The organism is Demequina mangrovi (assembly GCF_000759715.1).
In the GTDB taxonomy this organism is placed as follows: Bacteria; Actinomycetota; Actinomycetes; order Actinomycetales; family Demequinaceae; genus Demequina; species Demequina mangrovi.
In genome coordinates, this window is record NZ_BBLU01000002.1 from 1 (window position 1) to 113,495 (window position 113,495).

General features: G+C 71.9%; 102 protein-coding genes and 1 other RNA gene (1 of these 103 running past the window's edge). 46 read left to right on the forward strand and 57 right to left on the reverse strand.

The genetic code is table 11. The features are described 5' to 3' along the window. Both TR42_RS01855 and TR42_RS01860 read right to left on the reverse strand, forming a co-directional pair. A partial coding sequence (locus tag TR42_RS01855) for a protein kinase domain-containing protein (RefSeq protein WP_042212544.1) occupies positions 1–685 on the reverse strand: 685 nt, incomplete at its 3' end. Between the two features lie 50 nt (positions 686–735). After that, positions 736–2,925: an MMPL family transporter gene (locus TR42_RS01860; protein WP_236623296.1), complete on the reverse strand. Its 2,190-nt coding sequence runs from the start codon at positions 2,923–2,925 to the stop codon at positions 736–738. Positions 2,926–2,990: 65 nt separating this feature from the next. Between TR42_RS01860 and lipB the strand changes: the two genes are divergently transcribed. From lipB to TR42_RS01875, 3 genes are all read left to right on the forward strand, one after another. After that, complete coding sequence (gene lipB, locus TR42_RS01865; RefSeq protein WP_042212927.1) at positions 2,991–3,683, forward strand: lipoyl(octanoyl) transferase LipB; 693 nt, start codon at positions 2,991–2,993, stop codon at positions 3,681–3,683. Continuing rightward, positions 3,680–4,696 carry a lipoyl synthase gene (gene lipA / locus TR42_RS01870; RefSeq protein ID WP_042212545.1) on the forward strand — a complete coding sequence of 339 codons (1,017 nt, stop codon included), beginning with the start codon at positions 3,680–3,682 and terminating at the stop codon, positions 4,694–4,696. The genes lipB and lipA overlap by 4 nt, the downstream gene beginning before the upstream one ends. A 61-nt stretch (positions 4,697–4,757) precedes the next feature. Continuing rightward, the gene (locus tag TR42_RS01875; RefSeq protein ID WP_042212547.1) at positions 4,758–5,462 is read left to right on the forward strand and encodes a DUF4191 domain-containing protein; all 705 of its coding nucleotides are present in this window, start codon (positions 4,758–4,760) and stop codon (positions 5,460–5,462) included. A 77-nt stretch (positions 5,463–5,539) separates the two neighbouring features. Here TR42_RS01875 and TR42_RS01880 read toward each other — a convergent pair whose 3' ends face one another. The 3 genes from TR42_RS01880 to TR42_RS01890 form a co-directional block, all read right to left on the reverse strand. Continuing rightward, positions 5,540–6,919, reverse strand: a complete 1,380-nt coding sequence (locus TR42_RS01880; RefSeq protein WP_074789085.1) for a hypothetical protein — start codon at positions 6,917–6,919, stop codon at positions 5,540–5,542. Between the two features lie 168 nt (positions 6,920–7,087). After that, positions 7,088–7,732 (reverse strand): HAD-IA family hydrolase, encoded by a 645-nt coding sequence (locus TR42_RS01885; protein ID WP_042212549.1) that lies wholly within the window; start codon positions 7,730–7,732, stop codon positions 7,088–7,090. Further along, positions 7,729–8,172 carry an RDD family protein gene (locus TR42_RS01890; protein ID WP_052405502.1) on the reverse strand — a complete coding sequence of 148 codons (444 nt, stop codon included), beginning with the start codon at positions 8,170–8,172 and terminating at the stop codon, positions 7,729–7,731. Before TR42_RS01890 ends, TR42_RS01885 begins: the two co-directional genes overlap by 4 nt. A 188-nt stretch (positions 8,173–8,360) precedes the next feature. Here TR42_RS01890 and glnA (TR42_RS01895) point away from each other — a divergent pair, with 188 nt between their 5' ends. The 3 genes from glnA (TR42_RS01895) (at position 8,361) to TR42_RS01905 (ending at position 13,370) form a co-directional block, all read left to right on the forward strand. Beyond that, positions 8,361–9,794, forward strand: a complete 1,434-nt coding sequence (gene glnA, locus TR42_RS01895) for a type I glutamate--ammonia ligase (RefSeq protein ID WP_042212552.1) — start codon at positions 8,361–8,363, stop codon at positions 9,792–9,794. Positions 9,795–9,923: 129 nt separating this feature from the next. Continuing rightward, positions 9,924–12,581, forward strand: coding sequence for a UvrD-helicase domain-containing protein (locus tag TR42_RS01900; protein ID WP_042212553.1), 2,658 nt, complete (start codon positions 9,924–9,926; stop codon positions 12,579–12,581). A 90-nt stretch (positions 12,582–12,671) separates the two neighbouring features. After that, positions 12,672–13,370 carry a GntR family transcriptional regulator gene (locus tag TR42_RS01905; protein ID WP_042212555.1) on the forward strand — a complete coding sequence of 233 codons (699 nt, stop codon included), beginning with the start codon at positions 12,672–12,674 and terminating at the stop codon, positions 13,368–13,370. 85 nt (positions 13,371–13,455) lie between these two features. Here the strand turns inward: TR42_RS01905 and TR42_RS01910 are convergent, their stop codons facing one another. Further along, positions 13,456–14,934: an MFS transporter gene (locus tag TR42_RS01910; RefSeq protein WP_042212557.1), complete on the reverse strand. Its 1,479-nt coding sequence runs from the start codon at positions 14,932–14,934 to the stop codon at positions 13,456–13,458. Positions 14,935–15,180: 246 nt separating this feature from the next. On the opposite strand from TR42_RS01910, the gene TR42_RS01915 reads away from it, so the two are divergent. Further along, positions 15,181–15,744 carry a TetR/AcrR family transcriptional regulator gene (locus tag TR42_RS01915; protein WP_042212559.1) on the forward strand — a complete coding sequence of 188 codons (564 nt, stop codon included), beginning with the start codon at positions 15,181–15,183 and terminating at the stop codon, positions 15,742–15,744. On the opposite strand, the gene TR42_RS01920 is transcribed toward TR42_RS01915, so the two are convergent. Both TR42_RS01920 and TR42_RS01925 read right to left on the reverse strand, forming a co-directional pair. Further along, complete coding sequence (locus TR42_RS01920; RefSeq protein WP_042212560.1) at positions 15,741–16,163, reverse strand: hypothetical protein; 423 nt, start codon at positions 16,161–16,163, stop codon at positions 15,741–15,743. The two genes, TR42_RS01915 and TR42_RS01920, sit on opposite strands and share 4 nt — an antisense overlap. Before the next feature lie 152 nt (positions 16,164–16,315). Further along, on the reverse strand, positions 16,316–17,839 hold the full coding sequence (locus TR42_RS01925; protein WP_074789088.1) for a M28 family metallopeptidase: 1,524 nt from the start codon (positions 17,837–17,839) through the stop codon (positions 16,316–16,318). Positions 17,840–18,051: 212 nt separating this feature from the next. On the opposite strand from TR42_RS01925, the gene TR42_RS01930 reads away from it, so the two are divergent. Continuing rightward, on the forward strand, positions 18,052–19,479 hold the full coding sequence (locus TR42_RS01930) for a basic amino acid/polyamine antiporter (RefSeq protein ID WP_042212562.1): 1,428 nt from the start codon (positions 18,052–18,054) through the stop codon (positions 19,477–19,479). A 74-nt stretch (positions 19,480–19,553) separates the two neighbouring features. Next, the gene (locus TR42_RS13995; protein ID WP_052405504.1) at positions 19,554–20,111 is read left to right on the forward strand and encodes a pentapeptide repeat-containing protein; all 558 of its coding nucleotides are present in this window, start codon (positions 19,554–19,556) and stop codon (positions 20,109–20,111) included. Between the two features lie 9 nt (positions 20,112–20,120). Here the strand turns inward: TR42_RS13995 and TR42_RS01940 are convergent, their stop codons facing one another. Next, positions 20,121–21,167, reverse strand: a complete 1,047-nt coding sequence (locus tag TR42_RS01940; protein WP_042212563.1) for a T6SS phospholipase effector Tle1-like catalytic domain-containing protein — start codon at positions 21,165–21,167, stop codon at positions 20,121–20,123. A gap of 128 nt (positions 21,168–21,295) precedes the next feature. Next, positions 21,296–21,997 (reverse strand): GTP cyclohydrolase II, encoded by a 702-nt coding sequence (locus TR42_RS01945; protein ID WP_081953115.1) that lies wholly within the window; start codon positions 21,995–21,997, stop codon positions 21,296–21,298. 312 nt (positions 21,998–22,309) lie between these two features. Between TR42_RS01945 and TR42_RS01950 the strand changes: the two genes are divergently transcribed. From TR42_RS01950 to TR42_RS01960, 3 genes are all read left to right on the forward strand, one after another. Further along, on the forward strand, positions 22,310–23,992 hold the full coding sequence (locus tag TR42_RS01950) for a glycoside hydrolase family 13 protein (RefSeq protein WP_042212565.1): 1,683 nt from the start codon (positions 22,310–22,312) through the stop codon (positions 23,990–23,992). A 71-nt stretch (positions 23,993–24,063) separates the two neighbouring features. Continuing rightward, positions 24,064–25,098 carry a LacI family DNA-binding transcriptional regulator gene (locus TR42_RS01955; protein WP_042212567.1) on the forward strand — a complete coding sequence of 345 codons (1,035 nt, stop codon included), beginning with the start codon at positions 24,064–24,066 and terminating at the stop codon, positions 25,096–25,098. Further along, positions 25,091–25,996 (forward strand): carbohydrate kinase family protein, encoded by a 906-nt coding sequence (locus tag TR42_RS01960; protein ID WP_042212569.1) that lies wholly within the window; start codon positions 25,091–25,093, stop codon positions 25,994–25,996. The genes TR42_RS01955 and TR42_RS01960 overlap by 8 nt, the downstream gene beginning before the upstream one ends. Here the strand turns inward: TR42_RS01960 and TR42_RS01965 are convergent. Genes TR42_RS01965 through glnA (TR42_RS01975) form a run of 3 tightly spaced genes read right to left on the reverse strand, consistent with a single transcriptional unit; the run spans position 25,993 to position 31,233 of the window. Further along, entirely contained in the window at positions 25,993–26,886 is an 894-nt protein-coding gene (locus tag TR42_RS01965) for a hypothetical protein (RefSeq protein WP_161786607.1), read from the reverse strand. The genes TR42_RS01960 and TR42_RS01965 overlap by 4 nt on opposite strands. Further along, positions 26,883–29,888, reverse strand: coding sequence for a bifunctional [glutamine synthetase] adenylyltransferase/[glutamine synthetase]-adenylyl-L-tyrosine phosphorylase (locus TR42_RS01970; protein ID WP_042212572.1), 3,006 nt, complete (start codon positions 29,886–29,888; stop codon positions 26,883–26,885). Before TR42_RS01970 ends, TR42_RS01965 begins: the two co-directional genes overlap by 4 nt. 10 nt (positions 29,889–29,898) lie before the next feature. After that, complete coding sequence (gene glnA, locus TR42_RS01975; protein WP_042212574.1) at positions 29,899–31,233, reverse strand: type I glutamate--ammonia ligase; 1,335 nt, start codon at positions 31,231–31,233, stop codon at positions 29,899–29,901. A gap of 74 nt (positions 31,234–31,307) precedes the next feature. Between glnA (TR42_RS01975) and TR42_RS01980 the strand changes: the two genes are divergently transcribed. The 3 genes from TR42_RS01980 to TR42_RS01990 all read left to right on the forward strand — a co-directional run bounded on the left by TR42_RS01980 (position 31,308) and on the right by TR42_RS01990 (position 34,786). After that, entirely contained in the window at positions 31,308–32,954 is a 1,647-nt protein-coding gene (locus TR42_RS01980) for an NAD+ synthase (protein ID WP_042212575.1), read from the forward strand. A gap of 169 nt (positions 32,955–33,123) precedes the next feature. Further along, on the forward strand, positions 33,124–33,930 hold the full coding sequence (panB, locus tag TR42_RS01985; RefSeq protein ID WP_042212577.1) for a 3-methyl-2-oxobutanoate hydroxymethyltransferase: 807 nt from the start codon (positions 33,124–33,126) through the stop codon (positions 33,928–33,930). Between the two features lie 4 nt (positions 33,931–33,934). Then, entirely contained in the window at positions 33,935–34,786 is an 852-nt protein-coding gene (locus TR42_RS01990) for an NAD-dependent epimerase/dehydratase family protein (protein WP_236623297.1), read from the forward strand. A gap of 15 nt (positions 34,787–34,801) precedes the next feature. Here the strand turns inward: TR42_RS01990 and TR42_RS01995 are convergent, their stop codons facing one another. Both TR42_RS01995 and TR42_RS02000 read right to left on the reverse strand, forming a co-directional pair. Beyond that, positions 34,802–35,749 carry a DUF1254 domain-containing protein gene (locus TR42_RS01995; RefSeq protein ID WP_042212579.1) on the reverse strand — a complete coding sequence of 316 codons (948 nt, stop codon included), beginning with the start codon at positions 35,747–35,749 and terminating at the stop codon, positions 34,802–34,804. 41 nt (positions 35,750–35,790) lie between these two features. After that, on the reverse strand, positions 35,791–35,991 hold the full coding sequence (locus tag TR42_RS02000) for a hypothetical protein (protein WP_042212581.1): 201 nt from the start codon (positions 35,989–35,991) through the stop codon (positions 35,791–35,793). Between the two features lie 31 nt (positions 35,992–36,022). Between TR42_RS02000 and map the strand changes: the two genes are divergently transcribed. The 3 genes from map to TR42_RS02015 are packed head-to-tail and all read left to right on the forward strand — an operon-like array spanning position 36,023 to position 38,346. Continuing rightward, positions 36,023–36,904 carry a type I methionyl aminopeptidase gene (gene map / locus TR42_RS02005; RefSeq protein ID WP_042212583.1) on the forward strand — a complete coding sequence of 294 codons (882 nt, stop codon included), beginning with the start codon at positions 36,023–36,025 and terminating at the stop codon, positions 36,902–36,904. Beyond that, the gene (ppgK, locus tag TR42_RS02010) at positions 36,901–37,728 is read left to right on the forward strand and encodes a polyphosphate--glucose phosphotransferase (protein ID WP_042212584.1); all 828 of its coding nucleotides are present in this window, start codon (positions 36,901–36,903) and stop codon (positions 37,726–37,728) included. Before map ends, ppgK begins: the two co-directional genes overlap by 4 nt. Before the next feature lie 30 nt (positions 37,729–37,758). Further along, positions 37,759–38,346 (forward strand): GNAT family N-acetyltransferase, encoded by a 588-nt coding sequence (locus tag TR42_RS02015; protein ID WP_042212586.1) that lies wholly within the window; start codon positions 37,759–37,761, stop codon positions 38,344–38,346. A gap of 14 nt (positions 38,347–38,360) precedes the next feature. On the opposite strand, the gene TR42_RS02020 is transcribed toward TR42_RS02015, so the two are convergent. Beyond that, positions 38,361–39,011, reverse strand: a complete 651-nt coding sequence (locus TR42_RS02020) for a PadR family transcriptional regulator (RefSeq protein ID WP_042212587.1) — start codon at positions 39,009–39,011, stop codon at positions 38,361–38,363. 159 nt (positions 39,012–39,170) lie between these two features. On the opposite strand from TR42_RS02020, the gene TR42_RS02025 reads away from it, so the two are divergent. Continuing rightward, positions 39,171–40,985, forward strand: coding sequence for an AMP-dependent synthetase/ligase (locus TR42_RS02025; RefSeq protein WP_081953119.1), 1,815 nt, complete (start codon positions 39,171–39,173; stop codon positions 40,983–40,985). Between the two features lie 24 nt (positions 40,986–41,009). Here TR42_RS02025 and TR42_RS02030 read toward each other — a convergent pair whose 3' ends face one another. The 3 genes from TR42_RS02030 to TR42_RS02040 form a co-directional block, all read right to left on the reverse strand. Beyond that, a complete protein-coding gene (locus TR42_RS02030) occupies positions 41,010–42,023 on the reverse strand; it encodes a GmrSD restriction endonuclease domain-containing protein (RefSeq protein ID WP_042212589.1) in 1,014 nt (337 codons plus the stop codon). Positions 42,024–42,114: 91 nt separating this feature from the next. Beyond that, a complete protein-coding gene (locus TR42_RS02035; RefSeq protein WP_042212591.1) occupies positions 42,115–43,170 on the reverse strand; it encodes a zinc-dependent alcohol dehydrogenase family protein in 1,056 nt (351 codons plus the stop codon). A gap of 68 nt (positions 43,171–43,238) precedes the next feature. Continuing rightward, positions 43,239–44,639 carry an O-antigen ligase family protein gene (locus TR42_RS02040; RefSeq protein ID WP_042212594.1) on the reverse strand — a complete coding sequence of 467 codons (1,401 nt, stop codon included), beginning with the start codon at positions 44,637–44,639 and terminating at the stop codon, positions 43,239–43,241. Positions 44,640–44,755: 116 nt separating this feature from the next. Here TR42_RS02040 and TR42_RS02045 point away from each other — a divergent pair, with 116 nt between their 5' ends. Then, positions 44,756–45,631: an oxygenase MpaB family protein gene (locus TR42_RS02045; protein ID WP_042212595.1), complete on the forward strand. Its 876-nt coding sequence runs from the start codon at positions 44,756–44,758 to the stop codon at positions 45,629–45,631. Between the two features lie 20 nt (positions 45,632–45,651). Here TR42_RS02045 and TR42_RS02050 read toward each other — a convergent pair whose 3' ends face one another. Together TR42_RS02050 and TR42_RS14935 are read right to left on the reverse strand one after the other, a co-directional pair. Then, a complete protein-coding gene (locus tag TR42_RS02050) occupies positions 45,652–46,911 on the reverse strand; it encodes an LCP family protein (protein WP_042212597.1) in 1,260 nt (419 codons plus the stop codon). Between the two features lie 72 nt (positions 46,912–46,983). Continuing rightward, positions 46,984–47,157, reverse strand: a complete 174-nt coding sequence (locus TR42_RS14935) for a hypothetical protein (RefSeq protein ID WP_161786608.1) — start codon at positions 47,155–47,157, stop codon at positions 46,984–46,986. 227 nt (positions 47,158–47,384) lie between these two features. Here TR42_RS14935 and TR42_RS02055 point away from each other — a divergent pair, with 227 nt between their 5' ends. Beyond that, a complete protein-coding gene (locus TR42_RS02055) occupies positions 47,385–48,047 on the forward strand; it encodes a GTP pyrophosphokinase (RefSeq protein ID WP_042212942.1) in 663 nt (220 codons plus the stop codon). A gap of 48 nt (positions 48,048–48,095) precedes the next feature. On the opposite strand, the gene TR42_RS02060 is transcribed toward TR42_RS02055, so the two are convergent. From TR42_RS02060 to TR42_RS02075, 4 genes are all read right to left on the reverse strand, one after another. After that, positions 48,096–48,902 (reverse strand): energy-coupling factor transporter transmembrane component T family protein, encoded by an 807-nt coding sequence (locus TR42_RS02060; protein WP_042212944.1) that lies wholly within the window; start codon positions 48,900–48,902, stop codon positions 48,096–48,098. After that, the gene (locus TR42_RS02065) at positions 48,899–50,614 is read right to left on the reverse strand and encodes an ABC transporter ATP-binding protein (RefSeq protein ID WP_042212599.1); all 1,716 of its coding nucleotides are present in this window, start codon (positions 50,612–50,614) and stop codon (positions 48,899–48,901) included. The genes TR42_RS02060 and TR42_RS02065 overlap by 4 nt, the downstream gene beginning before the upstream one ends. 66 nt (positions 50,615–50,680) lie before the next feature. Then, positions 50,681–51,589: a DUF8171 family membrane protein gene (locus tag TR42_RS02070; protein WP_042212601.1), complete on the reverse strand. Its 909-nt coding sequence runs from the start codon at positions 51,587–51,589 to the stop codon at positions 50,681–50,683. Positions 51,590–51,620: 31 nt separating this feature from the next. Further along, positions 51,621–53,252, reverse strand: a complete 1,632-nt coding sequence (locus TR42_RS02075) for an HAD family hydrolase (protein ID WP_042212603.1) — start codon at positions 53,250–53,252, stop codon at positions 51,621–51,623. Between the two features lie 92 nt (positions 53,253–53,344). Between TR42_RS02075 and TR42_RS02080 the strand changes: the two genes are divergently transcribed. Then, positions 53,345–54,343 carry a LacI family DNA-binding transcriptional regulator gene (locus TR42_RS02080; RefSeq protein WP_042212604.1) on the forward strand — a complete coding sequence of 333 codons (999 nt, stop codon included), beginning with the start codon at positions 53,345–53,347 and terminating at the stop codon, positions 54,341–54,343. 9 nt (positions 54,344–54,352) lie between these two features. Here the strand turns inward: TR42_RS02080 and TR42_RS02085 are convergent, their stop codons facing one another. Beyond that, positions 54,353–55,147, reverse strand: a complete 795-nt coding sequence (locus TR42_RS02085; RefSeq protein ID WP_042212607.1) for an LLM class F420-dependent oxidoreductase — start codon at positions 55,145–55,147, stop codon at positions 54,353–54,355. A 281-nt stretch (positions 55,148–55,428) separates the two neighbouring features. Continuing rightward, on the reverse strand, positions 55,429–55,884 hold the full coding sequence (locus TR42_RS02090) for a hypothetical protein (RefSeq protein WP_042212608.1): 456 nt from the start codon (positions 55,882–55,884) through the stop codon (positions 55,429–55,431). A 144-nt stretch (positions 55,885–56,028) separates the two neighbouring features. Here TR42_RS02090 and TR42_RS02095 point away from each other — a divergent pair, with 144 nt between their 5' ends. Further along, entirely contained in the window at positions 56,029–56,760 is a 732-nt protein-coding gene (locus tag TR42_RS02095; protein ID WP_052405505.1) for a patatin-like phospholipase family protein, read from the forward strand. A gap of 12 nt (positions 56,761–56,772) precedes the next feature. Here the strand turns inward: TR42_RS02095 and TR42_RS02100 are convergent, their stop codons facing one another. From TR42_RS02100 to TR42_RS02160, 13 genes are all read right to left on the reverse strand, one after another. Beyond that, entirely contained in the window at positions 56,773–57,222 is a 450-nt protein-coding gene (locus TR42_RS02100; protein WP_042212610.1) for a hypothetical protein, read from the reverse strand. 137 nt (positions 57,223–57,359) lie between these two features. After that, the gene (locus TR42_RS02105) at positions 57,360–58,730 is read right to left on the reverse strand and encodes a S1C family serine protease (protein WP_052405506.1); all 1,371 of its coding nucleotides are present in this window, start codon (positions 58,728–58,730) and stop codon (positions 57,360–57,362) included. Between the two features lie 93 nt (positions 58,731–58,823). After that, the gene (locus TR42_RS02110) at positions 58,824–59,594 is read right to left on the reverse strand and encodes a CPBP family intramembrane glutamic endopeptidase (RefSeq protein ID WP_042212611.1); all 771 of its coding nucleotides are present in this window, start codon (positions 59,592–59,594) and stop codon (positions 58,824–58,826) included. Positions 59,595–59,705: 111 nt separating this feature from the next. Beyond that, the gene (locus TR42_RS02115; protein ID WP_042212613.1) at positions 59,706–60,365 is read right to left on the reverse strand and encodes a response regulator transcription factor; all 660 of its coding nucleotides are present in this window, start codon (positions 60,363–60,365) and stop codon (positions 59,706–59,708) included. Next, positions 60,362–61,522 carry a sensor histidine kinase gene (locus tag TR42_RS02120; RefSeq protein WP_042212615.1) on the reverse strand — a complete coding sequence of 387 codons (1,161 nt, stop codon included), beginning with the start codon at positions 61,520–61,522 and terminating at the stop codon, positions 60,362–60,364. The genes TR42_RS02115 and TR42_RS02120 overlap by 4 nt, the downstream gene beginning before the upstream one ends. Before the next feature lie 72 nt (positions 61,523–61,594). Further along, entirely contained in the window at positions 61,595–62,125 is a 531-nt protein-coding gene (locus TR42_RS15230) for a helix-turn-helix transcriptional regulator (protein ID WP_074789094.1), read from the reverse strand. A 264-nt stretch (positions 62,126–62,389) separates the two neighbouring features. Next, positions 62,390–63,607, reverse strand: coding sequence for a hypothetical protein (locus tag TR42_RS02130; RefSeq protein ID WP_074789097.1), 1,218 nt, complete (start codon positions 63,605–63,607; stop codon positions 62,390–62,392). 6 nt (positions 63,608–63,613) lie between these two features. Next, positions 63,614–65,734, reverse strand: coding sequence for a hypothetical protein (locus tag TR42_RS14005; protein WP_052405507.1), 2,121 nt, complete (start codon positions 65,732–65,734; stop codon positions 63,614–63,616). Further along, positions 65,731–66,279, reverse strand: a complete 549-nt coding sequence (locus tag TR42_RS02140; protein WP_042212617.1) for a hypothetical protein — start codon at positions 66,277–66,279, stop codon at positions 65,731–65,733. The genes TR42_RS14005 and TR42_RS02140 overlap by 4 nt, the downstream gene beginning before the upstream one ends. A gap of 3 nt (positions 66,280–66,282) precedes the next feature. Continuing rightward, positions 66,283–67,557 carry a hypothetical protein gene (locus tag TR42_RS02145; RefSeq protein ID WP_201770763.1) on the reverse strand — a complete coding sequence of 425 codons (1,275 nt, stop codon included), beginning with the start codon at positions 67,555–67,557 and terminating at the stop codon, positions 66,283–66,285. Positions 67,558–67,600: 43 nt separating this feature from the next. Continuing rightward, a complete protein-coding gene (locus tag TR42_RS14010) occupies positions 67,601–68,386 on the reverse strand; it encodes a hypothetical protein (RefSeq protein ID WP_052405509.1) in 786 nt (261 codons plus the stop codon). A gap of 82 nt (positions 68,387–68,468) precedes the next feature. Further along, positions 68,469–69,629 (reverse strand): hypothetical protein, encoded by a 1,161-nt coding sequence (locus TR42_RS14940; protein ID WP_052405510.1) that lies wholly within the window; start codon positions 69,627–69,629, stop codon positions 68,469–68,471. 331 nt (positions 69,630–69,960) lie between these two features. Continuing rightward, on the reverse strand, positions 69,961–72,126 hold the full coding sequence (locus tag TR42_RS02160; protein WP_042212621.1) for a DEAD/DEAH box helicase: 2,166 nt from the start codon (positions 72,124–72,126) through the stop codon (positions 69,961–69,963). Positions 72,127–72,309: 183 nt separating this feature from the next. Between TR42_RS02160 and TR42_RS14945 the strand changes: the two genes are divergently transcribed. Then, a complete protein-coding gene (locus tag TR42_RS14945; RefSeq protein WP_161786609.1) occupies positions 72,310–72,471 on the forward strand; it encodes a hypothetical protein in 162 nt (53 codons plus the stop codon). Positions 72,472–72,477: 6 nt separating this feature from the next. On the opposite strand, the gene TR42_RS15390 is transcribed toward TR42_RS14945, so the two are convergent. After that, positions 72,478–72,933, reverse strand: coding sequence for a MarR family winged helix-turn-helix transcriptional regulator (locus TR42_RS15390; protein ID WP_042212623.1), 456 nt, complete (start codon positions 72,931–72,933; stop codon positions 72,478–72,480). Positions 72,934–73,024: 91 nt separating this feature from the next. Here TR42_RS15390 and TR42_RS02170 point away from each other — a divergent pair, with 91 nt between their 5' ends. The 5 genes from TR42_RS02170 to TR42_RS02190 all read left to right on the forward strand — a co-directional run bounded on the left by TR42_RS02170 (position 73,025) and on the right by TR42_RS02190 (position 78,685). Then, complete coding sequence (locus TR42_RS02170) at positions 73,025–73,972, forward strand: SDR family oxidoreductase (protein ID WP_042212625.1); 948 nt, start codon at positions 73,025–73,027, stop codon at positions 73,970–73,972. An 8-nt stretch (positions 73,973–73,980) separates the two neighbouring features. Continuing rightward, a complete protein-coding gene (locus tag TR42_RS02175; protein WP_143058868.1) occupies positions 73,981–74,862 on the forward strand; it encodes an amidohydrolase family protein in 882 nt (293 codons plus the stop codon). A gap of 59 nt (positions 74,863–74,921) precedes the next feature. Further along, complete coding sequence (locus TR42_RS02180; protein WP_042212627.1) at positions 74,922–75,377, forward strand: MaoC family dehydratase; 456 nt, start codon at positions 74,922–74,924, stop codon at positions 75,375–75,377. A gap of 43 nt (positions 75,378–75,420) precedes the next feature. Then, positions 75,421–76,995, forward strand: a complete 1,575-nt coding sequence (locus TR42_RS02185; RefSeq protein WP_042212629.1) for an acyl-CoA synthetase — start codon at positions 75,421–75,423, stop codon at positions 76,993–76,995. A 64-nt stretch (positions 76,996–77,059) separates the two neighbouring features. Continuing rightward, complete coding sequence (locus TR42_RS02190) at positions 77,060–78,685, forward strand: MDR family MFS transporter (protein WP_074789100.1); 1,626 nt, start codon at positions 77,060–77,062, stop codon at positions 78,683–78,685. A 25-nt stretch (positions 78,686–78,710) separates the two neighbouring features. Here the strand turns inward: TR42_RS02190 and TR42_RS02195 are convergent, their stop codons facing one another. Further along, entirely contained in the window at positions 78,711–79,727 is a 1,017-nt protein-coding gene (locus tag TR42_RS02195; protein WP_042212631.1) for a LacI family DNA-binding transcriptional regulator, read from the reverse strand. Between the two features lie 231 nt (positions 79,728–79,958). On the opposite strand from TR42_RS02195, the gene TR42_RS02200 reads away from it, so the two are divergent. The 10 genes from TR42_RS02200 to TR42_RS02245 all read left to right on the forward strand — a co-directional run bounded on the left by TR42_RS02200 (position 79,959) and on the right by TR42_RS02245 (position 92,166). Further along, the gene (locus TR42_RS02200) at positions 79,959–81,485 is read left to right on the forward strand and encodes a sugar ABC transporter ATP-binding protein (RefSeq protein ID WP_042212633.1); all 1,527 of its coding nucleotides are present in this window, start codon (positions 79,959–79,961) and stop codon (positions 81,483–81,485) included. Beyond that, positions 81,482–82,522: an ABC transporter permease gene (locus TR42_RS02205; protein WP_042212635.1), complete on the forward strand. Its 1,041-nt coding sequence runs from the start codon at positions 81,482–81,484 to the stop codon at positions 82,520–82,522. Before TR42_RS02200 ends, TR42_RS02205 begins: the two co-directional genes overlap by 4 nt. Beyond that, entirely contained in the window at positions 82,515–83,639 is a 1,125-nt protein-coding gene (locus TR42_RS02210; RefSeq protein WP_042212638.1) for an ABC transporter permease, read from the forward strand. Before TR42_RS02205 ends, TR42_RS02210 begins: the two co-directional genes overlap by 8 nt. Next, the gene (rhaS, locus tag TR42_RS02215) at positions 83,636–84,700 is read left to right on the forward strand and encodes a rhamnose ABC transporter substrate-binding protein (protein WP_042212640.1); all 1,065 of its coding nucleotides are present in this window, start codon (positions 83,636–83,638) and stop codon (positions 84,698–84,700) included. The genes TR42_RS02210 and rhaS overlap by 4 nt, the downstream gene beginning before the upstream one ends. A gap of 182 nt (positions 84,701–84,882) precedes the next feature. After that, complete coding sequence (gene rhaI, locus TR42_RS02220; protein ID WP_042212642.1) at positions 84,883–86,049, forward strand: L-rhamnose isomerase; 1,167 nt, start codon at positions 84,883–84,885, stop codon at positions 86,047–86,049. Between the two features lie 3 nt (positions 86,050–86,052). Beyond that, positions 86,053–86,403, forward strand: a complete 351-nt coding sequence (locus TR42_RS02225) for an L-rhamnose mutarotase (RefSeq protein WP_042212643.1) — start codon at positions 86,053–86,055, stop codon at positions 86,401–86,403. 64 nt (positions 86,404–86,467) lie between these two features. Then, on the forward strand, positions 86,468–88,504 hold the full coding sequence (locus TR42_RS02230; RefSeq protein ID WP_042212645.1) for a bifunctional rhamnulose-1-phosphate aldolase/short-chain dehydrogenase: 2,037 nt from the start codon (positions 86,468–86,470) through the stop codon (positions 88,502–88,504). Next, positions 88,501–89,928: a rhamnulokinase gene (locus TR42_RS02235; protein ID WP_042212647.1), complete on the forward strand. Its 1,428-nt coding sequence runs from the start codon at positions 88,501–88,503 to the stop codon at positions 89,926–89,928. The genes TR42_RS02230 and TR42_RS02235 overlap by 4 nt, the downstream gene beginning before the upstream one ends. Positions 89,929–89,930: 2 nt before the next feature. After that, positions 89,931–91,202, forward strand: coding sequence for an alpha-hydroxy acid oxidase (locus TR42_RS02240; protein WP_042212650.1), 1,272 nt, complete (start codon positions 89,931–89,933; stop codon positions 91,200–91,202). Positions 91,203–91,335: 133 nt separating this feature from the next. Beyond that, entirely contained in the window at positions 91,336–92,166 is an 831-nt protein-coding gene (locus tag TR42_RS02245; protein ID WP_042212651.1) for a class II aldolase/adducin family protein, read from the forward strand. A 191-nt stretch (positions 92,167–92,357) separates the two neighbouring features. On the opposite strand, the gene fucO is transcribed toward TR42_RS02245, so the two are convergent. From fucO to TR42_RS02280, 7 genes are all read right to left on the reverse strand, one after another. Continuing rightward, positions 92,358–93,521, reverse strand: a complete 1,164-nt coding sequence (gene fucO, locus TR42_RS02250; protein WP_042212654.1) for a lactaldehyde reductase — start codon at positions 93,519–93,521, stop codon at positions 92,358–92,360. 164 nt (positions 93,522–93,685) lie between these two features. Further along, positions 93,686–94,138: a DUF3237 domain-containing protein gene (locus TR42_RS02255; protein ID WP_236623298.1), complete on the reverse strand. Its 453-nt coding sequence runs from the start codon at positions 94,136–94,138 to the stop codon at positions 93,686–93,688. Between the two features lie 8 nt (positions 94,139–94,146). Continuing rightward, positions 94,147–95,577, reverse strand: coding sequence for an amidase (locus TR42_RS02260; RefSeq protein ID WP_042212659.1), 1,431 nt, complete (start codon positions 95,575–95,577; stop codon positions 94,147–94,149). Then, the gene (gene nikE, locus TR42_RS02265) at positions 95,574–97,223 is read right to left on the reverse strand and encodes a nickel ABC transporter ATP-binding protein NikE (RefSeq protein ID WP_042212661.1); all 1,650 of its coding nucleotides are present in this window, start codon (positions 97,221–97,223) and stop codon (positions 95,574–95,576) included. Before nikE ends, TR42_RS02260 begins: the two co-directional genes overlap by 4 nt. Further along, positions 97,220–98,083: an ABC transporter permease gene (locus tag TR42_RS02270; protein WP_042212665.1), complete on the reverse strand. Its 864-nt coding sequence runs from the start codon at positions 98,081–98,083 to the stop codon at positions 97,220–97,222. Before TR42_RS02270 ends, nikE begins: the two co-directional genes overlap by 4 nt. Further along, positions 98,080–99,039, reverse strand: a complete 960-nt coding sequence (locus TR42_RS02275; RefSeq protein WP_042212667.1) for an ABC transporter permease — start codon at positions 99,037–99,039, stop codon at positions 98,080–98,082. Before TR42_RS02275 ends, TR42_RS02270 begins: the two co-directional genes overlap by 4 nt. A 31-nt stretch (positions 99,040–99,070) precedes the next feature. Beyond that, positions 99,071–100,741, reverse strand: a complete 1,671-nt coding sequence (locus TR42_RS02280; RefSeq protein ID WP_042212669.1) for an ABC transporter substrate-binding protein — start codon at positions 100,739–100,741, stop codon at positions 99,071–99,073. A 132-nt stretch (positions 100,742–100,873) separates the two neighbouring features. Between TR42_RS02280 and TR42_RS02285 the strand changes: the two genes are divergently transcribed. Continuing rightward, positions 100,874–101,446 (forward strand): TetR/AcrR family transcriptional regulator, encoded by a 573-nt coding sequence (locus TR42_RS02285; protein WP_042212671.1) that lies wholly within the window; start codon positions 100,874–100,876, stop codon positions 101,444–101,446. A gap of 17 nt (positions 101,447–101,463) precedes the next feature. Here the strand turns inward: TR42_RS02285 and TR42_RS02290 are convergent, their stop codons facing one another. Both TR42_RS02290 and TR42_RS02295 read right to left on the reverse strand, forming a co-directional pair. Continuing rightward, complete coding sequence (locus TR42_RS02290; RefSeq protein WP_042212673.1) at positions 101,464–101,919, reverse strand: DUF3237 domain-containing protein; 456 nt, start codon at positions 101,917–101,919, stop codon at positions 101,464–101,466. Then, positions 101,916–103,592, reverse strand: a complete 1,677-nt coding sequence (locus tag TR42_RS02295; RefSeq protein ID WP_042212675.1) for a CocE/NonD family hydrolase — start codon at positions 103,590–103,592, stop codon at positions 101,916–101,918. Before TR42_RS02295 ends, TR42_RS02290 begins: the two co-directional genes overlap by 4 nt. Positions 103,593–103,712: 120 nt before the next feature. Between TR42_RS02295 and TR42_RS02300 the strand changes: the two genes are divergently transcribed. Together TR42_RS02300 and TR42_RS02305 are read left to right on the forward strand one after the other, a co-directional pair. Then, positions 103,713–104,291, forward strand: a complete 579-nt coding sequence (locus TR42_RS02300) for a TetR family transcriptional regulator (RefSeq protein ID WP_042212677.1) — start codon at positions 103,713–103,715, stop codon at positions 104,289–104,291. 396 nt (positions 104,292–104,687) lie between these two features. Then, the gene (locus TR42_RS02305) at positions 104,688–105,044 is read left to right on the forward strand and encodes a hypothetical protein (protein ID WP_042212680.1); all 357 of its coding nucleotides are present in this window, start codon (positions 104,688–104,690) and stop codon (positions 105,042–105,044) included. Between the two features lie 324 nt (positions 105,045–105,368). Here TR42_RS02305 and rnpB read toward each other — a convergent pair. After that, positions 105,369–105,745: RNase P RNA component class A (rnpB, locus tag TR42_RS14075), an RNA gene on the reverse strand. A gap of 73 nt (positions 105,746–105,818) precedes the next feature. Here rnpB and TR42_RS02310 point away from each other — a divergent pair. Both TR42_RS02310 and TR42_RS02315 read left to right on the forward strand, forming a co-directional pair. After that, positions 105,819–106,592, forward strand: a complete 774-nt coding sequence (locus TR42_RS02310) for a YaaA family protein (RefSeq protein WP_042212681.1) — start codon at positions 105,819–105,821, stop codon at positions 106,590–106,592. A gap of 25 nt (positions 106,593–106,617) precedes the next feature. Further along, positions 106,618–107,793 carry an aminotransferase class I/II-fold pyridoxal phosphate-dependent enzyme gene (locus TR42_RS02315; protein ID WP_081953121.1) on the forward strand — a complete coding sequence of 392 codons (1,176 nt, stop codon included), beginning with the start codon at positions 106,618–106,620 and terminating at the stop codon, positions 107,791–107,793. A gap of 6 nt (positions 107,794–107,799) precedes the next feature. On the opposite strand, the gene TR42_RS02320 is transcribed toward TR42_RS02315, so the two are convergent. Then, positions 107,800–108,582, reverse strand: coding sequence for an SDR family NAD(P)-dependent oxidoreductase (locus TR42_RS02320; RefSeq protein WP_042212962.1), 783 nt, complete (start codon positions 108,580–108,582; stop codon positions 107,800–107,802). A gap of 117 nt (positions 108,583–108,699) precedes the next feature. Here TR42_RS02320 and TR42_RS02325 point away from each other — a divergent pair, with 117 nt between their 5' ends. Then, entirely contained in the window at positions 108,700–109,551 is an 852-nt protein-coding gene (locus tag TR42_RS02325) for a formate/nitrite transporter family protein (RefSeq protein ID WP_042212685.1), read from the forward strand. Positions 109,552–109,603: 52 nt separating this feature from the next. On the opposite strand, the gene TR42_RS02330 is transcribed toward TR42_RS02325, so the two are convergent. The 3 genes from TR42_RS02330 to TR42_RS02340 are packed head-to-tail and all read right to left on the reverse strand — an operon-like array spanning position 109,604 to position 111,990. Then, a complete protein-coding gene (locus TR42_RS02330; protein WP_052405512.1) occupies positions 109,604–110,428 on the reverse strand; it encodes a histidine phosphatase family protein in 825 nt (274 codons plus the stop codon). Beyond that, the gene (locus TR42_RS02335) at positions 110,425–111,162 is read right to left on the reverse strand and encodes a zinc ribbon domain-containing protein (protein WP_042212686.1); all 738 of its coding nucleotides are present in this window, start codon (positions 111,160–111,162) and stop codon (positions 110,425–110,427) included. Before TR42_RS02335 ends, TR42_RS02330 begins: the two co-directional genes overlap by 4 nt. 15 nt (positions 111,163–111,177) lie before the next feature. Beyond that, positions 111,178–111,990, reverse strand: a complete 813-nt coding sequence (locus TR42_RS02340; protein ID WP_042212688.1) for a Nif3-like dinuclear metal center hexameric protein — start codon at positions 111,988–111,990, stop codon at positions 111,178–111,180. Between the two features lie 63 nt (positions 111,991–112,053). Between TR42_RS02340 and TR42_RS02345 the strand changes: the two genes are divergently transcribed. Then, the gene (locus TR42_RS02345; RefSeq protein ID WP_042212690.1) at positions 112,054–113,076 is read left to right on the forward strand and encodes a lysylphosphatidylglycerol synthase domain-containing protein; all 1,023 of its coding nucleotides are present in this window, start codon (positions 112,054–112,056) and stop codon (positions 113,074–113,076) included. A 9-nt stretch (positions 113,077–113,085) separates the two neighbouring features. Here TR42_RS02345 and TR42_RS02350 read toward each other — a convergent pair whose 3' ends face one another. Continuing rightward, positions 113,086–113,495, reverse strand: partial view of a potassium channel family protein gene (locus TR42_RS02350; RefSeq protein ID WP_052405513.1) — the end only. The gene runs 430 nt beyond the window's last position; 410 of the gene's 840 nt are visible here — the last part of the coding sequence; its start codon lies off the right edge, out of view; it ends in the stop codon at positions 113,086–113,088.

Consider the following 113,495-nt stretch of genomic DNA (forward strand, 5'->3'; position numbering starts at 1 on the left):
GCCACGCACCGGGCGCGCGCTGGGTCCGCGCGTCGGCGACCGCGGACCCGGACTCGCGCTCCACCGCGGCGTCAGGACGCCAGGGCTGCGGCTCGGCGCAGCGGACGAGCCCACGCGCGACCGCGGCCGCCGCGGGCCGTACCGAGGGATCGCGCGCGAGCAGCGGCGCCATCCAGGCCTCGGCGTCGCTCCGGAAACCCTCCGGCGCCGCCGCCAGCGCGACCGCACCGAGCGCATGCACATCGTCGGCAGCGCTGGGCGGGCCTCCGGCCGCCCGCTCCGGGGCCGCGAAGCCGGGCGTGCCGCGCTCGTGCCCGAGCGACGGACCCACGAGGTCGACCAGCACCGGCGCTCGCGCGATCATCACGTTCGCCGGGGCGATGTCGCCGTGCGTCAGCCCTGACGCGTGCAGCGCGGCGAGCGCCTCGGCGATGCCGACGACCAGCCACACCCACTCCCCTGGGTCCGCGCACCGGCCTGCGTCCTCCAGCGTCACGCCCGGCACCCGGGGGCTGCAGACCACCACCGCATCGTCCTCGCGCACCACGTCGAGGGGGACGCACAGGCCCGGGTGCGTCAGCTCGCTCAGCGCGGCGACGCGCTCCCGGGCGAGCCGCTCGTCACGGTCGCCCGAGCCGACGGCGCGCGCGACCCGGTCGAGCCGGAGCGGGGTGACATGACGCACCCCTCCACCGTCGCATCAGCGACGAGGGAGGGGTGCGTTGTCCACAGGGGTCAGTCGGTGATCCGCTTCGACGGCCACCACGCGCGCCCGCCGATGTCCCCGATGAGCCCGGGCACCAGGAGCGACCGCACGACGAACGTGTCGATGAGCACGCCCGCGGCGACGATGAACGCGATCTGCGCGAGGAAGATCAGCGGGATCACGCCCAGCGCCGCGAAGGTCGCGGCCAGCACGATGCCCGCCGACGTGATGACGCCGCCGGTGACCGCCAGCGCGCGGCGGATGCCCTGACGCGCCCCGTGCTGCAGCGACTCCTCGCGCGCCCTCGACATGAGGAAGATCGAGTAGTCGACGCCGAGCGCCACGAGGAACACGAAGCCCAGCAGCGGCACGGACGGGTCGGTCCCGGGGAAGCCGAGCACGTGGTTGAACACGAGCGCGGACAGGCCCATGGTCGCCGCGAAGCTCAGCACGTTCGCGACGATGATGAGCACCGGCGCGAGGATCGAGCGCAGCAGCAGCATGAGCACCACGAGGATCACCGCGAGGATGGTCGGGAGGATGATCCTCAGGTCCCGCTCGGACGTGAGGCGCGTGTCGAGCGACTCCGCCGCCTGACCGCCCACGAGCGCCTCTGCGTCGACCGCGTGCACGGCCTCGCGCACGTCCGCGACGATGTCGAGCGCCTCGGCGGACGACGCCGAGACCTGGGTCACGGCGTCGATCTCGACCCGGCCGTCGACCACGATCGGCTCCTCGTTCGGCACCGCTCCGGCCGGCGCGCCCGCGGCCACCGACGGGGTGAGCACCGCGGCCTGGGTGACGCCCTCGATGCCGCTCACCGCGTCGAGCACCTCCTGCGACGAGCCCTCCGCCGTGATGACCCGGATGGGCGACGTGGCGCCCGCGTCGAAGTGCTGCTCCAGGAACTCGAAGCCGGTGACCGACTCCGTCTCGGCGGTGAAGATGTCGCGCTCGCCCAGGCCGCCCGACTTGAAGGTGGGCACGAAGGCCGCGAACAGCAGGAGGCCCAGTGCGGCCGCGACCCACACGAGACGCGGACGCGCGCTCACGGAGCGCGACACCCGTCCCCACACGCCGGCGCGACGCTCGACGGCCTCGATGGTCTCCTCGGCCTCATGCGCCTCGTCGCCGCGGTAGCGCGGCATCGCCGGCCAGAACACGCCGCGGGCGTGCTTGCCGCCGATGAGCAGCAGCGCGGGCAGCAGCGTGAGCGCCGCGAGGAACGATGCGGCGATGCCGATCGCTCCGGCCGGGCCGAGCGCGGCGTTGGACTTGAGATCGCTCAGCAGCAGCACGAGCAGGCCGAGCACCACGGTGCCCGCGGAGGCCGCGATGGGCTCGAGCGACCGCTTCCACGCGTGGGCGAGCGCCGAGTACGGCGACTGGATCCGCAGCAGCTCCTCGCGGTAGCGGGCGACGAGCAGCAGCGCGTAGTCCGTGGTCGCGCCGACCACGAGGATGAACATGATGCCCTGGCTCTGGCCGTTGAGCGTGAGGACGTCGGCGTTCGCCATGGCGTACACCGCGATGATCGCGCCGGTGAGCGCGAGCATCGACGTCGCGAGCACGAGGAACGGCAGCACGGGGCTGCGGTACACGATGAGCAGGATCACCAGGACGACGCCGAGCGCGACGAGCAGCAGGATGCCGTCGATGCCGCCGAAGGCCTCGACGAGGTCGGCGACCAGTCCGGCCGGGCCGGTGACGTAGCCGGTGAGGCCGGTCTCGGCCTCCTCCCACGCGGTGCGCAGGGTGTCGACGTACAGCTGGCCGACCGAGTCCTCCCCGGCGGACTCGTCGAAGACCTCGGCGTCGACCGCGAGCGAGACGAGGATCGCCTCGCCGTCCTCGGACGGCACCGCAGTCGGGCCCTGGCCCTGAGGGCCGGTGAGCGTGACGTCGCCCACGGTGCGACCCTCGGGGTCGCCCTCGAGCGGACGGTCGAGGGCGCCGTCGACGAAGGCCTGCACGGTGGCGAGGTCCGCGGGCGTGCCCTCGACGGCGAGGAGCGCGGGGACGGACTCGGTCGGCGCGAACTCGGCGTGCGCGTCGGCCGCCTCGGTCGACTCGGCGCTCGACGGAAGGAACGCGGCGGAGTCGTTCTCCTGGACCTCCGACAGCTTGCCGAAGGTCTGGCCGCCGGCGCCGCCGATGGAGAGCCACGCGAAGATGACAAGGACGATGAGCAGGGGACGTGCCCAGGATCTGATGTTCACGTGGGTAATGATCGCGCAAACCCGGGACCTTATTCCCGTTCCCCGCCAAGAGTTACCATCCTGGGATGCGAATCGTCCCCCTCGACCTCGGCACACGCCTCGTCCCGTATCAGGAGGCCTGGGATCTCCAGCGCGAGATCCACGCGCAGGTGGTCGCGGGTGAGGCCGAGGACACGCTGCTCCTGGTCGAGCACGAGCCCGTCTACACCGCGGGCAAGCGCACCGCCGCCTGGGACCGACCGGTGGACGGCACGCCGGTGATCGACGTCGACCGCGGCGGCCGCATCACGTGGCACGGGCCGGGCCAGCTGGTCGGCTACCCGATCGTGCGTCTCGCGGAGCCGGTCGACGTGGTGCGCTACGTGCGCCACCTCGAGCAGGCTGTCATGGACGTGTGCACCTCGTTCGGGATCGAGACCATCCGGGTCGAGGACCGCTCGGGCGTGTGGCTGCCGGCGACGGAGAAGCGCCGCGAGCGGAAAATCTGCGCGATCGGCGTGCGTGTCGCCAAGGGCGTGACGATGCACGGCTTCGCGCTCAACTGCACGCCCGACCTCGGGTGGTTCGATCGCATCGTCCCGTGCGGGATCTCGGACGCCGACGTCACGTCCCTCGCGGCCGAGCTGGGACGCGACGTCCCGCTCGCCGAGGCCGTCGAGCCCACGGTGCGATTCCTGGAAGCCGCCCTCGCCGACGTAAGGTGGGCGCAGGCGCCCACCGGCGCATCGTCGAACCTCCCCACGAAGGAGCCCGTGTGACCATCGCACCCGAGGGCCGCAAGATGCTGCGCGTCGAGGCTCGCAACGCCGCCGTCCCCATCGAGCGCAAGCCCGAGTGGATCCGCACCAAGGCGACCATGGGCCCCGAGTACCAGGACCTCAAGGGCCTGGTGAAGACCGGCGGCCTGCACACGGTGTGCGAGGAGGCGGGCTGCCCCAACATCTTCGAGTGCTGGGAGGACCGCGAGGCGACGTTCCTCATCGGCGGCGACCAGTGCACGCGCCGCTGCGACTTCTGCCAGATCGACACCGGCAAGCCGGCCGCGTTCGACGCCGACGAGCCGCGCCGCGTCGCGGAGTCGGTGCAGCAGATGGGCCTCAAGTACTCGACGGTCACCGGTGTGGCGCGCGACGACCTCGAGGACGGCGGCGCGTGGCTCTACGCGGAGACCGTGCGCCAGATCCACACGCTCAACCCCGGCGTGGGCGTCGAGCTCCTCATCCCCGACTTCAATGCGGACCCCGACCAGCTCGCCGAGGTGTTCTCCTCGCGCCCCGAGGTCCTCGCGCACAACCTTGAGACCGTGCCCAGCGTGTTCAAGCGCATCCGCCCGGGCTTCCGCTACGACCGTTCGCTGTCCGTGCTCACCGCGGCCCAGGAGGACGGCCTGGTGACCAAGTCGAACCTCATCCTCGGCATGGGCGAGACGTTCGACGAGGCCGTCGAGGCGCTGCGCGACCTGCACGCCGCGGGCTGCGACCTCATCACCATCACGCAGTACCTGCGCCCCTCCCCCCGCCACCACCCGGTGGACCGCTGGGTCAAGCCGCAGGAGTTCGTGGAGCTCTCGGACATCGCCGAGGAGATCGGGTTCCTGGGCGTCATGTCGGGCCCGCTCGTGCGCTCGTCGTACCGCGCCGGCCGTCTCTGGGGCCAGGCGATGAAGCGCAAGGGTCGCGAGATCCCCGCGTCGCTCGCCCATCTCGGCGAGGCGACCGAGTCGCGCCAGGAGGCCTCCGCGCTGCTCAAGGCGCGTCCCGAGCTCGGCTGACGCGGCCGTCGCGACGCGGGGTCCTGGCGCCCCGCCCGCCTGCCACTAGACTGTCCGCATCATGGCGAAGAACGACGCACCGAAGCCCAAGAAGCAGCGCTGGTACCACCTGATCATTCAGGCGTACAAGATGACCGCCCCGCAGGACAAGCAGCTCCTGCCCGGCATCCTCGCGATCCTCATCGGGACCATCGCGATCTTCGTGGTGGTCGGCCTGCTCATCGGCGGCGTCGCGGCCATCATCTACACGTCGATCTTCGGCGTCCTCACGGCGGCCCTGCTCGCGATGTGGTTCCTCACGCGTCGCTTCGAGCGCACGGCGTACGCCCGCATGGAGGGTCAGACCGGCGGCTCCCTCGCCGTGGCGCAGTCGATCCGCACCGGCTGGAGCTTCCAGGACAACCCCGTCAACATGGACGCGCGCGGCGCGGCCGTGGTGTTCCAGGGCGTCGGCAAGGGCGGCATCGTCCTGCTCGCCGAGGGCGGCTCGGCCGCACGCAAGCCCGCGACGCAGGCCAAGAAGCGCATCGAGAAGCTGGTGCCCGGTGTTCCGGTCTCCATCATCTACGTCGGTCGCGGCGAGGGCGAGGTCCCGCTGCCGGACCTCAACAAGGCGATCCGCAAGACCAAGAAGGCGCTCGGCCGCAACGACCGTCCCAAGGTCGAGGCGCGCCTCAAGGCGATCGGCGGCGCCAAGCCCCCGATGCCCAAGGGCATCGACCCGGTGCGCGCCCGCCCGGACCGCAAGGGCATGCGCGGGCGCTGAGCCGACTCTCGTCCGACGACCCCCCTGCCGCTTGCATCGCGGCAGGGGGGTCGTCGCGTCTCCGGGATCGCTCGGGCCTAGGGCGTATAGAGCGCGCCGTCGACGTAGAGGCTGTACCCGTCGAGGTCGATGCCGTCCAGGCTGCCGGTGAGGGCCGTGACGTAGCTGTCGCCCGTGAGGGTCCACGTGCTGCTCGCGTCGAGGTCCACGGCGAGCGCCGCAGCCGCGGTGCCGTCCGGGTTGACCGCGCCCGTGTAGTCGCTGCCGCCCGTGAGGGACAGGGTCAGCTCGGAGATCTCGTCGACCACGATGTCCCCGCTCGCACTCTGCCCCGCAAGGTCCACCGTGGCGGTGCCGCCGTTCGCGCCCTCGGTGCCCCAGCCGCGCGAGCCGTCGTTGCCCGCCACCACCAGGAGGTCGGTGCCGTCAGCGAGGGTGAGGGCGACGCCGCTGAGCGAGATGACGGCGTCCGTGTTGGTGACGTAGAACATGTCGCCGCTGAGCGAGGTGAGGCTGCCGCCGCTCATGGTGAAGCTGCTCGTGCCCTCCTCGGCATCGCCCGACATGGACTGGTAGAGCATGACGTTCTGCAGCTGCTCGTCCGCGCCGCCGTCGGCGGAGGCGCTCATCGCGCCGGTGACGTCGGAGTCGGTGATCGACACCGAGTTGAGCCCCTCGACCACCACCGCCTCGGAATCCTCGGACACCAGGGTCGCGTCGCTCACGGAGATGTCCGCGGTGCTGTAGATCGCCGGGGCCCCGGTGCTGCCGCTCGTCGTGTACGTGCCCCCCTCGACCACGAGGGTCCCGCCGCCACGGTCGCTGCGGATCGCCGCCTTGACGGTCGCGTTCACCGTGAGGTCGGTCGCGTACAGCGTCCCGCCGCCGGCGACCTCGATGCCGCCGGCGTTCCCGCCGGACACGTCGATGACCGTGTCGGAGATGGTGATGGTGCCGCCGTAGGCCAAGACCCCGTTGGCGCCCTCGGCGGTCGCGGTGACGGTGCCGCCGTCGATGGTGAGGTCGGCGCCGTCGAGCGCGAGGATGGCGGCGTTCAGCCCGTAGAAACTCGAGGCGTCGGAGCTGGAGGAGCCTCCCCCTGTCTTCTCGACCGTGACGCTCTCGAGCGCTGCGGAGATGTCCCCCTCGGCGCGGATCGCGTTCTCGTCGTCCCCCTCCGAGCTGTACGTGCCGCCGTCGAGGGTCTCGCCGTCGGCGAGGACGTAGGCGCCGGTGCCGGTGTCGACCTCCGCGCCCCCTCCGGGCGCGGCGCCGTCCCCCGGGGCCTCGCCGTCCGGCGGCGCGCCGTCGCCCGGAGGCGCCTCGTCGCCGGACGCCGCGGCGAGCGTCGCGTCAGACGCCTCGGCCGACGCCGACGCGCCGCTGGTACCGCTGCACGCGGTGAGGGCGAGCGCCATCGCCGCGAGACCGACGCCGAACCGGGTACGGGTGAGCATGAGAACCCCCTTCTCCGTGGCCCGGCGCTCGATCCCCGCATCGCACGAGGACCCGCCATCGGGCCTCCTACCTGCGACGCTAGGAGCGCAGTGTCGGAGCGGGCTCGGAGGTCGCTGAGAGTTCGCTGGCAGCCGAGACGCTGGTGCCGTCGCGCCTGAGCGGAGGCCTCAGCCGAGGGAGATGGTGACGCCCGCCGGGCTCGCGGCGAAGCTCACACCGCGCATGTCCGCGACGCGCGGGAGCCCCCGCGTCGCCGGCGTCGCGAGGTCGCCGACCACGATGACGCGCGCACCGGCCGCGAGGCCCGCGCGCACCCCCGCGTCGGAGTCCTCGAAGACCACGCAGTCCTCGGGGTCCGCGCCGAGCGCGTCGGCGCCGCGGCGGTACGGCTCGGGGTCGGGCTTGCCGTGCTCGACGTCCTCCGCCGCGATGAGCACCTCGAGCGCGGGGAAGCCCAGACGCGCCATGCGGCGCACCGCGGCGTCCCGGATCGCAGAGGTCACCACGGCCCATCGGCCGGCCGGGAGGGCATGCACCGCCGCGACCGCGCCGGGGATCTCGACGTCGGCGTCGAAGCGCTCGTTCTCCCACTCCGAGATCTGCGCGAACCACGGCTCGATGTCCGCGTCCTCGCCGAGGAAGCGACGGAGCGTCGCGCGCGCGGGGACGCCGTGGACGTGCGCGAGCACCTCGTCGACGTCGAACCCGGCCTGACGGGCGAAGTCGCCCCACACCACGTCGACGGTGGCGGTCGAGTCGATGAGCGTGCCGTCCATGTCGAGCAGCACCCCCGCGGCCTCGAGCGAGGTCATGCGTCCTCCCCCGCGCCCAGGCGCACGATGCGGGTGCCCGCAAGACGGTCGTGGAGGCCGCGCGCATCCGGCCCCCAGACGACCGCCGGGATAACGAGGGCGAGCAGCGCGGTACGGATGGCGGCCTTGGTGAGCCCCACCGCAGGGGCACCGTCCTCGCGCACCACGCGCAGCCCGACGATGCGGTGGCCGACCGTGCTCCCCAGCGTCGCGACGAGCACGAGGTGCTGGACCGCCCAGACGGCGAGCGTCGCGAACGGCACGCCCGCGAGCAGCGCGCGCTCGACGGCGGTGACCCCGCTCCCGAGGTACTCGGGATCCGGGAAGAACGCCGACGAGATCAGCAGGCACAGCGCCCAGTCGATCGCGATGCCGCCGAGGCGGCGCGGGACGTGCGCGGAAGGGGTGGTCGGAGCGGTCTGCTCGGTCTGCTCGGTCACCCCAGAAGCGTAACGGGACACGACCCCTGCTCCCCCGCGGGCGCATCGTGCGCCGGTCGTGGATTACCACGCGCCATGGGGTGCCACATGTAACACCCCGGAAACATTCCGTGTATTTGCGGGCAACGCTTCGCCCCTAGGGTGTGAGGTGCCAGTGCAGGCCTGTCCACGTATTCAAGGAGTACCGGATGTTCAAAGACGCCAACGAGGCGATCGAGTATGTGAAGAATGAGGGCGTCGAGTTCGTCGACATCCGTTTCTGCGACCTTCCCGGTCAGATGCAGCACTTCAACATCCCCGCGTCGCAGTTCACCGAGGACGTGTTCACCGAGGGAGCGATGTTCGACGGTTCGTCGATCCGCGGCTTCCAGGCGATCAACGAGTCCGACATGAAGCTGCTGCCGGACGTCGCCACCGCGTTCATCGACCCGTTCCGCAAGGCCAAGACCCTGGTCATCAACTTCTCGATCGTGGACCCGTTCACGAACGAGCCCTACTCGCGCGACCCCCGCAACATCGCGGCGAAGGCTGTCGAGTACCTGAAGTCGACCGGCATCGGCGACACCGCGTTCTTCGCGCCCGAGGCCGAGTTCTTCATCTTCGACTCGGTGCGCTTCGACACCGCGCAGAACGAGGGCTACTACCACATCGAGTCCTCCGAGGCCTGGTGGAACACCGGCAAGGAGTTCGAGGCGGACGGCACCCCCAACCGCGGCTACAAGACGCGCTACAAGGGCGGCTACTTCCCCGTCTCCCCCGGTGACCAGTTCGCCGACATCCGCGACGAGATGTGCAAGGTCCTCGGCGAGGTCGGCCTCGAGCTCGAGCGCGCGCACCACGAGGTGGGCACCGCCGGCCAGCAGGAGATCAACTACCGCTTCAACACGCTGCTGCACGCGGGCGACGACATCCAGAAGTTCAAGTACGTCGTCAAGAACGTGGCGTGGAAGCACGGCAAGACCGTCACCTTCATGCCGAAGCCGCTCTTCGGCGACAACGGCTCGGGCATGCACGTCCACCAGTCGATCTGGAAGAACGGCGAGCCGCTGTTCTACGACGAGTCCGGCTACGGCGGCCTCTCGGACATCGCCCGCTGGTACATCGGTGGAATCCTCAAGCACGCGCCGTCGCTGCTGGCCTTCACCAACCCGACCGTGAACTCGTACCACCGCCTCGTGCCGGGCTACGAGGCCCCGGTCAACCTGGTGTACTCGGCGCGTAACCGCTCCGCCGCGGTCCGCATCCCGATCACCGGTTCGAACCCGAAGGCCAAGCGCATCGAGTTCCGCGCGCCCGACCCGTCGTCGAACCCGTACCTCGCGTTCGCGGCGCTCCTGATGGCCGGCATCGACGGCATCAAGAACCGCATCGAACCGCCGGCCCCGGTCGACAAGGACCTGTACGAGCTGCCCCCGGAGGAGCACGCTCAGATCGCTCAGGTCCCGGACTCGCTCCCCAAGGTGCTCGACGCCCTCGAGTCGGACCACGGCTTCCTCACCGAGGGTGGCGTGTTCACCGAGGACCTCATCGAGATGTGGATCGACCTCAAGCGCACGCAGGAGATCGACCCGCTGCGCTTCCGTCCGCACCCGCACGAGTTCGAGCTCTACTACGACTGCTAAGTCCTAGCGCTCACCCGAAGGCCCGTCCCGCATCGCGCGGGGCGGGCCTTCGGCCTTCTCCTGCAGCCTTCGCGCCCCGGCCCGCGAGGCGCGCGCGGCGAGCCCGCCCGGCTGCGGCAGGATAGGCGGATGCCTCAGACGTGGACCGGTCGCACCGGCTGGACGCTCACGTGCGACGGCACCCGCCTGACCCTCGCGGCGGACGGCCGCACGGAGACCTTCGACGGTCTCGAGGCCGCACGTATCGGCGTCTCCCGGCTGGGCCCGCGCCGCGCTCTCACCGTCGCAGCGACGGACGACGCGCCCGCGCGCCGGCTGCCCGGCCTCACCGGCCGCGACGCCTCGGAGATCACCGAAGCCGTCGCACGCATCGTCACCCGCGGGAAGCTCCGCGGCGCGCTGCTGCTCGCCGCCGAGCGTCGGCCGTACTTCGAGCGCCTGCTCGCGACGCGCGTCCGCAAGCAGCGGTGGATCGCCCACGACGACGCCGCCGCGATCCTCGCGGGTCTCCCCCGCCACGCGGACGTGCTCGCGCTCCTCACCCCGGCCGAGCGAGGTGGCCTCGAGACGCTCCTCTCGCCCGAGGAGCGCACGGCCCTCGCCTTCCTCGCGCAGGATCACCTCGCCCAGGTGAGCCGCGCGAACGACGAGATCCTCAGGCGCGAGCTCGCCACCGGCCGGCCGTTCTTCGCCCGCGTCGAGAAGTCGCCGCTCACCGAGGAGCAGGCACGCGCCGTCATCAGCCACGACAACAGGGTCCGCGTCATCGCCGCCGCCGGTTCCGGCAAGACCTCGGTGATGGTCGCGCGCGCCGCCTACGCGATCCGCCGCGGCTTCGTGCGACCCGAGCGCGTCCTCATGCTGGCCTTCAACGCGGATGCGGCGAAGGAGCTCCAGGAGCGCGTCGACTCGCGCCTCGGGGCGCTGGGGCTGCCCCACGCGGGCCTCAAGGCGAGCACTTTCCACTCGTTCGGGCTCGCGCTCATCGGCGAGGCGACCGGCCGCAAGCCGCGCATCGCGCCGTGGGTCGAGGGAGGCCGCGACGTCGAGAAGGTCCAGGAGATCGTCGACCGGCTGCGCGACCAGGACCTCGACTTCCGCTTCAAGTGGGACCTGTTCCGCCTGCTCTACGGGAAGGTCTCCGCAGCGGCGGACGGCGGCGAGCCAGACTCGTACGATCCGACGGCCAAGCGTGCCGGCTTCGGCACGTACCGCGGCGAGACCGTCCGCAGCGAGGACGAGCGGCTCGTCGCTGACTGGCTGTTCCTCCACGGGGTCGACTACCGCTACGACGAGCCGTATCCGCGCAACGTCGCGGACCACGCGCACGGCCGCTACCGCGCCTCGTTCCACTACCCCGCCGCGGGCGTCTGGCACGAGCACTGGTCCGTCCGCGCCGACGGCTCCCCGGTCGAGGACGTGCGCGGCTACGGCGACGTCATGGCGTGGAAGCGCAAGGTGCACGCGGACCACGGGACGGCGCTCGTGGAGACCGCGTGGCACTCGATCATGGACCACAGCGGCTTCGAGGCCCTCGCGCGGGACCTCGAGCGCCACGGCGTCGCCCTCGACTGGAACCCCGATCGACCGCTGCCGGGCGCCGAGCCCCTCGAGCACGAGCGTCTCGCACGGCTCATGCGCACCTTCATGTCGCATGTGAAGTCCGGCGCCGTCACCCGCGAGAGCCTGCGCGACCGCGTCGCGGCCAACCCCGCCTTCGACACCGCGCGCACGCGGCTCTTCGTCGACCTGTACTGGCGCATCCACGACGCGTGGCAGTCCGAGCTCGAGGCGACCCGCACCGTCGACTTCGACGACATGCTCCTCCAGGCCGCCGCGCTGGTCGAGCATGATCCACGCCTCGCCCGCTGGGACCTCGTCATGGTCGACGAGTTCCAGGACACCAGCCGGGCCCGCGCCCGCCTCACCAAGGCGCTCCTGCGCGATCGCGGCACGCATCTGCTGGCGGTCGGCGACGACTGGCAGGCCATCAACCGCTTCGCCGGCGCGGACCTCTCGGTCATGACGGACTTCGCCGCCTACTTCGGACCGGCGCTCACCCGCAGGCTGCAGACCACGTTCCGCACCACGCAGACCACGGCCGATGTCGCGGGGCGGTTCGTGTCGCGCAACCCCGCGCAGATCACCAAGTCGGTGCGCTCGGCCCGGGGCGCGGGCGGTGCGCCCGTCACCGTCGTCCGGGTGGCCCGGCACGATGCGGTGCCCGCCGCGGTGGAGGCCCACCTCGCGCGGCTCTCCGCATCGTCCCGCCCGGCCGCCGCCGGGCGGACGACGGTCGACGTGCTCGGACGCTACGGCTTCGACCAGAAGCTCGTGCCCGCGCGGCGCTTCGACGGCCTGGACGTGCGCTTCCGCACCGTGCACCGGTCGAAGGGCCTCGAGGCGGACCACATCGTCCTGCCCAACGTCACCAGCGGCACGTACGGCTTCCCCAGCACCATCCCCGACGACCCGGTGCTCACGCTCGCGATGGCGGACGGCGACGCCTACCGCCACGCCGAGGAGCGCCGCCTGCTCTACGTCGCGCTCACCCGCGCGCGACAGACCGTCACCCTCGTCACCGTCACCGGACGCGAGTCGCCGTTCGTGCTCGAGCTGCTCGAGGATCCGGACGTCGAGGTCGTCGATGCCGACGGCGTCCCTGCGGGCGAGGTGCGGGTGTGCCCGGGCTGCGGCGAGGGCACCCTGGTCCGCCGTGACGGCCGCTACGGCGAGTTCTACGGCTGCAGCACGTTCCCCCGCTGCCACGAGACCGCGAGGGTCTAGGCCCGTCGCGCGGACGCACCCGATACAGTGCCGGGAGACGATGCGCGGGGCACCGCCGCATCGGACGCGAGGGGCTGAGGGGGAACGGCCATGGAGCCGGAGATCATGGTGACGAGCGTGGTCGATGCGCTCGTCGAGGACCTGCGCCACAAGGTTCTCAGCGGCGAGCTCGCGCCCGGCACGCCTCTGACCGAGCTCGAGGTCGCGACGCGCTACGACGTGGCGCGCGCGAGCGCTCGCGCCGCAATCGACCGTCTCACGGGCGAGAAGGTGCTGGTCCGCGCCAACTACAGGACCGCGCGCGTGATCGCCCTGGGCCCCGAGGACGTGCGCGACATCTATCGCACGCGCGCACGTCTCGAGTCCTCGGTGCTGCGCGAGCTGGCGCGCACGCGGCACGTCCCCGAAGAGGCCAGGGAGGCCAACGCTCAGCTCACCGCGCTCTGGGCGGAGCGCTCGCCGGGCAGGGTCGCTCCCGATATGCGTTTCCACACCAGCCTCGTGGACGCGGCCGGGAGCGAGCGCACCTCCGCGGTGTACCGCTCGCTGGCCTTCGAGACGCGGCTCTGCATGGCCCGTCTCCAGGTCAATCCGCAGCTGGACCCCGACGCCAACATCGCCGAGCACGCGCGCATCCTCGACCTCATCGCCGCGGGAGACGCCGACGGAGCCGCGGCGATGCTCGAGGAGCATCTGGCGCGTGCGCGCGAGCTGCTCGCGGCCAGCCTGGGCGGCGAGGCCGGCCCCGAGGCGAACCGGCCGTCGTCGGCGCTCCCGCCTGCCTCGTGACGAGGCGCGGCCTCCCCTGAACGCAGAGCGCCCGCTCCCCTCGCGGGAACGGGCGCTCTTGGTCGCTCCTGAGGCGTCGGGGCGCTCAGGCAGGCTCCGCCGCCGGCTCCACCGCCGAGGGCTCCTCCGCGTGAGCCCCGCCCGACATGGGCCGCGTCTGCACCAGGGTGACCGCCGCGACGGTCGCCAGCAGCACGGCGCCCACCGAGATCCACATCGCGGTCGAGAACCCCTGGACGGTGGCCTCGGCGAGCTCGGCGGGCGTGGTCGCGCCGTTGTCCGTGATCCAGCTCGTGGTGACGGTCGCTGCCACGGTGTTGAGCAGCGCGATGCCGATCGACCCGCCCACCTGCTGCGTGGTGTTGAGCGTCGCGGACACCACGCCCGCGTCGGTCCCGCGCACGCCGCCGGTGGCCGTCGCCATGGACGGCATGAAGGTCATGCCCATGCCGAGGCCCAGGAGGAGCAGGCCGGGGAACACGTGGAGCCAGTAGGTCGAGCCGACGTCGATCTGTGTGAGGAAGGCCAGCGCCGCGGCGCCGATGAGCGTGCCGGGGATCATGAGCCGACGCGGCCCGACCCGCGGCAGGAAGCGCGCCGAGATGCCGACGGCGCCCGACATCATGCCGACCACCATGGGCAGGAAGGCCACACCCGTCTTGAGGGGCGAGTACCCCTGGATGCCCTGCATGTAGTACGTGAGGAACAGGAAGACGCCGAACATCCCGATCTGGGTGAGGCCCACGGCCGCGAGGGCGCCCGCACGGTTGCGGTCGCGCAGCAGATGGAGCGGGAGCAGCGCGTGCGGGGTGCGTCGCTCGACCACGACGAAGAGCGCGAGCAGGGCCGCGCCGAGACCGAGCATCGACAGCACCAGCGTCGAGCCCCAGCCGTGCTGCTCGGCCTCGCTGAGCGCGTAGACGATGGCGAGCACGCCGCCGGTAGCGAGGAGCGCGCCGGGGACGTCGAGCCGTGTGCGGATGCCGGAGGTGCCGTGGTCGCGCAGGAACATGGTCGCGCCGATGATGGCGACCGCGGCGATGGGGACGTTCACCATGAGCGTCCAGCGCCAGTCGAGGTACTGCGTGAGCGCGCCGCCGAGGATCAGCCCGATCGCGGCGCCTCCGCCGGCGACCGCGCCGTAGACCCCGAGCGCACGCGCGCGCTCCTTGGGCTCGGTGAAGGTGACGTTGAGCATCGAGAGCGCGGCCGGTGCGAGCAGCGCCGCGAACACGCCCTGGAGCGCACGCGCGATGAGGAGCATCGCGAAGGTCTGCGCGACGCCGCCGAGGGCCGAGGCGACGGCGAAGCCGACCAGGCCGATGATGAGCGTGCGCTTGCGGCCGAAGACGTCGCCGAGACGGCCGCCGAGCAGCAGGAGCCCGCCGAAGGCGAGGGTGTACGCGGTGATGACCCACTGGCGGTCGGCATCCGAGATGCCGAGGTCCGCCTGGGCGGTGGGGAGCGCGATGTTGACGATGGTCATGTCGAGCACGACCATCAGCTGTGCCAGCGCGATCGCGCCGAGGCCCCACCAGCGGCGGGGATCGGGTGTGGTGTCCATGGGTGCCTTTCGTGCGCACGCGCCGAGGCGCGGCGGATCCGGGGTGAGGCGGCGTCGCCGAGGAGCCCGCGAGGGCGGGACCGGGGCTCGTGGACGAGCCGGGGTCGTGGGCGGCACGGCGACGGGACGATGTGCCCGCCGGAACTTCCTAGCCGCCCGGTAAGTTACGACTAGGACGCTATGCTGGAACTAGCCGGCCGTCAAGTCGAATCCCGGAAATCCCCCGGGACCGTCGGAGAGGAAGCGATGACCGAGACCCCCACCCGCCGCCGCGGCGACACCCGCGAGCGCATCCAGGAGGTCGCGCTCGAGCGCTTCACCGAGAACGGCTACGACCAGACCTCGCTGCGCGAGATCGCCGAGGACCTCGGCGTCACCAAGGCCGCGCTGTACTACCACTTCAAGACCAAGGACGAGATCCTCGAGTCGCTGCTGGGCCAGGCCTCGACGGAGCTCGACCACCTGGTCGAGTGGATGCAGGCCGAGCCCTCCACGCGCGAGCGCCGGCTCGAGATGATCCACCGCCTCGGCGACATCACCCGCGGGGTCCCCGGGGACGTCATGCGCTGCGTCCAGCAGAACGAGGCCGCGCTGCGGAACCTCGGCGCGACCACGCTGCTGGTGCACGATCTCAAGGTGCGCCTGTGGCAGGCGGCGCTGCCCGAGGACGCACCGCTCGAGGACCGGCTGCGCATCCGCATGGCGATCATGACCGTGCTCATCGCCAACAAGGCGGACAACGATCTGGGGGGCACGGCCGACGAGCGCGCGTCCGCCGCCCTCGCGATCGCCGAGGACCTGGTTCCCTAATCCGCCAGCAGGTCGACGGCGTAGTCGGCCGGCTCTCCCGCGAGCCGCGCGCGGAGCCACGCGGCATCGGCCACCGACAGCGCGATCTCGATCGCGGCGTCGCGCGTGCGCAGCGTCAGGACGCTCATGGACGGGCCGATCACCTGCTCCTCGACCGCGCTCGGCACCCGCGCGGCCTCGTCGACCGACACGACGGCGATGACCCGCTCCCGGCGGCGCAGCTCGCCCGCGTCGACCTGCCAGCGCGGCCTCGACTCCCAGAACGGCTTGAGCCCGTCGACCCTGCCCGAAGCGGAGCGCGTATGCGCCACGATGATGCCTCGCGCCCGCTGCTTCGCGATCTGCCGGGGGCTCGGCTCGAGCCCCAACAGGCCGAGCACGACCTCGCCGATCAGCGGCCCGAGCACCGCGTCCCACATCGTCCACCTCCGGTCACGGCCTCGCGTGCTCGGATGCTCCCACACCGGGGCTCGCCGGCGCCAGAGTCTCGTCTCGGTCGCCGGCGAGCGCACGCGGAAGCGGCGCGGTCCCGCAGGACCGCGCCGCTCCCCTGCTCAGCGTCCCTAGCGGATCAGGACGCGTCGACCAGCCCCTTCGGCTTGAAGTTGCCCTTGCCCTTGACGCCGTTGACGGCCTCCGTGTTCATCGCGAACTGGAGCGTCGCGTAAGCGACCGCGTCGGTGTTGACCTCCATCGCCTCGCGGCTGACGTTGTCGATGGTGTCGCACGCCGAGTGGTAGCACGGGTCGTAGGCCTCGCCCGCGACGCCGCCGTACAGCGCCGCCTCGTCGGCCGTCTTGATGCCCTCGGCACCGGTGAACAGGCCGCCCGCGGGGATGCCCACGTCGATGAAGCCCGCATAGTCCGAGCGCCCGGAGAACTCGGTGGCCTGGAACGGCATGCCGATCGACTCGTAGTACTCCTGGAAGGTCGCCTCGATGACGTCGGATCCCGGCGGGCCCTCGAGCCCGAAGTCCGAGCCGTCGCCGTCATAGATGCCGTACATGTAGTTCGGCGAGCCGACCATGTCGAAGTTGAGGTACAGCGCGATGTCCTCGATCTCCTCATCGGTGAGCGAGTAGGCGTACTCGTACGAGCCGATGAGCCCGGACTCCTCGGCGCCCCACCATGCGAAGCGCACCTTGTTCGTCGTCTTGACCTTGGCCAGGTTCTCCGCGACCTCGAGGATCGCGGCCGAGCCCGAGCCGTTGTCGTTGACGCCCGGCCCCTCGGGGACCGAGTCGAGGTGCGCTCCCGCCATCACCACGTTGCCGGGGTCGCCCCACTTCGACTCCGCGATGACGTTCGACGTCTCCCGGGTCTCGGTGAGCGCGTCGACGATGATCCGCAGCTCGGTGCCCGGGTTGTCGTACAGCTCCTCGCCGATCGAGTACGACGCGCCGACCACAGGGATCCCCACGCCGACGCCGCCGAGCGTGCCCAGGAAGTTGGACTCCCGTCCCGGCTGACCCTCGTTGAAGATGATCACGGCAGAGGCACCCGCCGCCTCGGCGTTCGCAGCCTTGAGGTAGAAGCTGCACGAGCCGCGCTGCACCACCGCGATGTTCCCCGCGGTGAAGCCCGCGAAGTCGGCGGACTCGCAGCCCGAGGTCGACGTGTTGGCGTCCGGCGCGGCGGGCACCATGACGTCGACGGTCTCCGCCGTCGCCGTGACGGTCCCCGAGCCCGAGTACTCCATCGTGGCGAAGCCGGGCTCCCCGAAGTACTCGTAGGTCGTCGGGTTCGGGCTGGTCTGCTCAAGCGTCGCCGGTGTGAGCTCCTCGAAGTAGTCGAACGTGAACGGCTCGATCGAGACGTCGTAGCCGGCGTCCTCCATGACGCCCGCCACGTACGCCACCGAGGCGTCGTAGCCCGGGGTGCTCGACGCGCGGGTGCCGCCGTTGGCATCCGCGATCGCCTGGAACGCCGCCAGGTGCGTGAAGGCTCCCTCGCCTGACACGCACTCCAGCAGCTTCTCGACGGTGTTGTTGACCCGGGTGTCGCACGACTTCGGGCCCGCAGACGCAGCAGGCGCGACCATGATGGTCGCGCCGCACGCCAGGAGCCCCAGTGTCGCCAGTCTCTTCCTGTGCATTTCCTCCCCTTTCGTCACCTCAGCCGTAAGTGCACCGTAGGCGCAACGCGGCGATCGTGCCCAGGGAACCTGACATTTCACACGAATCCTGCGTCTCTCACCGCATTCGCGACCGCTCGCTCCCCCGCAGCGCGCAGCCGTCCGCACGCGGCCCCTCACCCGGCGCATCGTCCCTGGCCTTGCTACGTTTCTTGCGGGAGGGAGGAGGGCCGATGGCGGGATCACCCGAGCGCGCGCCGGTCAAGCTGTCGCTGCTCACCATGACCACGATGGTGGTCGGCACCATGGTGGGCGCGGGCGTCTTCACCCTCCCCCAGCGCTTCGCCGCCGCGACCGGCGTGAGCGGCGCGCTCATCGCGTGGACCATCGCGGGAGCCGGCACGCTCACCCTCGCGCTGATGTTCCAGGCCCTCTCGAACCGCAAGCCGCACCTCGACGCGGGCATCTACGCGTACGCGAAGGCGGGCTTCGGCGAGTACCTCGGCTTCTTCTCCGCCTTCGGCTACTGGGCGACCACCTGCGTGGGCAACGTCGCCTTCTGGGTGCTCATCATGTCGACGCTCGGCGGGCTGTTCCCGGCGCTGGGCGAGGGCGACACCATCCTCGCGGTCGCGCTGTCGACCGCGGGGCTGTGGGGCTTCTACCTGCTGGTCCGCCAGGGCGTGAGGGAGGCGGCCGCGATCAACCGCATCGTCACCTTCGCGAAGCTGGTGCCCATCCTGGTCTTCATCGTGATCGCGCTCTTCTACGTCGATCCCCAGGTGTTCGCCGACAACATGTCCGGACAGGGCGGTGAGCCGCTGTTCGACCAGGTCAAGGCGACGATGCTCGTCATGGTCTTCGTCTTTCTCGGCGTCGAGGGCGCGAGCGTGTACTCGCGGCACGCCAAGCGGCGCGAGGACGTGGGCCGCGCGACGGTCCTCGGCTACCTGAGCGTGTTCGCGATCTTCGCCTCGGTCACGATGGTGTCCTACGGGATCATGCCGGTCGCCGAGATGGCGGAGCTGCGCCAGCCGTCGATGGCGGGCGTGCTCGAGGCTGCGGTCGGGGGCTGGGGCTCGGTCTTCGTCAGCGTGGGGCTCATCGTGTCGATCCTGGGCGCGTACCTCGCGTGGACGATGATCGCCGCGGAGCTGCTCTTCGTGGCCGCCAAGGACGGGGACATGCCGCGGTTCCTCGCCCGGCAGTCGAGCCGCGACGTGCCGGTCGCGGCCCTCCTCACCACCTCGTGGCTCACGCAGGGGGTGCTGCTGGTGGTCCTGGTCTCCGCCGACGCCGTCAACTTCATGGTCGACCTCACGAGCGCGCTGTCGCTCATCCCGTTCCTCTTCGCGGCCGGGTACCTGCTGAAGATCGCGGCCCTGCGCGACGGCTATGACGAGGCCCGGTCCCGACGGCGGGAGCTGGCGCTCGGGATCCTCACGACCGCGTACGTGGCGTTCCTGCTGTTCGCGGCCGGGCTGACGTTCGTGCTGGTGTCCGCGATCATCTACGCCCCCGCGTCGATCCTGTTCATCATGGTGAGGCGCGAGCAGGGTCGCCGATGGTTCAGCCCGCGCGAGAGCATCATCCTCGCGGTGTCGCTCGCGGCGGCCGCCGTGGGCGCGGTGGGCCTCGCCACGGGCTGGCTCAGCATCTAGCGGCGCGGCGCGTCCGGCCTGGCAGCAGCACGATGCGCGGTTAGGTTCGGGTCACCCGGATCGAAGGACGCGCCATGGAAACGACACCTCCCGGCTTCTTCAGCCGTCACCGCGACGAGCTGATCCTCCAGGCGATCGGCAGCCTGGTGCTCGGCATGATCGTGTCGCTCGCGCTCTACGTGGTCGACCAGATGCGCGAGGACGCCCGCAACGCCCGCGACGAGTCGCTCGGGAACTCGCTGTTCGTGCGGCAGGCGGTCATGGCCGACCGCGACATCCTCCCGTTCTCCGCGCTGTACCTGGCCGACGCGCAGCTGAGCGGGCTGGACCTGTCCGGCGCCGACCTCTCCGACGCCGTCCTCGCGGGCGCCGAGCTCAAGGAGACCGACCTGTCCGGCGCCGACCTGTCCGAGGCGGACCTCTCCGGCGCGGACCTCAGCGGAGCCGTGCTCACGGGCGCGGCGCTCGCGGAGGCGAACCTGTCGGACGCGGATCTCAGCGGCGCCGATCTCTCGGGCGCGGACCTCACCCAGGCGATCGCGGACGGCGCGACCTACGACGCCGGCGACCCTCCCCTGGGCGCCGACGCGCTTCTGACCTCGCTCGCGGTCGGCGACGAGGACGACGACTGACCCGCCCGGCTACACGGGCACCACGTCGATGCCGCCGTCGAGCGCCGGCTTGAGCCTCGGCGGGCGGTAGTCCGGGTTCTGGTCGAAGCGCTCCTTGGCCGTGGAGGCGACGGCCTGGTCCGGGCCGCGCGTGAGGGCGATCAGGCGATGCAGCGGCCGCCAGACCTTGAACACGCCCACCCGTCCCACGCCGAGCCCGCCGTCGACCGCCTTCCCCGGGAGCGCGCCCAGGCCTGTGTCGAGGCCCTGGCCTGCCGCCTTCGCACCGATCCATCGCAGCGCGATGTCGGAGAGGCCGCGATCCGGGTGCCCGCCGCCCACGTTGGAGTGGCCGCCGGCGAACCACACCTGCTCGGCGACCTGATCCGGCGCATCCTGCGGGATCTTCCACAGCGTGGGGGCGAAGGTCTTGCGCTGCTCGTCGATCGCGAGCGCGTGGAAGGCCGCCTTGACCGTCGAGGACAGGTCCGTGTCGTGGAAGCCCCACTTCTTGTTGAGGCGCCTGATCAACGGGTTGTCGAAGCCGGGGATGCCGAGCGATCCGACCGTGTCGAAGACGCCGATGAACCGGATCCCGAAGTCCGGGTGGGAGTGCTCCTTGCGGAACGCCACGGCCTTCTCGCCGTTGGGATGCGCCTCAGGCGCCGGGTCACGGTAGAGGGCGTACGCCTCGTCGATGAGCGCCTTCACCTGGTCCTCGTCACGACCTTCGGTCGTGATCACCCCGACGTTCCTGATGAAGCCCGCGAGGCTGCGCGCCGTGTAGGCCCCGCGGCTGTAGCCGAACAGGAACACGTCGTCGCCGTGCTCGTAGTGCTTCACCACGTGCGCGTAGCCGTCGCGCACGTTCTGGGACAGCCCCCACCCGAAGGCGCCCCCGGCCAGCCGGGTGACCATGGCGCCGACGACGCCGACCCCCTCGTCGTAGCCGACCTTCTGCTCGATCCCGTCGGCGGCGACGTCCGGGATGCTCTTCTTGAGCGTGGCGATGTTGGTCGCGTTCTTCTGGTCGGCCCTGCTCCACGTGCCGTCGCACAGCACCACGATGCGCTTCATCGCGCCCTCCCCCCTCGGAGCCCGCGGGGACGCGGCCTCACCCGACCATTCGACTCCCGCGCGCCGAGCGGTGTCAACCGCGCGGAACGGTCAACGCCCTGGTGCGGGCTGGTGCGCGGATGCGCGGCTCAGAACGGGAGCGCGAGGGTGTGCGCGGTGTGCTCGACCTTGGCCGCGAGGTAGCGGGCGTTCGCGTCGGTGAGGTGCACGTCGGTGGGGACGCGCTGCTCCACGGCGATGCCGAGCACCTCGAGCTGCGCCGCCTTGTCGGGGTTGTTGCTCAGCAGCCGGATGCGGTCGGCGCCGACGGCCGCGAGCATCTGCGCCGCCGGGGCGTAGTTACGCTCGTCCTCGCCGTGGCCGAGCGCGACGTTCGCCTCGTACGTGTCCAGCCCGGCGTCCTGGAGCGCATAGGCGTCGAGCTTCGCGTAGAGGCCGATGCCGCGGCCCTCCTGGCGCAGGTACAGCAGGAACCCGCCCGCCTCCTCGATCCGGGCCACGGCCTCCCGCAGCTGCGTCCCGCAGTCGCATCGCTCCGAGCCGAGCACGTCGCCGGTGAGGCACTCGGAGTGCGGGCGCACCAGGGGCGCCTCGCCTCCGGCCTCCGCGCGGGCGAGCGCGCCCTCCCAGTCCCCGAGCCCGAGCGCGAGGTGCTCCTTGCCGTCGACCAGGCCCTCGAAGGTCATGACGCGCGCCGTGGTCGCGTAGCCGTCGGCGAAGCGCAGCGGCACCGTCACGGCGGTGCGGACCGTCGCGACCGGCGGGTCGAGCGGCTCGGGCAGGACGGCATCGTCCGCGGCGGCACGGCGGCTGGGGCAGATCGTGGTCATGGCAGCCTCCTGAGGTCTCGCGCGCCCGGGCGCGGGCGCGTTGGGTGACGCAACAACCGCCGTGACGCGGTGATTCCCGGCGTCCGAGCGCCCCGGTGGTGCATGGGTGCACGGTTCAGCGGCAGAACGCGCACCCATGCAACACAGGGACGTGGGGACCCGATCGCGCGAGGGTCCGAACCGCGGGACCGTGCGGCCGGCTCGGGACGCACCGGCCCGGTTTGCGCGCCCGCCATGTAACCGCTTACATTGGGCGGCAATCGCCGCTTCGCCTCCCGCGCGCGGCCGCTACCGCATGACCGAGAGGACACCGTGGCCCACACCGTCGCCGCCGCCCCCGCCACCGCAGCCGCCCAGCGCACCGAGTGGTGGCGCTCCTCGGTGATCTATCAGATCTACCCGCGCTCGTTCGCCGACTCGAGCGGCTCGGGCGTGGGCGATCTGGGCGGCATCACCCAGCGCCTCGAGAGCCTTAAGGACCTCGGCGTCGACGCGATCTGGCTGTCCCCGTTCTACCGCTCCCCGCAGAAGGACGCCGGCTACGACGTCTCCGACTTCCGCGACGTGGACCCGCTGTTCGGCACGCTCGCCGACTTCGACGCGATGGTGGCGCGCGCACACGAGCTGGGCCTGCGCGTCATCGCGGACATCGTGCCCAACCACTCGAGCGACCAGCACGAGTGGTTCCAGGCCGCGCTGGCGGCGGGCCCGGGCTCGCAGGAGCGCGAGCGCTACATCTTCCGCGACGGCAAGGGCGAGCACGGCGAGCTGCCCCCGAACAACTGGGAGTCCGTCTTCGGCGGGCCGATGTGGACCCGCGTGACCGAGCCCGACGGTACGCCGGGCCAGTGGTACCTGCACATCTTCGACAGCTCGCAGCCCGACTTCAACTGGGAGCTCGAGGAGGTCCGCGCCGAGTTCGACGACATCCTGCGCTTCTGGCTCGACCGCGGCGTCGACGGCTTCCGCGTGGACGTCGCGCACGGCCTCATCAAGGCCGAGGGCCTTCCCGACTTCGTCCAGGACGACGACGAGGCGTCGATGGGCGGCGGTGCCGCGACCCAGTCGCCGTACTGGGCGCAGGACGGCGTCCACGAGGTGTGGCGCCGGTGGCGCACGGTGGTCGACGAGTACGAGGGCGAGCGCATCCTCGCGGCCGAGGCCTGGGTGTACCCGCTCGACTTCATGGCGAACTGGGTGCGTCCGGACGAGATGCACCAGACCTTCAACTTCGGCTACATGGAGGCGCACTGGGACGCCACCGAGCTGCGCGAGGTGGTCGACGACTCGATCGCGACCTTCGGCGCGGTGGGCGCGCCCAGCACCTGGGTGCTGTCCAACCACGACATGATCCGCCACGCGACCCGCCTCGCGCTGGGCAAGGACACTCCGCAGGGCCACGGAATCGGCCCGGCGAGCCCCGGCCTCCCCGACGTCGAGGAGGGCATCCGTCGCGCCCGCGCCGCCTCGCTCTTCATGCTGTCGCTGCCCGGCGGCGCGTACCTCTACCAGGGCGAGGAGCTCGGCCTGCCCGAGGCGATCGACATCCCTGACGACGCCCGTCAGGACCCGACGTGGTTCCGCACCGAGGGCGAGCGCTACGGCCGTGACGGCTGCCGCGTCCCGCTCCCCTGGGAGGCCGATGCGCCGGCCTTCGGATTCTCCCCCTCCGGCGACGCGTGGCTCCCCCAGCCCGCGGTGTACGGCACGCTCGCGCGCGACGCGCAGGCCGGCGTCGAGGGCTCGACGCTCGAGATGTACCGCGCCGCGCTGCGCCTGCGTCACGAGCACGGCCTTGGAACGGGCACCGGCACCGTCACGTGGGAGGAGGCGCCCGAGGGCGTGCTCATGCACCGCGTCGGCGACGTGCGCGTCATCGCGAACGTGAGCGGCGACCCGGTCCCCGTCGAGGACGACGTGCTCGTGTCCTCCGCGCCTCTCGTGGACGGCGCGCTCGAGGCCGATGCGACCGTGTGGGTGCGGGTGCGCGGGTAGGATTCCCGCAGGTACGGGCGACCCGGCACCGCGGCGACGCGGCCGGGAGCCGCGACGGAAGGGAGCCGAGGGTGGCGACGATCCAGGGGGTCGCCGAGCTGGCGGGCGTGTCGACCGCGACCGTCTCTCGGGCGCTCGCGGGGAAGTCGACCGTCTCGGCGGCTACCAGGCAGAAGGTCGAGGACGCCGCGCGCGAGCTCGGCTACGTCGCCTCGGCCACCGCATCGTCCCTCGCCTCCGGTCGCACCCGCAACGTCGGCTTCGTGCTGCCGGTGCTGGGCAGCTGGTACTACGGCAGCGTGCTCAAGGGCGCCAACCGCGCCCTCGCGGACGCCGGCTACGACATCACGCTCTACCACCTCGAAGACACGGACCGGCATCCCGAGCGCCGCAAGCGGCTCTTCGCGGAGTTCCTTCAGCGCAAGCGCGTCGACGCCTTCATCGCGGTCTCCGTCGAGCTCACCGACGCCGAGCTCGCGCGCATCCACGACCTGCGCAAGCCGATGGTCGGTGTCGGTGGCCCCCTCCCCGGCGTCACCACCCTCAGCCTCGACGACGTGGCGGTCGCCTCGCTCGCGACCTCCCACCTCACGTCGCTCGGCCACCGCCGCATCGGCTTCGTCGGCGGCGAGGAGGGCGACAACCTCGACTTCCAGCTCCCCCGCCACCGGCGCGAGGGCTACGAGGCGGCGCTCGCGGAGGCCGGCATCGAGCCCGACCCCCGCCTGCTCGCCGTCGCCGACTTCACCATCCAGGGCGGCTACGAGGCCACCAAGCAGCTCCTCGGCGACCCGCGCGCGCACCCCACCGCGATCTTCGCGATCTCCGACGAGACGGCGATCGGCGCGATCCTCGCGGCGCGCGACCTCGGGATCCGCGTGCCCGACGACCTCTCCGTCATCGGCATCGACGGGCACGAGCTGGGCGAGTTCTTCGAGCTCACCACGGTCGACCAGCACCCGGTCGAGCAGGGACGGCTCGCGGCGCAGGCGCTCCTCGCCGAGCTGCGTCCCGACAAGGCGGCCACCCCGATCGCCGTCGATCTCCCCTATGAGCTCAAGGTGCGACGCAGCACCGCGGTCCCGCCGGCGAGGCAGCGTGACTGACGTCGACGTGCTGGTGGTCGGGCCGACGAGCGAGAACCTCATCGTCACGCTCGACCGGCTGCCGCGACCCGAGCCGCACACCGTCTTCGCGGAGTCCTCGACCACGGTGCTCGGCGGTACCTCCGCCGGCAAGGCGCTCCACCTGGTGGACCGCGGCGTGGCCGCGCTCCTGCTCACCACGCAGGGGGACGATGCCACGGGCGAGGCGCTCCTGTCCTCGCTGCGCGCGTGCGGGGTCGACGTCCGCGCCGTCCGCACCGACGGCCCGAGCGAGCGCCATCTCAACCTCATGTCGGCCCGGGGCGAGCGGGTGTCGATCTACCTTCAGGCGGCCGGCGAGATCCCGGACGAGGAGCTCCGGCGCGCTCGGGCCACCGCGAGGGAGGCGCTCGGCCAGGCCCGCGCGGTGTTCCTCGACCTCGCCGACCTGTCGCGCTCGCTCATCCCCGAGGTCACCGCCCTCGCGCACGAGGTATGGGTCGACATCCACGACTACGACGGCGCCGAGGCCTTCCACCGGCCGTTCATCGAGGCGGCCGACGTGATCCTGATGAACGGCGACCGCATGGAGAACCCGTCGGTCTACCTCCGCGGGCTGGTCGAGGGCGGCAAGCGCCTCGGCGTGTGCACCCTGGGCGCGCGCGGCGCGATCGCGGTCGGCTCCGACGGCTCGTTCGCGCGGGTCGAGGCGCCGCGCGTCGACGTGGTGGACCCCAACGGCGCGGGCGACGCCTTCGCCGCCGGGGTCCTCTCCCACGCCCTGCGCGTCGGCGGGGCGGAGCGGCTCACGGGCGACGCCCTGTGGGAGGCGCTCGAGGCGGGCACCGCTCAGGCGACGCGCGCCATCACCAGCAGGCAGCTCTCGCCGCTGCTCGAGCACGCCCCTCCCCGGGGCTAGCGCTCCGCCGCAAGCGGGCGCGGGCGCGGGCGCGTCAGCAGCGCCACGGCGAGGAGCACGGCCGCGACCGCGAAGGCGATCAGCGCGAGCGTCCCGAGCCGGGAGGCCAGCGCATCGATCCCGTCCTCGGTGACGATCCGCAGCAACGCCTCCGCGGCATCGCCGTCGCTCCCGCCGGGCAGCAGGCGGAGGATCCCGTCGAGCCCCCACCATGTCAGCACCAGCCACAGCCCGCCGGCGATCGCGCCCACGGCGAGCCCCGCCTTCGCACCGAACCACCGCGTGCGGTGCGTGACCACGAAGCCGAGCACGATGCACGCGAGCCCCGCCCATAGCGCCCACCGCTGCGCGAGCTCGGCGTATCCGTAGCCCGTGCGGACGCGCTCGAAGGCCTCGGCGCCGAGCACCCGCACCGGGATGGGCTCGACCACCAGGTCGGGGACCTGCTCCCCCACCACGGGGATGGCGTCGATCTGTGCGTTGACGTAGCCCGAGACGTCGATCTCGAGACGCAGCGGCCCCGAGGGCCTGTCCTCCGCCGTGATCTCGTCGGACGCCTGCGCGTGGACGGCGTCGATCTGGTCGAGCACCGCCCCGCGGAACTCGTCGGCGCGCGCGGCGTCCGCGATGACGGCGCGCACCGCCGTGTCGAGCCCCCACCGCTCGGCGTCGAAGCCGGCCTCGGCCATCGCCTCGAGCGCGCTGTCGGATGCCGCGTCCGCGATGCCGTCGAGGACGGCGTCGCTCTCCAGGGCGCGCACGGCGATGCCGTGCACGGCCGTGCCGTCCTCGACCGTGGAGACGACCACGCCCGCGACCGCCCACGCCACGATGAGCATCGCGCCGAGCAGGATCAGGGCGGCCGAGGCGGCGGTCCGGAGACCGCTCACCGCGAGTCCTCGTCCCATCCGAAGAACAGGCGCTCGGTCACGGCGCGGGCCCTCCTCGAGTTGCGCGAGTACCTCTCGTCGAGCTCGGAGCCGGTGAGCGAGGTGCCCAGGATCTCCGCGAGCACGCCGAGCTCCTTGAGGTCCGGCGGCAGCACGTCGGTGTCGCGCGCGTTCCCGCGCAGGGCGAGCGCGCCGCGCAGGTCGGTCGCCAGCACCCACGCCGAGCGCAGCTGGTTGGCGTCGGGCCTGGCGATGAGGTCGAGCTCCGCGGCGGCGGCGAGCGCGTCGAGCGTGATCGTGGTGCGGATCTCGGGGTAACGATGGCCGTGGCGGAGCTGCGTGAGCTGGACCACCCACTCGACGTCGGACAGGCCACCCGGACCCAGCTTGAGGTGGCGGCGCGGGTCGATGCCCCGGGGCAGCCGCTCGGCCTCCATGCGCGCCTTGAGCAGGCGCATCTGCTTGAGGGCGTTGTCGGGCAGCCTCTCGGGGTAGCGCACCCCGTCGATCATCGCGACGAAGGCCTCCTTGAGCTCGGCGTCGCCCGCGCAGGGCCGCGCGCGCAGCAGCGCCTGCGCCTCCCACGGATCCGACCACCGCCCGTAGTAGTCGGTGCAGGAGGCGAGCGAGCGCGCCAGCGGGCCGTTGCGCCCCTCGGGCCGGAGGTCGGCATCGATCTCGAGCGGCGGCTGCGGGCCCACCTTCTGCAGCAGGGAGCGGAGCTCCTGGGCGAGCGCCACCGCGATCGCCTGGCCGTCCGGCGCGTCGCCGTCCCAGACGAACTGGACGTCGGCGTCGGAGGCGTAGCCCATCTCGAGGCCGCCGTAGCGCCCCATCGCGATGACCGCGAAGCGGATCGGGAGCCCGTCCTCGAGCCCGCGCGCCTCGGCGACCTTGTGGCGCGCGATCCGCAGCGCGCCCTCGATCAGCATGTCGGCGCTGTGCGACACGGCGAGCGCCGCCGCGGACGAGTTGATGAGCCCGAGCGTGTCCGCGGCGGCCACGCGCGACAGCTCGCGCCGTCGCAGCCCGCGCAGCGCCGTGATCGCCTGCTCCGGGTCGTTCGAGCGCCGCAGCACGGCGTCGGCCTCGCGCCACAGCCGCGCGTAGTCGCGCGGGACCAGGTCCTCGTCGCGGTCGAGCCAGGTGACGGCCTCGCCGCCCGACGCGAGCAGCGCGCGCGCCACGTAGCGCGACGTCGAGAGCAGACGGGCGAGCCTCTCCGCGGCGGTGCCGGAGTCGCGCAGCAGCTTGAGGTACCACTGCGTGCCGCGCAGCTGCTCCGAGAGCTGGCGGAAGGCCAGCAGCCCCGCGTCCGGGTCGGCGCCCTGCGCGAACCACCCGATGAGCGCCGGCATGAGCTGGCGTTGGATGGCGGTGGTGCGCGAGACGCCCTCGGTGAGCGCCTGGATGTGGCGGTACGCGCCCGCCGGATCGACGAAGCCCACGGCGGCGAGGCGGGCCTTGGCGGCCGCATCGTCCAGCCGTGCCTCGTCGGCGCTCAGCCGCGCGACCACGGGCAGGATGGGCCGGTAGAACATCTCGAGGTGCATGGCGCGCACGTCGCGGCGGATGTCCGTCCAGACCTCGTCCATGTACTCGACCGTCGCGAAGCCGCTCGCGCGGGCGAGGATCCTGCGCTCCTGGTCGTCCTCGGGCATGAGGTGGGTGCGGGTGAGCTTGCGCAGCTGGAGACGATGCTCCCAGACCCTGAGCTGACGGTACGAGCGGTCCATCGCGGCCGCCTGAGGGCGGCCGACGTAGCCGCCGGCCCGCAGGCGCGCGAGCGCGTCGAGCGTGCCTCGCACGCGCAGCGATTCGTCCGCGCGTCCGTGCACCAGCTGCAGCAGCTGGATGGTGAACTCGACGTCGCGCAGGCCGCCCGGGCCCAGCTTGATCTGCCGGTCGGCCTCCGCGGCGGGGACGTGCTGCTCGACGCGACGGCGCATCGCCTGCGCGGACTCGACGAAGCCCTCCCGCTCGACCGCCTTCCACACCATCGGCTGCAGCGTCTCGACGTAGCGTCGACCCACCTCGGGGTCGCCTGCCGCCGGCCTGGCCTTGAGCAGCGCCTGGAACTCCCACGTCTGGGCCCACCGCTCGTAGTAGGCCTGGTGGCTCGCGAGGTTGCGCACCAGGGGCCCGTCGCGGCCCTCGGGCCGCAGGTTGGGGTCGACCTCCCACAGCGCGGGCTCGACGCCCATGCCGCCGCACGCCTTCGCGGCCGCGACCGCGAGACGCGTCGCGATCTGGAGCGACCGGGCGTCCTCGACGCCCTCGGCCGGCTCGGCGACGTAGATGACGTCGACGTCCGAGACGTAGTTGAGCTCGCGCGCGCCGCACTTGCCCATCGCGATGATCGCGAGCCTCGTCGCGGCATGGTCGGGCTCGTCGTGCCGGGCGATCGCGAGGCCCGCGTCGAGCGCCGCGCCGGCCAGATCCGCGAGGGCCGCGCCCACGTCCGGCATGAGCGTGGGCGGCGAGTGCTCGAACAGGTCCGCGGCGGCGATGCGCAGGAGCGCGCGGCGGTACGCGATGCGCATCGCGGCGATCCCCTCGGCGCCGCCGAGCGTGGCGACCGGCGCCGGGTCCCGCGGGTTCGCCCCGACCGCCTCGAGCAGCGCGGCGCGGGTGTCGACGGCCGTGAAGGGCTCCCCCTCGGGCCATCGCTCGAAGTCCTCGAGGAACGCCGGATGACGGATGAGGAAGTCGCCCAGCGCGAGGGAGCCGCCCAGCAGCACGCCGAGCTGCGCGCCCGCCCGGGTGCGCGACATCCGCACCAGCGTGTCGAGGTGGCCCTGGTCCCGGGCGGCCTCGGCCAGGCGCAGGAGCTGCAGGAGCCCCGCGTCCGGATCGGCGAGATACGACACCGCGGTCGCGGGATCGTCGATCTCGATCCCCGTGATCTCGAGGATCTCGGCGACCAGCCGCTCGGCCCGGGCGGGCTCCGCCGCTCCCGCCCGCCTCAGCCTGGTGGTGAACGAGACCTCGCGTGCGCTCATGGCGCTCCTGTCACAGCACCGACAGGTACGTGTCGAGCTCGTACGGCGTGACCTGGGCGCGATACGCCTCCCACTCGGCCCGCTTGTTGCGCAGCACGAAGTCGAAGACCCGCTCCCCCAGCGTCTCGGCCACCAGCTCGGAGCGCTCCATCTCGGCGATCGCCTCCGCGAGCGACGTGGGCAGCGGCTCGTAACCGAGCGCGCGACGCTCGGCGTTGGAGAGCTCCCACACGTCGTCCTCGGCGCCCTCGGGCAGCTCGAGGCCGTCCTCGATGCCCTTGAGGCCCGCCGCGAGCAGCACCGAGAACGCGAGGTACGGGTTCGCGGCGGAGTCCATGGCCCGGTACTCGACCCGCGCGGACTGGCTCTTGCCGGGCTTGTGCACGGGTACGCGCACCAGCGCGGAACGGTTGTTCGAGCCCCAGCACACGTAGGACGGAGCCTCGGCGCCGCCCCAGAGTCGCTTGTACGAGTTGACGTACTGGTTGGTGATCGCGGTGATCTCAGGGGCGTACTTGAGCAGGCCCGCCATGAACTGGCGCGCGGTGACCGAGAGGCCCATCTCCGCGCCGGCCTCGTGGAACGCGTTGCGGTCCCCCTCGAACAGGCTCATGTGCGTGTGCATGCCGGAGCCCGGCGCCTCGAACAGCGGCTTGGGCATGAAGGAGGCGAACACGCCCTGCTCGAGCGCGACCTCCTTGATCACGGTGCGGAACGTCATGATGTTGTCGGCCGTGGTGAGCGCGTCGGCGTACCGCAGGTCGATCTCGTTCTGACCGGGCCCCGCCTCGTGGTGGCTGAACTCGACCGAGATGCCCATGTTCTCGAGCATCGTGATCGCCTCGCGGCGGAAGTTGTGCGCCGTGCCGCGCGGCACGTTGTCGAAGTAGCCTGCGCGGTCCACCGGGACCGGCTGCTGGCCGGTCTCGAACTGCTTGAACAGGTAGAACTCGATCTCGGGGTGCGTGTAGAAGCTGAAGCCCTGCTCGGACGCCTTGTCCAGCGTGCGCTTGAGCACCTGACGGGGGTCGGACAGCGCCGGCTCACCGTCGGGCGTGTAGATGTCACAGAACATGCGCGCGGCGCCCTGACGCTCGCCGCGCCACGGCAGGATCTGGTACGAGGCCGGGTCCGGCTTCGCGATCATGTCCGCCTCGTACACGCGCGTCAGGCCCTCGACGGCCGAGCCGTCGAAGCCGATCCCCTCGGCGAACGCGTTCTCGAGCTCCGCCGGCGCGATCGCGACCGACTTGAGGATGCCGAGCACGTCCGTGAACCAGAGCCTGATGAAGCGGATGTCGCGCTCCTCGACGCTGCGGAGCACATATTCCTGCTGCTTGTCCATGCCGCCTATCCTGCACCATCCATGTGACGATCGTGTGTCCCGTCGCCTCGTGCCGCGCGCCCTACGCTTGACCCATGTCCGACCTCCGCATCGCACTCGCCCAGATCAACACCTGCGTGGGCGACATCGCTGGTAACGCCGCGCTCATCCTCGACCGGTGCCGCGCCGCCCACGCTCTGGGCGCGCACGTGGTCGCGTTCCCGGAGATGACCACCACCGGGTACCCGATCGAGGACCTCGCGCTGCGCTCGAGCTTCCAGCGCGCCGCGGCGCGCGCGGTCGACGAGATCGCCGCCGCGCTCGACGCGGAGGCGCTCGGCGAGCTCACGGTGATGATCGGCACGCTGGGCGTCTCGCAGGCGGGGCGGCCCTTCAATCAGGCGGTCGTGATCCAGGGCGGCGCCGTGGTCGCGCGCTACAACAAGCACCACCTCCCCAACTACGGTGTCTTCGACGAGCGGCGCATCTTCGCCTCGGGCGAGGACCCCTGCGTGGTCTCCCCCGGCGGCTCGCCCGTGGGCATCGCGATCTGCGAGGACATCTGGCAGGACGGCGGCACCGTCGCGCAGCTGACGGGCCAGGGCCTGCGGCTGCTCGTGGTCCTCAACGGCTCCCCGTTCGAGGAGGGCAAGGGCCACACCCGCGTCGAGCTCGCGGCGCGCCGCGCCCGCGAGGTCGGGGCGCCGGTCGCCTACGTCAACCTGTGGGGCGGCCAGGACGACCTCGTCTTCGACGGCCACTCGTTCATCGTCTCCGCCTCGGGCGAGGTGGTCGCCTCCGCGCCCGGCTTCTCCGACGCGATGATCGTGTGGGACGTGCCCGCCGCGGGCACGCCGGCGCTCGTCTCGGGCATCGCGCCCGCCGAGGACCTCGACGAGCAGACCTACTGGGCGTGCGTCACCGGACTGCGCGACTACGTGGTGAAGAACGGCTTCCGCAGCGTCATCCTCGGGATGTCCGGCGGCATCGACTCGGCGCTCACCGCCGCGATCGCCGCCGACGCGATCGGCGGGGAGAACGTGGTCGGCGTGTCGATGCCGTCGGAGTTCTCCTCCGACCACTCGAAGGACGATGCGGCGGACCTCGCCAAGCGCATCGGCGCCGACTACCGCGTCGAGCCGATCGCCCGGCTGGTCGACGGGTTCCAGGACCAGCTCGCGCTCACCGGCGTCGCCGAGGAGAACCTCCAGGCGCGCGTGCGCGGCGTCATCCTCATGGGGCTGTCGAACCGCGAGGGGCACCTGGTGATCGCGCCGGGCAACAAGAGCGAGCTCGCCACCGGCTACGCGACGATTTATGACGCGGGCTCGATCGGCGGCTTCGCCCCGCTCAAGGACCTCGACAAGACCCGCGTGTGGGAGCTCGCCCGTTGGCGCAACGCCTACGCGGAGTCGCGCGGCGAGGTCGCGCCGATCCCCGAGAGCTCGATCACCAAGCCGCCGAGCGCCGAGCTCCGCCCCGGCCAGACCGACCAGGACTCGCTCCCCGACTACGCGCTGCTCGACGAGGTGCTCGACGCGTACGTCGAGCACGCCGAGGGCCGCGAGGAGCTGCTCGCGCGCGGCTTCGAGCCCGCGGTGGTGGACAAGGTGCTGTCCCTCGTGGACCGCGCCGAGTGGAAGCGCCGCCAGTACCCGCCGGGCGCCAAGGTGACGGCGCTCGCCTTCGGCCGCGACCGCCGCCTGCCGATCACCTCCCGCTGGCGCGAGCTCGAGGGCTGACCGGCGCGGTCCGCCCCGCCGATCCCGCCCGACCCCGCCGCCTCGCGAAATGGGGCGCCCAGCGTCGCTTTCCGGCCCTCGCAGCGCCCCATGGGGCGATTCGCACTGGCACTGCGCGCCGCATCGTGCCCGGTCACCGGCGCTTCGCACCCCGTGAGACAGTGGAGCCATGAGCCGCAAGAAGGTCCGGATCCACCACTTCAAGGAGATGAAGCAGCGGGGCGAGAAGATCGCCATGCTGACCGCCTACGACTTCCCCACCGCCCGCGCGTTCGACGCCGGCGGCGCGGACATCCTCCTGGTCGGCGACTCGCTCGGCGACAACATGCTCGGCATGGAGTCGACCGTGCCGCTCGAGCTCGACGAGATGATCCCGTTCGCGCGCGCCGTGGTGCGCGGCGCCGAGCACGCCTTCGTGGTCGCCGACCTCCCGTTCGGCGCGTACGAGGTCTCGCCCGAGCAGGCCGTCGAGTCCTCGATCCGCATGGTCAAGCTCTCGGGCGCCCACGCGATCAAGTTCGAGGGCGGGCGCCGCATCGCGCGCCAGGTCAAGGCCGTGACCGATGCCGGCATCCCGTTCTGCGGCCACCTCGGCTTCACGCCCCAGTCCGAGACGGCGCTGGGCGGCCGCCGCATCCAGGGTCGCGGCGAGCACGGCATCGAGGAGCTGGTGGCCGATGCCCTCGCGCTCCAGGAGGCCGGCGCCTTCGCGGTCGTGCTCGAGATGGTGATCGCGCCCGCGGCCAAGGCCGTGACCGAGGCCCTCGACATCCCCACCATCGGCATCGGCGCGGGCCCCGACACCGACGGCCAGGTGCTCGTGTGGCTCGACATGGCCGGCGTGGGCGACTGGCACCCGCGCTTCTCGAAGCAGTTCGGCGCGGTGGGCCAGGCGATGACCGATGCGGCCGCCGCGTACGTCGGCGAGGTCAAGGACGTCGCCTTCCCCGCCGCCGAGCACACGTTCGAGAGCTGAGCCGGTGGCGTCGATCGTCGTCACCGGCTCGGAGGGCAAGCTCGGGCGCCACGTGGTCGCACGCCTCGCCGCGGACGGCCACGCCGTCCACCGTCTCGACACGAAGCCGCTCCCGCCGGCGATGGACTACACCCGCATCGACCTCACGGACGCCGGCCAGGCGATGGACGCGATGTTCGGCGCCCAGGACCGCTACGACGGCGTCGACGCGGTGGTGCACCTCGCCGCGGTGCCCGCGCCCGGCCAGATGACCGACGTCGCGACCTTCCACCACAACATCGCCGCGACGTTCAACGTGTTCCAGGGCGCCCGTCGCGCCGGGATCCGGGACATCGTCTACGCGTCCTCCGAGACCGTGCTCGGCCTGCCCTTCGAGACTCCCCCGCCGTACATCCCCGTCGACGAGGACTACGACGCGCGCCCCGAGTCCCACTACTCGCTGGTGAAGCACCTCGAGGAGCAGATGGCGATCCAGCTGTGCCGCTGGGATCCCGACCTCAAGATCCTCGCGCTGCGCTTCTCCAACGTCATGGACGTCGAGGACTACGCCGCCTTCCCCGCCTTCGACGAGGACCCGAAGGCGCGCCGCTGGAACCTCTGGGGCTACATCGACGGGCGCGACGGGGCCGCCGCCGTCGCGGATGCGCTGGCGTACGAGCCGCGAGGCTTCGACCGCTTCGTCGTCGCCAACGCGGACACCGTGATGTCACGGTCCTCGGCGGACCTCGCGGAGGCCGAGTTCCCGGGCGTGCCCGTCACCAAGGAGCTCGGCGAGCACGAGACGATGCTGTCGATCGACAAGGCTCGCCGCCTGCTCGGCTACGAGCCGCAGCACTCCTGGCGCCACCACGTCTGACGCTCCGCGCGCGTCCTACGCCGGCATGGGCTGAAGCACCGGCGGTGTCCAGGTCCCGTCCACGATCTCGCGTCGCGGACGGTACAGGCGCAGCACGATGCCCCACTCCCCGGGCACGGGGATGTCGTTCGGCCCCTGCGGGATGCCGTGGACCAACCTCACGGTCACGGCGCCCGCGTCGTCGGGCGTCGCGGTGACGCTGTTGACCGTGTACCTCTCGTGGGGGTTGGGCTCAAAGAAGCCGTCGCCGTTGTAGACGGAGATGGACCAGAAGGCGTCGACGGGCACGTCGGCGAGCACGATCTCGTGGTCCACCGTCGGATCGTCCGGGGCCAGCGACACATACACCGCCTCGCTCGTGGGAAGCCCGCCCCAGCCCGACGCGGTGCCGATGAGATGGTGTATCGGGTCGACCTCGCCCGCTCTGCCGAACGCGCCCGTGTAGTCGCTCAGCCCTGCGGCGAGCGCGAGGAGCGCCGCGCGGGTCGCGTCGAGGCTCGCCGTGTCGTAGTCCGGGTAGGCGAACGGCTCGCCCCCGCCGCCCGACAGGGACACCTGGTCCTGAAGCGCTCCCACCGCGGCGACGTCCGCGGGGTCCGACGGGTCCACCAGGATCCGCAGCGCGACCAGGGCGTACCGGGTCCCCACCGTCGCCTCGTCGAGGACGTGCTCCCCCGCATCGTGCAGGATCACGGGGATGTGGTGGTCGTTGCTCACGATCATCGCGGACAGGTACCGACCGTCGGCGTCCGGCAGCGTGAGCGTGACCGGCCGCGCGAGGTCGACCACCCCGAAGCTGTAGAGAGTGTCGCGGTTCATGCGGATCACCGTCTGCTCATCGATGGGCGTGGGCGCGCGGTGATGCGCGAGAGCTCCCGGGCCGCCCGCGCTCCGCTGGATGTCCGCGAACATGCGATCGGTCTCGGCGCGCACGAACGTGTCGACGTTGACATGGATGCTCATGGCGAGCCTCCTCATGAAGGGCGGACCCTCCGACGCGGGGTCTACGACTCGTTCCGCCAACGGTCGTCGTCATCGTCCCAGGACTCGGTGCGGTGCTTCGCGATCTCCAGCGCCCCTGCCGCCTCCTCGGCCGTCGGGTACGGGCCCATGAGGTGCTCCCACGAGCTCTGACGGCCCTTCTCGACCATCTTCGTGCGCGTGTTGAAGAAGTACTCGACCGGGTGGTCGCTCTCGGGTGACATCGGCATCGCCTCCGTGAATAGACTGCCAGCCATGAGCCCTGTACGCGAGAAGGTCATCAAGGGCGTCGTCTCCCCGTGGCGTGAGGTACCCGCCGCGATCACCCGTCCCGAGTACGTCGGGAAGAAGCGGGCGACCGTCTGGGGCGGCGGCGACGTGCACGATGCCGAGACCATCGAGAAGATCCGCATCAGCGCGAGGATCGCCGCCCAGGCGCTCGCCGAGGTGGGACGCCATGTGGTCCCGGGCGTCACCACGGACGAGCTCGACCGCATCGGCCACGAGTTCTGCCTCGACCACGACGCCTATCCGTCGACGCTCGGCTACCCGGGCGCGGCCGGCCGGCCGGCCTTCCCCAAGGCGCTGTGCACCTCGGTCAACGAGGTGATCTGCCACGGCATCCCCGACTCGACCGTGATCGAGGAGGGCGACATCGTCAAGGTCGACATCACGGCCTTCAAGAACGGCGTCCACGGCGACAACTGCGGGTCCTTCATCGCGGGTGAGGGATCGCCCGAGGCGACCAAGCTCGTCGAGGTCACGCACGAGGCGATGATGCGCGGCATCAAGGCCGCGCAGCCGGGCCGGCAGGTCAACATCATCGGCCGGGTGATCGAGAAGTACGCCGCGCGCTTCGGCTACGAGTCCGTGCGCAGCTACACCGGCCACGGCGTGGGGCCGGCGTTCCACACCGGGCTGATCATCCCCCACTACGACGCGGCGCCCCATCACGACGACGTCATCGAGCCCGGCATGGTCTTCACCGTCGAGCCGATGCTCTGCATGGGATCCGAGGAGAACCACGAGTGGGACGACGGCTGGACCGTGGTCACCGACGACGGCTCGTGGGTCGCGCAGTTCGAGCACACCATCGTCATCACGGAGAACGGACCGGAGGTTCTGACGCTGCCATGAGCAAGAACATCGCGATCGGAGTCGACATCGGGGGCACCGGCATCAAGGCTGCGCCCGTCAACCTCAAGACCGGGGAGTTCACCGACGACCGGTACCGGATCCCGACCCCGCAGCCCTCGACCCCGGACGCGATCGCGCGCACGGTGGCGAAGGTGATCGCCAAGTTCAACCCCTCGAAGAAGGTGCCGATCGGCGTCGCCTTCCCCGGGGTCGTGCAGCACGGGATCGTGAAGACGGCGGCGAACGTCGACGACAGCTGGATCGGCACCGACCTGCGGGCGATCATCCGCGACTACGCCGGCCACGACGTCCACGTCCTCAACGACGCCGATGCGGCGGGCTACGGCGAGTACAAGTTCGGCGCGGCCCACGGGCGCAACGGCTCGATCCTCATGACCACGCTCGGCACGGGCATCGGCACCGCGATGATCGTCGACGGCACGCTGGTTCCCAACCTCGAGCTGGGTCACATCATCGTGGACGGGCACGATGCGGAGGACCGCGCCGCGGAGTCCGCACGCGACCGCTACGGCTACGACTGGGACCAGTGGATCGCGGAGCTGCAGAAGTACTACTCCGAGATGGAGCGGCTGCTGTGGCCCGACCTCATCATCGTGGGCGGCGGCATCTCCAAGTCGCATCACATGTTCCTGCCGAAGCTCCGGCTGCGCGCACCCATCGTCCCCGCGGAGCTGCTCAACGGCGCCGGCATCGTCGGTGCCGCGGCGGCGGCGGCCGCGGAGGCCAAGCGGGAGCGCGAGGAGGCCAAGCTCGCCGAGAAGGCGGCCAAGAAGGCGGCGGCGAAGGCGCAGGCCTCCTCCTGACGTACGGAGGCAGGGCCTAGGCTCCGGGCCATGGCCTTCCACGACGCTCCCGCTCTCGCGCATCCGCTCGCTCGCCTCGAGCCGCTGTCCGCGGACCACGCGCCGGAGCTCGCGGAGGCCGTCGGCGATCTCCATGCGCTCTGGTACACCGCGATCCCCACGCCGGACGGCATGGCCGCGGAGATCGAGGCGCGGCTGGCCCGGCAGGAGGCCGGCACGGTCGCGCCGTGGGCGGTGATCGACCCCCGGACCGGCCGCGCGGTCGGCATGACCACCTACCTCAACCTCGACACCGCCCATCGGCGCGTCGAGATCGGCAGCACGTGGATCGGCCGCGAGGCCCAGGGCACGGGGCTCAACCCCGCGATGAAGCTGCTGCTGCTGGAACGCGCCTTCGAGGAGCTCGGCTGCATCGCCGTCGAGCTGCGCACGCACTGGCACAACCACCAGTCCCGCGCGGCGATCGCCCGGCTCGGCGCGCATCAGGACGGCGTGCTCCGCCAGCACCAGGTGTGGCGCGACGGGACGCTGCGCGACACGGTGGTGTTCTCGATCCTCGACCGCGAGTGGCCCGCGGTGCGGGCCGGGCTCGAGGCGCGGATCGCGCCCCGCCTCTGAATCGGCGGCGCCGGTCAGCCGGCGTCGTCCGCGAGCAGCCGGTAGAGGTCGCGGCGCGCCGCGGCGAGGATCTCGACCGCGCGGTCCCCGGTCGCCTCGTCGGCCTGCCGGCTCACGTGGATCGCCGCGTCGCGCAGCGCGCCCATCTCCCGCCGCAGCGCGATGTCGCGCCGCTCGCGGTCGTCGACCTCGAAGAGCGCGTCGAGCTGAGCGGCGTTGTCCTCGGTCCACGCGGCGCCCGCCTCGGTGAGCGCCGCCGTCTTGCGACCCTCGACCACGTCGATGGCCACGAGGCCCTCGTCCTCGAGCGCCTGGAGCGTCGGGTAGATCGAGCCGGGGCTCGGCACCCACGCGCCCCCGCTGCGCTCCTCGATCGCGCGGATGAGGTCGTAGCCGTGGCGCGGCTGCTCGGCGAGCAGCAGCAGGATCGCGGCGCGGACATCGCCGCGCGGGCGGCCGCCGTGGCGTCCACGACCGCGACCGTGGCCGCCGTGCCTCCCTCCGCCGGGTCCGTGAGCACCCGGGTCGGGCCCGTCGTGCGCACCGGGGCCGAAGCCGCCCCGACGTCCCATCGACCGGTCCCCGCGCTCCTCGGAGGCGTCCGCCCAGTGCGGGCCGAGCCCGCGCATGCCGCGCGGGCCGTGATGCTGATGCGAACCCTTCATGAGCCGCTCCCTTCGTTCGTGTCGATTGCGTCTCTGTCACGATATATCGCGATAGCGACGGGTGCAAGCGGTCCGGGTCCGAAGCCGACGTCCGCACGCCCGGACGGCGCACCGACGCGCGGCGCGGTCAGCCGCCCCCGCGTAGCCTGGAGAACGATCATGAGCGCGCCCCACCTGGCCGAGTCGGCGACACCGCTGATCGTCCGCACCGCGGACGACCACACCTTCACCGCGCTCCTGCGCGACCGCGTCGCGGAGGCGCCCGAGCACCTCTTCGGCGAGTACAAGGACGAGTCCGGGGCGTGGGTCCCGGTCACCCTCGCCGCCTTCCAGGAGGACGTGTCCGCGGCCGCCAAGGGCCTCATCGCGATGGGCATCGCACCCGCGCAGACCGTGGGGCTCCAGGCCAACACCCGTTACGAGTGGGCCGTGCTCGACTTCGCGATCCAGGCCGCCGGCGCCATCACGGTGCCCGTGTATCCGAGCTCGTCGGCGCATCAGGTGCAATGGATGGTCGACGATGCCGGGCTCGCCATGCTCGTCGTCGAGACCGAGGCGATGGCCGAGGTCGCCCGCGCCCTCGAGGGCACGCACCGCCTCCTCGTGATCGACGGCGACGAGGAGCCGGCTCTCGACGTCCTCGCCGAGGCGGGCGCGATCATCGACGACGCCACCCTCGCCGCCGCCACCGCCGACGTCCGCGCGGACGACGTCGCGACCATCGTCTACACCTCCGGCACCACGGGCCGGCCCAAGGGCGTCGCCCTCCCCCACCGCGCCTTCGTCGAGCACGCGATCAACGGCGCCTCGCATCCCGACCTCGGGACGCTCGCGCAGAACGATGCACGGGTCCTGCTGTTCCTTCCGCTCGCGCATGTGCTGGCGCGCCACGTCGAGGTCCTCGCGCTCGCGTGCGGCGCGGTGCTCGGCTTCGCGCCGTCGCACAAGACCCTCGCCTCGGACCTCCGGACGTTCAGGCCCACGTGGCTCATGACCGTCCCCCGCGTGCTTGAGACGTTCTACAACGTGATCGACGAGCGCACCGGCGGAGGCGTCAAGCAGAAGCTGTTCCGGTGGAGCGCCTTCGTGTCGCGCAAGGTCGACGAGGCGCGCGTGCGCCGGGGTCGGCACGGCATCGTCCTGCGTGCCCAGATGGCCCTCGCGAACGCCCTGGTGCTCCACAAGGTCCGCGACGCGCTCGGCGGCAACCTCCGCCACATCGTCTGCGGCGGCGCGCGCCTGGTCCCCCGCGTCTCGCACTTCTACGGCGGGCTGGGGATCGCGGTGATGGAGGGCTACGGCACCACCGAGATCGCGGGCCCGATGACCATCAACCCGCCGTCGGACGTACGCGTCGGCACGGTGGGCATCCCGTACCCGGGCGGCACCGTGCGCATCGCCGAGGACGGCGAGGTGCTCGCCAAGGGTCCGAACGTGTTCTCGGGCTACTGGAGGAACCCCGAGGCGACCGCCGAGGTCATGACCGACGGCTGGTACCGCACGGGCGATCTCGGCTCGATCGACGCGGACGGCTACCTCTCCATCACCGGCCGGAAGAAGGAGATCCTGGTGACGGCGGGCGGCAAGAACGTCCAGCCCGCGAGCCTCGAGGACGCGATCCGCCCGTACGCGCTCATCCAGGAGGTCGTGGTGGTCGGCGACGGCAAGCCCTTCATCGGCGCGCTGCTGTCGATCGACGAGGCGATGCTCCCCGGCTGGCTCAAGTCCAAGGGCCTGCCGCTGATGTCAGCCGTCGAGGCCGCGAAGGACTCGACCGTCCGCGAGCACATCCAGCACATCGTCGACCAGGCGAACACCCTGGTCTCGCGCGCCGAGGCGATCCGCGAATGGCGCGTCCTGCCGCGCGAGCTGTCCGAGCGGTACGAGGAGATGTCGGCCTCGCTCAAGGTGCGCCGGAAGCAGGTCGAGGAGCACTTCGCCGACGTGATCGACGGGATCTACGCGAAGGCGTGAGCGCCGGCGGGCGGTGCGGCCGGGTCAGCGCTCGCAGACCGTCCCGTCACCGTCACCGTCGCGGTACCAGCCGTACTCCTCGTCCCGGCCCTGGACGTAAGGCCCGTAGCCCGCGTCGACCGCCTTGGCGCACGAGGAGAAGCGCGGGTCGGTGGACGATGCCGGCGCGTCCTCGGACTTCTTCGCGGCCGGCTCGTCAGCCTCGTCCTCCGGCTCCGGCGGGTCGCCGACGCCCGCGGCGAGCACGGGCTGGTCCCCGAAGTCCGGGAGCGGCTCGTCCGGGCAGGTGTCGAGGACGACGAGCATCGCGGCGCGCTCCGCCTTGGTGACCCAGAGCTCGTACTTGGCCTTGACGGCGATCTGGCGTGCCACGTAGTCGCACTGGAACGCCTCGTCCGGCGGGAGGTACTCGGAGGCGTCGTCGTCGCCCTTCGAGCGGTTCTCCCCCGCGTCGACGGGCTCGAGGTTGAGCGGGTCGTTGGCGATCGCGACGCGCTTGGCGTACTCCCAGCTCCCCGCCCCGGTCTGCCATGCCGCGGACAGCGCGACCAGGTGGTCGATGTCGATCTCGCTCGCGCCGCCGCGCTCGAAGCGGATCTCGGTCCCGGTGAACGGGTCGTCGAGGACGCCCTCCAGCACGGTGCAGGAGCCGTCCTTCACCACCGCGGTGAGGCGCAGCGCGAGCATGTCGTTGCGGGTGTCGCAGCCGTTGTCGTCGACGTCGAACCACGCCGGGCCGAACTGCTCGCGCGAGTAGCCGTCCGACGACGCGACGCGCTTGACCGCGAGGTCGAGCAGCGCCGCGCGGGCGGTGCCGTCCCCGGCATCGTCCGCGGTCGCGGTCGCGCTGGGGCTCGCGTCGACCGTCGGGCTCGCGGACGCCTCGGGCGACGCCGATGCGTCCGCCGTCGCAAGCGCGGTGGCCGACTCGGTCGGCACGCCCGGCACCGTGCTCGTCTCGGTCGGCGCTCCGCAGGCCGCGAGGGCCAGCACCCCGATCCCGAGGAGCGCGGCGAGGGACGGACGGACTGCGGACAACGGCGGCTCCTTCGGCGAAAACGAACGCTCCACACTACCGCCGCGCCCGGGGCCGCATGGAGCCCGCGGCCCCCACGCCTGGGATCGGGGCCTAGGGGGCGAGCATCACCTTGATGGCCGTCCGCTCATCCATCGCGCGGTACGCGTCGGCGGCCTGCTCGAGCGGCAGGACCAGGTCGAAGACCCGGCCCGGCTCGATGCGGCCGTCGAGGACCTCGGGGAGCAGCTCCTCGATGTAGCCGCGGACCGGCGCGACGCCGCCCCGCACGCCGACGTTGGTGTCGAACATCGTCCTCGCCGGGAGCTCGGGCCCACCGTTGGGGACGCCCACGAAGCCGACCTGCCCACCGGGGCGGGCCGAGCGCAGCGCCTGGTCCATCGACTCCTTGGTGCCGACGCACTCGAGCACCACGTCCGGGCCGATGCCCCCGCACATCTCCTTGAGCCGGGCGATGCCCTCGTCGCCGCGCTCGGGCACGATGTCGGTCGCGCCGAACTCGACCGCGAGCTCCTGGCGTGCGGCGTGCCGGGACATCGCGATGATGCGCGACGCGCCCAGGCGCTTGGCCGCGATGATCGCGCACAGCCCCACCGCGCCGTCGCCCACGACGGCGACCGTCGATCCCTCGCGCACCCCGCCCGAGACGGCGGCGTGGTGGCCGGTGCCCATGACGTCCGCGAGCGTGAGGAGACCCGGGACGAGCGCCGGATCCGGCTGACCGCCGGGCACCGGCACGAGCGTGCCGTCGGCCATCGGGACACGGACGCGCTCGCCCTGGGCGCCGTCCGCGAAGCCGAGGCCCTCGGTCTCGGAGCCCCACCAGCCGCCGTTGAGGCAGCTCACGCTCATGCCGTTGGCGCAGTTCACGCACGTGTTGTCGCACTGGTAGAACGGCGCGATCACGAAGTCGCCGAGCGCGACCTGCGTCACCTCGGACCCGACCTCCTCGACCACGCCCACGAACTCGTGACCGATGCGCTTGGGCACCGCGGGCCGGGTGATCCCTCGGTAGGGCCACAGGTCGGATCCGCAGACGCAGGCCGCGACCACCCTCACGATCGCGTCGAGCCCGCTCGTGCCGAGCACGGGGTCCGGCACGTCCTCGACGCGGATGTCACGCTCGCCGTGAAGCACCGTCGCACGCATGTCTGTCCTCCTGGGTGGTGGGCCTGTTGCCGCCCCGAGCATGCCGCACGCGGCGCCCTCCGGGCGAATCAGACCACCGGCGGCCGGGTGAGGACGGTGACGGGGTCCTCGGCCTGCGCGACGTCGTCGGACGGGGCCCCCGTGCGCACGAGCGCCGGGTCGACGATCGCGAGCGTGAAGACGCCCGGGCCGGAGACGAAGAGCACGACGAGCAGGAACCAGCCGCCCTCGACCAGCAGGCGCGACTCGGTCAGCGCCTGCAGCGCGAGGCCGGCGGTCAGCAGCGCCCACCCGAGCGGGACGTACGTGTCGCCGCGGCTGGCGCGCTCGACCAGTCGCCATGCGCTTCCGAAGGACAGCACGACCATGACGATGAGCAGCACCATCCCGATGAGCCCGAGCTGGAGCCATGCGTCGAGGTACGCGTTGTGCGCGTGCCCCGCGACCACGCCGGCGTTGTCGACGATGGTGCTGTACGGCTCCTCCCAGATGGGCCAGTAGCCCACGTAGCCCCAGCCCTCCGGGCGGTCCCAGGCGAACTGGACCACCTGGTCCCAGATCGCGGTGCGGTGCGTCGCGTCGGGGCCGCGGTCGACGAGCGCGAAGATCTCCTCGCGGAACTTGAGCGTGAGGACCGCGACCACGGCCGTCGCGGCGAGCACGGCGAAGGACAGCCGCCGCTTCATCGACGGGCGTGCCCGCCGGATCATCAGCGCGGCCACGGTGAGCCCCGTGAGGTACACGGCCGCGACGGTGACGGTCGCCGACGAGGTGAGGAGATGGACCGCGATCGCCGCGGCGAGGGTGATGCTGCCGTCCACGACCCTGATGCGGCGCTCGAGCAGCAGGATCACCGCGACCACCGCGGTGAACAGCGCGATCGCGGCGAAGGGGTTGCGGTTGCCGACGAAGCCCTGGATCGGCCCGCCGACGAAGAGGTTGTCGCGCGACCACGTGATCGGCTCGCCCGCGCCGTCGACCTTCGCGATGCTCGACAGGTCGGTCGCGAGCGGCGGCAGGTCCTCGCGGATCACCACCGCGACGAACAGCTCGAACAGCAGGCCTCCGAACAGGCTCACCTGCAGCCCGCGATAGAGGAAGGCCATGAACTGACCGCGCGAGGTGCCCCGCGCGATGAGCACCGCGACGAAGGTGGTCGCGGCGAGCACCGCGACCGCGAGCACCGTGATCCCCGGCGTCGCCGACCACAGCACGCTGAGCGCCGCGAGGGCCACGAAGGTGCTCACCAGGAGCGGCGGCCGGAGCTCGCTGAGGAAGCGTCGGAAGCTGATCGCGACGGCCACGACGGTGAGCGCGCACAGCACGCTGTAGAGCGGGATGCCCAGCAGGTAGCGGAAGCCCTGACCGCAGAACAGCAGCACCACGGCCCAGACGGTCACCCAGGCGCGGGCGCGCTGGGACCGCGTGCGCGTGACGAGCGCTCGGAGATCGGACGTGGGACCGCGCATGCACTCTCCTCCTCGGGGACGTGGGAGCCCGTGGCGACGCGCATCGGCCGCCCTCGCATCAGCTCGCACCTGAACGAGACCGGCGGATCATCCTAACGCGCGCGGATACTGGAGCCATGACCTCGACCGCCCATCCTGTCCGACGCGTGCGCGCGCGGGCGGGTGCGGCGCTGTTCGCGAAGATCGGCGGAGACGACGGGCCCGCGATCCGGGCGCGTGTCCACGAGACCCCTGGTCCCCGATGGTTCCCTCCCGGCGCGGCGATCCGCATCGTCCACGGCGACGCCGCGATGTACGTGGGCGGCGTGCGCGCGCTGCTGCTCCAGTCCCTGCACCCGCTCGCGATGGCGGGCGTCGCGGGCCACTCGGGCTACCGGTCGGACCCCTGGGGACGGCTGTCGCGGACCGCGACGTTCCTCGCCTTCACCACGTTCGGGACGGTCGAGGACGCCGAGGAGACGATCGCACGGATCCGCGGGGTCCACGCGCGGGTGCGCGGCCGCGCCGCGGACGGCCGCGAGTACCGCGCGAGCGATCCCCACCTGCTGCGCTGGGTGCACCTCGCCGAGGCGGACTCCTTCCTCGCGGCGCACACCGCCCACGGGCTCCGGCCCCTGGACCCCGCGCAGCGTGACGAGTACGTCGCGCAGTCCGCGGAGGTGGGACGACGGCTGGGCGCCGAGGATCTGCCGGAGACCGTCGCCGGGCTCCAGCAGGCTCTCGCGGGATACCGTGGCGAGCTCGCGGCGACGCCCGAGGCGCGCGATGCGGCCGACTTCCTGCTGCACGAGCCGCCGGTGAGCCGTGCCGTGCGGCTGCCGTACGCGGGGCTCGCCTCCGGCGCCGTCGCGCTGCTGCCGCCGTGGGCGCGCACGATGCTCGGGCGCGAGCGCTGGTCCACGCGCACGCTGGGGCCGCTCGGAGGCGAGGCCGCGACGCGGGCGATCCGCTGGGCGAGCCGCCCGACCCGGCCGACGCGCAACGTCGACTGAGACGCGCCACGCGTCAGGTATCAGGGAGCGCCGCCCACCTCGGTCCCGGGCTCGAGGTTGCCCTCGGCGATGTCCTCCCAGAACTGGTCGAGCTGGTCGGGATCGAGCAGCACGGTGGAGCCGGCGCCCGAGACGCGGTAGTTCATGGAAGCGATCGGGGGCGTGCCCGAGACCGCGTCGCCGCCACGCCCGGAGTTGAAGGCGAGGGCGACCTGGACCAGGTCGAACGGACCCGCGTTCTCATCCACACGGAACGCGTCGAGGCCCGCGCCGACCACCGGCACCAGCTGGAACGGGTTGAGGATGGTCGCCGGGCTGAGGATCTCGTCCGCGACCCGCGCCACCACCTGCTGCTGGCGCTGCGCGCGGCCGATGTCGCCCAGCGGGTCGCTGTAGCGCATGCGCGCGAAGGCGAGCGCGGTGTCGCCGTCCGCGACGTGGCAGCCGGCCTCCCACTTCAGGCGGCTCAGCTTGTCGTCGACGTCCTCGTCGTAGCAGAGCCGGACGCCGTCGAGCGCGTCGACGATCTCGCCGACGCCGGTGAATCCCACCTCGAGGTAGCGGTCCACGGTGAGCCCCGTGAGGTTCTCGACCGTCTCGACGAGCAGCTGCGGCCCGCCCCACGCGAACGACGCGTTGATCTTGTTCGCGTTGTTGCCGGGGATCTCGACGTACGAGTCGCGCGGGATCGAGATGAGCGCCGTGGGCCCGGACTCGGGCTTGTGGAGCACCATGATCGTATCGGTCCGCGCGCCCTCGGTGCCGTCCTCGTCCCAGCCCTCGCGCGAGTCCGACCCGACGATGAGCGTGGTGAGGCCCGGGGTGTCAGGCGCGCCGCTGAGCGCGTCGACGTGGTTGATGTGCGAGGCGATCCAGAAGTAGAACACCACGAGCACCGTCACCACGATCGCGAGCAGCGCGAGCAGCACCCGGCGCACCGGGTGGCGCTTGCGCCGGCGCTTCTGCGGGGGCGCCGCGGGCGGCTGGCCGGAGGGCCGGCGCGGCGGCGCGGTCTCGGTCCGGGTGGACGATGCGGGGCGCTGCTGCGAGGGCGGCGCCTGGCGCGTCGGCTGCGGGGCCTGGGCGGCCGCGGCCGCGTGGCTGCGGCCCGGCGGGGTGTCGTACTGCTGCCCCTCCGACGGACGCACGCTCTGCCGGCGGACCGGCACCGAGGGGCGCGCCGTGCCGGGGCGCTCCTGGCCGCTGCGCGGAGGGATCGAGGGCGGTACTCGGCGTGCGCCGTTGCGCGAGCCCGAGGTGCCGTCGCGGTCGTCTGTCACGCTGCGAGGGTAACGCGAGAGGCGCCGGGACACCGGGAGCACGGCCCGATGCCCTGGCAGATGGGGCGGGCGCTACCGGTCCTCGGGGTCGCGCTCGATGGCCTGCGCGATCCGGGCGATCTTGGTCGCGAGCCCCTGCACGGCGGTCTCGGACGAGACCTGCCGGATCCGCGCCGCGAGCAGCGCGATCTCGTACGCCCCGTCGGAGCGCTCCTGAGCGGTGACCGTCGAGTCCTGGGCGTTCATCTCTCCCCCTTCGCTTGGCCTCGATGCCAGCGTGACGCTCCCGACGCCCGCGGGGAAGGAGCGCCACATGAACGCTCGGACAACGATGGACGGCGAACAGATGAAGACCCGCGAGATGAGGGCCCCGAGGGAACCTGCCGCGCCCCGCGCGCGTCTGACAGAGGGGGCATCTCGCACCCGCCGACGACGACAGGGACACGATGACGCAGACCACTCCGTTCGATGCCATGGCGACCTTGGGACATGCGGACGGCCCACTCGTCACGGCCGATCAGGTGAGGTCGGTGCGTCAGGAGATCCAGCGCTTCCTGCTCCAGTACGAGTTCGGGCTGCGCGAGGTCGAGACCAAGCTGTCGATCCTGCGCGACGAGTTCCTCGAGCTGCACGACTACAACCCCATCGAGCACGTCTCGAGCCGGGTCAAGTCGCCCGAGAGCCTGCTGCGCAAGGTCGCCCGCAAGGGCATCGACCGCGACCTCGCGACCATCCGCGCGCACGTCACCGACATCGCCGGCGTGCGCGTCACGTGCGCCTTCGTGCAGGACGTCCACCGTCTGTTCGCGCTGCTCACCCGGCAGGACGACATCCGCGTCCTCCAGGTCAAGGACTACATCGCCGACCCCAAGCCGAACGGCTACCAGAGCCTCCACGCGATCATCGAGATCCCGGTGTTCCTCTCGACCGGCACCAGCGCGGTGCCCGTCGAGGTGCAGTTCCGCACCGTCGCGATGGACTTCTGGGCGAGCCTCGAGCACCGGATCTACTACAAGTACGACGCGGACGTGCCGGAGCGGCTCACCGAGGAGCTGCGCGAGGCCGCGCAGACCGCCGCGGAGCTCGACGCGCGCATGGCCCGGCTGCACCAGCAGATCCACGGCGCCGAGGCCTGAGCGCCGCCTGCCGGACCGGCGGGCGCCGGGCCCGCGCGGAGCACGGGCTCAGCCGAGCGCGACCTGCGCGCCGAGCGCGTACGCGCCGACCACCGCGACCGCCGTCGTCGCCACCACGGCCACGTCGAGCGTGCCGATCGACAGCCGCGCGATCCGCAGGTCGCGACCCTGATTGGCGGTGAAGCCGCGCGTCTCGAGCGACTCCACGGTGGTGCGGACGCTCTTCGCGGTGTTGAGGAAGATCGGATAGAACGCCTGCACCGCGTAGGTCCCCCAGCGCCACAGCGCCCTGAGGCCCAGGAAGCCGCGGGCCCCCGGCGCCGAGCGCAGCCGCAGCCCGGTGAACACGATCCCGAACTCCTCGAACAGGATGGGCATCATCCGGTAGCCGTAGCTGACACCGAAGGCCAGCAGCTCGGGCGCCCCCAGCGCGAGCAGGCCCGTGCTGAGCTTCTCCGGGTCGAGCGAGACGAACGCGGCGATCGACGCGAGCGAGACCGAGGCGAGCTTGAGGTTGATCTCGATGAGGGCGATCGCGGTGTGCGCGTCGCCGCCGAAGAGCCACGCCGCGAGGAACGCGTAGGCGAAGTCGGTGACGAAGCCGAACAGGAACAGCCCGAGCACCAGCGGCCCGACCCTGGCGAGCGCCGCGCTCACCGCGGTGATGACGAACAGCGCGATGATGGTCGCGAAGCTGTGTGTCAGCCACGGCGCGACGGCCAGCATGAGGTACCAGCCGATGACCATGCGCGCGTCCATCTTCGCGAACAGGCCGCCGCGCGTCGCATAGGCCGTCCGGATGAGCTCGAGCTTGACCCACTCGACGGACAGGACGTCCCTGGTCTTGCGGCTCATGCGTGCACCTCCGTGCGGGTCGGCGCGACGGCGTCGCGCCATTCGGCGACCGACAGCGGCACGGGGTCGAGCCCGAGCGCGCGACCGAGCGCGACGATCTGCGGCGGCACCAGTCGCGCCTGGGCGAGCAGCGCATCGTCCGCGAACAGCTCGCGAGGCGTGACGTCGGCGAGGATCCGCCCCTGCTCGAGGACGATGACGCGGGTCGCCCATTCGGCCACGAGGTGCATGTCGTGAGTCGCGACCACCGCGGCCGCGATGGTGCCCGAGAGCTCCTCGAGCATCGCGATCACGCTGTCGCGGCTCGCGACGTCGAGGCTCGCGGTCGGCTCGTCGGCGAGCAGCAGCGCGGGGCTCATCGCGAGCCCGATCGCGAGCGTCGCGCGGCGCTGCTGACCCCCGGACAGCGTGCGACCGTCGCGGTCGGCGAAGGGCGCGAGGCGCACGCGCTCCAGCACGTGATCGACCAGCGCGTCGGCGTCGGCTCGCCCGCGCCCGGCCGGGTGCAGGCGCACATCCGCGCGGATGGAGTCCTTGAGGAACATCTGCTCGGGGCGCTGGAACAGGTACGCGGCGTGGTCGGCGAGGCGGGCGCTCGACGTGGACCGGGTGTCGACGCCGTCGAGCACGATGGTCCCCCCGCGCGGCACCTGGAGCCCGCCGAGCAGCCGCATGAGCGTCGACTTCCCTGCGCCGTTGCCGCCCACCAGCGCGATGCGGTCGCCCGCGTCGACGGTGAGGTCGAGCTCGTGGAGCACGGGCATGAGATCCCCGGCGACGGTGCGGTAGCCGTGCGAGAGGGACGATGCGGTGACGACCGCCCGCGCCGGCTCGGCGGCCTCCTCCCCCGCCTCGGCGGGCACGGCGGACGATGCGCCGACCGGCACGGCGCCGGCATCGCGCAGCAGCGCGGCCGCCTCGGCGACGGTGCGCGGCGCGCCCGCGACGTCGAGCGCGGCGCAGGCGTCGATGATCTGCGGCGCGGGGATGCCGTGCGTCGCGAGCTCGTCGGCGCGCGCGGCGGCCTCGGCGACGGGCAGGTGCCACACCGGGGCGCCGTCGTCCATGAGGACCACCGACTTCGCGTACTGCGAGATGAACTCGGCGTGGTGCTCGATCACCACGACGGTGATGCCGTGCTCGCGGTTGAGCTGCGTGAGCCGCTCGTACAGCGCGTGTGCGCCGGCCGGGTCGACCTCGGCGACGGGCTCGTCGACCACGATGACGCGGGGCCGCATCGCGAGCACCGAGGCGAGGGCCGTGAGGTGCGCCTGCCCGCCGGAGAGCTGCCACACGAAGCGGTCGGCGAGGTGGGTGATGCCCAGGGCCTCCATCGCCTCCTCGCCGCGCTCGGCGAAGTCGGCCATCCCAAAGTTCATGGGGCCGAACTCGACCTCGTCGCGCACCCGGGGACGCACCAGCTGGTTCTGGAAGTCCTGGTAGACGTAGCCGACCGTACCCGACAGCTCGGCGACGCTCGAGTCGTAGGTGTCGACGCCCGCCACCGTGGCCTCGCCCGCGAACTCCCCCACCCAGTAGTGCGGCACCAGCCCGTTGAACGTCTTGCACAGGGTGGTCTTGCCGGAGCCGTTGCCGCCGATCACGGCGACGAAGTCGCCCTCCTCGATGGTCAGGCACACGTTCCGGAGGGTGTCGCGGGTGGCTCCCGGGTAGCGGAAGCTCACCCGGTCGAGCTCGATGATGGCGCTCATGCGGCGATGGCTTTCTAGGAGAGGAGGGTCCGGGCCGGGACCGATGCCCCGGCCCGGACCCGGGTGTCAGTTCTCGTCGTCGGACTTGCCGCGCGCGGCGCGGGCCAGCGCGACACCCACGAGGAAGGCGATCGCGGCGGCGCCGATCCCGACCCAGATGAAGCCGGGGCCGTAGGTGTCGAGCCACTCGGGCTCGAACACGCCGAGCTCGATGTCCCACGCCTCGAGGAAGGCGAAGAGGAAGGACGCGACGCTGAGCGCCACGGCGACCGCGACGAACAGCGCGTTGCGCGGAGCCGAGCCCTGGATCGGTTCGCCCGGGACGCGGGGACGCATGCCGAGCAGCGGCTCGATGCGTCCGTGCAGCGCCGGGATGAGCCAGATCGCGGGGATGACGCCGAACAGGATGCCGCTCATGAGGATGTCGACGGCGTAGCCGATGCCCTCGAGAAGGATGATCGACTCGGGAAGACCCTCGACGAACTCCGCGTCCTCGACGCCGATCCACACCTTGGAGAGGTCCACGAGAGCGGAGAGCGCCTTGTCGATCACCACGACTGTGACCGCCGCGATCGCGATCTGGAGACGGTTGCGCGGGTTCCGCACCAGCGAGCCGGCGATGTAGAGCGCGAGGAACATCTGGATGATGCCCTCGACCTCGGCGAGGCCGGAGAAGTCGCCCATGAGCAGGTCGACGAAGATGACCTCGCCGATCGGCGCGCCGAGCGCGGCCCAGAACGGGTTGAGCAGCGCGACGAGCGCGAGCGGGACGAAGACGAAGTAGCTGACGGAGACGTCGACCGGACCGATGGTCACGTCAGGGATGATCTCGAGGACGAGGTTCGCGACGCCGGACAGCGCCATGGCCAGCACGAAGACCATGAGCTTCTGCGACGCGCTCAGGTCGCGCGGCAGGCCGGCGACGGTGCCGCGGATCCTTCCGGCACGCTCGTCGGATGCGGTGGTCTGGGACATCGAAGGCTCCTTGATGAGGGAACAGAGGTGGTCAGGACACTGCGGGGTGGGGCGTGGGCTGCCGCAGGAGCGCGAGCAGTCCGGTCGCGTCGTCCACCACGTCGGTCGCCGTCCCGGCGGCCTTCGCGGTGTCGAGCACGTCGTCGGCGACCGCCCCGCCGCGCACCATGACGCGGCGTCCGATGCCGGCCGCGAGCGCGGCCTCGGCGTCGGCGTGGGGCTTGTCGCCGTAGAACCACGAGGAGGCGGGGTCCGCGTCGGCGATCCGCAGCGCCTCCTCGACGATGCTGCGGTGCGGCTTGCGCACGCCGTGCTCGTCCGAGCACACGTACGCGCCGATGTACGGGGCCAGCCCGTGAGCGGCGCAGGCGTCGCGCACGGCACGGCCGGACAGGGTGTTGGAGACCACCACGACCGGCATGCCCAGCTCGCGGCAACGCCGCATCACGTCGGCGACGCCGGCGCGCAGCGAGCGGCGGCTCTTGGCGCGGCCGTAGCGGTGCATGAGGTCGGCCGCCTCGGCGGCGAGCACCGCGCGAGCGCGGTCGTCCAGGTCGGCGCCGAAGCACTCGACCCAGAACTCGGCGGGCTGCGTCTCCGCGAGCGAGTCACCCTTGCGCTCGGCGCGGCGGCTCTTCGCGGCACGGATCATCGCGACCGCCTCGTCGGCGGACAGCGGCGCCTCCGCGGTGCCGAGCAGGCGCGAGAGGTGCTCCCCCAGCGCGAGCAGCGCGTCGGGGTCGGGATGCGAGGCGGAGATGACACCGCCGTGGTCGATGAGCAGCGCCCCACGACGGGCGGGCGAGGCGGCGGGCGCCGGTGCGGCGGGCGTCTCGGGAGCCGGCGCGGCGAGGGCCGCCTCGAACGCGTCGGCGAGCCCCTCGGGGGTGTCGAAGACCGCAGCGGCCTGCTGCGCGACGTCGAAGGGCGGGTGGTCGGTGTGCTTGTCCCGGGTCACCAGCGCCGCGCCGATGCCCGCGCGGTGGGCGGCAACCACGTCGCGGTCGAACGTGTCCCCGACGTACCAGCAGTCCGCGGGCGCGACCCCGGTGGCGGCGGCCGCGAGCTCGAGCATCCGCGGGTTGGGCTTCCGCATGCCGACCTCGTCGGAGTAGACCTGCACCGCGAACGCGTCGACGATGCCGAGCTCCGCGAGGATCCGGCGATGGCTGCGGCCGGAGTGCGCGTTGGAGACGATGCCCACCGGGATCGCGCGGCTCCGGGCCACCTGGAGTAGCCGGCGCACGCCGGGGCGAAGGTGGTGATCGCCGATGAGCGTCTGGAGCGCGTCGAGCAGCTCTGCCGCCTCGGCGACGAGGAGCGCCCGCGCGGTGTCAGGAAGCTCGGAGGCGAGGAAGTCGCCCACGATCTCCCGCGGCGCGAGCTCGCGCGGCTCGAGACGCCGGCTCGACGCGTGCTTCCAGTGCGTGAGCGCGGTCAGCCCGGACCGGAGGCTGCGGCGGATGTCCGCGACGGGCACCGGCACCAGTCCGCGCTCGAGCATCGCGGCGACGTGCGCCGAGGCCTCGTCGAGCCCGTGCGCACGCTTCGCGGTGGTGACCACCACCCCGCCGAAGTCGAGCAGGAGGGCGCGCGGCCGGGGAAGGCGCGGAGCCGCGTCCGGCCCGGGGGCGGTCGCGGTCTCGATCGAGGAGAACGTCATGTGCTGGACGCTACTGGAACGTTCCAGGCCTTTTCCGATCCGTTCCCGCAAGTTCTCCTGACGTTCACCTGGGGCTCTGCTAGAACTTCAGGGTGAGCACCCCCTCGAGAAGCGCGCCGACCATCGTCGACGTCGCCCGCGAGGCCGGGGTCTCGAAGTCGCTCGTCTCGCTCGCGATCCGCGGCGACGCCGGCGTCTCCGACGCGACCCGCACGCGGATCCTCGACGTCGCGGATCGTCTCGGCTATCACTCGAACGCCCTGGCACGAGGGCTGGTGAAGGGCCGTACCCAGGTGGTCGGGCTGCTGGTGAGCGACCTGTCGAACCCGTACTTCGCGGACGTGGTCGAGGGCATCGAGGAGGACGCGACGGCCACCGGGCTGGGCACCGTCATCGGCCACGGGCGCGGCTCGGCCGAGGTGCTCGCGCGACGCCTCGACGAGATGCTCGACCTCGGCGTCGACGGCGTCATCGTGATCTCGGCGATGCTCGACGCGGAGACGCTCGATCGCGCCGCCGCCCGCCGCCCGCTCGTCATGGTCGGCCGGCCGTTCGACGCGCCACGACGCGTGAGCGTGGTGCGCAACCACGATGAGCACGGCGCCCAGGCCGCCGTCGGCCACCTGCTCGGACTGGGCCACACGCGCATCGTCCACGTGGCATCGTCCCGGCGTGCGGCCGCGACCGCGCGCCGCTCCAGCTACAAGGAGACGATGCGCGCGGCCGGCCTCGAGCCGCAGGTGGTCGAGGCGGCCGACGGAGGCGTCTCGCAGGCGCTCGACCTCGTCGCACGCGACGGCGGCCCGACGGCGTGCTTCGCGGGCAACGACCGCATCGGCACCGCGCTGATCCACGATGCGCTCGAGCGCCGGATCGACGTCCCGGGCGCCATCAGCGTGGTCGGCTACGACAACTCGGAGGTCGGGCGGCTGGTCCGGCCCGCGCTCACCACCGTCGAGCAGCCGCGCGAGGCCATGGGCCGCGAGGCGATGCGCCTGCTGCTGTCGCGCATCGACGGCGACCGGGAGGTCGCGGAGGTCACGCTCGAGCCGCGCCTCGTGGTGCGCGCGTCGACAGGGACGGCGCGCTGAGCGCTTCCGTCAGGCGTTGAGCCCGTCGCGCCAGGACAACCACTCGTCGAGACCCGGGATCGCGTAGTCGGGTCCGCCCGTGCCGAGCGTGAACAGCGTCGCGCCGCGCTCGTGCAGCGCGGTCGCCTCGTCGATCGAGCGGTTGGCCACCTCGGTCGAGATCTCGATCTCGCTCACGTCGCGCCCCACGTCCTCGCCGTGCTTCGCGAGGATCCCCAGCTTGCGGTCGAGGGTCGGCAGGTCGGAGAAGCTGTGCCAGATGTCGGCATGCTTCGCGACGAGGCGCAGCGTCTTGCGCTCTCCCCCGCCGCCGATGAGCACGGGGATCTTGCGCGTCGGGGCCGGGTTGAGGCGCGCCCACCGCTCCTCGATGAGCGGCAGCGACGCCGCGAGGTCGTCGAGGCGCGACCCCACCGTGCCGAAGTCGTAGCCGTACTCGACGTAGTCGCGCTCGAACCAGCCCGAGCCCGTCCCGAAGATGAAGCGGCCGGTGCCCCCCTTGGCGCTGATGTGGTCGATGGTGCGCGCCATGTCCGCCTGGAGCTGCGCGTTGCGGTAGCTGTTGCAGTTGACGAGCGCCCCGATCTCGACGCGCGAGGTCTGCTCGGCGAACGCGGCGAGCATGGTCCACGACTCGAAGTGGAGACCGTCGGGCTCGCCGGAGAGCGGGAAGAAGTGATCCCAGTTGAAGAGGATGTCGACGCCGGCGTCCTCGAGCTCGGCGGCGACGTCGCGGATCCGCTCGTAGGGCGCGTGCTGCGGCCGGATCTGGACGGCGATGCGGACGGGACGTGTCGACGTCATCTCGGAGCCTCCATGGCTGCTCGGGTGCCCTCGCAGGCTATCGCGCCCACTCGCGGCACGCCGCGCGGCACGGGCGCCGCCCCGCCTCCCGGCGCTGAGGGGAACGTGGGAGGCGGGGCGGAGCCACCTCGCCAAACTAGCGCTCTTCCAGCGACGACACCCCCATCTGGCGTGGGGAGTTCGTCACAGTGGGCGCGGACAGTCGCCGGACACGACGCGACCCCCGTGGCGAGCCGGGCCTCGGGGACCCGGGAACGCCGCGGGGGTCGCGTCGATGCGCCTTACTCGGCGACGGGCAGCTCGCGCACGATCTCGACGTCGGTGTCCGCGACGGTCGCGAAGTGGCTCGAGTCGGTGGTCGCGACGATGTAGTCGCCGCCGGCGAGGATCGCGGTGTCCTCGGCGGCCGCCTCGACCTCGGTGAGGCCCGTGGCGAGGTCGTCGCCGGTCGCGTAGATCGAGAGCGTCGTCTCGACGGTGCCGTCACCGTCGGCGTCGCAGGTGTAGACCCAGCCGGCGGCCGCATCGGCGTCGGCCGACTCGCCGCCCTCCCAGGTGCCGCCGAAGGCGTCGCAGCCCGTGCGCGTGTCGATGTCCTCGGCGATCGCCGCGAAGTCGGGGGTCGCGACCTCGGCGCTCGCGCTCGCCTCGGCGTCGGAGTCCGCGCTGCAGGCGCTGAGGAGCAGACCGGCCGTCGCGGCGACGAGCGCCACCTTCACACCGTTGTTGAAAGCCATGGGAGACCCTTCGAGTCAGGGGGACGATTGGTGAACCGCATCAGCGTAGATGAGTTTGCGACACTCGATGTCGGCGCAGGTCCCGGGTACGAGAGCCTCCCGCCGCGACCCAGGCGCGTCGCTGCGCGACCCTAGAGTGGAACCGTGATCGACCTGCGCCACGCGCCCTCGCTGGGCCTCAGCCTGGGCGGCGGCGGGACGCTCGGCGGAGCGCACATCGGGGTGCTGCAGGTCCTGCACGAGCGCGGCATCCGGCCGTCGATGGTCATCGGCACGTCCTCCGGCGCGCTCGTGGGTGCCGCCTACGCGATGGGCCTCGACCCCTACCGGCTCGAGGAGCTGCTGCTCGACGTGCGGTGGACCGATGTGGCCACCGTGCCGCGCCGTCCCGGCATGGGCCTGCTCGACGCGGCCGCGCTGCGGGCGTCGGTCACGGAGCTCATCGGTGGGGACGTGCGGATCGAGGACATGCCGATGCGCTTCGCGGCGGTCGCGACGGACCTGGTCTCGCGGGAGACGGCCGTGATCGAGAGCGGGTCGCTCATCGACGCGCTGCGCGCCTCGATCTCCGTGCCGGGCATCTTCCGCCCGGTGACGCTCGACGGACGCAGGCTCGCGGACGGCGGGCTCAAGACCAATCTTCCGCTCCAGGCCGCTCTCGATCTCGGCGCCAGCCCGGTGATCGGCGTCCGGGTCGCACCCGAGTGGGACGTGCCGGGCTTCTCGAGCGCGGCGCAGCTCCGCGCCCTGGAGATCCGGCCGGACGTGCTCGTCATCTCGCCTGCGCTGCGCGGACGCACGTGGTGGCAGACCAAGGGCCTCGGCGCCGTGGTCGCCGCGGGGCGGGCCGCGGCCGAGGCCGCCCTGTCCGAGTAGCCGCAGGTCCCTCTACGGGATCTCGCGCACCACCTCGCCGCCGAGCCCCGACACCGCCGCGAACTGGTCCGGGTCCGACGTCGCGTAGAGGTAACGGTCTCCCTCGACGATGCCGGTGTCCGTCGCGGCCCCCTCGACGTTCGCGAGGTCGGAGTCGAGCGCCTCGGCGGTCGGGTAGATCGACAGCGTGCCCTCGGCGACGCCGTCACCGTCGGTGTCGCACGTGTACTGCCACCCCACGAGCACATCCGAGCCCGCCATCTTGCCCCCGGCCCATGAGCCGTCGCACGCGATCGCGTCCTTGACGGCCGCGACCGTGCCGGCCACGTCGGGCGTCGCCTCCGCCGCGGGAGCCGAGGCCTCCGCGCTGGCGTCGCCGTCGGAGTCCGAGGAGCACGCGACCAGCACGAGCGCCGTGGCCGCGGCGAGCATCGTCGCCTTCACCGTGTCGTTGATGCGCATGACTCTCCCTTCGCCGGCGGGCCGCTCCTGGCCCGAGACGGCACAACGCCCCCTTCGCGCCAGTATGAGCGGATTCTCCCGGGCGCGCACGGCACGGCTCCGCCGGCGCCGCCTCGCGACGCCGGCGGAGGGAGAGGTTACGCGGCCGGACCCTGCGCCAGGGTGACGGTCGCGGACTGCGTGGCGCCCGCGGCGTCGGTCCAGGTGAGGGTGACCGTGTCGCCGGGGTCGTGCTCCGCGAGCGCCGCGGAGAGCTCGTCGCCGTCGGCCACCGCGACCCCGTCGACGGCGGTGATGACGTCACCGGCCGCGAGACCCGCGTCCGCCGCTGGGGTGTCGGCGAAGACGTAGCCGATCTCCGCGCCGTCGTTCGAGGTCACCACACCCAGGCGACCGTCGGACGTGACACCGATGCCCGCGTCGCTCGCGAGCCCGATCCCGAGGAAGGCGCCGTATCCGAGCGTCACGCCGTCCGACTCGTCGCCCGCCTGGATCTGGTCGACGATCGCGAGCGCGTCCTCGATGGGGACGGCGAAGGCGATCGTGGTGGCGAGCCCGCTCGAGGCCGCCGTGGTCATGCCGACCACCTCGCCCTCGTCGTCGATGAGCGCGCCGCCCGAGTCGCCGCCCACGACATCGGCCGCGAACTGGATCATCCCGTCGAGCGTCTCGCTCTCGGTCGAGTACTCGGCCGCCGTGGTGACGGTGGACTCGAGATCGGTCACCGAGCCGTCCGCCGCCATGAGCACGCCGCCGCCCTCGGCGTTGCCCACCGCGGTGACCGAGTCGCCGATCGCGACCCCGTCGTCGTCGAGCGTGATGGTGGTGAGCCCCGACGCGCCGTCGAGCTGGAGCAGCGCGACGTCGTCCTCGGCGTCCGTGCCGATCACGGTGGCGGAGTACGTCTCCCCCGTCGCCGCGACGGTCACCTCGATCTCGGTCGAGCCCGAGATCACGTGGTTGTTGGTGAGCACGAGCCCGTCGGAGCTCAGCACCATGCCGGTGCCGGCGGCCTCCGCATCCTGGTAGCCGAGCACCGTATCGATGAGCACGATCCCGGTGGACTCGTCGGCCCCCGCCTCGGTCGCGGCCGTCTGCGTCGTGCCGGACGTGCCGGCTGTGCCGGACGCGCCGGACGATGCGCCGCCATCGAGCGTGCTGCCGTCGTCGAGCGTGGCGCCGCCAGCGGACGAGCCACCGCCCGACCACGCCCCACCGCCGGGCGGCATCATGCCGCGCATCGTGCCCGCCGCCGGCTGCGTCGAGGGCACCTGGTCGAGCGTCGTGGTCGCGGTCTCCGTGCTCGCGTCCGAGAGCGCCGATGCCGTGGCATCGTCGTCCGCCATCCGGCTGCTCGACACGACCCCCGTGGCGACCGCGGTGAGCGCCAGCGCGGAGACGGTGGTGGCGACCGCGATGCGACGCATGCGGCGCCCGCGACGCGGAGGGAGGGTCGCCGCCTCCTCGGTCGAGATGACTTCCGTGGACACGTCCCTGCTGTCGCTCATCACGTCCTCCTGAGTAGGTTTCCCATCTCCTACTTCACCGCGCGCGGCGGGGAGGACCCTGAGAGGAATCAGGGAGAACGCCAAGAGCCAGAGTCAGCCGAGGACGGCCGCCGTGATCAGCGGGACCGAGAACATCGCCCAGTCGTTCACGATGTGCGCTCCGGTCGAGACCCACAGGTTCCTGGTCACCACGAAGGCGAGCGTGAGGAGGACGCGTGCCACCGCGATGTACGCGAGGCACTGGAGCACGTTCCAGTCGTACGTCGGCAGGTGCATCAGGCCGAACATCACGGCGGTGGCGATCCACGCGGTCGCGAGCGCCACGCGGCGGTTCCACCGGTAGCGGCGCACCAGCACCGACAGCAGCGCGAGCAGCGGCAGGATGGTGATGAGCTCCTCGCCGAGCAGCTGCGGGATCGTGGCGGCGAAGAAGTGGAGACGCTCCACCGCGGAGGCGTCCGCGAGCGTGTCGCCGGCGGGGTTCGCGGTGCCGCCGATCACGGAGTTGAGGCTCAGCGCGACACCGAACGTGACGGCGAGGTTGAGGAGCCCGAAGCCGAGCATCTGCGCCACCTGGCGCACGCCGACCTGGCGGAACACCGACGTCCAGCCGCGAGGGGCGGCCCACGCGAGGGCGATCAGCGGGAGCGCCGCGAGCAGGATCGCGTGGACCCACATCTCGAGCTCGCCGCCGCCGGGGATCGGCAGCAGCGCGAGCTGGCCGAAGGCGAGCGCGCAGGCCGCGACCACCACGAGCCAGCGACCGCCGCTGATCGCGAACGGTCCGTCGTAGAGGGGCAGGTCGGGCTTCTCGGTGGCTTGCGGGACGTCGTCCTGGTCGGACGCGGTGGCGATCCAGCTCATGTCATCTCCTCGGTGGTCGATGACTCCAGCCTTCCGAAACGCCCCCTTCCGCACATCGTCCGGGCGTGGGCATTCGGGCGTACCGCGATCGCAGTACGCACGCGGAACCGGTCAGGATCCGGCGAGTCCTGCCTGGTAGGCGGCGACCACCAGCTGTGCGCGGTCGCGGGCGCCGATCTTGGTCATCGCCCGGTTGACGTGCGTCTTGGCCGTGAGCGGGCTGACGAAGAGCCGCTGCGCGATCTCGTCGTTGCTCAGGCCCTCGGCGACGAGCAGCACCACCTCGCGCTCACGCTCGGTGAGGTAGCGGAAGCGGTCGCCCTCGACCGACGGCGTGGCGCGGTCCTCCGCGACGTGCGCGATCACGGCGCGGGTCGCCGCAGCGGACAACAGCTCCTCCCCCGCCGCGATGGTGCGGATCGCACCGAGCAGCTCCGCGGGACGCACGCTCTTGCCGAGGAAGCCGCTCGCCCCGCCGCGCAGCGCGCGCAGCACGTACTCGTCCTCCTCGAAGGTGGTGAGGACCGCGATCCGCACGCCCGCGAGGTCCGGGTCCGCGGCGATCTGCTCGGTCGCCTCGAGCCCGTCCGTCCCCGGCATGCGGATGTCCATGAGCACCACGTCGGGGCGCGTCTCACGCACCACCGCGACGGCCTCGGCGCCGTCCGACGCCTCCCCCACGACCTCGATGTCCTCGACGGTGCCGATGATCGCGACGAAGCCGCCGCGGATCAGCTCCTGATCGTCGACCACCACCACACGCGTCGTCATGCCTCCGCCCCTCTCCGCGCCGGCAGCGCCGCACGCACCACGAACTCGTCGCCCTCCCGGCCGGCGGCCACCGTGCCACCCGCCGCAACGGCGCGCTCCGCCATGCCGACCAGGCCGAAGCCCGTGCCCTGCGCGCCGGTATTTGCCTCGTCCACCGCGTTGCGGACCTCGACAGCCAAGATGCCGCCGTCGGAGGCGATCGCGACCGAGGCCGCACCCTCGCCGTACCGCCGCGCGTTGGCCAGGGCCTCCTGGACGATGCGGTACGCCGCATGGTCGGTCGCGGAGGGAAGGTCGTCGGGGACGTCGTGCGCCTCGACGGTCACCTCGAGACCCGCGTCACGCGCCTGCGCGACCAGCTCGTCCAGCAGCGCCAGGCCCGCGGTCGGACGGGTGTCCTCCTCGCCCTGACGCAGCACCCGCAGCATGACCGGGAGCTCCTCGAGCACGCGCGCGCCCGCCTCCTGCACCCGCTCGAGCGCCTCGGACGCATGGGCGGGATCGGAGTCGAGCAGCGCCTCGGCGACGCCGGCCTGGACGTTCATGACCGCCACGTGGTGCCCCACCGCATCGTGCAGCTCGCGCGCGATCCTCAGCCGCTCCTCGGCGACGCGGCCGCGAGCGACGGCCTCGCGGGTCTCCTCGGCCTGCCGCGCGCGCTCGCGCTCCTGCGCGACCGTGCGACGGTAGAGGTTCATCGCGATCCCGACGGCCGTGACGAGCGCCATCCAGATCCCGGCCGAGACCACCACCGAGTCGGCCGCGGCACGCTCCGGCCCGATCGCGAGCACGCCGCCCACGAAGACGACGGCGAGCGCGCCGAGCGCAAGGCCTGCGGGGATCTGCGGGGCGCGGGACACCGCGGTGTAGAGCGCCACCCACATGGGGATCACCGCGGTCGCGACGTCCCCCGTGACGAGCGTCGATGTCCCGACCAGCGCTGCGCAGACCACCAGCACCACGAGCGGGAACGCCCGCCGCCACGCGAGCGCCGCGCACGCGACGAGGGCCGCGAGCATGTCCACCGAGACCAGCTCGTCGAGCCCGTTCTCCACGAGGCCGATGAGGGCGATCACGACCGCGAGCGCTCCCGCGCCGAGCGCGTCGCGCCCGCGCTCGGTCGCCGGCCTCGGCAGCCTGCTCACCAGGGAGGTCATGCCCGCCAACCTAGCGCGGGCGGTGCGCCCCGGGCGCGCGTTTCGGCCGGGCACGCGCTGCCAGTGGGCCGTTCAGTGCGGACCGAACTGCGACCTCCGCAGGGTGGCCGGACCGGCGGGTGGGGCACCCAGCTGCGAGGAGAACTCCCGATCGGCGAGCAGGTGCGCAACCATCTCCGCCCTGCTCGAGACCGCGAGCTTCGCGAACACCCGTCGCAGGTGAGTCGAGACGGTCCACACGCTGATCTCGAGCGCGTTCGCGATCGCCTGGTTGGTGCGGCCACGAGCGACCATGACCGCGACCTGCTTCTCTCGCGGGCTGAGCGCGACGAGCAGCGACGGTCGATGCTCGACCACCACGCAGTGCATTCCACCGACCACGACGTCCAGGAGGACCCCGTCGCCACGATCGAGGTCGGGCTCCGAGCTCCGCAGCAAGCCGATGATCTCCTCGAGCGCGCTCAGGAGGAGCCCATGTTCATCCCGTTGCTCGGCGACCGCATCGACATCGCGACGTCGCGTCGGCGCACGCAGATCGGTCGCCACGCCGTCGGCGAAGCCACCGACGAGCGAGACTCGGCGGAAGGACTCACCCTGCGTCATCGTCGACCCCCCGGTACGTGACTGGTGCGGTGAACACGTCTGTGCTTCGCCCCGCCGTCCGAGCGGACGAGCCCATGATCCGGGCCGCCTGCCGCGCGCTCCGGGGAGGCGTCGCTCGCTGCAAGTCGCACGCCTGGCCGTGGTGCCTCGGCAGGCGTTCTCTGCATCCTACCCAAGGGCCGCTCCGTCGTCCCCGGCCCCGCACGCGGCGGCCGACGGGCCCACTGCGCAGCGCGCCACGTCGAGGCACCCCCGCCTCGCCCCTCACCGCCGGCTACCGGGCGGACGCTTGGACCGCGCGGAGGGATCGCCGCGCCGCTGCGGGACCGGACGCGTCGACCGCCGCGATCCGGAGACGGGCCCGCGCTCGGCCCTCCGAGCCGTGGCTCCGGAAGCCCCGCTGCGCTCCCAGGGCGTCACGCTGCGCGCGCTCGCGCGAGGTGCGAGGCTCATCGCCTGCGCAGACGTCAGCCACTCCTCCGCGGGCTCGGCGATATGGTTGAGCAGCGCCTCGAACTGCGGCCGGTTCGACTCGAGGATGTGGCCGGACGCGAGCCACCGGAGCACATCGCGCCCGGTCTCGGCCATGCGCTGGCGAGGCGAGGTCTGCAGCCGCTCGTCGAAGTAGCGGACGAGGATCTCGTCGATCACATCCCACGCGTTGTCGGCACCGAACAGCTCCATCACGTCCGGCGATCCGAGGATCGCGAAGCACTCCTCCAGCACCTGCATCAGCTCGATGCGCATGACGTTGAGGTGGCCGAACGACGCGAACTTGAGGTTGTTGCGAAGGTCCAGTCCTGCGCGCCGGACCACGGCGATCGACCCGAAGCTCGGGTCGTTCGCCCCCTGCCGCATGACCTCGGAGATGCGCTTGTCGCGCCAGAACAGGGTGACCTGGTTGACGAAGTGCCCGAACAGCCGATGGAAGTCCGTGTTCGGCCGACTCTGGCCGGCACCGAGTCCACGGCCGTAACCCAGCACACGGCGGTATCCGTCGAGCCGATCGCGCCGCGTGTAGCGCAGCACATCGCGGCGATCGAACTGGTAGAGCCGGTACGCCCCCTGCCCGGAGGACAATCGCACCGCGCCCGCCTCGAAGAGCTGCTTGAGCTTCTGGACGACCTTGAAGACCCCGATCTGCTCATGCTGGTAGATGTAGTAGAGATCCCCGACCGCGGCGATGCGCTCCGAGTTCACCTGATCGTCGTAGCGGACCACACCGTTCGGCACCCGCGTCTCGCCCAGCGTGAGCGCCGCGTCGGGTCCGATGCCGATGAGCCCGCCGAAGCCCCCGTCGGGTGGGGCGGGCCGCTGCCCCTCCGCGGCGACCAGGCTGTCGACGTGCTCGTCGATCTGCCGGTGGAGCTCCTCGGCGATCACCGGATTCGAGGCGAGGCTCCCCGCCAGCTGCTCCGCGATCCGTGCGCGGAGCGCGTTGACTCGATCCAGTCGCTCCTGCTGCTCGCGCTGCGTGGGCATGGTGGATCACTTCCCTTCGGTCTTCTGCTCGGCTACGGCGAGCGCGGTCCTCGCCGCCTCGGCCTCGTCCAGTGAGCGCTCGAGTGCGGAGACCGCGTCGATGAGCTCCTGAGCCAGGTCGCGCAGCGGGGGGTTGTCGGAGCTGCCGACCACCTGGGCCGCGATCTCCTCCTGATACCGCGCGCGGGTGTCGGGGCGCAGGTTCTGGCGCTTGAGCGCCGCCTCCGACTTCTTGGAATCCGCCATCCGCGAGGCGAGCGCCTCGCTCGCGAGCCTGACACGCTGCTTGGCGTCCTCCGCAGCGGAGCTGGTGCGGTCGACGTCCGCGCGCAGCGTCGCTAGCACCGCGGCGTCGCTGTCGTCGATCTCGACGACTGAACCGTCGCCGACGTCCTCCTCGTCATCGGCGCCGTACGTCTCGGCATCGTCCCGGCACGGGACCTCGCCGAACTCCTCCGCCCACGACACGTCGGCGTCGACGTCTCCCTCGTTCGGCGCATCGGCGCGCACCGACCAGGGCCAGGACACCGGCGGCGGCGCCACCACCGTCCGTCCGGTGCCCCGGTCGATGATCGCGAGCCGCAGCATCTCGGCCGGCACGAGGAGCCCCTGGTCGGGGACATGGCCGATCGACGCCAGCGCTCCCGCGTCGTCCAGGTCGCGCGTGCGGAACAGACCGGTGACGCTGTCGCGGTCGGCCGATGTGCTCGCGCGGTACGGATGCACGAGCATCTCGGGCGCGAGCTCGGCCTCCGCATCGTCCCCGGAGGTCGGCTCCGATACGAACGCCAGGCCGTAGGAGGGCTGCAGGTTGAGCCCGCGACAGGTGACCTTGAGCGTGCCGTCCTGGCCCTCCACCGGGGTGAGGGTCGCATCCAGCAGCACCACCTGAGCAAAGCGGCCGATCCGCTGCGCGGTCGCGGCGATATCCGTCAGCATCCGTGACAGGCTCGCGACCACCGTGCGGACCCGGGCCAGGTGCATGGCGACCGGGAGCGCTTGCCGCGGACCCGAGCGCAGGCGGTGCGGCGTGCGCGAGCCGGAACGCCCGTCACCCTCATCCGTCGCGCCGCCCGCGTCGACGTCGTCGACGTGCGCCTGAAGCTTCATGAAGGCTCGCACGAGCGCGATCGCGGCCGGCGCCAGCGCCGACACGATGCCGTCGCGTCCAGTCTCCTGCGCGGTCAGCCGTCCGTGCTCGCCGAGGAACGACCTCAACCATGTGAGCAGGCCGTCGAGCGTGAGGTTCTCGGCCGCGTCGATCATCACGGTGCGCCGCTCCGCCTCGGAGATCATGACCGAGTCGAGCACCGCCTCGAGCTCATCGACCTGCTCGGCCGCGGCGTCCATGAGCCACGAGAGCATGATGAGCTCGGTGCCGAGGAAGCCCTGGCCTGGCGCTCCGGCGAACTGCTCGCGCCACGCGGTCCACGCACGCTGGAGGTCGGCGACGAACTCGGCGAGCGTCCAGAAGGCGGTGAGCACGTCCTCGTCATCCACCGTGTTGACGTGGTCGTCGATCAGCCCGAATCGCTCCCGTAGCGCCCCGAGCTGTCCTCCGACCGCGTCGGGGCCCGCCGCAGGATCCGCGTCTCGGCTGCCGGCGAGCGCGGCGAGCTGCGAGTCGACCAGCGCGGCGCGCGGGCCTCCTGCGGCGCCCATCTCGTCGACGACGAGCTCCACGCTCGCCCGCACCACCGCTCGATACGAGTCCATGTCGTCCGGATCAAGGTCGTTCCTCAACGGCACCAGACCGTCGAGGATGCGCACGATCTCGGCGCGCGTGGCGCTCGCTCGCCGGAACAGCGATGCTTGACCTCCCGTCACCGCGCCGAGATCCGCGTGGGCGCGGAGACCTCGCGGGACGTGGACGACCTCGCGGCGCCCTTCGACGATGCGCTCCACGAAAGTGGCCTTCAACGCATCGTCGAAGCCTTTCGGATCCGCGGTCCTCGGGCGCACGCCGAGCGTGCTGTGGAGCAGGTCCGCCACGAGCCTGCCCGACTCGCTCGAGGCGACGCCGCCGCGGGCACGGCCGCGTTCGACCATCGTCGGGAACGGGAGGTCCACCTCCATGATGGTGCTGGTGCGCGGGGTGCCGTCCCGGGCGCTGTCGTCGGGCTTCATGATGACCTCCTCTGGTCGTCGTGCTCGGTGCCGGCAGCCGCCGGCGGGTCGTAGGGTGCCGCGGAGGTCCGAGAGTCGCCCGGTCGCAGCAGCTGCAGCGACAGCAGCTCCGCGACCTCGTGACATGCCGCGCTCACCGAGGCCGCCGCGCGCTCGATGTCGGGCTGGCATCGGAGGATCGACTGCTCGACGCTCCATTGCCACGTGCGCAGCTCGCGGCCGCGTTCGCGCGCCACCGCGCGGAGGTCCGCGATCGGGTCGTAGGACCGGAGGTCCAGCCAGTACCGCCGGACAGCGCTGGAGATGTCGCGGTCGACCCGTGGGAGGATCGCCGGGATCCCGCGCACGTCGGCTGCGGCGTTGAGGACGTCGGACGCGTCGGCGACGGACGCCTGGAGCTCGAGTACGGTCTCGGCGAGACGGTCGACCATGGCGATCTCGCCGGACTCCGGACGCAGCTCGATCACCTGCACCAGCTCCGTGACGCTCTCAGCCAACGAGGCGGTCGCCTCGATCATCTCCTGCCGTGCGCTGGTGAGGGACATGGCTCACCTCCGCGCGAGCTCGCGGTAGAAGCTGCGCATGACGGCCTCCGGGCTGGCGAGCCGTCGGTCGACCGCGACCCGGGCCGCTCCGATGAGGAACCGCTCCGGCACCACGCCCGGATCGTTGCCCGCCGAGATGCGCACCGCGGCCTCCTCGATCATGGACTGGTGGCGGGGTTCGAACGTGATGACCTCGCGCAGCGACCTGCCGCCCAGCGATGCGAACCGCGTGAAGCAGACCGCCTCCACCACCAGGGGGATGCAGGTGCCGGCTGACCGCAGCAGCGGCGGCGGGATGCTGCCGCCGCTCGCCGAGGGGTAGAGCTGCCGCCACGCCCGCGAGTACCGTGCACCGGCCTCCGGGAACCCCATGCGCCGCAGCAGCTCGGCGGACAGCAGGGTGCGCAGATACGGCGTCGGGTGGACGCCTCGCTCCGAGTAGCGCAGCGCCTGATCGGGAGCCCGCCCGAGCACGTCCATGAGCGACGCGACGAAGGCCTCGCCGCCGAGAAGGCAGCCGACCATGTCAGCGAAGATCTCGCGGTTCCACCGGCCCCAGACCGTCGCGACCTGCGGTGGCACGTCGGCGGTGCGCAGCCGGCGCACGATCGTGTCCGGCACCTTCCGCTCGAGCGCGAGCTCATTCTGGAGGTTGTGGCTCACCTCGTGGAGGATCGCCCCCATGGTCCAGGGGTTCACGAGCCGGTGGTACGGCAGCTGGACCAGAGGGAACGGATTGAGCTGACGGCCGAGCCGGCGAAGGGGGATGTTGCGCCGGAAGGTCGCGGGCGAGAATCCGGTGCGCATGTAGGCGAAGGGTGCGGGGCTCGGGATGCTGCGGCTGCTGCCGAGGTGCATGAACACGTGCTGGTAGCAGTCGAGCGCGATGCGATCGCACGCGAACAGCCAGTCGCCGTAGGCGCTCTGCCGCTGCCCGAACAGGTCGAAGTAGAAGTCCCACACCCTCTCCGTGGCGCGCACCCAGTCGTGCGCGCGGCTCTTAGCCTCGAGCACCGCGGTGAGCTGCGCGTGCGTCGGCTGCGCCCCTTGCGCCGCGCGGCTCGCCATCTCGACCTGACCGACCGCCTTCGAGAGAGGGCGCCGCAGCTTCGCGAGCAGCGCGTTCACCGCCTGGACGTGCCCTTCCGACGGCCGAGCGATCGAGTCGCCGAACTCGTCGCGCGAGAAGTCACGGAGAGCGTCGAGGTGCCGGCGGACGTTGACCGCCTGCCCCGACGCGAAGGCCGATACGACGCGGGCCGAGGGCGGAGCCTGCACCGCACGCGCGCGCACCCTCGGCCTGGGTCGGGCCGGGGCCAGGTCAGCGCCGGCGGACACGGCGTCCTGCTCGGCTTCGGGGCACGCGGCGCGCGGGGGTCGATCCTCGCACGCGACCGCGGCGGCGTGCGGCCGCAGCTCCGCGCCGCTTGTCGACCCGAGCGCGACGGTGCCACCGACGGTTGAACACGCCGACCGCGTGCACCGCCCGAGGCGCGGACGCCGGTGCGAGCACGCGTCCGGAGATGGTGCCGAGCGTCCCCAGCGCGCGGGCGGCGTCGATGCGCCGACCCGTGGCCGCCTGGTCGGCGAGGCTCTGCGCGGTGCGCTGCAGGATCACCGGCATCGCCGCCACCAGCTTGCGCGTCTCGGGGTTGTCACGGAGGCGGCGTGCGATCTTGCCGACACCGCGGATGAGCGCGGGTGCGTTCTTGGCGATGAGGGTGCGCGCCCGCGGGATCAGCTTCGCGGCGAGAGGCACGAGCGCCCCGAGGAACTGCTCCGCCTCCGCGTCGCTGCCGGTCGTGGCCGCGCGCATCGCCAGGTGCGCCATGAGCTCCGCCTCGCGGTGGACCTGCGCGACAGGGTCGACCGACGCGCCTGCCTCGTCCTCGAGCTCATCGTCGAGCTCCCACGCGGCCTCGCGCTCGGCCTCCGACTCGAACTCGAACTCCCACTCGGATTCGTACTCCTGTCGTGTCTCGAGCTCGAACTCGGCCTCCAGCTCGAACTCCGCCTCGAACTCGGCCTCCAGCTCGTCCTCGAACTCGCCCTGGATCTCCGGGTACTCGCCCTGGATCGCGGGGTAGGTGGGGTGCGACGAGGTCATGATGGTCTCCGATCGGTGCTTCGATCCGTGACCGTCCGTCGGGCGTGCGACGCGGGTGGCGCCGGACGCCCGACGGGCGGGGTCAGCGACGGCGTGACGCCGTGACAGGCCGGCGGGTGGCGCCCGTGCGCGTCGCGCGGGCGGGAACGGTGGACCGCCGGGGCGTGCGGGCGGCCGAGGCACGGGTCGGGTACGGACGCCCGGTACGAGACCGCGACATCGTCCGCGGCATCGAGGTCGGGGTCCGGCGGACCGGGCGGCGCCCGACAGACGCTCCCGTGCGAGCCGTGGTGCGGGCTGCGGGGTACGCGCGCGTGACCGCCTTGGTGGTGGCGGTCGCCTTCCTACGTCGGTGGGTGACCACGCCGCGCACGTGCCGCTGGGCTGCCGCAGCCTGTGCGCGCGGGCTCGTGAGCACCTTGCGCGTCGTCGCACCGACCACTGCGCCGACATCCGCGCGGCTCACGGGACGTCCGCCGGACTGGGCCACGACCGTGCGGGTGGCCGCGCCGACGATGCTCGGGACCAGCCGGATCACGGGCCGGGTCTGGGGGTTGCGGTGGAGCGCCCGGGTGAGCACGGACACACCCCGGACCAGATGGGGAAGCATCGCCTCGAGGTACAGACGGTCGCGCTCGCTGATCGCCAGCGTCGTGGCCGATCCCGCGAGGGCGGCGGCCTCGGACTCCGAATCGGTGGCGGCAGCACCCGCGGCGAGGTACTCGCTCAGCGTCTCGTTCGGGCTCAGCGGAGCCGTCGCCATGTCTTCGAACTCCGCCTCGAGCTCGTACTCGAGCTCGCCTTCGAGCTGGCTGGTGACAGCGCGTGCGACCGCGCCGGCGGCCGGACCCCCGACAGCGGTCGCGATCAGCGGAGCCGCCTTCTTCGCGATCTTCTTCAGGAGGCCCTTGTTCTTCTTGGCCCAGCGCCAGCCTGCCTTCGCGGCCTTCTTGACCCAGCCGAAGAGCGCCTCGCCCTCGTCCTCCCATTCGAGCTCGAACTCGTCCTCGAACTCGTCTTCGAACTCGAGCTCGTCCTCCAGCTCGTCCTCGAACTCGTCCTCGAACTCGAACTCGTCCTCGAACTCATCCTCCAGCTCGGCTTCGAACTCGTCCTCGTACTCGCCTTCCAGCTCGTCTTCGGCCTCGAACTCATCCTCGAACTCATCCTCGAACTCGAACTCGTCCTCGAACTCATCCTCGAGCTCGCTCTCGAACTCGAACTCGGCATTCATCTGGCTCATGAGGGATCCCTTCTTCCGGTGCGCGGAGGATCACCCGGAGAGGAGATCCCGTTGGACCGCTGCCCTCATCGAATCGCCGGCGCGCCCGGTGCGGGAGTCGCACGAGCGGGGTCGCATGCCGAGGTCCGTCATCCTGGGTCGCGCGGACGGGGTCGCTCATCTGTGCGATCAGGCGCGCGAACAGCGCGCCCGGTCGCAACGGCGTCGGGCGTCATGAGCCGGCGCTGGAGGTTCCGCGCCCGCGAGGAGCCGTCACCGCCACCAGATCGCCGCACGTGCGACGATGAGGCCGCTCAGCGGTGCGCGACCCCCGGCGCATGCGCCCGGCGGATCAGCCGAGCCCCTCGGCCTCGAGCGCGTCGACCAGCAGCGCGACCAGCGCATCGAGCTGCACGTCCGCGGACGATGCGCCCTCCTCCGCCTCGACGCCGTCGAGCGCCGCCGCCGCGAGCCCGGACTTGGAGTCGATGAGCTCGGCGATCTTGGCGTCGATGGTCTGCGCGGCGATGACGCGCCACGCGGTGACCGGCTCGGACTGGCCGATGCGGTGGATGCGGTCGATCGCCTGCGTCTGCTCGGCGTCGGTCCAGGAGAGCTCCGCGAGCACCAGGTTCGACGCCACCTGGAGGTTGAGGCCCACGCCCGCCGCCATGAGCGAGCAGACGACGACCTCGACCTCGGGGTCCTCGGTGAACGCCTTGACGTTCGCGTTGCGCACCCGGGCGGTCTGGTCGCCGCGGATCGACGCGTAGCGGATGCCGCGGTCCGCGAAGATCTGCTCCGCCTGGTCCATCACGTCGACGTGCTTGGCGAAGAACACCACCTTGCCGACGTTGCGGGCGAGCTGCGCGGTGTAATCGGCGGCCAGCGCGGCCTTCGCCTGACCGATGCGGCGGACCATGGCGAAGACGTTCTCGCCGGACTTCTTGTCGCTGCCGTCCTTGAGCTCGGCCGCCGCGATGCGACGCGCGAGCTCGAGGTCGATGCCGTCCTCGACCGGCGCATCGTCCTTCCGGGCCGCGAGCGCGCGGCGGTACGTCTCGACCATGCGCGCGGCGAGCGCCGCCTCGGCGGCGCGGATGGACCGGCCGAGCGGGCCGTCGAGCTCGACCGGGAGGTCGGCGACGGTGCGCGCGGGGATGTCCTTGGCGACGTCGGCCTTGCGGCGGCGGACGATGCCCATGTCGATCACGGCGCCGCGTGCCGCCTTGGAGAAGCCGGCGTCGGTCGGGATGAGCCCGGTCTCCTCGAGCGCTCCCATGAGCGGGCCGAGCGGCTTCTCGTCGTCGATCCAGCCGAGCAGCTCCCAGATCGCGCGGAAGTCCTCGATGTCGTTGATGAGCGGGGTGCCGGTGAGCGCCATGAGGAGCGGACGCGGGGTGCGCCTGCGGATCCGCTCCGAGAGCCCGAGCACGTGCTGCGAGCGCTGCGACCCCTTGTTCTTGATGAAGTGCGCCTCGTCGACCACCATGCCGCGGAAGCCGATGTCGCCGAACCAGCCGACGTGCCGGTCGAGGATGTCGTAGTTGACGATCACCACATCGGCGAAGGCGTCGACCTCGTCCCCGTCGCCGTGGACCACGGTGGCGCGACGATGCGGCACCCACAGGTCGACCTCGTGCGCCCAGTTCGCCTTGACGACGTTGGGGACCACCACGAGCAGCGGGTACGCGTCAGCGACCTCGGCCGCGAGGAGCGACTGCGCGGTCTTGCCCAGTCCCGGCTCGTCCGCCAGGAGGAACGTGCGATGACCGCGCGCGGCGGCTGCGACCAGCTGCGCCTGGTGCGGCATGAGCGCACGCCCCAAGGGGACCCGTACCGGACCCGCGGTGAGCGCCTCGGGCTCAGGCAGCTCCATGCAGGCGCGCACGCCGGTGGTGTCATGCTCGAAGGAACGGAACAGCGGGTCGAGCAGCTCCCATCCGGCGAGCCGGCGCGCCTGGACCGCATGCTCGGGAGTCGCGGAGGCGAAGTTCGGGGCCATGAACGGGTTGGCGAGCTGGTACGAGACCGCCGACTTGGGGACCACGCGCTTCTCGGCGCCGGGCGGCGGCGTGACGGGCGCGGCGGGCTCGGGCTCGTCGGGCACCTCGCGCCCGGCGGCGCCGAGCACCGTCGCCTTGTAGCGGCGTGCGGCGTCGGAGACGCGCGCGTCCTCCGCGAGCAACGCGAGCAGCGAGGTGTCGCGCGCCGCGATCTTGGCGAGGATGGTGGCGAGCCCGTCGAGGCGCTTGAGCTCCTCGTCACGCTTGGCGGTGGTGAGCGACTCGTCGGTCTTGACGCGGGCCCGTTCCTCGCGGACCAGCAGCGCGACCACCTGGAACTTGGTGCGCACGGTCTGGCGCGTCGGCGGACGCTGCACCACGCGATCGACGTCGCGGGCGATCCCTGCGAGCACGGGGATGAGCCCCTGCTCTGTCGGGCGCGACGTGCGGCGGCGCTGGCTTCCGGCAGCGGCGCGCGTGCGACCCGAGCGGCGCTGGCCTGCTCCTGACACTTCGGCTCCTACTCGATCTCGTGCCGCGGACGCGGCACGCTACGCGTGGCGGGGACGTCCCACCTCTGCGCCGGCCCCTGTCCCCTGGCGCTGGCCTCGTCCGTGCTCGCGCGTTCGGCGGCGTCTCGGCGGACCCTCGGCGCGAGGGTCGGCGCGCACTCGGCGCCAGAGTGATGCGCGCGGGTGCAGGAGCATTCTACGGCCGATGCCCCCTATCGGCCCACACCGTGCCGTCGCGGCGCGCCGTCGGAGCCGGACTCCGCGGAGCAGCTCGCGCTGCTCGCCAGCTCGTGGGGATCGGAGCAGGCCTCGCTCGCCGACGCGGAGACCGTCACCGAGCGCTGACGCGCCTCACCGCAGGTCCGCGTACGCGAGCCTCCGCAGCAGGTCGCCCAGCGCCAGCTGCTCCTTCCCCGTGAGCGGCGCATGCGTCTCGCGCTGCGCCCCCGCGATCGCCTCGCGCGCCCGCGCGAACAGCCCCTGGCCCTCCGTTGTGGCGACGACGATGCGGGCACGCCGGTCGGACGGGTCCAGCCGGCGCTTCACCAGCCCGCACGCCTCGAGCTCGTCGACCAGGGAGACCACCTGGCTCGGGTCCAACCGCAGCCGCTCGGCCAGATCGCGCTGGGACGGACCGACCTCCGCGGCGAGCGCGAGCACCGAGTAGGACCTCACCTTGAGCCCGAGCTCGCGGAGCGCGGTGTTGCCCGCTGCCGCCGAAAGCGCGCTCGCCCGCGCGAGCAGGAAGCTCGTGTCCGCATCGAGGGTCGGCGAGACCCGCACCGAGGCATCGTCGTCGGGGGCCATGCCGCCATCCTGCCATGAGACATGAGAAATTCAATCATTGACATTCTCAACGACCGATGCTGTGCTGAGTCCTGAACAAAGGAGTTCTGCGATGTCCTCACAGCTTGCCCCGCTCGCCGGCCGCGCCGCGATCGTCACCGGCTCCGGCCGCGGCCTCGGCCTCGCGTACGCCCTCGAGCTCGCCCGCCAGGGCGCCTCCGTGGTGGTGAACGACGTCGACGCAGCCGCCGCACAGGACGCGGTCGCCGCGATCGAGAGCGCGGGAGGCACGGCCGTCGCCGTGGTCGCCCCCGTGGGGCCGACCTCCACGGCCGACGCCCTCGTCGCCGCGGCGGTCGACAGCTTCGGGCGGCTCGACATCCTGGTGACGAACGCGGGCGTGCTGCGCGACACCGTGCTGTGGAAGATGTCCGACGACGACTTCGACACGGTGATCTCCGTGCACCTCAGGGGGACGTTCACGTGCGTGCGCGCCGCCGCCACGTACTTCAGGGAGAACGGCGTGCCCGGGCGCATCGTCTGCATCGGCTCCCCCACCGGACAGCGCGGCAACTTCGGCCAGACCAACTACGCCGCCGCCAAGGCGGGGATCGTCGGCATGGTGCGCACGTGGGCGATGGAGCTCAAGCGCGCCGGCGTCTCCGTCAACGCGGTGATCCCCGTCGCCGCCACCGCGATGACCGCGACGGTCCCGTACTTCGCCGCCGCGGTCGAGGCCGATGCGGCGGGCGAGCCGATGCCGGAGTTCTTCCGCCACGATCTCGGCTTCGGCACGTCGGACGACGTCGCGGGACTGGTCGCCTACCTGGCCTCGGACGCCGCCGCCGACATCACCGGGCAGGCGCTCGGCATCGGCGGGGACCGCATCCAGGTGTGGTCGCATCCCGAGCCCGTCGCGACCGCGTACCGCGACGGCGGATGGAGCTTCGAGGCGCTCGCCGCCGACCTCCCGGGGCTGCTCGACGGGAACCTCCAGTCGGTGGGCGAACGCTTCCCGGCGCTTCCTGAGTCGCTGGTGCGGCCGGCGCCCACCGCCTGAGCGCCACCATGACCCGCTACGAGCCCGCGATCGATCTCGATGCGATCGAGGCGATCGACGTCCACGTCCACATCGAGGTCGACGGTCACGGGCACACCTCCCTGCCGCCCGACCTGGTCGAGGCCGCCTCGCGGTACTTCCGCACCGACGGGCCGCGCCCCGAGCTCGAGGCGATCGCGACGTACTACCGCGAGCGCCGCATGGCCGCCGTGGTCTTCACCGTCGACGCCGAGACGCAGCTGGGCCACCCCACGCTCGACAGCGCCGCGATCGCGTCGCAGGCCGCCGACCACGCCGACGTCCTCATCCCGTTCGGCTCGGTGGACCCGCATCGTCCCGACGCCGTGGACCGGGTGCGGAGCCTCGCGCAGGACCACGGCGTCCGCGGCTTCAAGCTGCACCCGACCGTCCAGGGCTTCGACCCCTCGGACGAGCGCTGGTATCCGCTCTACGCCGCCATCCAGGACGCGGGCGTGCCCGCCCTGTTCCACACCGGGCAGACGGGGATCGGGGCCGGCCTTCCCGGCGGACGCGGGCTGCGGCTCGGACTCTCGAACCCGATGCTGCTCGACGGCGTCGCCGCGGACTTCCCCGACCTCGACATCGTGATGGCGCACCCGAGCGTGCCGTGGCAGGACGAGGCCCTCGCGGTGGCGACCCACAAGCACCGCACCTGGATCGACCTTTCCGGGTGGGGTCCGAAGTACTTCCCCGAGCAGTTGGTCCGCGCCGCGAACTCGTATCTCAAGGACCGCATCCTGTTCGGCACGGACTTCCCCCTGCTCACCCCGGATCGCTGGCTCGCGGACATCGGCCAGACGGCGCTCAAGCCCGAGCGCCTGCCCGCGATCCTCAAGGACAACGCCGTCCGTCTCCTGCGCCTCGGCTGATCACGCTGCCGCCCCGCCGCATCGTCCCCCACCGCTCACACCTACGAAGGGTTCCGCTCATGACCACCACCGTCCCCTACACCGAGGTCCCGTCGCTCGTGGGCCGCGACCTCGGTTGGTCCGACTGGCTCGAGGTCACCCAGGATCGCGTGAACGTGTTCGCCGATGCGGTGGACGACCACCAGTGGATCCACGTCGACGCGGAGAGGGCACGCGCGGAGAGCCCGTTCGGCGGACCCATCGCGCACGGCTTCCTGTCGCTGTCGCTCACCACCAAGTTCTGGACCGAGCTGCTCGAGGTCGACGGCGTGACGACCAAGGTCAACTATGGGTTGGACAAGGTGCGCTTCATCTCCCCCGTTCAGGTGGGCGCACGGGTCCGGATGAACGCGGTTATCGCGGAGGTGGCCGAGATCCGCGGCGGCTACCAGCTCACGGTCGACCAGACCATCGAGATCGAGGGCGGCACCAAGCCCGCGGTCGCGGCGCGGGGGCTCTACCGCTTCTACGCCTGAACGACGGCAACACCCCACCCCCCATTGCATCAGCGAGGATGACATGAAGAACCAGGGGCTCGGCGACTGGATCGCACGACGACGCATCAAGTCCGAAGGCGACACGGCGCTCATCTGGCCGGGCGGCAGCTACACCTACGACGAGTTCGCGGACAGGGTGGCGCGGCTCACGCAGGCCCTCGCCGACCGCGGGCTCGCCAAGCGCGACCGGCTCGTGTATCTGGGCAACAACACCCCGGACTTCCTCACCACGTTCTTCGCGTGCGGCGCGCTGGGCGCGGTCTTCGTGCCGCTCAACACCCGCCTCGCGCCGCGCGAGCTCGAGTACATGATCGAGGACTCGGGCGCGGTGTTCCTGGTGACCCACGAGTCGGTCCGCTCGCTTGCGCGGGCGGCCGCGTGGTCGAGCGGGATCCGCAAGCGCCTGGTGGTCGACGGCGAGGCGGACCTGCCGGCCGTGGAGAGCCTCGACGAGGTCGTCGCGGCGACGGAGCCGTGGACGCTCGACGTCGAGGTCACGCTGGAGGACCCTGCGATGATCCTCTACACGTCCGGCACCACCGGACGCCCCAAGGGCGCGGTCCTCACCCACGGCAACCTCACCTGGAACGTCATCAACGCGATCGTCGACTACGACGTCACGCGGGACGAGGTCGCGATGATGATGTCGCCGATGTTCCACGTCGCGGCGCTCAGCATGGGCGCGCTGCCCACGCTGCTCAAGGGCGGCGCGGTGGTGCTCCACGAGCGCTTCGACGGGGGCGACGTGCTGCGCGCGGTCGCCGAGCACGGCATCACCAGCCTCTCGGGCGTCCCGACCACCTTCCAGTTCCTCTCGGAGCACCCCGACTGGGAGTCGACCGATCTGTCGAGCATCCGCAAGCTCACGTGCGGCGGCTCGGCGATGCCGGCGCGCGTGGTCGAGGCGTACGAGGCGCGCGGGCTCGCGTTCTCGAGCGGCTACGGGATGACCGAGGCCTCCCCCGGCGCGACGTCCCTCCCGGTGACCAAGACACGGGACCACGTGGGCACGTCCGGCCTCGCGCACTTCTTCACCGACGTGCGCATCGTCGGCCCCGAGGGCGATGTGCTGCCGCCCGGCGAGGCGGGCGAGATCCAGATCAGCGGCCCGAACGTCATCCGCGAGTACTGGCGTCGCCCCGAGGCGACGGCCGAGGCGCGCGACGGCGAGTGGCTGCGCACCGGCGACGTCGGCCGGCTCGACGAGGACGGCTACCTCACCGTCACCGACCGCCTCAAGGACATGATCATCTCGGGCGGCGAGAACGTGTACCCCGCCGAGATCGAGCAGCTGGTGATGGAGATGCCCGAGGTGCGGTCGGTCGCCGTCATCGGCGTGCCCGACGAGCGCTGGGGCGAGGTGCCGCTCGCGGTCGTCGCGCTCCACGAGGGCGCCGAGGTCACGCCGGAGGACATCCTGAGCCACGTGCGCGGCCGGGTCGCGAAGTACAAGCTCCCGCGCGCGGCGATCCTGGTGGACGACCTCCCCCGCACCGCGAGCGGCAAGGTCCGCAAGATCGAGCTGCGCGCGCAGTTCCCGGCGCTGCCGGACGATGCCCGCGCGCCGTCCGGGACCGCGGCGGGCGACGCGCGCTGAGCGACGCCGGGTACAGAGAGGTCTCCCCGCGCATCGGCGGCCCGCAGCCCGCAAGATGGCAGGTATGACATCGACTCACGGTGAGGCCCCCGCGGCCGGTCGCAGGGAGATCCTGCTCGTCATGGTCGGCCTCATGACCGCCATGCTGCTGTCCGCGCTCGATCAGACCATCTTCTCGACGGCGCTTCCCACGATCGTCGGCGAGCTCGACGGCGTCGACCACATGCTGTGGGTGACCACCGCGTACATCCTCGCCGCGACGATCATGATGCCGGTGTACGGCAAGGTGGGCGACCTCATCGGCCGCAAGTCGCTGTTCATCGGCGCGATCACCGTGTTCATCGTCGGGTCGGTGGTCGGCGCGCTCGCGACCGGCATGACGGAGCTCATCGTCGGGCGCGCGATCCAGGGCCTCGGCGGCGGCGGGCTCATGATCCTGTCGCAGGCGGTCATCGCGGACATCGTGCCCGCCCGCGAGCGTGCCAAGTACATGGGGCTCATGGGAGCCGCGTTCGCCGTGTCCTCGGTGATCGGGCCGCTGCTGGGCGGCTGGTTCACCGACGGGCCGGGCTGGCAGTGGTGCCTGTGGATCAACGTGCCGCTCGGCGCCGTCGCGATCGGGTCCGTGATGTTCTTCCTGCACCCCAGCCCGCAGGAACGCGGGCGCCCGACGCTGGATGTCGCCGGCATGGTGCTGCTGGCCGTCGCCGCATCGTCCCTGGTGATGTTCACGTCGTGGGGCGGCGGGCACTACGAGTGGACCGATCCGCTCATCATCAGCCTCATCGCGCTGACGGTGGTGGCCGGCATCGTGTTCGTGGCTGTCGAGCGGCGCGCGAAGGAGCCGGTGATGCCGCTCATGCTCTTCAGCCGCCGGAACTTCAACCTCACCACCGCCGCGGGCCTGCTGATCGGCATCGCGATGTTCGGCACCCTCGCCTACATGCCCACCTACCTGCAGATGGTGGGCCAGGTGGGCGCCACGGAGGCCGGGCTCCTGATGATCCCGATGATGGGCGCGATGCTGCCCACGTCGATCATCGTGGGCAACACGGTGTCGCGCACGGGGCGGTACAAGCGCTACCCCATCATGGGCGCCGCCATCGTGACCCTCGGGCTGTACCTGCTGTCCACGATGACGCCCGAGCGCGGGCTCTGGCTCACCTGCGTCTACCTCGCGGTCTTCGGCATGGGGCTGGGCATGATGATGCAGACGCTCGTGCTGATCGTGCAGAACACCTTCCCCCTCACGATGGTGGGCACGGCGACCGCGGCCAACAACTTCTTCCGGCAGATCGGCGCCTCCCTCGGGGCCGCGGTGGTCGGGTCGATCTTCACCAACAACCTCATCGACCTGCTCACGGAGCGCATCCCGCCCGACGTGGCGGCGGGTGGCATCGAGGGCGCCAACAGCATCACGCCGGAGATCGTGGGCACCCTCCCCCAGGCGGCGCAGGACGTCATCATCGGCTCGTACAACGACGCGCTCACGCCGGTGTTCCTGTCGATCGTGCCGCTCACGCTCGTCGCGCTCGTGCTGCTCGTCTTCGTCAAGGAGGAGCCGCTGCGGACCTCACAACGCGAGGACGCGGTGCCCGAGTCCTTCGAGGTCGACGGCGGCTCGGGCGCGTACCTGGAGCGTCACGACGACGATGAGGTCGGCGAGGAGGCCGGGACGGCGCGGCCGTGACGCGAGCCGCGCGCCCAGCCTGCTCCTACGCCGAGCGCGTCGACGAGTCCCGCACCACCAGCTCGGGCGCGTAGACCACATGCCTGGGCGCCTCGGTGTCCGGGCGGGACGCCTCGGCGAGGAGCAGCTCGACCGCGGTGGCGCCGATGAGCTCGCGTGGCTGACGCACCGAGGAGATCGGCACCACCGCAGACGCCGCGAAGGAGATGTCGTCGTAGCCGACCAGCGCGACCTCGTCCGGCACCCGGATCGGGTCGGGCCCGAAGAGCAGCGCGCGCTCCACACCGATCGCGAGGAGGTCGTTCGCGGCGACGATGCCGTCGACGCCGGTCTCCCTGATGAGCGGACGCAGCGCCTCGCCCACGCGACGGCCCTCGTCAAGGGACATCTCGTCGGTGCCGAGCAGCTGGATGGTCGCGGAGCCGTGCTCGGCGACGGCAGCGGACGCGCCCTGGAATCGGTCGGCGACCTGTCCGATGCGCAGCGGGCCGCCGACGAAGGCCAGCCTCCTGCATCCGCGCTCGAGCAGGTGACGCGCGGCGAGGCGCCCGCCCTCGACATCGTCCACGGAGACCGAGGCGAAGCGCGCCTGATCGGCGCCGCGATCCACGAGGACCACCGGGATGCCGTGCCGACGCAGCTCCTCGAGGCGCCCGTAGTCGCCGTCGACCGGCGAGATCAGGACCCCGCTCACGCGCTGCCGCTCGAACACGTCGAGGTGTCCCGCCTCCCGCTCGGCCGACTCGTCGGAGTTGGCGAGCAGCACGGTGAGGCCCTCCTCCGCGGCCCGCTTCTCGGCGCCGCGCGCGACATCCGTGAAGAAGGGGTTGCCGACGTCGAGCACCAGCAGAGCGAGGCTCTGGCTGCGGCCGGCGCGCAGCTGGCGCGCCGCATCGTTGGGGACGTACCCGAGCGCGTCGATCGCGGCCCTGACCCGCGCGACCGTCTCCGGCTTCACCTGCTCGGGACGGTTGAGGACGTTCGAGACGGTCCCGACAGACACCCCGGCTCGCGCCGCCACCTCGCGCACGCTCACGGCCATGACCTGCCTCCTCGCTCGAATCCTGGCGCCAGGATACTGAAACCTTCCAACCCGGCCCGAAACCAGCGCCGTACGCCGCGTCGCACCGCCAGGGCCCAAGGTCCCTGAGGCCGTGATCGTTACGGGTTCGTGACATGTCCGCGTTGACAGCCCTCCGCCCTCACACTACTTTCGCAAGGGTATGAATCGTTTCACAACGAGGTGGAACGACGACGGACGGATAGGTCGACGATGACAGCTCCCCCAGCCGCCACCCCGGCGGCCCCCGCGCTCGTGCTGGACGGCGTGGCGAAGTCCTTCGGCCCCGTGGTCGCGCTGCGGTCGGGCAGCCTCACGCTCCGGCCGGGCTCGATCCACGCGCTCATCGGCGAGAACGGCGCCGGCAAGTCCACGCTCGTCAAGATCATCGCGGGCCTGTACCAGCGCGACGCCGGCACGTTCGAGTACCTGGGCGAGCCGGTGGACTTCGGGACCACCGCGGAGTCCAAGGGCGCCGGCATCGCGGTGATCTACCAGGAGCCGACGCTGTTCCCCGACCTCAGCGTGACCGAGAACGTGTTCATGGGCCGCCAGCCCACGCTCTCGCTCGGGCGCATCGACAAGCGGGCCATGCGGGCAGAGGTGGTCGCGCTGTTCGAGCAGCTCGGCGTCCACGTCGACCCCGACCGTCCCACGCGAGGCCTGTCGATCGCGGACCAGCAGCTGGTCGAGATCGCCAAGGCGATGTCGCTCGACGCGAAGGTCCTCGTCATGGACGAGCCGACCGCGGCCCTCTCGGGCGTCGAGGTCGAGCGCCTCTTCGGCGTCGCGCGGGCGCTGCGCGACGAGGGCCGCGCGCTGCTGTTCATCTCTCACCGCTTCGACGAGGTCTTCGACCTGTGCGACACCGTCACGGTCATGCGCGACGGCGAGTACATCTCGACCAGTGCGATCGCGGACACGACCGTCGACCGGCTGGTGCGGGAGATGGTGGGACGCGACGTCACCGACCTGTTCCCCAAGACCGTCGCACCGGTGGGCGACGTGCTGCTCGAGGTCGAGGGCCTCACGCGCACCGGCGTGTTCCATGACGTCAGCTTCGAGGTGCGGGCGGGCGAGATCGTCGCGCTCGCCGGGCTCGTGGGCGCGGGGCGCTCGGAGATCGCCCGCGCCGCCTTCGGCGTGGATCCGTACGATGCCGGCACCGTCACGGTCGCGGGCCGCCGCCTCGCCGGCGGCGACCCCGCCGCGGCGATGCGCCAGGGGCTCGCGCTCATCCCCGAGGACCGCCGCCGCCAGGGCGCCGTGCTCGACTCCGGGATCGCGCGCAACGTGACCCTCACCATCCGCGACCGCCTCACCCGTGCGGGCGTGCTCACCAGCGCGGCCGAGAACGCCTCGGCCCGCGAGTGGGCCGCGCGCTTCGAGGTCCGCGCCCCATCGCTCGACACGCTCGCCGGCACGCTGTCCGGAGGCAACCAGCAGAAGGTGGTCATCGCGAAGTGGCTCGCGACCGAGCCGCGCGTGCTCATCGTCGACGAGCCCACGCGCGGCATCGACGTCGGCACCAAGTCCGAGGTCCACCGCCTGCTGTCGGACCTCGCGGGACAGGGACTCGCGATCCTCATGATCTCCTCCGAGCTGCCCGAGGTGCTCGGCATGGCCGACCGTGTCCTCGTGGTCCACGAGGGTCGGATCACCGCGAACCTCACGCGCGAGGAGGCCACCCCCGAGGCGGTCATGTACGCCGCCACCCACGACGTGGAGGTCGCCCGATGACGCTCACCGATGCGCCGGACCGCGCCGCCACGTCGAGCCTCGGGGCTCGCGCGCTCGCGCTCGTCAAGCAGCGCGAGGTGGGCGTGCTGGCGGCCTTCATCCTCGTCGTCGCCGTCACGACGGCGAAGAACCCGAACTTCCTCTTCTCCAACGACGGCTTCCGCGATCTCCTCGTCACCCCATCGCTGCTCATGCTCATCGCGGTGGGCCAGGCCATGGTGATCATCACGCGCAACGTCGACCTGTCGGTCGGCTCGGTGATGGGCCTCACCGCGTACCTGGTCGGCACGGTCTTCGTCGACATGCCGTGGCTCCCCTGGCCCCTGGTCTTCCTCATCGGCCTCGCCTTCGGGGGCCTGCTGGGGCTGATCAACGGCGCGATCGTGGCCTTCGCCAAGGTGCCGAGCCTCGTGGTGACGCTGGGCACGCTGTACGCGTTCCGCGGCATCAACGTCATGTGGACGGGATCCGACCGCATCAACGCCTCGGACATGCCGCGCGACTTCCTCGACCTGGGCACCAGCGCGATCTGGCGGATCCCGATCATCACGATCATCGCCCTCGTGGTCCTGGCGGCGGCGGGCTGGTACATGACCACGCAGCGCGGCGGTCGCGAGTTCTACGCGATGGGCTCCGACCCCGACGCCGCGACCCTCTACGGCCTCAACGTCCGCCGTCGCCTCATCACGGCCTTCGTCGTCTCCGGCGCGCTCGCCGGGCTCGCCGGCGTGCTGTACGCGGCCCGCTACGGGACCGTGAACTCGCAGGTGGGATCGGGCTACGAGCTTCAGGCCGTCGGCGCCGCGGTCATCGGCGGAGTCGCGATCTTCGGCGGCAGCGGCACCGTCTTCGGGGCCGCGATCGGCGCCTTCCTGCTCATGACCATCAACCGGTCCCTCCCTGTGCTCGGGGTGCAGGACTTCTGGCAGCAGGCCGTGGTGGGCGCGCTCATCATCGGTGCGATCGTGCTCGACAGCCTGGCTGCGAGACGACAGGAACGCACCCTCGCCAAGGAGAGGGAGCGCAGCCATGGCTAGCACCACGCTCACCCCGACCACCTCGCGGACCTACCGCGACTTCCAGCGCCCCCGTTGGCAGCGGATGCTGCTCACGCGGGAGATGGCGGTGGTCGCCGCGCTCATCGGCGTGATCGCCTTCGCCAGCGTCGCGGTCGACAACTTCGCCTCGTCGATCACCTACACGTACCTGTTCCTCGACGTCGCGGCGATCCTGCTCATCGCGCTGCCGATGACCCTGGTCATCGTCACCGGAGAGATCGATCTGTCCGTCGCGAGCGTCGTCGGCCTGTCGTCGGTGCTCACCGGCACGCTCTACCAGGCCGGCCTTCCCTTCGCGGTCGCCGCGCTGCTCGCGATCGCCGCGGGAGCCGTGGCCGGAGCGATCAACGGCTTCCTCGTGACCGTGGTCGGACTGCCGTCTCTCGCGGTCACCATCGGTACGCTCGCGCTCTTCCGCGGGCTCGCCGTCGGTCTCCTGGGCACCACCGCGATCACGGACTTCCCCGACTCGTGGCGGGATCTCGTGACTAACAAGATCCCCGGTACGCCGGTCCCCGCCATCATCGTGCTCGTCGTGGTCCTCGCGATCGTCTTCGGGTGGCTGCTGCACTTCACCCCGTTCGGGCGCGGGATCTTCGCGATCGGCCAGTCGAAGGAGGCGGCGCACTTCTCGGGCGTCCGCGTCGGCCGCACCAAGCTGATCCTGTTCATCCTCAGCGGCACCGTGGCCGCGCTGGCCGGCATCTACTACACGCTCCGGTACGGGAGCGCGCGAGGCGACAACGCGACGGGCCTCGAGCTCAGCGTCGTCGCCGCGGTGCTCCTCGGCGGGGTGAGCATCTTCGGCGGCCGCGGCGCCCTGCACGGCCCCATCGCCGGCGCCCTGCTCATCGGCGCCATGGCGAGCGCGCTGCGTCTCGCCAGCGTCACCTCCGACGTCATCAACGTCATCACCGGCACCCTGCTGATCCTGTCGGTGGTGTCGCCGAGCCTTCTCGCCTGGGCGCAGTCACGCCGCGCCCGGAGACGAGGGAAGAAAGAGGGCGAGGACCCCGCGTCAGCGGATCCGCGCCCGGCACAGGCCGCCGATGCCACCGTGGCGCGACGGTCCACCATGGGAGAGGAAGAACAATGAAGTTCCCGATCACGAAGTCGCGCGGCGGCGCGGCGGCGCTCGTCGCCGCGGTCGCGCTGGTCCTCGCCGGCTGTTCCTCCGGGGACTCCGGCAGCGAGTCCTCCGAGAGCGCGGGCGGTGGCGGCGGCGACTCGATGAGCGATGCCAACCTCGCCATCACGTTCCTGCCCAAGAACCTGGGCAACGCCTACTTCGACACCTCGAACTCGGTCGGCGGCGCGTCCGCGATCGAGGAGTTCGGCGGCACGTACGAGGAGGTGGGTCCCGCGGAGGCGACCCCGGACTCGCAGGTCTCGTTCATCAACACCGCGACCCAGCAGGGCGTGGGTGCGCTCGTCGTGTCCGCCAACGACCCGGCGGCGATCTGCGACGCGCTCAACGAGGCCCGCGACGCCGGCGTCAAGGTGGTCACCTACGACTCCGACACCAACGCCGAGTGCCGTGACATCTTCATCAACCAGGCCACCGCGGAGGGCATCGCGCAGGTGCAGGTCGACATGATCGCCGAGCAGATCGGCGACGCCGGTCAGATCGCGATCCTGTCCGCCTCGGCCAACGCGACCAACCAGAACGCGTGGATCGAGATGATGGAGGAGATCCTCGCGGCCGACCACCCGGACATCGAGCTGGTCGAGACGGTCTACGGCGACGACGACGACCAGACTTCGTTCGACAAGACCGCCGCCCTGCTGCAGACCTACCCCGACCTCAAGGGCATCATCTCGCCCACGACGGTCGGCATCTCGGCGGCCGCACGCTACCTGTCGACCTCGGACGCCAAGGGCGAGGTCGCGATCACCGGGCTCGGCACGCCCAACCAGATGCGCGAGTACGTCGAGGACGGCACCGTCACCGAGTTCGCGCTGTGGAACCCCGCGGACCTGGGCTACCTCGCGGCGTACGCCGCCAAGGCCCTCATCGAGGGCGAGATCACCGGCGCGGAGGGCGACACCTTCGAGGCCGGCGAGCTCGGCTCGTACGAGGTCGGCGCCGACGGCACCGTCCTGCTCGGCGAGCCCTACCGCTTCAACGCGGACAACATCGGCGACTTCGACTTCTAGGAGCCGTCACCCGGAGCCCGGTCCGAATGCGCACGATGCATCGGGCCGGGCTCCGCCCTTCCGGGCGGACTTGACCGGCGCATCGTCCACCCGTATGGTTTGAATCGTTTCAACGCCCGCCTCGGAGCGATCGGTCGACGTCGACCCTCGACACCCCGGGGCCCATCTCGAAGGAGAGACCCATGGCCTTCAGCAGCCACGTCGCAAGCCGCCTCGAGGAGCAGGCCATCGAGCTCCCCTCGTGGGCCTTCGGCAACTCGGGCACGCGCTTCCGCGTGTTCGGCACCCCCGGCACCCCGCGCGACCCGTTCGAGAAGATCGCGGACGCCGCCCAGGTCCACAAGTTCACGGGTCTCGCCCCGTCGGTCGCCCTGCACATCCCGTGGGACAAGGTCGACGACTACGCGGAGCTCCGCAAGCATGCGGAGGCCCACGGGGTCGCGCTCGGCACCATCAACTCGAACACCTTCCAGGACGAGGACTACAAGCTCGGGTCGCTCGCCCACCGCGACGACCGCATCCGCCGCAAGGCGATCGACCACCACCTCGAGTGCATCGACATCATGGACGAGACGGGCTCGCGCGACCTCAAGATCTGGCTCGCGGACGGCACCAACTACGCCGGCCAGGACGACATGCGCGGCCGCCAGGACCGGATGGCCGAGTCGCTCCAGGAGATCTACGCGCGGATCGGCGAGCAGCAGCGCCTGGTGCTCGAGTACAAGATCTTCGAGCCGGCGTTCTATCACATGGACGTGCCGGACTGGGGTACGTCGTACGCCCAGGTGGCGGCCCTCGGCGAGCGCGCGACCGTGTGCCTCGACACCGGCCACCATGCGCCCAGCACCAACATCGAGTTCATCGTGATGCAGCTCCTGCGCCTGGGCAAGCTCGGATCCTTCGACTTCAACTCGCGCAACTACGCGGACGACGACCTCATCGTCGGCGCCGCGGACCCGTTCCAGCTGTTCCGGATCATCGTCGAGGTGATCCGTGGCGGCGGCTACGGCAAGGACGGCGACACGGCGTTCATGCTCGACCAGTGCCACAACATCGAGGACAAGATCCCCGGGCAGATCCGCAGCGTGCTCAACGTCCAGGAGATGACGGCACGGGCGCTGCTGCTCGACCGTGAGGCGCTGACGTCGGCACAGGTCGAGGGCGACGTCCTCACCGCGAACGGGATCTTCATGGACGCCTTCTACACGGACGTCCGCGCCGACCTCGCGGAGTACCGCGTCGAGCGCGGCCTCCCCGCCGACCCGATGGCGGCCTTCGCCGACTCGGGCTACCTCGCCGCGATCGCCGAGGAGCGCGTCGGCGGCGTCCAGGCGGGCTGGGGCGCCTGAGCCATGCCCCGGGTGTGCTTCACCCTCCAGGTGGATCCCGACCGCCTCGAGGAGTACGTCGACGCGCACCGCGCGGTCTGGCCCGAGATGCTCGAGGCCATCCGCGACGCCGGGCGCAGGAGCTACTCGCTGTTCCTGCGCCCGGACGGGCTGCTCGTCGGCTGCTACGAGACGGACGACGACGAGGCGTCCGCCGCGGCCCTGGCCGCCGACCCACGCACCGCGCGCTGGGAGGAGACCATGGCGCCCTTCTTCGTATCGCTCGAGGGCGAGCGCGCCGACCAGGGAGCACCGCAGCTCCCCGAGATCTTCAACCTCGCCGACCAGCTCGCCGCTCAGGGCCTGCAGCCCTGAGCCTCAGAACCTCCGCCGGGCACCCGCCACGGCTCCCCTTCTTCCCCGGAAAGGACCTGTCCCCATGACCAATCCCACCGCCGCGGAGCTCATCGCTCGCTCCAACCGCCTCGGCTCCGACCCCCGGAACACCAACTACGCCGGCGGCAACACGTCCGCCAAGGGCACCGACCTCGACCCCGCCACCGGCGAGCAGGTCGAGCTCGTGTGGGTCAAGGGCTCCGGCGGCGATCTCGGAACGCTGGGCACCAACGGCCTAGCCGTGCTCCGCCTCGACCGCCTCAAGGGCCTGGTCGACACCTACCCCGGCGTCGAGCGCGAGGACGAGATAGTCGCCGCCTTCGACTACTGCCTCCACGGCCGCGGCGGCGCCGCGCCGTCGATCGACACCGCGATGCACGGCCTCGTGGACGCCGCGCACGTCGACCACCTCCACCCCGACGCCGGCATCGCGATCGCGACCGCCGTCGACGGCGAGGAGCTGACGCGCACCATCTTCGGCGACACCGTCGTGTGGGTGCCGTGGCGCCGCCCCGGCTTCCAGCTGGGCCTCGACATCGCGGAGATCAAGGAGGCCAACCCGCAGGCGATCGGCTGCATCCTGGGCGGCCACGGGATCACCGCGTGGGGCGACACCTCCGACGAGTGCGAGGCGCGCTCGCTCGAGATCATCGACACGGCGGCGCGCTACATCGCCGAGCACGGCAAGGACGCCCCGTTCGGGGCGCCGCTCGAGGGCTTCGCCGCGCTCGAGGACGATGCGCGGCGCGCGAAGGCGATCGCGCTCGCCCCGGTGATCCGCGGCCTGGCCTCGTACGACCGTCCGATGGTCGGCCACTTCACCGACGACCCGGTGGTGCTCGACTTCCTGGCCTCCGCCGAGCACCCGCGCCTCGCCGCGCTGGGCACCTCCTGCCCCGACCACTTCCTGCGCACCAAGGTCAAGCCGATGGTGCTCGACCTCCCGGCCGATGCGCCGGTCGAGGACGCGATCGCGCGCCTCCACGAGCTCCACGAGGCATACCGCGCCGATTACCAGGCGTACTACGACGCCCATGCAACCGCGGACTCCCCCGCGATCCGCGGCGCGGACCCCGCCATCGTCCTGGTGCCCGGCGTCGGCATGTTCTCCTTCGGCCCGAACAAGCAGACCGCCCGCGTCGCCGGCGAGTTCTACATCAACGCCATCAACGTGATGCGCGGCGCCGAGTCGCTGTCGACCTACACACCGATCTCCGACGCCGAGAAGTTCAACATCGAGTACTGGGCTCTCGAGGAGGCCAAGCTCCAGCGGATGCCCAAGCCGAAGTCGCACGCCACGCGCGTCGCCTTCGTCACCGGCGCCGCGTCCGGCATCGGCAAGGCCATCGCCACCCGTCTCGCGGCCGAGGGCGCGTGCGTGGTCATCGCGGACCTCGACCTCGAGAAGGCGCAGGCCGCCGCCGCCGAGCTCGGCACCACGGACGTCGCGATCGGCGTCGCGGCGAACGTCGCCGACCCGGAGGCCGTCGCGGCCGCCATGGGTGAGGCGGTGCTGGCGTTCGGAGGCGTCGACCTCATCGTCAACAACGCCGGGCTGTCCCTGTCGAAGCCCCTGCTCGAGACCACCGAGAAGGACTGGGACCTGCAGCACGACGTCATGGCCAAGGGGTCCTTCCTGGTCTCGCAGGCCGCGGCGCGCGTGATGATCGCGCAGGGCATGGGCGGCGACGTGGTCTACATCGCGTCGAAGAACTCGGTGTTCGCGGGCCCGAACAACATCGCCTACTCCGCCACCAAGGCGGATCAGGCCCACCAGGTGCGCCTGCTCGCGGTCGAGCTGGGCGAGCACGGCATCAAGGTCAACGGGATCAACCCCGACGGCGTGGTGCGCGGCTCCGGCATCTTCGCCGGCGGCTGGGGCGCTAACCGCGCCAAGACCTACGGAATCGAGGAGGAAGAGTTGGGCAAGTTCTACGCTCAGCGCACGATCCTGAAGCGCGAGGTGCTCCCCGAGCACGTCGCGAACGCCACGGCCATGATCACCGGCCCCGACATGTCGCACACCACCGGGCTGCACGTGCCCGTGGACGCAGGTGTCGCGGCGGCCTTCCTCCGGTGAGCGCGGCGGTCGCCGCGGTCGACCTGGGCGCGACCTCGGGTCGCGTCATGGTCGGGCAGGTCGGTCCCGACACGCTGGAGGTGCGCCAGATGGCCCGCTTCCCCAACGGGCCGGTGAGCACGCCCGACGGGCTCCACTGGAACCTCCAGCAGCTGTACGCGCACGTCCTCGACGGGCTGGGCGCGGCGGCGCGATGGGACGAGGGGATCCGGTCGATCGGAATCGACTCATGGGCCGTGGACTACGGCCTGCTCCGCGGCGACCGCGTCCTCGGCGAGCCGTTCCATTACCGGGACGAGCGCACCGCGCACGGCGTCGAGCTGGTCCACGCCGATGAGCCGTTCTCCCTGCTGTATGCGCGCAACGGGCTGCAGTTCCTGCCGTTCAACACGCTCTATCAGCTCGCGGTCGAACGCGAGTCCGGCATGCTCGGCGTCGCCGACCGGCTGCTGCTGGTGCCGGACCTCATGGCGTACTACCTCACCGGCGCGACCGTGGCGGAGGCGACCAACGCCTCGACCACGGGCCTGCTCGACGTGGCGACCAAGGAGTGGGACGGCGAGCTCATGGACCGTCTAAGCCTGCCCCGCGGCCTGTTCCCGAGCATCGTCCAGCCGGGCGAGCGGATCGGCACGGTCCTGGCGTCGGTCGCCGACGTCACCGGCCTCTCCGCGGACACCCCGGTGGTCGCGGTGGGCTCGCACGACACGGCCTCCGCGGTGGTCGCGACGCCCATGACCGAGCCCGGCGGCGCCTACATCAGCTGCGGCACGTGGGGTCTCGTGGGCGTCGAGACCGAGGCGCCGGTGCTGAGCGACGCGGCGCGCGAGGCGAACTTCACCAACGAGGGCGGCGTCGACGGCCGGACCCGGTTCCTTCACAACGTCATGGGGCTCTGGCTGCTGTCGGAGACCATCCGGACGTGGGAGCGCGACGGCGAGAAGGTCGAGCTCCAGCGCCTGCTCGAGGAGGCCGCCGCGACCACGGCGCCGGTCGATATCTTCGACGCGAACGATGCGGTCTTCAGCCCTCCCGGCGACATGCCCGCCCGCATCGCGACCTGGCTCGGCGAGCGCGGCCTCCGCATCCCCGGGACGCGCGGCGAGATGGCGCGCTGCATCATCGAGAGCCTCGCCCAGGCCTTCGCCGACGCCGTCCACCAGGCCGGCTCGCTGTCGGGCCAGGACGTCCGCCGCATCCACATCACCGGCGGCGGCTCGCTCAACGAGCTGCTGTGCCAGCGCACGGCCGACCGTGCCGGGATGACCGTCCTCGCCGGCCCCGTCGAGGCGACAGCGATCGGCAACGTCCTGATCCAGGGCCGCGCGCTCGGCGCGGTCTCCGGCTCGCTCGAGTCGCTGCGCGACCTGGTCGCGCGTACGTTCAACCCACGAGAGTTCACCCCGAAGGGACTGCACCGATGAAGATGGAGCGCCGGATACCCCGGCCGGCGGACCTCGCGCCGCTCATGCGCTTCAAGCCTCTCGAGCTCGACGGCCGCAAGCGGCGGCTCGCGAAGGCCCACACCATCGCGGACCTGCGCGCGATCGCGAAGCGACGCACCCCCCAGGGCGCGTTCGACTACACCGACGGCGCCGCCGAGGAGGAGCTGTCGCTCGCCCGCGCGCGCCGTGCGTTCCGTGAGATCGAGTTCCACCCCGCGATCCTGCGCGACGTGTCGCGGGTCGACACGTCGGTGGAGATCTTCGGCGGGCGGTCGGCGATGCCCTTCGGCATCGCCCCCACCGGCTTCACCCGCATGATGCAGGCCGAGGGCGAGCGCGCCGGCTCGTCGGCGGCGGGCGCCGCGGGCATCCCGTTCTCGCTGTCGACGCTCGGCACCACCTCCCCCGAGGGCGTGCGCGAGGCCAACCCCGACGGCCGCAACTGGTTCCAGCTGTACATGCAGAAGGACCGCGACAAGTCGATGCAGCTGATGCAGCGCGCGGCGGACGCGGGCTTCGACACGCTGCTGGTGACCGTCGACGTGCCGGCCGCCGGCGCACGGCTCAGGGACTCGTACAACGGTTTCACCATCCCGCCGCAGCTCACACCGCGCACCGTGCTGAACGCGATCCCCCGGCCCGAATGGTGGTGGAACTTCCTCACCACCGAGCCGCTCACGTTCGCGTCGCTGTCGGAGTGGGACGGGACCGTCGGCGAGCTGCTCGACAGCCTCTTCGACCCCACCGTCGACTTCGACGACCTCGAGTGGATCCGCGACCAGTGGCCCGGCAAGGTCGCGGTCAAGGGCATCCAGACGCTCGACGACGCGAAAGCGGTGGTCGACCGCGGCGTCGACGGCATCGTGCTGTCCAACCACGGCGGCCGCCAGCTCGACCGCGCCCCCATCCCCTTCCGCCTGCTGCCCTCGGTGTCCGCCGAGCTCAAGGGGAAGACCGAGATCGTGGTCGACACGGGCATCATGGCCGGCGCCGACATCGTCGCCGCGCTCGCGTGCGGCGCGGACTTCACGCTCGTGGGCCGCGCGTACCTCTACGGGCTCATGGCGGGCGGACGCGAGGGCGTGGACCGGGCGATCGAGATCCTCTCGAAGGAGATCGTGCGAACCATGAAGCTGCTGGGCGTCTCGAGCGTCGCGGAGCTGAACCCCGGCCATGTGACGCAGCTCCAGCGGATGGCGCCGGTCGCGGCGCCGGTGCGCGCCACCTCGTCCCTGTCCGAGCGCTCACGCTGACCACGGCGCCGTCGCCCCGAGACCCGGGACCTTCGGCGCGCGCGCCGCTCCGTCGACGTGTGGTTGAATCGTTTCATTCCAAAAGGGAGAGGCGCGCCACAGGGGTCGCGCCACCGACGACAGGAGGACCCTCGTGGCCACCACCGACCACCCGAAGCCCACTCTCGACGAGATCATCGAGCAGATCGGCGAGTGCGGCGCCCGCATCTGCGAGATCGACGCGTCCGAGGCCGGCGCCGGCAACATCTCGGTCTACATGGGCTGGGACGTCGAGGTGCGCCGCCACTTCCCCAACGCCGAGGAGATCACCCTCCCCGTGCCCGCCCCGGCCCTCGCCGGCGGCACGGTCCTCGCCACCGGCTCGGGCCGTCGCCTGCGTCAGATCGAGCAGGAGCCCCTCGCCGCGATCGGCGCCGTCAAGATTCACGCGGACGGCCTCACCGGCACGCTCTACACGTCCAACACGCGCAAGTTCGCGAAGCTCACCTCGGAGTTCAACTCGCATCTCGCGGTGCACCAGGACCAGGTCGAGCGTCGCGGCGTCGACTTCCAGGCCGTGGTGCACGCGCAGCCGCCGCACCTCACCTACCTCTCGCACATCCCCGCGTACCGCGACACCGCGCGCATGAACGCCGCGATCCTGCGCTGGGAGCCGGAGAGCATCGTCTCGCTGTCGCAGGGCATCGCGGTGCTGCCCTTCTACATCCCCGGCTCCGAGCAGATGGGCACGGCCAACGTCGAGGGCCTGCGCGACTTCGAGATCACGCTGTGGTCCAAGCACGGCACCATGTCGCGCTCGGACGTCTCGGTCTACCGCGCGGTGGACCGCGTCGAGTACGCCGAGACGGGCGCGAAGTACGAGTACATGGACATCGTGGCCGGCGGCCGCGCCGAGGGGCTCACCAAGCAGGAGATCTCGGACGTCGCCACGACGTTCGACATCGACTCCCCCTGGCTCGGCTGACCTTCGGAGTCACCCGGCGCGCCGCAGGTCAACTGGGCGCCTCAGCAGCGAGATCACGGTCGATCCAACTGCTGAGGCGCCCAGTTGCCCGTGGTCGCCGATCGGCGCGGGCCGCATCGGGTGATGAACCGCGCCCCCGGACGACCGAAGGGCCCCGGGCTGCAGCACCCGGGGCCCTGCTCAGACGATGCTCAGACGGTCACGCCGAGCAGCGAGCGGTAAAGGGTCTCGAACTGCGCGACCGAGGTCTCGCGCGGGTTGCCTCCCGCGCAGACGTCGTCGAACGCGGCCTGCGCGAGCGCGGGGATGTCCACGTCCTTGGCGCCGATCTCGTCGATGGTGAGCGGGTTGCCCAGGTCGCGGGTGAGCTGCGCCACGGCCTCCACGGCGGCCGAGCGCGCGTCCTCGAGCGGCATGCCGTACGCGTTCTCGACACCGAAGGCGGCGGCGATGTCGCGGTACTTCTCCCCCGTCTCCGGGGCGTTGAACGCCATGACCGGCGCGAGCAGGATGCCGTTCGCGACGCCGTGCGGCGCGGAGTAGAACGCGCCCAGCGGGTGGGCCATCGCGTGCACGATGCCGAGGCCGACGTTCGAGTAGCCCATGCCCGCGATGTACTGCGCGAGCGCCATGCGCTCCATCGCCTCGCCGTCGCCGTCCGCGGCCGCCCGCAGCGAGGCCGCGATCACCTGGATGGCCTTGAGGTGGAAGAGGTCGGACAGCTCCCAGGCGCCCTGCGTGGTGTAGCCCTCGATCGCGTGCGTGAGCGCGTCCAGCCCCGTGGCGACCTTGAGCGAGCGGGGCGCGGTCGCCATCATGTCGGCGTCCACGACCGCGAGGATCGGGATGTCGTGGGGATCCACGCACACGAACTTGCGGTTCCGCTCGACGTCGGTGATGACGTAGTTGATGGTCGTCTCGGACGCGGTGCCGGCGGTGGTGGGCACCGCGATGATCGGGATCGACGGGTTCTTGGTCGGCGCGACGCCCTCGAGCGAGCGCACGTCGGCGAACTCGGGGTTGGCGACGATGATGCCGATCGCCTTGCAGGTGTCCTGCGGCGAGCCGCCGCCGACGGCGATGAGCACGTCCGCGCCCGCCTCCTGGAACGCCGCGACGCCCGCCTGCACGTTCTCGATCGGCGGGTTGGGCAGCACATCGCTGTAGACCTCGTACGGGAACCCGGCCGCGTCCAGCAGTCCGGTGACCTTGGCGGTCACACCGGTCTCGAAGAGGACCTTGTCGGAGACCACGAACGCCTTGCTGAAGCCTCGCGCCTCAAGCTCCCCGGGGATCACCTCGATCGACCCCGCGCCGAAGTACGCGGTCTGGTTCCAGATCATCCGATGTGCCACGTTGCACCTCCTCGTGCGAGCCCGCGCGCGGCGCGTCACCGCTGTTGACGCAGACCTCTGCCTTGCACAGTTCCACCGTCATGCCGCGCACACGCGGGGCCTTGGTCCCGCCGGTGCCATGCCAGCGTCGAGAGGACATGCAAGCCCTCCCGGCAACCGCCGGCTCACGCGACGCGATGGACCCTGATGACCACGTGTCCGGGCTCCGGCCTCGCGTACCCGACGAACTGCGCCTCGGTGAGCCAGCGGTGCGCCTCCGCTCCGGTCTGGAACACGAAGGCCGTGCGGTAGTACAGCTCCTCCTCGGGCACGTCCTCCCCCGCGACCAGACGTCGCTCGACGTCCGCGCCCGCATGCCAGTACCCGCGGTTGACCACGTCGATCGCGGAGCCGTCGTCCGCCTCGATGATGTAGCGCGCATCGAGCTGCGTGGTCGCGCCGCGCGTGACCCACCAGTCCGCACCCACGCCGAGGACCCGCCCGCCCAGGCGCGGGCCCTCGACGGTGCCGCCGATGATCGGCGTGACGTTGAGATCCTCGGAGTCGGTACGGCCCACGCGGATCGGCTCGCCGACCGCAACGCGGAGGTCGAAGACGTGCTCGAGCACCGCCGCCATCGTCATCGTCAGACCGCCGGCGCCGCCGCGACGGGCGGAACGCCGGTCCGGCCGAGCACGGCCTCGACATCACGGCCCGCCGCGAGCGCGACGTGATCGCCGTTCCTCGGGCCGATCAGCTGGACGCCCGTCGGCAGCCCGTCCTCGTCGAGCCCCGCGGGGACCGCGACGGACGGGAGCCCAAGGAAGTTGACCGCGACGAGCAGCCGGTGCGCGCGCCAGAGCTCGGTGGTCGCCGCGGGACCCGCGAGATCGAATCCCACCTCGGGCATGCGTCGGCACGTCACGGGTCCGAGCACGATCGGGTACGCGACCTGGAACTCCTCCCACGCCGCCGCGATCGCGACCCGCCTCGCCCAGGCCAGGGCGTAGTCGTCTGCACCGGCGAAGGGCTCCGTCTCGGACGCATTGTCGAGGAAGTACGTGGTGGAGCCGGCGCTCAGCGGCGCCGGAAGGCCGCCCGGCTGGAATGCGCCGACCATCTCGACGACGGACAGCCGCCTCCACAGCACGGCCGCCTCCTCGAGCAGCGGAGGCTCGACCTCGTCGATCTCCCACCCTTGCGCCGCGAGCGCCTCGGCGGCTCGGTCGACCGCTTCCCTCACCTGCGTGTCGACGCCCCAGCCGAGGGGGTCGCGCACCACGGCGACCTTCCGGGGGCCCTCGTAGGAGGCGGGATGCGGGTGCGTGCTCACCAGCGGATCGCGCCCGTCGGCGCCGTGCATGAGCGCGAACGCGGTGTCGAGATCCTCGACCGTGCGCGCGATGGGGCCGTTGACGGCGAAGTGCTGGAGTGTGAGCGACACCGGCTCGGCGCTCTCCGCGGTGGGCGCCGGGATCCTTCCGGCCGAGGGCCGCAGCGCGCAGACGCCGGCGGCGTGGGCGGGCAGCCGCAGCGAGCCGCCGTAGTCGTTGCCGAGACCGAGCGGGGTCATGCCCGTCGCGACCGCGACGGCGTCGCCTCCGCTGGACCCTCCCGGCACCCGCGAGGCGTCCCACGGGTTGAGCGTGCGCCCGAAGAGGTCGTTGTCAGTGTCCCAGCGCAGCCCGAAGTCGGGCATGTTGCCACGGCCGATGGGGATCGCGCCCGCCGCGAGCAGCCGCGCCACCATCGTCGCGTCCTCGGCCGGCACGGCGTTCGCGAGGAAGGGCCAGCCGCTGGTCGAGGCGGACCACGTGAGGTCGATGTTCTCCTTGACGGTGAAGGGCACGCCGGCGAGCGCCCCGGTCTCGAGACCCGCCTCCAGGGCCGCGTCGACCTCATCGGCGAGCGCCCGTGCGCGCGCATGGAACACGACCGTGAGCGCGTTGACGCTGGGGTTGACGGCGTCGATCCGCGCGAGGTGCGCGTCGACGGCCTCGCGCGCGGTGATCCTGCGCTCGCGGATCGCCTGCGCGAGCTCGCGCATGGTCAGCTGCCAGGGCTGAGCGGTGGTCATCGGGTGCCTCCTGAGGTGACGATGCGGGCCGGGAGCCGCCGCTGGGGCGTCCACCCGGGCCGGGGGATGGAGTCGAGAAGAGTGCGGGTGTAGTCCGAGCGCGGATCATCGAGCACGTCAGCGATGGGGCCCTGCTCGACGATGCGCCCCGCCTGCATGACCGCGACGTGGTCGCACAGGCGGCGGACGGTGGTGAGGTCGTGGGAGATCATCAGCAGCGCGACGCCGGTCTCGCGCCTGATGCCGTCGAGCAGCGTGAGGATCTCCACCTGGGTGGTGACGTCGAGCGCGGAGACCGCCTCGTCGAGCACCAGGATCTCCGGGTCGGCCGCGAGCGCGCGTGCGATGGCCACGCGCTGCCGCTGCCCGCCGGACAGCGCCCGGGGACGGGAGTCCGCCAGCGCGGGCGCGAGGCGGACCGCGTCGAGGAGCGCGTCGACACGCGCGGCGATCTCGTCGCGCGAGGCGATGCGCCGGTGCACCGCGACGGCCTCCGCGAGGCAGCTGCGCACCGTCTGGCGCGGGTCGAGGGACTGGTACGGGTCCTGGAAGACCATCTGGACCACCCTGGCACGGGCACGCCGCGCGGGAGCGGACCTCGCGGGCGCGGTCCAGTCCTCCTCCTTGACGGTCACCGTGCCGCCGTCGGCGGTCTCGAGGCCGCAGATGATGCGTGCGGTGGTCGACTTCCCCGAGCCGGACTCGCCGACGATCCCGTGGGCGCCTCCGGCCGCGAGCGCGAAGGAGACGTCGTCGACCGCGAGAAGCTCCTCGCGCCCGCGTCCGGCCGCCCGCACCTGGTACGCCTTGCGCAGGCCCGCGACCTCGAGCACCGTGTCGCTCCGCCGCGCCTGCCGGACGCCGGCCGCCTCGTCGGGAAGCGAGGCGGACAGCAGGCGGCGCGTGTACGGCTCACGGGCGTCCTCGCGCATCGTCGCCGCGGCGAGCGTCTCGATGGTGCGGCCGTCCTGCATCACGGCGACACGGTCGCAGACGGCGCCCGCGAGCGCGAGGTCGTGGGTGATGAACAGCAGCGCGAGGTCGCGATGGCGCCGCAGGTCCGCGATGACCGCCATCACCTCCTCCTGCGTGGTGACGTCGAGCGCCGTGGTGATCTCGTCGGCGAGCAGCAGCGGCGGATCCATCGCGAGGGTCGCCGCGATCATCACGCGTTGGAGCAGTCCGCCCGAGAGCTCGCCCGGGCGCTGGCGCATGCGCCGATCGGGGTCGCGGATGCCGACCTCCGCGAGCAGGTCCACCGCGCGGCGGTACGCCGCCACGGGCGCCTCCCCCGCCACCGCGACCAGCCCCTCGATCATGAAGTCCCCGATGGTCCGGAGCGGGTTGAGGTGCGCGCGGGGCGTCTGGAACGCCATCCCCATACGGGTCGCGCGGAGCTCGCGCAGCTCCGCGCCCGGCAACGACGCGAGGTCGCGGCCGTCGAGCCGGACGGTGCCGCCCGTGGTGAAGCCCGCGGGCAGCAGCCCCGCGACCGCGCGGGTCGACAGGGTCTTTCCCGACCCGGACTCCCCGACGAGCCCCAGGGACTCGCCGGCGTTCACCGCGAGCGTGCAGTCGTGGACCAGCGTCCGGCCGTCGGGCGTCGCGACGGACAGGCCGTCGATCTCGAGCACGGTGGTGGTCATCGGTCCTTGGCCTCCGCCCAGGTGGTGGTGCGGGCGCCGACGATGTTGACGGCGAGCACGGTGAGCACGATCAGCGCCGCAGGGAACATCGACTGCTCCGGCGCACCCGTGAGAAGAGCGGGCTGGCCGCCCGCGATCATGACGCCCCAGTCGGAGGCCGGCGGCTGCGCGCCCAGGCCGAGGAAGGAGATCGCGGCGATGTCGAGCATCGCGTACCCGAAGCCGACCGTCGCCTGCGCGAGGATGGCGGGCAGAAGCGCGGGGAGAAGGTGGCGGAAGCAGATCGCGAGCGATCCGACACCCTGGATCCGCAGCGCGGCGATGTATGGCCGACCGAGCTCGGCGCGTGCACCCGCACGCACCAGCCGCACCACGATCGGCATGTACGCGATCGACAGAGCGACCACCGGCGCGAGCAGCCCCTTGCCGAACATCGCGACGGCGAGCACGGCGAGCACCAGTCCCGGGATGGCGAAGATCACGTCGACGAGTCGGCTGGCGATGCCGTCGACCGCGCCGCCGAACCATGCCGATGCGACTGCGACGGCCACCCCGAGCACCGTCGACACGGCCACGACGAGCACGGGCCCGGCGACGCTCGGGCGCGCCCCCGCGAGCACCCGGGACAGCACGTCGCGACCGAGGTCGTCGGTGCCGAACGGATGCGCGAGGCTCGGCGGGGCCGACACCGCGCCGGCGTACAGCTGGTCGGGGTCGTACGGTGCGAGCAGCGGACCGAGCAGCGCGATCACGATGATCGCCACGAGCACCAGGGCTGCGGCGACGAGGAGCGGATCGTGCGCCGCCGCGCGCCGCGCGGGTGCGGGCGTGCGTCCCCGTGCGAGCTGACCGATGCTCATGCGGACCTCCGGGACTTGACGGAATCGGGGTCGATGATCGCGATCGCGACGTCGACCACCGCGTTGAGCACCACGAACACCGTGACGAGCAGCAGGGAGAGCACCTGCACCACCGGCAGGTCCTTGCGCGCGGCCGCCTCGACGAGGAGCGAGCCGATCCCGCCGACCCCGAACGCCTGCTCGGCGACCGCGGAGACGGCGATGAGGCCCGCGATGGTCGCACCGGAGACCGCGAGGATCTGGGGAGACGCGTTGAGCAGGACATGCCGGCGGAAGATGCGCGACGGCGACAGCCCCCGCACGCGCGCGGTGTCGACGTGCTCGGCGTGCTGCTGGGCGACGATCGCCCCGCGCGTGATGCGGCTCATGTACGCGATGTAGAGGACCGCGAGCGAGATCGCGGGCAGCGTGAGGTGGTAGAGGTTGTCGAGCAGGCCCTCGCCGGTGCCGTACACCGGGAACCACCCGAGCACGCGCCCGAAGACCCAGATCAGCACGATCGCCACGACGAACGTGGGCATCGCCACGCCGATCGACGTGCCGATGAGCACCGCGCGGTCGGTGCGCGGGCCGCGCACCGCCGCGAGGATCCCCGAGCCGATGCCGAACACCGTGATGAGGACCACGGCGTAGGCCACGAGCAGGAGGCTGATCCCGATCCGCGGCGCGATGAGCTCCGCGACCGGCGTCTTGTAGACGAAGGACGTGCCCAGGTCGCCCTGGAGCACCCCGCCGACCCAGCGCAGGTACTGCATCCACACCGGATCGTCGAGGTGGTGCTCGGCTCGGATCGCCTCGATCAGCTCCGGGGTGGGCCGCACCCCGCCCGCGAGCGCCGTGACCGGGTCGCCCGGCGTGAGCGCGACCGCGAAGAAGATCGCGATGCTGGCCAGGAGGAGGGTGAGAAGGAGCCCGCCGAGCTTCGCCGCCAGCTGGCGGATCGCGTACGCGCTCATCCCACCCTCCCCCGGACCGGCGCCGCGTCGCTCACGCGCCGCCCAGGTGCTGCGCCCAGGGGCTCGCATACGCCGCGACGGACGTGGTCGCACCGGTGAGATCCGAGCTGAGGAACGTGGTGTGGTACGCCCCGGCGAGGGTCACCTGGAGCAGGTCGGGGGCGAAGATCTCCTGCGCCGCGACGTACGCGCCGGCGGCCTCCGTCGGGTCCGGCGTGGTCCGCGCCGCCTGCAACGCGCCGATCACCTCGGGATCCGCGTAGCCGCTCCAGTTGAAGATGCCGCCGAGCTCGGCGGGCAGCAGGAACAGCTGCGGGTAGGCCAGCACGCCGGGCGTCTCCGTGTAGCCGGTGGTGGCGACGAAGTCGATCGACTCGCGCGGCCCCGGGTCGGCGAGGAAGATCCCGGCGAAGTCTGCGGGCTGGCGCTCGTCGATCTCGATGGTGAGGCCGATCTGCTGTCCCGCGCTCTGGATGATCGCCGCCGTCTGCGACAGCTCCTTGCTGCCGGCGGGGATCGCGATGACTAGCGGCACCGACGTGTCCTCACCCGACTCCGCGACCAGCGCCTTGGCCGCCTCGAGGTCCACGGTCGGCTCGGCGAGCGCGTCGTAGCCGGCCTGGTAGACGCCGGCTGCCTCCATGCTCGCCCACGAGAACGGTGCGACGAAGGTGCGCTGCGGCTGGCCGAGCCCGTTGAGCACGGTCGCGATGTACTGGTCGCGGTCGATCGCCATGCTGAGCGCCTGGCGGATGAGCGGGTTGGCGCCGGCGCCCGTCGACCTGGTGGGACCGAAGGAGAACGATGCGGTGGACGGGCCCACCACGAGCGTGCCCGCGTCGGAGCCCTCGAAGACCGACCGGCTGGCCGGCGGGACGTTGAAGGCGCCGTCGATCTCGCCCTCGACGAGCGCGTTGGTGAGGGTGGTGCCGTCCGAGACGAAGCGGTACGTCAGGGTCTTCACGTGCGGGGCGCCGCCCCAGTAGCCCTCGTTCGCGACGGTGACGATCTCCTTGCCGGGCGTCCACGAATCGAGCTCGAACGGCCCGGCGCACAGCAGCCCGCCGCCGGAGGTGCCGAGCGCGTCGCCCGCCTCCCCGCCGTACGCCTTGCTCAGCACCGCGCCGGCGCCGCCGGCGAGCGCGTCGCGGAAGGTCGAGTCCGGCGCGGTGAAGCTCACCGTCACCTGCTGGTCGCCGGTGGCCTCGATGGCCGCGACCAGGACGAAGGCGCCGTAGTACGCGGACGTCACGTCCTGGCGGTGGCGCTCGAGGCTGTAGATCACATCGTCCGTGGTGACGGGCGTGCCGTCCCAGAAGGTGACGCCGTCGCGCAGGTCGATGACGAACGTCACCGGGTCGACCCACTCCGCCGAGGTGGCGATGCCGGGCTCGATCGAGAAGTCCGGCTGGACCTGCAGGAGGCTGTCGCACAGGTTCGGCGCGACGAAGTTGTAGTCCGCGCCGGGGAGCAGCGAGCGAGGCTCGCCCTCGACGAGCGCCCAGGTGACCTCGTCCACGTCGGTCGTCGCCGCGGGGAGCGCGGCGACGAGCGGAGAGGCGTCGACGGGCGCCGCGCCCGCGCTCGCCCCGCTGCTCGCTCCGTCGCTCGGCGACTCGACCGTGTCACGCGCCGTGCAGCCCGTCGCGAGGACGAGCATCGTGCCTGCCGCGACCGCGGCGCTGATGCCTGAGATTCTCATTGCTGTTCCTTCCTGGGGATTCGGGCCGTGCGCGTCCCGGCCGGAGCCGCGGACGATGGATCAGGTCTTACATGCAACAGTGTTGTACATCAATGTTGCACCAGTGTTTCGGCGATGGCTAGGCTGTGCGTCATGCCTCGAGACGTCGACCCGCGCCAGCGCCTGGCGGACATCGCCGCCGCGACCATCCGCGTCGCGCGCAGCGAGGGCACCCACGCGGTGACCATCCGCTCGGTCGCACGCGAGCTCGGCGGCTCCACCACGCTGGTCACCAACTACCTGCCCTCGCGTGCGGCGCTGATCCTCAACGCCCTCGACCAGGGCCGCGACCGCTGGCAGCAGGAGCTCGCCGCGACGCTCGCGGACCTCGAGCCCTCCGCGCACCTGCGGGCGGTCACCGACTGGGCGCTCTCGTCGACCACGGACGACCCGGTGCTGCGGACGCTCATCCTCGAGATCGTGGCGAACGCGGCGATCGAGCCCGTGATGGCCGAGGCCCTGCGTCACGAGTCCACGACCTTCGAGGCCCAGCTCCGCACCGCGGCCGCCGCGTCCGGCTTCGCCGACCCGGAGGCGGTGGCGGACCTCGCCTACCTCCTCATCCGCGGCGCGTACATCGCGAGCACCGAGGACCCCGAGCGCTGGACCGACGCCCACGTGCGCGAGGTGATCCACTCCACCATCGCCGCGCAGCCGCGCGCGTGACCCCGGGCGCCTGACGGTCATCGCACCACGAAGACCCTGATGCGGACCTGACCGTCCTCGTCGCGGGCCAGGCCGACGAACTGATGCTCGGCGAGCCAGCGGTGCGCCGGCGCATCGGTCTGGAACACCGGTGCGGTGCGGAAGTAGTACTCGTCCTCCGCGACGGCCTCGCCCGCGGCGATCCGGTCCTCGACCTCGGCGCTCGCACGGTAGTAGCCGCGGTTGAGGACGTCGATGACGGCGCCGTCCTCGGCCCTCAGCAGGTAGCGCGCCTCGAGCTGCGCGGTCCCCGCGCGCTCCACCGCCCAGTCTCCCCCGCCGCCGAGCACGATGCCCGTGAGCAGCGGGCCGTCGACCGTGCCGCCCGTCACCGGGGTGAACGTGAGCTCCTCGTCCACGCCCCGACCGATCCTCAGGTACGGGTCGACGTCGACCCGGATCTCGAAGGCGTACTCGAGCCGAGGCTCCCTCATCGGGCGATCACCCCCTCGGCTCCCGCGGCGACGCTCACCGTGATCCGGAGCCCGTCGCGACCGCCGACCACGAGCCGCTGACGATGCGCACGGAGCTCCACCGCACCCCACGGCTCCTCCCCCGTCCCCGGCTGCACCAGGTACTCCGGGGAGTCGCTGCCGGCGACCTGCAGTCGAAGCCGGTGGCCCTCGCGGAGGCGGTAGCCGACCTGCCCGAGGTCGACGTCGACCGCGGCTCCCTCCTCGGCCCGCAGCACCTGCACCTGGCCCCGGGCGATCCTCAGCGCCGTCCCGTCCGGCGCGACGTCGAGCAGCCGGAGGAACACGTCCATGACCGGGCCGTCCGCCTCGACCCTCGCCGCGGCCGTCACCGGCCCGACCAGGTCGACGTGCGCCGCCATCGGCGCCGTCTCGAAGGCGAGCACGTCCGGACGGGTCGAGAGCGCGGACTCGTCGGGGCGTTCGAGCAGGAACGCGAAGGCGTTCTCGGCGCTCGACGGGACAGGCGCGGCGGGATCGTGCACCCACTCGACGGTCTGCGCATCGTCGGGCCGCTGCGCGGCGAGGGCCCCGTCGGCGGCTGCGAAGAGGTCGCAGCTCTCGACGTCGGAGGGCGGCCACGACTCGGCCGCGCACATCCCGGGCGTTCCCGCGAGGTTCCAGCTCACCCGCGGGATGTCGGCGTGGGAGCCGCGATCGCGGACGAAGACCTCGAAGAACTCCAGCGCGGGGTCGAGCATGCGCGGCAGCTGCGCGCGCAGCTGCTCCTCGGTGCGCTCCTCGACCCGGTCGACGTCGGGATCGTCGAGGTAGTACGACTCGTGGTCCATCGACTCGATGCGCAGGAAGTGGTGCAGCGCCCACGCCGGCCGGCTCTGGATCTCGGCAACGTCGGCCCACGCGAGCGGGGCGCAGTTGTCCCACCAGCCGATGGTGTGGAGCGTCGGGACCGGGCGCGCGTCGAAGGGGCTCGCGCTCGGGAAGCGCGGGAGGTGCACGGCGCGCGGGTACCACTGGTCGTAGGACAGGGAGCGCGTACCGAGCTGCGCCATCGCCTCCTCGGCCTGCGCGCTGAAGGGGCGCCGCTCGGGGTCGAGGTCCCAGTGGAACACGTCCTGGGAGTGGAACCACGTGAGGGGGTAGAGGTACGTGATGGCCCACTCGACGGGCCGCGTCCGGTCGCCCGGGCGCACCACCACCGGCTCGCCGAGCCGGGTGCCGGTCACCCGCGGCGCGATCGCCTTGAGGGCCGGATGCTGGGTCGCCGCGGCGGCCCACTGCGTGTAGCCGTAGTAGCTGTCGCCCCACATCGCGACACGGCCGTTGGACCAGGCCTGTTGGGTGATCCACTCGATCGTGTCGTACCCGTCGCGCGCCTCGTTCACGAAGAGCATCGCGTCGCCCTCGGAGCGGAACTTGCCGCGCACGTCCTGCGCGACCACGCGGTACCCGCGCGCCATGAGGTACTCCGCGATGAGCGGGATGAACGTGTACGCGCCGCTCTTGTCGTACGGCAGCCGGATCAGGACCGTGTCCCCCGGCTCGCTCTCCCCTTCGGGCCCTGTCGGAAGGTAGACGTCTGTCGCGAGGCGCACCCCGTCCCTCATCCGCACGCGTTCCTCGAAGGCGAGCGGGCTCGTCGGCGCGGGCCCTTCGCGCAGGATCTCCACCACATCCGCCTCCTCGGTCCGTCGATGAGGCGTCACGCTAGGGCCGATCTCTGTGGTTAGTCAAGTCCGACTAGACTAGGAATGCGTGCCGGTTGCGCTATCGTGCTCGCGAGGAGGAACACCATGGCCCGCCCATCCGTCGCCGAGGAGCGCACCCGCCAGATCATCGACGCCACCATCCGCACCATCGGAGAGCGGGGCATCACCGGCGCGAGCCTCGACCGCATCGCCGTCGCCGCAGGGATGACCCGCGGCCACGTGCGGCACTTCGCCGGCAACCGCGAGACGCTGCTGCGCGAGGCCGCGCGGCACTTCTACACCGACGGCTCGGAGCGCGGCTCGATCCTGCCCGCCGGCACCGCCACCGTCGCCGCCGCCCTCGATCACCTCTTCGGCGCGCCCTTCACCGACCCGGGCCAGGAGAACGCGGTGGTCCTGGGCTTCGTCGAGGCCTCGCGCACCGACCCCGAGCTCGCCGCCCTCCTGACCGGCGCCTACGCGAGCACGCACGGCGTGCTCGCGGAACTCCTCGCGGCGGAGCACCCGGATGCGGCTGCGGACGCCTGCGACGAGGTCGCGTACGGCGTCGTGGGGATCGCCCTCCACCACGTCTTCCTGAGCGACATCGCCTCGAGCGGCGAGGGCGCGGCACGCGCGCGACGCTCGGCAGAGCGCCTGATCGCGGCGCTCGCCGTCGCCTGACGGCGGAAGCGGATGAGTTGGCCTGTACGCCGGGTTCGCTCCCCGCACCAGTAGCAGATCGCGACCCTTGGTCGCACATCAAATAGACCAGGCATGACGTGCCGGAGCAATGGTGGCGGCTGGTAGCTACGCGTGGACCTCTTGTGGACGGGTTGCGGACTAGGGTCGACAATCGCGCGCCGAAGTCGTGTCTGGTCAGGGGCGTCGACAGCGATGCCCTAATCCGACCGTTGCCCGATGCGCCGAGTGCAATGCGGGGTACGGCACTGCGGCTGTTAACTGCATCACAAAACGCGCTCGCGCCCCAGAATCGGCTGATCTCGCGCGCCGGATCCTCTAGGGTGGGCGCGCCGCGGGGCGAGGGGCCACCGCACATCTTGAGAGTTGAGGGACCACATGACCACTCCTGCTGACCAGCACGCTGGACCGACCGCCGTTCACTTCAAGACCATCGGCCTCGGTGTGCGTCCTACGGTGACGGTGACCGCCAAGGCCGTGCAGTATCAGGTGATCTCGGCGAACTGGCTCACCTGGACCGTCGTTGTGCTCTCCGGCGGTGTCGCACTGTTCGCATGGCCTTGGATCCTTTTCGGGAAGAAGCAGGTCACCATCCCGCGCTCGTCGATCTCGAGCGTTGACGTCAAGTCGGGGGCCAGCTGGTCGACCCTTCAGCTTGCTTCTTCGACAGGAATGATCGAGTTCAAGACGGATAACGCCACCGCAGCGCAGGCGCGCGAGGTCCTATTCGCGTAGATCTCACATTCGGCCTTAGCGGCAAGGGCCGCAGTCGCGTACATGAGTTCTCGCGACTGCGGCCCTTGCGTTGTTCCCGCGGCGAGGCATGTGCCTTGTCGCACCGAGCACGCCTGACGCATGCTGGATGCCTCTCGCGCGCGCGGGACGGCGCACCGGCAGACCATGACGCTCGAGAAGTGTCAGGGTGCGAGCATCGGCAACCACCTCGGCAAGATGGTCGACGCTGCGGGCCACACGGTCCGTGCCTCGCACACGAGTCCGGCGTGCGCGAGGCGTGACTTCGATGCTTCCTTACCGGCATCCCTGGTAGCCAGAAAGAAGCGGATGAGCTGGCCGATACGCCGGGTTCTGTCTCTCGCACCCGTCACCGGGAACGAGGGGCGACCATCCATCTAGGCCCTGGATTGCTCCAGCGCTCAAGCAACCTACCCGCATGCTCGGGCGAGCAGCCCTCGAACGCATGCTGTCTGGTCTTGCTCCGGGTGGGGTTTACCTTGCCGCTCCTGTCACCAGTCGCGCGGTGAGCTCTTACCTCACCCTTTCACCCTTACCCCGCCCCCGAAGGAACGTGGCGGTCTTCTCTCTGTGGCACTGTCCCGCGGGTCACCCCGGGTGGCCGTTAGCCATCACCCTGCTCTACGGAGCCCGGACGTTCCTCGGGGCCCCCGAGGGAGCCACGCGGTCGCCTGGCCAGCTCATCCGCCCACCTAGGGTACCGGTCGCGGCCCGCCCGGCGCATCGTCCCCTCCCGCTCCGCCTACCCTTGTCCCCGTGCTGATCCTGCTCCCGCCCTCCGAGGGCAAGACCGCTCCCCCGTCCGGCGACCCTGTCGACCTCGCCGCTCTCTCGCACCCCGCCCTCGCGGACGCGCGCCGCGTCGTGGGAGACGCGCTCGCGCACGCCTCCGGCCGGGACGATGCGATGGACGTCCTCGGCGTCGGCGCCTCCCTCCACCAGGAGGTCGAGCGCAACCGCACCGTGTGGGAGAACGCGAGCGCCCCGGCCTCGCAGATCTACACGGGCGTCCTCTACGACGCCGCCGGCATGGCCGCCTGGGACGCCGCGACGCTCGACAAGGCGGCCGGCAGCGTGCGCATCGTCTCCGCGCTGTGGGGCGCCGTCTCCCCCGCCGACGTCATCCCCGCCTACCGCCTCAGCATGGGCACCGGGCTCGGCGACCTCGGCAAGCTCGCGACCTACTGGAAGCGGCACCTGCCCGCCGAGCTCGACGCGCTCGCCGACGGCGGCCTGGTGATCGACTGCCGCAGCGCCGCCTACGTCGCGGCCTACCGGCCCAGCGAGTCGCCCTGGGTCGCGGTCACCGTCCAGCGCGAGCTCAACGGCAAGCGCGCCGTGGTGAGCCACATGGCCAAGCACACGCGCGGGCTGCTCGCGGCGCACCTGGTGAGGGCCGATGCGCGCCCCGAGACCGCGGCCGACCTCGCCGATGCGGCCGCCGGGATGATCGGCGACGCGCTCGTCGACGTGCGGCTCACCCCCAAGGCGAAGGGCCCGGACGACCTCACGCTCGTCATCGCGGGATAGCGTCGTCCTCGTGAGAGGAGCCCCGATGCAGCCCGCGCAGCGCGCCCACGACGTCGAGCCGTTCCACGCGATGGCCTTCGGCGACCTCGCCGCGGCGCTCGAACGCGAGGGCCGCGACGTGATCCGCCTCAACCTCGGCGAGCCCGACTTCGGCGCCCCGACGGCGGTGCGCCGCGCGATGGTCGAGGCGATGGACGGGCGTCCGCTCGCGTACACCTCGGCGCTCGGCACGTCGGCGCTGCGGGAGCGCATCGCGTGGTTCTACCGCGAGCGCCACGGCGTCGACATCGACCCCGCGCGCATCGCGGTCACCATGGGCGGCTCGGCGGCGCTGGACCTCGCGATCGCCGCCACCGTCGATCCCGGCACCGACGTGCTCATGGCGGATCCCTCGTATCCGTGCAACCGGCAGATCGTCACCACCTTCGGCGGCCGCGCGGTCACCGTCCCGACCTCGCCCGAGACCCGCTTCCAGCTCACCGCGGACCTCGTGCGCGAGGCCTGGACGCCCGAGACCCGCGCGGTCATGATCGCGTCGCCGTCGAACCCGACCGGCACCTCGGTGCCGGCGCCCGAGCTCGCGGCCATCTGCGACCTGGCGCGCGACCGCGGCGCGTGGCGCATCGTCGACGAGATCTACCTCGACCTCGCCGATGCGGCCCCGGACGGCACCCGGCCGCGCACGGTCCTCGCTCACGACCCGGACGCGATCGTGATCAACTCCTTCTCCAAGTCCTTCGGCATGACGGGCTGGCGCCTCGGCTGGGCCGTGCTGCCCGAGGAGCTGGTCGATCCGGTCGAGCGGCTCGCGACCAACCTGTTCCTGTGCCCCTCGGCGCCGGTGCAGCACGCCGCGCTCGCCTGCTTCACGCCGGAGTCGCTCGCCGAGGCCGAGCAGCGACGCCTCGAGCTGCTCGAACGCCGCGCGCTCATGCTCGCCGGCCTCGCGCGCATCGGCCTCCCGGTCGCCTGCGTGCCCGACGGGGCGTTCTACGCCTTCGCCGACGTCTCCTCGACCGGGCTCGGCGCGTGGGAGCTCGCCGGGCGCGCGCTGCGCGAGGCACACGTCGCGATCACCCCGGGACGCGACTTCGGGGCCGCCCACGGCGAGACGCACGTGCGGCTGTCCTACGCGGCGTCGCGCGATGCGATCGCCGAGGGCCTCGACCGCCTGGGACGGCTGGTCGCCACGCTCGGCTGAGCGCGCTCAGGTGAGCGAGTAGCCGCCGTCCACCGCGATGGTCTGGCCCGTGATGAAGTCGCTCGTCATGAGGAAGAGGTAGGCGCGGGCCACCTCGCGGATGTCCGCGGTGCGGCCCAGCGGGATCTGCGCCTCCATCTCCTCCCTCATACGGACCACGTCCGCATCCGAGCGGTGGCGCCACAGCGGCGTCTGCGTCCACGTGGGCGCGACCGCGTTGACGCGCAGCCGCGGCGCGAGCAGCACGGCCTTCTGGCGCACGAGCGCCTGGATCTCGTCGTTGCCCTCGACCACGCCGTGGCCGTCGGCCTCTCCCGGGCGCCTGGTGGCGCCCGCGGTCAGCACGAACGACCCCCCGTCGCGCACCTGGGGCGCCACCGCGTCGACGAGCAGCCGGTTCTGCTCGACCTTGCGACGCACCACCTCCCGGATGGCGTCCTCATCCGGGGAGTCGCCGTCGCCGAGGCGCCCGCCGAGCGTCGACACCACGTGGTCGACCTCCCCGATCGCCTCGACCAGGGTGTCGCGGCCGCGCTGATCCGAGACGTCGATCGCGAGCGCGCTCGCCTTGGTGCGGCTCAGCGCGCCGGCCTCCTGCGCCGTCGCGTGGGACTTGGCGGAGTCGAGGCCCACCACGATGACGTCCGCGCCCGCGAGCGCGCAGTCGAGCGCGACCTGCCGCCCGAATCCCGACGACCCGCCGACCACCAGCACCCGCCTGCCGTCGAGCGAGTGGCGGGCGACCACGGGGTCCTCGTAGCTGGACGGCGGCTTGGTCGCGGCGCTCATCATCTCTCCTCGTCAGCGGGCTCTTCAGGAGAACGTCCGGGAGCCGTCCGCGGCTTCCCCCGGGGACGATGCGGCGCACGCCGCGAACCCGGGACCCGACCGTGGGAGCCTTGTCCCATGAGCGACACGAGCCAGCTGTTCCCAGGCAAGCAGTTCATCTCGACGGTGCTGGACGCCCTCGAGACCAAGACCACCATGAGCGGCGGCCTGGCGCGCGTCTACCTCATGCGCGCCGCGATGGCCGGCGTGATCATCGGCCTGATGTACCTCACCAACTTCGCGGTGGTCGCCGCCTTCGCGGGCGTCGGGGACGGCACGCTCACCAGCGTGGGCAAGATCCTCGGCGCGATGATCTTCGGCTTCGCGCTCGTGTTCATCTACTACTCGAAGTCCGAGCTGCTGACCTCGAACATGATGGTGGTGACGGTCGGCTGGTACCACCGTCGCGTCAACGCGCTGCGCGGACTGCGGATGCTCGCGATGTGCTACCTCGGCAACTTCATCGGCGGCCTCGCGATCGCGCTGCTGGTCCATTTCTCCAGCATCCTCGACGGCGCAGCCGGCGCGCAGTTCGACGCCACGATCGAGCACAAACTCGCGTACCTGTCCGAGGGCGCGGCCGGGTGGGGCGACCTGTTCGTGCGCGCGATCCTGTGCAACTTCATGATCAACCTCGCGATGATCCTGGTCTACAACGGCCAGATCAAGGAGGACCTCACCAAGGCGATCGTCATGATCATGAGCGTCTTCGTGTTCGCCTTCGTGGGCTTCGAGCACTCCGTCGCGAACACCGTCGCCTTCACCGTCGCGGCGCTCCAGGGAGGCCTCGACTGGGGTCCGGCGCTCGGCAACCTCGCGATCGCGCTGGTCGGCAACTTCGTCGGCGGCGGCCTGCTGATCGGCTGGTACTACGCGTACGCCAACGACGACCGCCGCTACCTCCGCAAGCAGCTCACCCGCGACGCGTAAGCCCGCGGACCTCGCGTCTCGCGTCGCTCGCCGACGCGAGACGCGCCCGGGTCTACTCGACCGGCACGCCGACCGCGAGCACGTGGGTCTCGGCGATCGAGCCGTCGTACCGCGCGCGCACCTGGAGCACGCTCGTCGAGGCGGGCGACGGCCAGATGAGCCCCCACTGCGAGGCGGGCATCCCCAGCACGGTCCCCACGATCGACTTGATGGCGACCGCGTGCGAGACGAGCGCGATGCCGCGCGGCACGTCCCGACCGGCCATGCATTCGGCGGCGTGCTCCTGCGCGAGACGCTTCACCACGGCGTAGCCGCGCTCCCCCACCTCGGCGATCGACTCGCCCTCGGGCGCGGCGATCTCGGCCCGGCGCCACCGGTGGATCGCGTCGCCGTCGCGCTCGGCGATCTCGGGGACGGTCAGGCCTTCCCACACGCCGAAGTCGACCTCCTTGATCCCGGGCTCGGTCTCGACGTGCGCGCCGACGCGGCGCCCGACGGCACCGGCGGTCTCCTGCGTCCGGACCATCGGCGAGGCGAGCACGCGCGTGACGTGCGGCAGCTGCATCCAGGTGCGGCGCCCCATGCCGTAGACCAGGTCCGCGGCCTTCGCCGCCTGCACGCGCCCGGCGGCGCTGAGCGCCGGCCCCGGGACACCCGAGCCGGACATGCGGCGGGAGGTGGTCATCTCGGTGACGCCGTGGCGCAGCAGCACCAGGGTCAACGGCGCGACCAGGTCCTCCTCGTCGGGAGAGAACGGCGACTGCACGCGCGGCGTCGTGGACGGCGCCTCGGCGGGAGCCTCGCGCTCGAGGTCGGTGCCCTCGGGCAGACGATGCGGGCGGTGCGGCACCGCCGGCTCAACCTGGGCGTCGCTCACCGCTTGGCGCCCCGCACGAGGATGCGGCCGCACTCCTCGCAACGGACCACGGCATCGGCCGGGCGCGCCTCGATGTCGCGCAGGTCGCCCGGGTTGAGCTGCGTGCGGCAGCCGAGGCACTGGCCCTGCGCGAGCGCGGCGGCGCCGATGCCGCCCTGCGCGTCGCGGAGCTTCTCGTACAGCGCGACCAGGCCCGCGTCGAGGCCGGCGACGGCCGCCTCGCGGTCGCGGGCGATGGTCACCAGCTCCTCATCGATCTCGTTCCACACGGAGTCACGCTCGCCGTTGAGGTCCGCGATCTGCGCGGAGATCGCGTCGACCTGCTCCTTCGCGGAGGCGAGCTCCTTCTCGGCGCCCTCGAGCGCCTCCATCGCCTCGAGCTCGATCTCCTCGAGCGCCTCCTGGCGGCGGCCGAGCACCTCGAGCTCACCCTGGAGGGCGGTGAGGTCCTTGGGGCTGCCCTGCCCGGAGGCGAGGCGCGCGTTGTCGCGGGCGGCGCGGTCGCGGACCACCTGGACGTCGTCCTCGGCCTTCTGCACGGCGCGGCGCAGGTCCGTCACCTTGGTGTTGCTCGCGATGCGGGCCTCGTCGAGGTCCGTCAGGCGCGCGGTGAGCTCCGCGATCTGGGCGAGCACGGGAACGTGGTTGCGCCGATGGCGCGCCTGCTGGGCGCGCAGGTCGAGGTCCTGCACGTCGAGGAGGCGGATCTGGTCGGCTGCGGGTGCGTCGGGCACGGGTTCTCCTTCGCGCTAGAAGCGCGCGGTCCAGGGGTCGGTGGTGAGGGTAGAGACGAGGGTGTCGATGCCCGTGGCGTCGCCGACGTACTCGGCGGCGGCCTCGAGCCACGTCCATTCGGACGCGAAGTGGGCGACGTCGACGAGGTACGGCCGGCCGTCGGTGAGGAGCGCGGCCTCGCGCGCATCGGAGGCGGGGTGATGGCGCAGGTCGGCGGTGAGGTACACGTCCGCACCCGCCTCGCGCGCGGCGTCGAGGAACGAGTCGCCCGATCCGCCGACCACCGCGATCGTCTGCACCTCGCCGTCGAGGTCGCCTGCGACGCGCACGCCGTGCGCCGTCTGCGGCAGCACGGCCGCGGCGCGCTCGGCGAAGGCCTTGAGGGTGAGCGGGGCGTCGAGGCGGCCGATGCGACCGGTCCCCTGCTCCGCATCGTCCTTGAGCGGGACGAGCGGGAGCGAGCCCGACACCCCGAGCACCTCGGCGAGAGCCTCGGCGACGCCGGTGCCGGCGTGGTCGGCGTTGGTGTGCGCGTTGCACAGCGCGACGCCGTTCTCGATGAGGGTCTGGATCACCGCGCCCTTGGGGGTGCCCGCGTGCACCGTGGTGACGCCGCGCAGCATGAGCGGGTGATGCGTGACGATGAGGTCGCATCCGGCCTCGATCGCCTCCTGCACCACGGCCATCGTCGGGTCGACGGCGAAGAGCGCGCGGGTGACGGGCGCGTCGGGTCGCCCGACGGTAAGCCCGTTGACGTCCCAGTCCTCCGCGAGGTCCGGGGGGAAGCGCCGGTCGAGGGCGTCCATCACATCGGCCACGGAGGTCATGCGGATAAGGCTACTCGGCGCACGTCCCGGCCGCGTCGCCCCGACCGCGCCTAGCATGGCGGCGTGCCTGCACCCACGGAGCCCGCGACGCCGCTGGCACGCGTGTGGGTGCGGCGGATCGTCACGGTGGTGGTGGTCGCGGCCGTGCTGTGGGCGCTCGGCTCGCTCGCGTCGCGCGTCGACTGGTCCGCCGTCGGCGCGGCGCTCGGCACCCTCCCGTGGTGGAGCGGGCCCATCCTCGTCGCGCTGCTGCTGCTCCGCCAGCTGCTGAGCTCGGCGCCCCTCGCGCGCGTGGTCGCGGGCCTCGGATGGCGACGCGCGCTGCACAACGAGATGGGCGGGAACCTGGTCGCGACGCTCGCGCCGCCGCCCGCGGACCTGGTGCTGCGGGTGAGCATGTTCCGCTCGTGGCGCATCGATGCGCTCGACGGGATGGCCGGCGTCACGCTCACCACCGCGGTCTTCTGGGGTGCGCGGTTCCTCGCCCCCGTGCTGGGCCTCGCCGTGGTCGCGGTCCGCGGCGTCGAGCGCCACGAGTGGTGGGTCGCCGGCGTCTGCCTGCTGGTCGCCGCCGTCATCCTCGCGCTCCTCACGCTCGTGGTCCGGTCGCGTCGGTGGGCGCGCACGCTCGGACGGGCGGGCGCGCGCATCGCGACCCGCTTCGGACGGCCCGCCGACGCGGATGCGTGGGCGTCGGCCGTCGGAGAGTTCCGCGCGCGGGTGTCGGAGTCGTACTCGCGCCATCTGCTGCCCGCGATCGGGCTGAGCCTCGCCGGCGTGGTCGCCGAGGGGCTCATCCTGCTGGCGAGCCTGCGGCTGGTCGGCGTCCCCTCGAGCCTGTCGGCGATCGAGATCCTCGGCGTGTTCCTGCTGCTCTACCCGCTGACGCTGATGCCGTTCCTCGGGCTCGGCGTGCTCGACGCCGCGCTCATCGCCGCGTGGCTCACCGACACCCCCGCCGCTCCCGAGGCGGCGCTGGTCGCCGGCATGCTCGTGTGGAGGGCGGTCTCGCTGGGAGGGACGATGCTCATCGGCGCGGTCTCGCTCGCGTGGTGGCGGTGGACCGGCCGGGGCCGTCGCCCCTAGTCCTCGCGCCTAGTCCTCCGGCTCGGTGCGGCGCCCGGCGTCGCTCGGGGGCTTGGGCGTGAGGTGCGGCAGGCCCGACGCGCCAGGACCGGCGCGACCGGCCATACGGTCGATCTTGGTCTCGAGCTCGTCGATGCGCGCGAGCAGCTGCGTGCGGGTGACCTCCTCGCGCTCCTCCTCGCGCGCATCGTCCTGACCCTGGGTGAGGCTCACGAACCAGGCCGCGACCGACGCCGTCACCACACCGATGAGGGCGACGCCGATGAGCATGATGACGGTCGCGACCACACGCCCCTCGACGGTGACGGGCGCGAAGTCGCCGTACCCGACCGTCGTCATCGTCACGAGCGCCCACCACAGGGCGTCCCCGAAGTTGACGATCTGAGCGCCGTCGTGGCCGCGCTCGGCGTCGAGGATCG

Coding starts and splice junctions, on each gene's coding strand:
- TR42_RS02015 (WP_042212586.1), top strand. CDS start 37,759: ATGGCCTTCCACGACGCTCCCGCTCTCGCGCATCCGCTCGCTCGCCTC.
- TR42_RS02270 (WP_042212665.1), bottom strand. CDS start 98,083: ATGAGCATCGGTCAGCTCGCACGGGGACGCACGCCCGCACCCGCGCGG.
- TR42_RS02000 (WP_042212581.1), bottom strand. CDS start 35,991: ATGTCACCCGAGAGCGACCACCCGGTCGAGTACTTCTTCAACACGCGC.
- TR42_RS02290 (WP_042212673.1), bottom strand. CDS start 101,919: ATGAGGGAGCCTCGGCTCGAGTACGCCTTCGAGATCCGGGTCGACGTC.
- TR42_RS02325 (WP_042212685.1), top strand. CDS start 108,700: ATGAGCGACACGAGCCAGCTGTTCCCAGGCAAGCAGTTCATCTCGACG.
- TR42_RS02225 (WP_042212643.1), top strand. CDS start 86,053: ATGCCCCGGGTGTGCTTCACCCTCCAGGTGGATCCCGACCGCCTCGAG.
- TR42_RS02285 (WP_042212671.1), top strand. CDS start 100,874: ATGCCTCGAGACGTCGACCCGCGCCAGCGCCTGGCGGACATCGCCGCC.
- TR42_RS02060 (WP_042212944.1), bottom strand. CDS start 48,902: ATGAGCCGCAAGACCAGGGACGTCCTGTCCGTCGAGTGGGTCAAGCTC.
- TR42_RS02320 (WP_042212962.1), bottom strand. CDS start 108,582: ATGAGCGCCGCGACCAAGCCGCCGTCCAGCTACGAGGACCCCGTGGTC.
- TR42_RS02070 (WP_042212601.1), bottom strand. CDS start 51,589: ATGTCCCAGACCACCGCATCCGACGAGCGTGCCGGAAGGATCCGCGGC.
- map (WP_042212583.1), top strand. CDS start 36,023: ATGAGCCCTGTACGCGAGAAGGTCATCAAGGGCGTCGTCTCCCCGTGG.
- TR42_RS14935 (WP_161786608.1), bottom strand. CDS start 47,157: ATGAACGCCCAGGACTCGACGGTCACCGCTCAGGAGCGCTCCGACGGG.
- TR42_RS01980 (WP_042212575.1), top strand. CDS start 31,308: ATGTCCGACCTCCGCATCGCACTCGCCCAGATCAACACCTGCGTGGGC.
- TR42_RS01995 (WP_042212579.1), bottom strand. CDS start 35,749: ATGAGCATCCATGTCAACGTCGACACGTTCGTGCGCGCCGAGACCGAT.
- TR42_RS02105 (WP_052405506.1), bottom strand. CDS start 58,730: ATGAGCGACAGCAGGGACGTGTCCACGGAAGTCATCTCGACCGAGGAG.
- TR42_RS01910 (WP_042212557.1), bottom strand. CDS start 14,934: ATGGACACCACACCCGATCCCCGCCGCTGGTGGGGCCTCGGCGCGATC.
- TR42_RS02315 (WP_081953121.1), top strand. CDS start 106,618: ATGCAGCCCGCGCAGCGCGCCCACGACGTCGAGCCGTTCCACGCGATG.
- TR42_RS02275 (WP_042212667.1), bottom strand. CDS start 99,039: ATGAGCGCGTACGCGATCCGCCAGCTGGCGGCGAAGCTCGGCGGGCTC.
- TR42_RS02040 (WP_042212594.1), bottom strand. CDS start 44,639: ATGCGCGGTCCCACGTCCGATCTCCGAGCGCTCGTCACGCGCACGCGG.
- TR42_RS02100 (WP_042212610.1), bottom strand. CDS start 57,222: ATGCGCATCAACGACACGGTGAAGGCGACGATGCTCGCCGCGGCCACG.
- TR42_RS02340 (WP_042212688.1), bottom strand. CDS start 111,990: ATGACCTCCGTGGCCGATGTGATGGACGCCCTCGACCGGCGCTTCCCC.
- TR42_RS13995 (WP_052405504.1), top strand. CDS start 19,554: ATGGAAACGACACCTCCCGGCTTCTTCAGCCGTCACCGCGACGAGCTG.
- TR42_RS02180 (WP_042212627.1), top strand. CDS start 74,922: ATGACCACCACCGTCCCCTACACCGAGGTCCCGTCGCTCGTGGGCCGC.
- TR42_RS02170 (WP_042212625.1), top strand. CDS start 73,025: ATGTCCTCACAGCTTGCCCCGCTCGCCGGCCGCGCCGCGATCGTCACC.
- TR42_RS01875 (WP_042212547.1), top strand. CDS start 4,758: ATGGCGAAGAACGACGCACCGAAGCCCAAGAAGCAGCGCTGGTACCAC.
- TR42_RS15390 (WP_042212623.1), bottom strand. CDS start 72,933: ATGGCCCCCGACGACGATGCCTCGGTGCGGGTCTCGCCGACCCTCGAT.
- ppgK (WP_042212584.1), top strand. CDS start 36,901: ATGAGCAAGAACATCGCGATCGGAGTCGACATCGGGGGCACCGGCATC.
- TR42_RS02110 (WP_042212611.1), bottom strand. CDS start 59,594: ATGAGCTGGATCGCCACCGCGTCCGACCAGGACGACGTCCCGCAAGCC.
- TR42_RS01930 (WP_042212562.1), top strand. CDS start 18,052: ATGGCGGGATCACCCGAGCGCGCGCCGGTCAAGCTGTCGCTGCTCACC.
- TR42_RS01885 (WP_042212549.1), bottom strand. CDS start 7,732: ATGACCTCGCTCGAGGCCGCGGGGGTGCTGCTCGACATGGACGGCACG.
- nikE (WP_042212661.1), bottom strand. CDS start 97,223: ATGACCACCACCGTGCTCGAGATCGACGGCCTGTCCGTCGCGACGCCC.
- TR42_RS02130 (WP_074789097.1), bottom strand. CDS start 63,607: ATGCCCACGCAGCGCGAGCAGCAGGAGCGACTGGATCGAGTCAACGCG.
- TR42_RS01880 (WP_074789085.1), bottom strand. CDS start 6,919: ATGCTCACCCGTACCCGGTTCGGCGTCGGTCTCGCGGCGATGGCGCTC.
- TR42_RS02075 (WP_042212603.1), bottom strand. CDS start 53,252: ATGACGTTCTCCTCGATCGAGACCGCGACCGCCCCCGGGCCGGACGCG.
- rhaS (WP_042212640.1), top strand. CDS start 83,636: ATGAAGTTCCCGATCACGAAGTCGCGCGGCGGCGCGGCGGCGCTCGTC.
- TR42_RS14005 (WP_052405507.1), bottom strand. CDS start 65,734: ATGAAGCCCGACGACAGCGCCCGGGACGGCACCCCGCGCACCAGCACC.
- TR42_RS02300 (WP_042212677.1), top strand. CDS start 103,713: ATGGCCCGCCCATCCGTCGCCGAGGAGCGCACCCGCCAGATCATCGAC.
- TR42_RS02045 (WP_042212595.1), top strand. CDS start 44,756: ATGACCTCGACCGCCCATCCTGTCCGACGCGTGCGCGCGCGGGCGGGT.
- TR42_RS14010 (WP_052405509.1), bottom strand. CDS start 68,386: ATGACCTCGTCGCACCCCACCTACCCCGCGATCCAGGGCGAGTACCCG.
- TR42_RS02195 (WP_042212631.1), bottom strand. CDS start 79,727: ATGGCCGTGAGCGTGCGCGAGGTGGCGGCGCGAGCCGGGGTGTCTGTC.
- TR42_RS02115 (WP_042212613.1), bottom strand. CDS start 60,365: ATGACGACGCGTGTGGTGGTGGTCGACGATCAGGAGCTGATCCGCGGC.
- TR42_RS02120 (WP_042212615.1), bottom strand. CDS start 61,522: ATGACCTCCCTGGTGAGCAGGCTGCCGAGGCCGGCGACCGAGCGCGGG.
- TR42_RS01940 (WP_042212563.1), bottom strand. CDS start 21,167: ATGAAGCGCATCGTGGTGCTGTGCGACGGCACGTGGAGCAGGGCCGAC.
- panB (WP_042212577.1), top strand. CDS start 33,124: ATGAGCCGCAAGAAGGTCCGGATCCACCACTTCAAGGAGATGAAGCAG.
- TR42_RS15230 (WP_074789094.1), bottom strand. CDS start 62,125: ATGACGCAGGGTGAGTCCTTCCGCCGAGTCTCGCTCGTCGGTGGCTTC.
- rhaI (WP_042212642.1), top strand. CDS start 84,883: ATGGCCTTCAGCAGCCACGTCGCAAGCCGCCTCGAGGAGCAGGCCATC.
- TR42_RS02200 (WP_042212633.1), top strand. CDS start 79,959: ATGACAGCTCCCCCAGCCGCCACCCCGGCGGCCCCCGCGCTCGTGCTG.
- TR42_RS02280 (WP_042212669.1), bottom strand. CDS start 100,741: ATGAGAATCTCAGGCATCAGCGCCGCGGTCGCGGCAGGCACGATGCTC.
- TR42_RS14940 (WP_052405510.1), bottom strand. CDS start 69,629: ATGAGCCAGATGAATGCCGAGTTCGAGTTCGAGAGCGAGCTCGAGGAT.
- TR42_RS02255 (WP_236623298.1), bottom strand. CDS start 94,138: ATGGCGGCGGTGCTCGAGCACGTCTTCGACCTCCGCGTTGCGGTCGGC.
- TR42_RS01970 (WP_042212572.1), bottom strand. CDS start 29,888: ATGAGCGCACGCGAGGTCTCGTTCACCACCAGGCTGAGGCGGGCGGGA.
- TR42_RS01915 (WP_042212559.1), top strand. CDS start 15,181: ATGACCGAGACCCCCACCCGCCGCCGCGGCGACACCCGCGAGCGCATC.
- TR42_RS02230 (WP_042212645.1), top strand. CDS start 86,468: ATGACCAATCCCACCGCCGCGGAGCTCATCGCTCGCTCCAACCGCCTC.
- TR42_RS02140 (WP_042212617.1), bottom strand. CDS start 66,279: ATGTCCCTCACCAGCGCACGGCAGGAGATGATCGAGGCGACCGCCTCG.
- TR42_RS02055 (WP_042212942.1), top strand. CDS start 47,385: ATGGCGACCTTGGGACATGCGGACGGCCCACTCGTCACGGCCGATCAG.
- TR42_RS02190 (WP_074789100.1), top strand. CDS start 77,060: ATGACATCGACTCACGGTGAGGCCCCCGCGGCCGGTCGCAGGGAGATC.
- TR42_RS02020 (WP_042212587.1), bottom strand. CDS start 39,011: ATGAAGGGTTCGCATCAGCATCACGGCCCGCGCGGCATGCGCGGGCTC.
- TR42_RS02205 (WP_042212635.1), top strand. CDS start 81,482: ATGACGCTCACCGATGCGCCGGACCGCGCCGCCACGTCGAGCCTCGGG.
- TR42_RS02240 (WP_042212650.1), top strand. CDS start 89,931: ATGGAGCGCCGGATACCCCGGCCGGCGGACCTCGCGCCGCTCATGCGC.
- TR42_RS02210 (WP_042212638.1), top strand. CDS start 82,515: ATGGCTAGCACCACGCTCACCCCGACCACCTCGCGGACCTACCGCGAC.
- TR42_RS01925 (WP_074789088.1), bottom strand. CDS start 17,839: ATGCACAGGAAGAGACTGGCGACACTGGGGCTCCTGGCGTGCGGCGCG.
- TR42_RS01920 (WP_042212560.1), bottom strand. CDS start 16,163: ATGTGGGACGCGGTGCTCGGGCCGCTGATCGGCGAGGTCGTGCTCGGC.
- TR42_RS01900 (WP_042212553.1), top strand. CDS start 9,924: ATGCCTCAGACGTGGACCGGTCGCACCGGCTGGACGCTCACGTGCGAC.
- TR42_RS02035 (WP_042212591.1), bottom strand. CDS start 43,170: ATGCGTGCGACGGTGCTTCACGGCGAGCGTGACATCCGCGTCGAGGAC.
- TR42_RS02305 (WP_042212680.1), top strand. CDS start 104,688: ATGACCACTCCTGCTGACCAGCACGCTGGACCGACCGCCGTTCACTTC.
- lipB (WP_042212927.1), top strand. CDS start 2,991: ATGCGAATCGTCCCCCTCGACCTCGGCACACGCCTCGTCCCGTATCAG.
- glnA (WP_042212552.1), top strand. CDS start 8,361: ATGTTCAAAGACGCCAACGAGGCGATCGAGTATGTGAAGAATGAGGGC.
- TR42_RS02085 (WP_042212607.1), bottom strand. CDS start 55,147: ATGACGTCGACACGTCCCGTCCGCATCGCCGTCCAGATCCGGCCGCAG.
- TR42_RS02185 (WP_042212629.1), top strand. CDS start 75,421: ATGAAGAACCAGGGGCTCGGCGACTGGATCGCACGACGACGCATCAAG.
- TR42_RS02065 (WP_042212599.1), bottom strand. CDS start 50,614: ATGAGCGCCATCATCGAGCTCGACCGGGTGAGCTTCCGCTACCCGGGA.
- TR42_RS01905 (WP_042212555.1), top strand. CDS start 12,672: ATGGAGCCGGAGATCATGGTGACGAGCGTGGTCGATGCGCTCGTCGAG.
- TR42_RS02260 (WP_042212659.1), bottom strand. CDS start 95,577: ATGACCACCGCTCAGCCCTGGCAGCTGACCATGCGCGAGCTCGCGCAG.
- glnA (WP_042212574.1), bottom strand. CDS start 31,233: ATGGACAAGCAGCAGGAATATGTGCTCCGCAGCGTCGAGGAGCGCGAC.
- TR42_RS02090 (WP_042212608.1), bottom strand. CDS start 55,884: ATGGCTTTCAACAACGGTGTGAAGGTGGCGCTCGTCGCCGCGACGGCC.
- TR42_RS02025 (WP_081953119.1), top strand. CDS start 39,171: ATGAGCGCGCCCCACCTGGCCGAGTCGGCGACACCGCTGATCGTCCGC.
- TR42_RS01945 (WP_081953115.1), bottom strand. CDS start 21,997: ATGACCACGATCTGCCCCAGCCGCCGTGCCGCCGCGGACGATGCCGTC.
- TR42_RS02175 (WP_143058868.1), top strand. CDS start 73,981: ATGACCCGCTACGAGCCCGCGATCGATCTCGATGCGATCGAGGCGATC.